Annotated in this window: 58 protein-coding genes and 3 pseudogenes; 34 read left to right on the top strand and 27 right to left on the bottom strand. The window is 57.6% G+C overall.

Annotated features, from left to right (window positions below; all coding sequences use genetic code 11):
* Window positions 1-194: 194 nt before the first annotated feature.
* The 3 genes from recC to recD are packed head-to-tail and all read left to right on the top strand — an operon-like array spanning window position 195 to window position 9,498.
* Complete coding sequence (gene recC / locus K0F75_RS23350; protein ID WP_219064327.1) at window positions 195-3,680, top strand: exodeoxyribonuclease V subunit gamma; 3,486 nt, start codon at window positions 195-197, stop codon at window positions 3,678-3,680.
* A complete protein-coding gene (recB, locus tag K0F75_RS23345; protein ID WP_219064326.1) occupies window positions 3,677-7,402 on the top strand; it encodes an exodeoxyribonuclease V subunit beta in 3,726 nt (1,241 codons plus the stop codon). The genes recC and recB overlap by 4 nt, the downstream gene beginning before the upstream one ends.
* A complete protein-coding gene (recD, locus tag K0F75_RS23340; RefSeq protein WP_219064325.1) occupies window positions 7,399-9,498 on the top strand; it encodes an exodeoxyribonuclease V subunit alpha in 2,100 nt (699 codons plus the stop codon). Before recB ends, recD begins: the two co-directional genes overlap by 4 nt.
* Here the strand turns inward: recD and K0F75_RS26100 are convergent.
* From K0F75_RS26100 to K0F75_RS23315, 5 genes are all read right to left on the bottom strand, one after another.
* Complete coding sequence (locus tag K0F75_RS26100; RefSeq protein WP_219064324.1) at window positions 9,493-11,007, bottom strand: amino acid ABC transporter permease/ATP-binding protein; 1,515 nt, start codon at window positions 11,005-11,007, stop codon at window positions 9,493-9,495. The genes recD and K0F75_RS26100 overlap by 6 nt on opposite strands.
* A 54-nt stretch (window positions 11,008-11,061) precedes the next feature.
* Window positions 11,062-11,865 (bottom strand): ABC transporter substrate-binding protein, encoded by an 804-nt coding sequence (locus K0F75_RS23330; RefSeq protein WP_219064323.1) that lies wholly within the window; start codon window positions 11,863-11,865, stop codon window positions 11,062-11,064.
* 63 nt (window positions 11,866-11,928) lie between these two features.
* Window positions 11,929-12,996 carry an isopenicillin N synthase family oxygenase gene (locus K0F75_RS23325; RefSeq protein ID WP_219064322.1) on the bottom strand — a complete coding sequence of 356 codons (1,068 nt, stop codon included), beginning with the start codon at window positions 12,994-12,996 and terminating at the stop codon, window positions 11,929-11,931.
* 15 nt (window positions 12,997-13,011) lie between these two features.
* Window positions 13,012-13,863, bottom strand: a complete 852-nt coding sequence (locus K0F75_RS23320; RefSeq protein ID WP_219064321.1) for a sugar phosphate isomerase/epimerase — start codon at window positions 13,861-13,863, stop codon at window positions 13,012-13,014.
* Window positions 13,864-14,153: 290 nt separating this feature from the next.
* A complete protein-coding gene (locus K0F75_RS23315; protein ID WP_219064331.1) occupies window positions 14,154-15,116 on the bottom strand; it encodes a LysR family transcriptional regulator in 963 nt (320 codons plus the stop codon).
* Window positions 15,117-15,296: 180 nt separating this feature from the next.
* Between K0F75_RS23315 and K0F75_RS23310 the strand changes: the two genes are divergently transcribed.
* The 3 genes from K0F75_RS23310 (at window position 15,297) to mmsB (ending at window position 19,137) form a co-directional block, all read left to right on the top strand.
* The gene (locus tag K0F75_RS23310) at window positions 15,297-16,625 is read left to right on the top strand and encodes an MFS transporter (RefSeq protein WP_257604474.1); all 1,329 of its coding nucleotides are present in this window, start codon (window positions 15,297-15,299) and stop codon (window positions 16,623-16,625) included.
* Window positions 16,626-16,688: 63 nt separating this feature from the next.
* Complete coding sequence (locus tag K0F75_RS23305; RefSeq protein ID WP_219064320.1) at window positions 16,689-18,227, top strand: CoA-acylating methylmalonate-semialdehyde dehydrogenase; 1,539 nt, start codon at window positions 16,689-16,691, stop codon at window positions 18,225-18,227.
* Window positions 18,228-18,249: 22 nt separating this feature from the next.
* A complete protein-coding gene (gene mmsB / locus K0F75_RS23300) occupies window positions 18,250-19,137 on the top strand; it encodes a 3-hydroxyisobutyrate dehydrogenase (RefSeq protein WP_219064319.1) in 888 nt (295 codons plus the stop codon).
* An 80-nt stretch (window positions 19,138-19,217) separates the two neighbouring features.
* On the opposite strand, the pseudogene K0F75_RS23295 reads toward mmsB, so the two are convergent.
* Window positions 19,218-19,859: pseudogene (locus tag K0F75_RS23295) on the bottom strand (DUF1109 domain-containing protein).
* The gene (locus K0F75_RS23290; RefSeq protein ID WP_219064318.1) at window positions 19,856-20,428 is read right to left on the bottom strand and encodes a sigma-70 family RNA polymerase sigma factor; all 573 of its coding nucleotides are present in this window, start codon (window positions 20,426-20,428) and stop codon (window positions 19,856-19,858) included. Before K0F75_RS23290 ends, K0F75_RS23295 begins: the two are co-directional and overlap by 4 nt.
* 283 nt (window positions 20,429-20,711) lie before the next feature.
* Between K0F75_RS23290 and K0F75_RS25970 the strand changes: the two genes are divergently transcribed.
* Together K0F75_RS25970 and K0F75_RS26095 are read left to right on the top strand one after the other, a co-directional pair.
* Window positions 20,712-21,005, top strand: a complete 294-nt coding sequence (locus tag K0F75_RS25970) for a hypothetical protein (protein ID WP_257604473.1) — start codon at window positions 20,712-20,714, stop codon at window positions 21,003-21,005.
* Window positions 21,006-21,158, top strand: a pseudogene (locus tag K0F75_RS26095) (DUF2282 domain-containing protein); the annotation flags it as partial.
* A 342-nt stretch (window positions 21,159-21,500) separates the two neighbouring features.
* Here the strand turns inward: K0F75_RS26095 and K0F75_RS23280 are convergent.
* Complete coding sequence (locus K0F75_RS23280; RefSeq protein WP_219064317.1) at window positions 21,501-21,845, bottom strand: cupin domain-containing protein; 345 nt, start codon at window positions 21,843-21,845, stop codon at window positions 21,501-21,503.
* A gap of 312 nt (window positions 21,846-22,157) precedes the next feature.
* On the opposite strand from K0F75_RS23280, the gene K0F75_RS23275 reads away from it, so the two are divergent.
* Together K0F75_RS23275 and K0F75_RS23270 are read left to right on the top strand one after the other, a co-directional pair.
* Window positions 22,158-22,742: an NAD(P)H-dependent oxidoreductase gene (locus tag K0F75_RS23275; protein WP_219064316.1), complete on the top strand. Its 585-nt coding sequence runs from the start codon at window positions 22,158-22,160 to the stop codon at window positions 22,740-22,742.
* A gap of 121 nt (window positions 22,743-22,863) precedes the next feature.
* Window positions 22,864-23,760, top strand: a complete 897-nt coding sequence (locus K0F75_RS23270; protein ID WP_219064315.1) for a LysR family transcriptional regulator — start codon at window positions 22,864-22,866, stop codon at window positions 23,758-23,760.
* 82 nt (window positions 23,761-23,842) lie between these two features.
* Here K0F75_RS23270 and K0F75_RS23265 read toward each other — a convergent pair whose 3' ends face one another.
* On the bottom strand, window positions 23,843-25,426 hold the full coding sequence (locus K0F75_RS23265; protein ID WP_219064314.1) for a peptide chain release factor 3: 1,584 nt from the start codon (window positions 25,424-25,426) through the stop codon (window positions 23,843-23,845).
* Between the two features lie 331 nt (window positions 25,427-25,757).
* On the opposite strand from K0F75_RS23265, the gene K0F75_RS23260 reads away from it, so the two are divergent.
* The 7 genes from K0F75_RS23260 to K0F75_RS23230 all read left to right on the top strand — a co-directional run bounded on the left by K0F75_RS23260 (window position 25,758) and on the right by K0F75_RS23230 (window position 33,291).
* On the top strand, window positions 25,758-26,471 hold the full coding sequence (locus K0F75_RS23260; RefSeq protein ID WP_219064313.1) for an ABC transporter permease: 714 nt from the start codon (window positions 25,758-25,760) through the stop codon (window positions 26,469-26,471).
* Between the two features lie 15 nt (window positions 26,472-26,486).
* A complete protein-coding gene (locus tag K0F75_RS23255) occupies window positions 26,487-27,410 on the top strand; it encodes a glycine betaine ABC transporter substrate-binding protein (protein WP_219064312.1) in 924 nt (307 codons plus the stop codon).
* Window positions 27,407-28,060 carry an ABC transporter permease gene (locus K0F75_RS23250; protein WP_219064311.1) on the top strand — a complete coding sequence of 218 codons (654 nt, stop codon included), beginning with the start codon at window positions 27,407-27,409 and terminating at the stop codon, window positions 28,058-28,060. The genes K0F75_RS23255 and K0F75_RS23250 overlap by 4 nt, the downstream gene beginning before the upstream one ends.
* A 14-nt stretch (window positions 28,061-28,074) precedes the next feature.
* Entirely contained in the window at window positions 28,075-29,244 is a 1,170-nt protein-coding gene (locus K0F75_RS23245; RefSeq protein ID WP_219064329.1) for a betaine/proline/choline family ABC transporter ATP-binding protein, read from the top strand.
* 420 nt (window positions 29,245-29,664) lie between these two features.
* Window positions 29,665-30,828, top strand: a complete 1,164-nt coding sequence (locus K0F75_RS23240; protein ID WP_219064310.1) for a type III PLP-dependent enzyme — start codon at window positions 29,665-29,667, stop codon at window positions 30,826-30,828.
* Window positions 30,829-31,021: 193 nt separating this feature from the next.
* The gene (locus K0F75_RS23235; protein WP_219064309.1) at window positions 31,022-32,203 is read left to right on the top strand and encodes an alpha-xenorhabdolysin family binary toxin subunit A; all 1,182 of its coding nucleotides are present in this window, start codon (window positions 31,022-31,024) and stop codon (window positions 32,201-32,203) included.
* 74 nt (window positions 32,204-32,277) lie between these two features.
* On the top strand, window positions 32,278-33,291 hold the full coding sequence (locus tag K0F75_RS23230; RefSeq protein WP_219064308.1) for an alpha-xenorhabdolysin family binary toxin subunit B: 1,014 nt from the start codon (window positions 32,278-32,280) through the stop codon (window positions 33,289-33,291).
* Between the two features lie 56 nt (window positions 33,292-33,347).
* Here K0F75_RS23230 and K0F75_RS23225 read toward each other — a convergent pair whose 3' ends face one another.
* Together K0F75_RS23225 and K0F75_RS23220 are read right to left on the bottom strand one after the other, a co-directional pair.
* Window positions 33,348-34,130 carry a tetratricopeptide repeat protein gene (locus K0F75_RS23225; protein WP_219064307.1) on the bottom strand — a complete coding sequence of 261 codons (783 nt, stop codon included), beginning with the start codon at window positions 34,128-34,130 and terminating at the stop codon, window positions 33,348-33,350.
* A gap of 3 nt (window positions 34,131-34,133) precedes the next feature.
* The gene (locus K0F75_RS23220; protein WP_219064306.1) at window positions 34,134-34,814 is read right to left on the bottom strand and encodes a Fe2+-dependent dioxygenase; all 681 of its coding nucleotides are present in this window, start codon (window positions 34,812-34,814) and stop codon (window positions 34,134-34,136) included.
* Window positions 34,815-34,925: 111 nt separating this feature from the next.
* On the opposite strand from K0F75_RS23220, the gene K0F75_RS23215 reads away from it, so the two are divergent.
* Window positions 34,926-37,181 (top strand): TonB-dependent siderophore receptor, encoded by a 2,256-nt coding sequence (locus K0F75_RS23215; RefSeq protein ID WP_219064305.1) that lies wholly within the window; start codon window positions 34,926-34,928, stop codon window positions 37,179-37,181.
* A gap of 116 nt (window positions 37,182-37,297) precedes the next feature.
* A complete protein-coding gene (locus K0F75_RS23210) occupies window positions 37,298-39,679 on the top strand; it encodes a sulfite reductase flavoprotein subunit alpha (protein WP_219064304.1) in 2,382 nt (793 codons plus the stop codon).
* Between the two features lie 71 nt (window positions 39,680-39,750).
* On the opposite strand, the gene K0F75_RS23205 is transcribed toward K0F75_RS23210, so the two are convergent.
* The 10 genes from K0F75_RS23205 to K0F75_RS23160 all read right to left on the bottom strand — a co-directional run bounded on the left by K0F75_RS23205 (window position 39,751) and on the right by K0F75_RS23160 (window position 53,432).
* A complete protein-coding gene (locus K0F75_RS23205) occupies window positions 39,751-40,722 on the bottom strand; it encodes a peptide ABC transporter ATP-binding protein (protein WP_219064303.1) in 972 nt (323 codons plus the stop codon).
* Window positions 40,719-41,690 (bottom strand): ABC transporter ATP-binding protein, encoded by a 972-nt coding sequence (locus tag K0F75_RS23200; protein ID WP_219064302.1) that lies wholly within the window; start codon window positions 41,688-41,690, stop codon window positions 40,719-40,721. The genes K0F75_RS23205 and K0F75_RS23200 overlap by 4 nt, the downstream gene beginning before the upstream one ends.
* A gap of 10 nt (window positions 41,691-41,700) precedes the next feature.
* Window positions 41,701-42,612, bottom strand: coding sequence for an ABC transporter permease subunit (locus K0F75_RS23195; protein ID WP_219064301.1), 912 nt, complete (start codon window positions 42,610-42,612; stop codon window positions 41,701-41,703).
* 10 nt (window positions 42,613-42,622) lie between these two features.
* On the bottom strand, window positions 42,623-43,633 hold the full coding sequence (locus K0F75_RS23190) for an ABC transporter permease subunit (RefSeq protein ID WP_219064300.1): 1,011 nt from the start codon (window positions 43,631-43,633) through the stop codon (window positions 42,623-42,625).
* A gap of 75 nt (window positions 43,634-43,708) precedes the next feature.
* A complete protein-coding gene (locus K0F75_RS23185) occupies window positions 43,709-45,304 on the bottom strand; it encodes an ABC transporter substrate-binding protein (RefSeq protein WP_219064299.1) in 1,596 nt (531 codons plus the stop codon).
* Window positions 45,305-45,396: 92 nt separating this feature from the next.
* A complete protein-coding gene (locus K0F75_RS23180) occupies window positions 45,397-46,773 on the bottom strand; it encodes an OprD family porin (RefSeq protein WP_219064298.1) in 1,377 nt (458 codons plus the stop codon).
* Window positions 46,774-47,198: 425 nt separating this feature from the next.
* Entirely contained in the window at window positions 47,199-48,824 is a 1,626-nt protein-coding gene (locus K0F75_RS23175) for an ABC transporter substrate-binding protein (RefSeq protein WP_219064297.1), read from the bottom strand.
* Window positions 48,825-49,095: 271 nt separating this feature from the next.
* On the bottom strand, window positions 49,096-50,697 hold the full coding sequence (locus tag K0F75_RS23170; protein WP_219064296.1) for an ABC transporter substrate-binding protein: 1,602 nt from the start codon (window positions 50,695-50,697) through the stop codon (window positions 49,096-49,098).
* 166 nt (window positions 50,698-50,863) lie between these two features.
* A complete protein-coding gene (locus K0F75_RS23165) occupies window positions 50,864-52,495 on the bottom strand; it encodes a Het-C domain-containing protein (RefSeq protein ID WP_257604472.1) in 1,632 nt (543 codons plus the stop codon).
* Window positions 52,496-52,718: 223 nt separating this feature from the next.
* A complete protein-coding gene (locus K0F75_RS23160; protein ID WP_219064295.1) occupies window positions 52,719-53,432 on the bottom strand; it encodes an SIMPL domain-containing protein in 714 nt (237 codons plus the stop codon).
* A 262-nt stretch (window positions 53,433-53,694) separates the two neighbouring features.
* On the opposite strand from K0F75_RS23160, the gene K0F75_RS23155 reads away from it, so the two are divergent.
* The 9 genes from K0F75_RS23155 (at window position 53,695) to K0F75_RS23115 (ending at window position 65,264) form a co-directional block, all read left to right on the top strand.
* The gene (locus K0F75_RS23155; RefSeq protein WP_219064294.1) at window positions 53,695-54,957 is read left to right on the top strand and encodes an ATP-binding protein; all 1,263 of its coding nucleotides are present in this window, start codon (window positions 53,695-53,697) and stop codon (window positions 54,955-54,957) included.
* The gene (locus tag K0F75_RS23150; protein WP_219064293.1) at window positions 54,950-55,510 is read left to right on the top strand and encodes a response regulator transcription factor; all 561 of its coding nucleotides are present in this window, start codon (window positions 54,950-54,952) and stop codon (window positions 55,508-55,510) included. The genes K0F75_RS23155 and K0F75_RS23150 overlap by 8 nt, the downstream gene beginning before the upstream one ends.
* 98 nt (window positions 55,511-55,608) lie before the next feature.
* Window positions 55,609-57,345 carry an ABC transporter ATP-binding protein/permease gene (locus K0F75_RS23145; protein ID WP_219064292.1) on the top strand — a complete coding sequence of 579 codons (1,737 nt, stop codon included), beginning with the start codon at window positions 55,609-55,611 and terminating at the stop codon, window positions 57,343-57,345.
* Between the two features lie 98 nt (window positions 57,346-57,443).
* On the top strand, window positions 57,444-58,193 hold the full coding sequence (locus K0F75_RS23140; protein ID WP_219064291.1) for a FadR/GntR family transcriptional regulator: 750 nt from the start codon (window positions 57,444-57,446) through the stop codon (window positions 58,191-58,193).
* Between the two features lie 188 nt (window positions 58,194-58,381).
* On the top strand, window positions 58,382-59,293 hold the full coding sequence (gene kdgD / locus K0F75_RS23135; RefSeq protein WP_219064290.1) for a 5-dehydro-4-deoxyglucarate dehydratase: 912 nt from the start codon (window positions 58,382-58,384) through the stop codon (window positions 59,291-59,293).
* A 63-nt stretch (window positions 59,294-59,356) separates the two neighbouring features.
* Complete coding sequence (locus K0F75_RS23130; RefSeq protein ID WP_219064289.1) at window positions 59,357-60,802, top strand: aldehyde dehydrogenase family protein; 1,446 nt, start codon at window positions 59,357-59,359, stop codon at window positions 60,800-60,802.
* Window positions 60,803-60,908: 106 nt separating this feature from the next.
* Window positions 60,909-62,282, top strand: coding sequence for an MFS transporter (locus K0F75_RS23125; RefSeq protein WP_219064288.1), 1,374 nt, complete (start codon window positions 60,909-60,911; stop codon window positions 62,280-62,282).
* A gap of 11 nt (window positions 62,283-62,293) precedes the next feature.
* Window positions 62,294-63,847: a galactarate dehydratase gene (garD, locus tag K0F75_RS23120; protein ID WP_219064287.1), complete on the top strand. Its 1,554-nt coding sequence runs from the start codon at window positions 62,294-62,296 to the stop codon at window positions 63,845-63,847.
* Window positions 63,848-63,938: 91 nt separating this feature from the next.
* A complete protein-coding gene (locus tag K0F75_RS23115) occupies window positions 63,939-65,264 on the top strand; it encodes an OprD family porin (RefSeq protein WP_219064286.1) in 1,326 nt (441 codons plus the stop codon).
* Window positions 65,265-65,339: 75 nt separating this feature from the next.
* Here the strand turns inward: K0F75_RS23115 and K0F75_RS23110 are convergent, their stop codons facing one another.
* Window positions 65,340-66,224, bottom strand: coding sequence for a LysR family transcriptional regulator (locus K0F75_RS23110; RefSeq protein WP_219064285.1), 885 nt, complete (start codon window positions 66,222-66,224; stop codon window positions 65,340-65,342).
* A 138-nt stretch (window positions 66,225-66,362) separates the two neighbouring features.
* Here K0F75_RS23110 and K0F75_RS23105 point away from each other — a divergent pair, with 138 nt between their 5' ends.
* The 6 genes from K0F75_RS23105 to K0F75_RS23080 all read left to right on the top strand — a co-directional run bounded on the left by K0F75_RS23105 (window position 66,363) and on the right by K0F75_RS23080 (window position 75,642).
* Window positions 66,363-67,511 (top strand): muconate cycloisomerase family protein, encoded by a 1,149-nt coding sequence (locus K0F75_RS23105; RefSeq protein ID WP_219064284.1) that lies wholly within the window; start codon window positions 66,363-66,365, stop codon window positions 67,509-67,511.
* Window positions 67,512-67,524: 13 nt separating this feature from the next.
* Complete coding sequence (catC, locus tag K0F75_RS23100; RefSeq protein WP_219064283.1) at window positions 67,525-67,815, top strand: muconolactone Delta-isomerase; 291 nt, start codon at window positions 67,525-67,527, stop codon at window positions 67,813-67,815.
* Between the two features lie 54 nt (window positions 67,816-67,869).
* Entirely contained in the window at window positions 67,870-68,799 is a 930-nt protein-coding gene (gene catA / locus K0F75_RS23095) for a catechol 1,2-dioxygenase (RefSeq protein WP_219064282.1), read from the top strand.
* A gap of 465 nt (window positions 68,800-69,264) precedes the next feature.
* Complete coding sequence (locus tag K0F75_RS23090) at window positions 69,265-72,831, top strand: PAS domain S-box protein (protein WP_219064281.1); 3,567 nt, start codon at window positions 69,265-69,267, stop codon at window positions 72,829-72,831.
* A complete protein-coding gene (locus K0F75_RS23085) occupies window positions 72,828-73,895 on the top strand; it encodes an HD-GYP domain-containing protein (RefSeq protein ID WP_219064280.1) in 1,068 nt (355 codons plus the stop codon). The genes K0F75_RS23090 and K0F75_RS23085 overlap by 4 nt, the downstream gene beginning before the upstream one ends.
* Before the next feature lie 61 nt (window positions 73,896-73,956).
* Window positions 73,957-75,642 (top strand): methyl-accepting chemotaxis protein, encoded by a 1,686-nt coding sequence (locus tag K0F75_RS23080; RefSeq protein ID WP_219064279.1) that lies wholly within the window; start codon window positions 73,957-73,959, stop codon window positions 75,640-75,642.
* Window positions 75,643-75,741: 99 nt separating this feature from the next.
* Here K0F75_RS23080 and K0F75_RS23075 read toward each other — a convergent pair whose 3' ends face one another.
* The 5 genes and pseudogenes from K0F75_RS23075 to K0F75_RS23060 all read right to left on the bottom strand — a co-directional run bounded on the left by K0F75_RS23075 (window position 75,742) and on the right by K0F75_RS23060 (window position 81,161).
* A complete protein-coding gene (locus tag K0F75_RS23075; protein WP_219064278.1) occupies window positions 75,742-76,014 on the bottom strand; it encodes a hypothetical protein in 273 nt (90 codons plus the stop codon).
* Window positions 76,015-76,131: 117 nt separating this feature from the next.
* Window positions 76,132-76,383 (bottom strand): DUF2845 domain-containing protein, encoded by a 252-nt coding sequence (locus K0F75_RS23070; protein WP_219064277.1) that lies wholly within the window; start codon window positions 76,381-76,383, stop codon window positions 76,132-76,134.
* A 72-nt stretch (window positions 76,384-76,455) separates the two neighbouring features.
* Complete coding sequence (locus K0F75_RS26365; protein ID WP_374029238.1) at window positions 76,456-77,244, bottom strand: methyl-accepting chemotaxis protein; 789 nt, start codon at window positions 77,242-77,244, stop codon at window positions 76,456-76,458.
* A gap of 111 nt (window positions 77,245-77,355) precedes the next feature.
* Window positions 77,356-78,378, bottom strand: a pseudogene (locus tag K0F75_RS26360) (HAMP domain-containing protein); the annotation flags it as partial.
* Between the two features lie 1,580 nt (window positions 78,379-79,958).
* Window positions 79,959-81,161: an Arm DNA-binding domain-containing protein gene (locus K0F75_RS23060; RefSeq protein ID WP_219064275.1), complete on the bottom strand. Its 1,203-nt coding sequence runs from the start codon at window positions 81,159-81,161 to the stop codon at window positions 79,959-79,961.
* Window positions 81,162-81,390 lie beyond the last annotated feature (229 nt).

The following is an 81,390-nucleotide window of genomic DNA, read 5'->3' as shown; positions in this document are numbered from 1 at the left end:
GTAGGTCATCGTCAAGATTAAATTCCGAAACCCCTGTCTGCTTATGCAGACAGGGGTTTTGTTTGTGCGCTGGGAAAAGTCCGATCAGGTGGCAATCCTGCTCGCTTGCCCTTAAGGTTCTGCCATCAGTTTTTCATTCAATTCATGGGCCGTCTGCGCGAAACTCGATGACGGTATCAGTCAAGGAAGCAGCTATGCCGGTTACACCAACGCTCAGTGCTGGATTCATGGTGGTTCATGGCAACCGACTGGATGAGTTGCGCAGCCTTGTCGTTTCCTGGATGCGGCGTTATCCGCTGGCGCCCCTGGAGAATGAGATTGCGTTGGTGCAAAGCAACGGCATCGCTCAATGGTTGAAACTGGCTCTGGCTGAGGACTCTCAGGACGACGATCAAGGTGGATGCGGAATCGCAGCCGCAGTGGATGTGCAACTCCCCGGCAGTTTCATGTGGCAACTGTATCGAGTGGTGTTGGGCCGCGATGAAATTCCAGCGACTTCGCTGTTGGACAAGGCACCCCTCACCTGGCGTTTGATGCGCCTGCTTCCTGCGTTGATTGACCAGCCACATTTCGAGCCGTTGCAACGCTTCCTCACTAACGACACCGACCTACGCAAGCGTTACCAGCTGTCTGAACGACTCGCGGACCTGTTTGACCAATACCAGGTCTATCGGGCTGACTGGCTCGAAGACTGGGCGGCGGGTCGTCATCAATTGCGCAACGGCCGAGGCGAGAGCAAGGCTCTGACCCCGGCCAATTGCTGGCAGGCAGAGTTGTGGCGCGCGCTCCTGATGGACGTCGGCGTCGAAGACATGGCGCAAAGCCGCGCAGGCGTTCACCAGCGTTTTATCGAGCGCATCAACAGCCTGACCGAGGCACCTGAAGGCCTGCCTTCTCGGGTCATTGTGTTTGGCATCTCTTCGCTACCGGCACAAGCGCTCGAAGCCTTGGCCGGTCTGGCGAAATTCAGTCAGGTGCTGCTCTGTGTGCACAACCCGTGTCGGCACCATTGGGCGGACATCGTCGCCGATAAAGACCTGTTACGGCATCAATATAAGCGTCAGGCGCGTAAAGCTGGAATGCCCGTCGTGCTGGACCCCGAAGCGCTGCATCAGCATGCACATCCGCTGCTCGCCGCGTGGGGCAAACAAGGTCGTGACTACATCAATTTGCTGGACAGTTATGACGAGCCCAACAGCTACCGGGCAGCGTTCAGGGACGGACGTATCGATCTGTTCAGTGAGAGCGAACCTCGCACGATACTGAACCAGCTTCAGGACGACATTCTCGAGCTGCGCCCACTCAGCGAGACCCGCGATCTGTGGCCTGCGGTCGACTCTGGTAAAGACCGTTCGATCCGTTTCCATGTAGCGCACAGCGCGCAGCGGGAAGTGGAAATCCTTCACGATCAATTACTCGCCCGTTTCAGCGCTGACCCGGATCTGCGCCCGCGCGATGTGATCGTCATGGTCCCCGATATCGATAGTTACGCTCCGCACATCCGTGCCGTGTTCGGCCAGCTCGAGCGGGATGATCGGCGCTTCATTCCGTTCACTCTGGCGGACCAAGGCCAGCGCGGCCGTGAACCGTTGTTGATTGCAGTCGAGCACCTGCTGAAGATCCCGGACAGTCGATTCCCGGTCAGTGAAATTCTCGATCTGCTGGACGTCCCGGCGCTACGCACCCGCTTTGGCGTCGAAGAGCGTGACCTTGCGACGCTGCATCGCTGGATTGAAGGTGCGGGTGTTCGTTGGGGCTTGAACGCCAAGCAGCGTGCGGGCCTGGGTTTGCCTGATGAGCTGGAGCAGAACAGCTGGCATTTCGGCCTGCGTCGCATGCTGCTGGGCTACGCCGTCGGGGCGGGCGCGTCTTATGACGGGATTGAACCGTACGACGAAATCGGCGGACTCGATGCTGCACTGATTGGCCCTCTGGTCTCACTGATCGATGCCCTCCAGGTCGCCCATAGTGAGCTCTCGCTCCCGGCGACTCCCCAGGTGTGGGGCGCGCGCCTGCAAGCCTTGGTGCAAGTGTTCTTCGCGGCCGACAGTGAGCATGACGACTACCTGCTCGGCCAACTCGAGCAGTTGCGTGAAACCTGGCTGGACACCTGTGAATCGGTAGGCCTGCTCGACGAACTTCCCCTGACTGTCGTACGCGAAGCCTGGTTGGCCGGTCTTGACCAAGGGCGTTTATCGCAGCGCTTTCTGGCGGGCTCGGTTAACTTCTGCACCCTGATGCCCATGCGTGCAATCCCCTTCAAACTGGTCTGCTTGCTGGGCATGAATGATGGCGATTACCCACGAGCACAGCCGCCGCTGGACTTCGATTTGATGGGCAGCGACTACCGTCCTGGCGACCGCTCCCGTCGTGAAGATGACCGGTACTTACTGCTTGAAGCGCTGCTCTCCGCACGTGATCAGCTTTACATCAGCTGGGTCGGGCGTAGCATTCGCGACAACAGCGAACGTCCGGCGTCGGTGCTGATTGGTCAGCTTCGCGATCATCTCGCCAGCGGTTGGAAGCCGGTCGGTGCGGTAGCGCCAGAAGACGTGGAGAAACGTAATCCCGGCGAACAACTGCTCCACAAGCTGACCCTCGAACATCCCTTGCAGCCGTTCAGTGCACAGTACTTCCATGACGGCAGCGGTTTCTTCAGCTTCGCTCGCGAATGGCAGATGCTGCATGAGTCGAACATCCCGGTGGCTGACGCGCCGGCACTGTCCGAGCATCAGCAGGAGGAGCCGCTCAGCCTCGCGCAACTACAAGATTTTTTGCGTAACCCGGTCCGGCACTTCTTCAGCCAGCGCTTGAAGATTTTCTTCGAAGTGGCCGAAGCGCCCCTCGCGGACGAAGAACCCTTCGTGCTGGATGCCCTTGAGCGTTATAGCCTGAGCGAAAGCCTGCTTGAAGCGGCATTGGCTCGACCCGAGCAGATCGACGACGCCTTGCTGTCCCAGGCCCGACGGCTGCAAGGCAGTGGGTTGCTGCCCATGGCCGGTTTCGGCGCGAGCCTGCAAGAGGAACTGATCGAGCCATTGCCTGACCTGCTCCAGCGTTATCAAGACCTGTTGCGCCAGTGGCCCGAACCGCTGAACAGTGCATTGCCTGTCAGCTTTGCTCACCAGCAGGTGAGTCTGGACGGCTGGCTCAGCGGGCTGCATAAAAACAGCCGCGGTGGGTTGTTGGCCGTGACCGCCATTCCGAACGCCATTGGCTCGAAGAAAACCCGCAAGTGGCATCGATTGACGCGGCCCTGGGTGATTCACCTGGTGGCCTGCGCTTGTGGTCTACCGCTGAGCACTGCGTTGGTCGCCAGCGATGAAACCCTGTTGCTGGACCCGCTGGAAAAAGAGGCTGCGGCGACAGCGCTTAATCATCTGTTGATGGCCTGGCAAACCGGAATGCAGCGACCACTGCCCGTGGCCGTAAAAACCGCGTTTGCCTGGCTCGGCCAGAGTGACGAAGCGAAGGCCGAGGCAGCAGCCTGCAAGGCGTATGAAGGTGATGGCCAGACCACCAATGGTGAGCGTCGCGAAAGTACGGCGTTGGCCCGTCAGTTCCCGGATTTTGCTGCACTGATCGACAGCGAAGAATTTGTGGGTTGGTGTGACGCCCTGTATCGCCCATTGTTTGAAGCCCCCTGGCAATCCCTGTCCACGGCGGAGGCCAGCGCATGAACCTCAATCAAACAGAACAGCCGACCCAACAACAGACTGCATCCCTGGCCCTGCGCTTTCCCCTTCACGGCAGCCAGTTGATCGAGGCCAGCGCGGGCACCGGCAAGACGTTCACCATTTCTGCGTTGTACCTGCGCCTGGTCCTCGGCCATGGCGGCGAATCGGGTTTCGGCCGCGAGTTACTGCCGCCGCAAATCCTGGTGGTGACCTTCACCGATGCAGCCACCAAAGAGCTGCGCGACCGTATTCGCACTCGGTTGGCGGAAGCTGCACGGTTCTTTCGTGATGAGATGGCTGCACCCGATGATCTGATCGCTGAGTTACGCGATCAGTACAGCGCCGAGCAATGGCCTGCGTGCGCCAATCGCCTGGATATTGCAGCGCAGTGGATGGATGAGGCTGCGGTGTCGACTATCCACAGTTGGTGTCAGCGCATGCTGCGCGAGCACGCCTTCGACAGCGGCAGCCTGTTCACCCAGACCCTGGAAACCGACCACAGCGAATTGCTCAGTGAAGTGCTTCGCGATTACTGGCGGCGGTTTTGTTACCCCATGAACGGTGATGCGCTGCAGTGGGTGCGCGCCCGTTGGGGCAGCCCGGCGGCATTGCTGCCGAGGGTTCGGGCCCTGTTCGGTAACGCCAGCGACGGCGATAGAGGCAATACAACCCAAGAGCCTGCCGAGCTGATTGCGGCGACATTGCAGCAACGTCGCGAAGCGTTGCAGGCCCTGAAAGCCCCTTGGGTCGACTGGGCTGCCGAGCTGCAGGTGATCTGTATTGACGCGGTTACGCGCAAGGCCGTCGATGGGCGCAAGATGCAGGAGCGCTATTTCAAACCCTGGTTCGAAAAACTCACCGCGTGGGCGGCTGACGAGAATCAGGAAGAACTCGATCTGGGCACTGGCTTCACTCGCCTTACGCCCGATGGCTTTGCCGAAGCGTGGAAGGGCGACGCACCATCGCACCCGGCGCTCGACGCGATGCTCGAACTCAAGGCCAGTCTCGACACCTTACCCACGCCCGATGCTGCCGTGCTTGAACACGCCGCGCAATGGGTGGGCGCGCGCTTCGAAGAAGAGAAACGTCGGCGAGCAGAGATGGGTTTCGATGACATGCTGCTCAGGCTCGATGCGGCATTGGGCAGCGCCGGGGGCGAGCGCTTGGCGACCTTGATTCGTGAACAGTTCCCCGTGGCGCTGATCGATGAGTTCCAGGACACCGACCCCGTGCAGTACCGGATTTTCGAGCGCATCTACCGACTCGAAGAGAACAGCCGCGAGACCGGCCTCTTCCTCATAGGCGATCCCAAGCAGGCGATCTACGCGTTCCGTGGCGCTGACATCTACACCTACCTGCGCGCGCGCTCGGCCACCACTGGGCGCTGGCACACGTTGGATAAAAACTTTCGCTCCAGCCACGCCATGGTCGAGGCCGTCAATCATGTATTCGGGCGCGCCGAGCAACGTGAGCAAGGGCGCGGCGCCTTCCTGTTCCGTGACGGCGATGACAATCAGGTGCCGTTCGGACCTGCCAAATCCCAAGGGCGCAAAGCGCTGTTTCAGGTCAATGGCCATGCGCCCGCTGCGCTGAATGTCTGGCAGCTGGAAAGCGATCAGCCGGTCTCCGGTGCGACCTATCGACAACAGCTGGCCGCCAGTTGCGCCAGCGACATCGTGCGCCTGCTCAACGAAGGCCAGCAAGGTCACACCGGGTTCGTTCTGCCGGGTAAAGCGCTGTGCGGTTTACTGCCCGCCGATATCGCGATCCTGGTGCGGGACGGTAAAGAGGCGCAGGCCGTGCGCGGCGAGCTGTCGGCCCGTGGTGTGCGCAGTGTTTATCTGTCGGACAAGGATTCGGTGTTCGCCGCCCAGGAAGCCCACGACGTGCTGAGCTGGCTCAAAGCCTGCGCCGAACCGGATTCGGAGCGCACCCTGCGCGCCGCCTTGGCCTGCATCACTCTGAACCTGTCACTGGCCGAGCTTGAGCGTCTGAATCAGGACGAATTGGCGTGGGAAGCGCGCGTCATGCAGTTCCGTGGTTATCGTGCGATCTGGCGCAGCCAGGGCGTGCTGCCGATGCTGCGGCGCTTGCTGCACGACTTCCAATTGCCGCAGGCGCTGATCAGCCGCAACGACGGCGAGCGCGTGCTGACCAACTTGCTGCACCTGTCTGAACTGCTGCAACAAGCCGCTGCCGAACTGGACGGCGAACAAGCGCTGATTCGCCATCTAGGCGAGCATCTGGCGTTGTCCGGTCAGGCGGGTGAAGAACAGATCCTGCGCCTGGAAAGCGATGAGCAACTGGTCAAAGTGGTGACCATCCACAAGTCCAAAGGCCTGCAATACCCATTGGTGTTTCTGCCGTTCATCTGCTCCTCTAAACCGGTGGATGGCAGCCGCTTGCCGTTGCATTTTCATGATGCGGACGGAAGGGCACAGATCAGTCTCAAGCCCACGGCAGCCTTGATCGAACAAGCGGATAACGAACGTCTCGCAGAAGATTTACGCCTGCTCTACGTCGCCCTCACACGGGCAGAGTCCATCTGCTGGTTGGGCGTGGCGGACCTCAAACGCGGCAACGCCAACAGCTCAATACTGCACCGCTCTGCGCTGGGCTATCTGCTGGGTGGCGGGGCGCCGTTGACCGAATCCGCGGGGCTGAGCCAATGGCTGCAACACCTAAAAGCCGATTGCACCGCCGTCAACGTCGAAGCCATGCCTGAGCCGACGAGCATCACGTTCAGTCCGCCACGCAATGAAGCTGTCTTGCTTAAGCCACGCCTGCCAAAACGCCGCGCCGCCGAAAACTGGTGGATTGCCTCTTACAGCGCCTTGCGTATTGGCGACACACTCACCGCAGGCAGCGACGAATCCCCGGACAGCCCGCAGGCGCAAAAACTGTTCGACGACGAACGACTCGACCCCGGCGCCCCCCGCGAAGTGCTGGTCAGTGGTGGCGACATCCATCGGTTCCCGCGTGGGCCTAATCCCGGGACCTTTTTGCATGGCTTGCTGGAATGGGCCGGGCGTGAAGGTTTTGCCGCAGCGGCAGCCGACCCGGTCAAGCTGGAAAAAGCCATCGGCAGCCGCTGCAATCGGCGTGGCTGGCAAGGCTGGATTCCGACGCTCACTGACTGGATGACGCACCTGCTCAATCTGCCGTTGCGTCTGGCGGCGGATGATCAGCCTATGTCGCTGGGGCAGTTGGGTCAGTATCAGGTCGAAATGGAGTTCTGGTTTGCCAGTCACAAGGTCGACGTGGCACGGATGGATACGCTGGTTCGGCGTTACACCCATGACGGCGCGCCGCGAGCTCCGGCGGAAGCTGCATCGCTCAATGGCATGTTCAAAGGGTTTATAGACCTGACGTTCGAGCACCAGGGCCGTTATTACGTGGCTGACTACAAGTCCAACTGGCTGGGCGTTGATGAAGAGGCCTATACCGAGCAAGCGATGACCGCCTCGATTCTGGACAACCGTTACGACCTGCAATACGTGCTGTACCTGTTGGCCCTGCACCGCCAGCTCAAGGCGCGTCTGGCTGACTACGATTACGACCGGCACATGGGCGGCGCGCTGTACCTGTTCCTGCGCGGCACCCGTGCGCCGAGTCAAGGTGCTTACTTCACCCGTCCGCCGCGTGAGCTGATCGAGCGTCTTGATCTACTGTTTCAAGGCAAGTCATTGCCCCAGGAAGATGTGCTGTCAGGAGAGTCCGCATGAGCCGCTCATTCGCTGAACTGTTGCCCACACCGTTGGATGCACAAAGCCTGGCCGAGTTGACGCCACTGAGTCGTGTCGACGACCTGCTGCTGTTGCTCGAGCGTTGGGTCGAACGAGGCTGGCTGCGGGCGCTGGATCGGGCCTTTGTCGCGTTCCTCAGCGAGCTGGACCCGCAGGCGGATTCGCTGGTGCTGCTGGCGGCGGCGTTGACCAGCCATCAACTGGGTCATGGGCATGTCTGCCTGGACCTGTATGAAACATTGAAAGAGCCGGACTTCGCCCTGTCGCTCCCACCTGAGGGCGATGTGCAGTCAGGTCCAATGCTATTGCCCTCGCAATTGCTGGTGGCGCTGGACGGTGGCGCCTGGTGTCAGGCGTTGGCTGGCAGTGCCTTAGTGGCGCAGGCCGATGATCACAGCGAGGCTGCGGCGCACAAGCCATTGGTGCTGTCGGGTCGGCGTCTGTATTTACGCCGTTACTGGCACTACGAAAGACGTATCGCCGCTGCATTGCGTCAGCGTCTGGCGCAACAGGAAGCCGCGCCCACAGATCTGGCGCAACGACTCGATGCGTTGTTCGGCAAGGCCAATCCGGCCCCCGATGCGCTGATCGACTGGCAAAAACTGGCGTGCGCACTGGCGACACGCGGGGCTTTCAGCATCATCACGGGAGGCCCCGGCACCGGTAAAACCACGACGGTGGTGCGGCTGCTGGCCTTGTTGCAGGCGCCTGCCGTGGAGAGCGGCCAGCCGTTGCGCATTCGTCTGGCGGCACCCACCGGTAAAGCGGCTGCGCGGTTGAGCGAGTCTATCAGTCATCAAGTGCAGTCCCTTGAAGTGGCTGAAAACGTGCGGCAAAAAATCCCCAGCGACGTGACCACCGTGCACCGTCTGCTGGGCAGCCGTCCGGGCACCCGTCATTTCCGCCATCACGCAGGTAATCCGCTGCCGCTGGACGTGATGGTGGTCGATGAAGCTTCCATGATCGACCTGGAAATGATGGCCAATCTACTGGCTGCGTTGCCGGCCCATGCACGCCTGATTTTGCTCGGTGACAAAGACCAGTTGGCCTCGGTGGAAGCTGGCGCGGTGCTGGGTGATTTGTGTCGCGATGCCGAAGCGGGCCTCTACAGCCCGCAAACCCAGGCCTGGCTGCAAGCGGTCAGCGGCGAAGACCTGGGCAAAAGCGGATTGCAGCAAGGTGACGCAATGCAGTTCCCGTTGGCCCAACAAGTGGTGATGCTGCGCCATTCCCGGCGTTTCGTGCAGGGCAGCGGTATCGGCCAATTGGCCAGGCTGGTCAATCAACAACAGGCCGAAGACGCACGGGCATTGCTTGCCGCGCGCAGCCACAGCGACCTGTTTGCACTGACGCTCAAGGGTGAACAGGACCGCTCTCTGGAGCGCTTGCTGCTAGAGGGGTTGGGGCAGGGCACCGAAGGCCCGCAAGGTTATCGGCATTATCTGGGTGTGCTGGCCGATCAGCGTCCTGCCGAAGGTGCCGCGCTTGAAGACCCATGCTGGACACTCTGGGCGCGTTCAGTGCTGGAAGCGTTCGATTCGTTCCAGTTGCTGTGTGCCGTGCGAAAAGGCCCGTGGGGTGTTGAAGGGCTGAATCAACGGATCACTCAGGCGCTGTTCAACGCGAACCTGATCGAAAGCGATCAGCACTGGTATGAAGGGCGTCCGGTACTGATGACGCGCAACGATTACGGGTTGGGCTTGATGAACGGCGACATCGGCATCGCCCTGCGCTTGCCCGAACGCAGCGGGCCAGAGGCGGGACGCCAGGTGCTGCGTGTCGCGTTTCCGCGCAATGACGGCAACGGCGGCGTACGGTTTGTGCTGCCCAGCCGGCTCAACGACGTTGAAACCGTGTACGCGATGACCGTACACAAGTCCCAGGGCTCGGAGTTCGCCCACACCGCGCTGATCCTGCCTGAATCCTTGAATCCGGTGCTGACCAAAGAGCTGATCTACACTGGCATCACGCGGGCCAAGCACTGGTTCAGCCTGATCGAGCCGCGCCAGGGTATTTTTGACGAGGCGCTCAGGCGCAAGGTCAAGCGCCTGAGCGGCTTGATGCTGGGGTTATAGCGGATGTAGCCCCATAAACCGCCTGACCCGCTCACCCGCGTCATGCGCCCTGATCACTTGGGGCGTGGCGTCGACCTGGATGAGCCCGTCCTCCATGAAAATGACCCGGTCGGAAATCGACAGGGCAAAGTCCATTTCGTGGGTGACGATGAGCATGGTCATGCCCTCTTTGGCCAGGTCGCGAATCACGTTCAGCACGTCGCCCACCAACTCTGGATCAAGGGCGGAGGTGGGTTCGTCGAACAGCATGATCTGTGGGTCCATCGCCAGGGCACGAGCAATGGCGACGCGCTGTTGCTGACCGCCAGACAGCTGATGCGGGTATTTGTGGGCGTGGGCCAGCAGGCCGACTTTGTCCAGTAACGCGTAGGCGCGTTGTTCGCTCGGTTGCTGTTCGCGGCCGTGGTAGAGCGGTGCGAGGGTGATGTTGTCGACGATGGTGCGGTGCGGAAACAGGTTGAAACTCTGGAAAACCATACCGATGCGCTGCACGCCGTAGCGGACCTGAGCACTGTTGAGGTTGTCACCGGCATGGATGAAGCTTTCGCCGAACAGGATGATCTCGCCCTGATCAATGCTCTCCAGGCTGTTGATGGTGCGGATCAGCGAGGTCTTGCCCGAGCCGGACGGGCCGATGATGGAAATCACCTGGCCGGCGTTCACGTCCAGATCGATGCCTTTGAGCACGTCATGCTGACCATAACTTTTGTGGATGTTATGCAGCTGTAGCGCGGGCGCGGCACCGATGCCGTTTTGCGGGCGGACGACGCTGGATGTCGGTATCAGGCTGGCGCGTAATTGGGCAACGCCAGCCGTGTCGAGGGTTTGCGGCGTGCGGTTGTTCAACTCCAGGTGTTGCTCAAGACGCTGCAGTAACCAGCCGAACAAGCTGACGATCAACACGTAGTACACCGCCACGGCTGACAGGGTTTCCATCACCAGAAAGTTCTGCGCGTAGAGGCGCTGGCCGACGGTCAACAACTCGGTCAGCGAGATGACCGAGACCAGTGACGTCAGTTTGACCACAGTGATGTATTCGTTGATCAGGGTAGGCAGGGAAATCCGAAAAGCTTGTGGGATCACGATCAGCCGTTGCATGCCAATCAGACCGATACCCAGTGCACGCCCGGCTTCCTTCTGCCCTTTGGCAACTGAAATCAGGCCGCCGCGATGAATCTCCGCCATGTACGCCGCCTCGGTCACTACCAAGGCGAACAAGCCGGAATAGAAGGGGTTGGACAACACTTCGCGGGTGAACGGAAACAGTTGGGGCAGGTTATAGACGAACACCACCAACACCAGCAGCGGGATGCTGCGAAAGAACCAGATATAAATCGACGCGGGCACACTCAGCCAGCGTGAGGTCGAGAGTTTGGCCGAGGCCAGCAGAAAACCGAGCAGCATACCGATGAACCAGGCCAAGGCACTGAGTTCGATCACCGTGATGCAGGCTTCCCAGAAATCCGACACGGAGAACAGAGAAAAAAAGTACGACCATTCAAATTGCATGTACACCTCAAGCTGCCGGCCTCGCAGAGGGCCGGCAGGTCAAACGGGAAAAAATCAGTGGGTGGGTTCTTCTAGGTTGTATTTCTTCAACAGGGCCGCGTATTCGCCGCTTTTCTTGCTGTCGTCGAAGGCTTTAAGCAACGCCTGATACAGCGCTTCGTTACCTTTTTTGACGAAAATGCCCAGGGTTTGTTGATAGATGGAATGCTCGGTGCTGACCACCACACGGCTTTTGGTGCGCTCGGCGATCATGCCGGCCGCGCCATCGATTTCAACCTGAGTCTGGACGTTGCCGGACAGCAGGGCCTGGGTCACTTCGGGGGCTGACGGAAATTCGCTGACCGCGATAGCGCCTTTGTTGTTCGGCACGCAGTAGTCAGTGGACAGCTTGTTGAACTGCGCCACCCAGGTCGTGCCTTTTTCCAGGCCGACTTTCAGGCCGCACAGGTCTTCCGGGATTTTCGGTTTCAGCGGGCTGTCCTTGAGCACCATGATCGCAGCGCCGGTTTTGGCGTAGGGGATTGTCTGGGCCTGGGTTTGGCGCTCAGGGGTGATGTACATCCCGGAAATGATCGCATCGTAGTGGCCCGAGTTGAGGCCGAGGATCAGGCTCGGAAACTTGGTGTCGACGAATTCGGTCTTGAGGTCCATGTGCCTGGCCAGCAGTTGGGACAGCTCGGGGTCGGAGCCGACCACATTCTTGTCCTTGTCATAGGATTCGAACGGCGGGTAAGTAATCTCCATGCCGACCTTGAACTGCCCCGGCGTCACCGTTGTAGCGGCGTGGGCCAGCGTGGCGCCAAACACGGCGGCGGCAAGCACGGTCAAGCGGACAGCGGTGTTGTTTTTGTTGCGCATCGTCGGTGACTCCACAGTAGAAAAAAGGCGACATGGGTTAACGGGATCGTGACAGGACTGCATTCAGGGAGCGTCCGGGGTCTGGTTTTTCAGGTGCCCGAAGCTCGACGGTTTGCGGGCTTTTTCCGGCAGTGCTATCTCGCCGTTTTCTACCCGTTTGCGTAGGTATTGGTAGGTCTGCAGGGCCTGGCTGAACATGTGTTCACCGATGGCGATTTCCTCGTAGTCTTTGCCGGCCTGAGCGAAGCTGGGCAGCGGCTTGATCTGGGTGTGGAAGTCGCAGGCGTAGAACAGCGGGAAGGAGTAACGCTCCTCACTCACCGTTCTGACACGATGAGCCGTAGCAACGAACGTACCAGCGGTCATGACCTCGAGCATGTCGCCGATGTTGACCACAAAGGCGCCCTCAATGGGCGGCGCATCAATCCACAGGCCCTGATCGTTCATGACTTCCAGACCCGGCTTGTCGGCAAGCAATATTGTGAAGCACTCGTAATCGGTGTGCGCACCAATACCGGGCGCGTCCTGCGCGGCGTCGTCGAACGGGTAATGGATCAGCCGCAGCTTGGACGGTGGGCGCGTGACCATCGCGTCGAAGTAGTCTTCTTCCAGGCCCAATGCCAAGGCGAAGCCCCCGAGCAGCCTGCGGCCGAGCGCGAAAATTGCGGCGTAATAGGCTTGCACCGACGCTTTGAAACCGGGCAGCAGCGGCCACTCGTTGGGCCCCAGCAGCGGCGTATTGGCCAGCACCAACGGGTCATCGGCGGGTACTTCGAAGCCGATGTCGAAGGCTTCTTTATGGTCGGGCTTGCCCTTGGCGTAAACCTCTTCACCTTCGGGCACGAAGCCTTTATGGGTCTTTGAGGTGCCAATGTAGTGCTGCATCTTGGTGTCGAAGGGCTGGTCGAAAAAATCCTTGGCCGCTTGATACAGGCCAGCGATCAGTTGCGCGTCGATGCCGTGGTTCTTGATGTACAGGAAACCGACCTCGCGGGCGGCGGCACCGAGCGCTGCGGCGACGGCCTGACGTTGGGCGAGGTCGGCGCTGAACAACCCGGCAATGTCCACCACGGGAATGCTGCTGAAGTTGGCCGCGACCGAGGGTGCCGTGGTTTGGGAGAGATCAGGCATAACGAAAACGCTCCTTCAAAGACAAGTCGATTGAGTGAACCGCTGGAAGTGCTCGCGCTCGGTCTGGCCCATCCACACGTTCAGCGACCACAGATCGGCCACGGGTACGTTGGTGAAGGGCAGGTGATGCAAGTAACCGTCGGCGCCGAATTCCGGGGTCAGAGTGCTGACCTGATAGCCACGTTTTTTTTGCGAACGCCAGATCGCTTCCCAATGCTGTTGATGGAAGGCCAGCTCTTTTGCGTATTCCGGCGCGGCCGGGTGCGGAACCTGTGGGCCCTGGTCATAGCCGACCCGGGCTTGAATGTGATGCACGCGATCGACGAACGCGCTGAGGTCATCTTCGGGGTCGTTGAGCAGGCGCTCGCAGGTAACGATCCAATGGCTGATGTCGCTGGTGAACAACAGATCAGGCAGTTGGCGGATCAGTTCGAGGGTGATCCACGGATTGAACAATGAGCGCGAGCGATGGGTTTCGAAGCTGCACACTTGACCGTGTTTGCGTGCCAGCTCCAGCGCCTGACCGAAAAAGTCGACCTGCTGCGGCAGCTGCCAGCGGTCGTTGCCGGCGAGCACATTGACGAAGCGCGGCGACAGTTCGGCGGCCCAGGCGAGTTTTTTATCCAGGTCGACCAGGTGTTCAGCGACCGGTGCAGCCTGCTCGGGCAAGACGTTGTAGGCGGTGAACACGGTGCTGATATAGCCGAGTTGGTTGGCCCTTAGAAACGCCGAGAATTCTGCACGCTCGCTGGCTTCCAGCGGCAGACGCGCTTCCATACCGTCGAAACCAGCGTCCAGCAGCTCTTCCAGCGCCTGGGTTTTGCTCGCGGTATAGCCCCAGAGTGTGCGGAAAATATCCAGTTTCATCGACGACCTCAAAGATTCCTCGGGCTACGGCACAGCGCGACGACGGCATAAGCCGGGTCGGCAACGATGGGCAGTAGCGAAGGGGTAATCTTTGGGCCGAATCTCTAGGTATCCGGTCCCTTGGTGGGATAGATCTTAGGGGCGGCGCGGGCGCGGGAAGAATAGGAAAGCTCAAATCCATAGTTCAGAGATTTCTAAACTATCTAGACACAGACCAACTGTAGGAGCGGGCTTACCCGCGATCCGCCGCGACCCTGGCTTATCGCGGGCACGCCCGCTCCTGCATGGGGTTACTGTTCATCCGGCGGGTCCGCAAACAGCATTTCCTTCGTTTCACCCAGCAAAAGCTGGCTGTTTTTCTCGGTCACTGTCCGGATGTAATCCCATAACAAGGTAATCCGCTTGAGCTTCCTCAGGTCCTCGCGGCAGTACATCCAAAACTGTCTTGTGATCTTTACTTCGCTCTCCAGCACCGGCAGCAAGCGCGGGTCTTGTGCTGCCAGGAAGCACGGCAGGATCGCCAGTGACCGACCTTGCAGCGCCGCCACGTACTGGGCAATGACGCTGGTGCTGCGCAGGTGCGCGTTGGCGCCGGGGAGTAGATTGCTTAGATAAAGCAGCTCCGAGCTGAAGGCCAGGTCGTCGACGTAACTGATGAACTGATGGTTGGTCAGATCTGTACTGCGTTGAATCGGCGGATGGCGGTCGAGGTATTCCTGGGTGGCGTAGAGCCGCAGGCTGTAGTCGCACAGCTTGCAGCAGACATACGGCCCATGTTCGGGGCGCTCCAGGGCGATGACGATGTCGGCTTCGCGCTTGGACAGGCTGATGAAGTGCGGCAGCGGCAGGATATCCACCGAAATAGCCGGGTAAGCGTCGAGAAAGTGCGTCAGCTGTGGGGTGATGAAAAAGCTGCCAAACCCTTCCGTGCAACCCATGCGTACATGGCCGGACAAGGCCACTCCCGACCCGGACACCTGCTCACAGGCCAGGTGCAGCGTGCTTTCGATCGACTCGGCATAACCCAGCAGACGCTGGCCTTCGGGCGTCAGAATAAAACCGGTCGTGCGCGATTTCTCGAACAGTAATGTCCCTAGCGACCCTTCCAGCGAATTGATCCGTCGGGACACCGTCGTGTAGTCCACTGCCAGGCGCTTGGCCGCGGTGCTGGCTTTGCGGGTACGGGCGACTTCAAGGAAAAACTTCAGGTCGTCCCAATTGAGGAGGTTCAAGGAGGTGATGTTTTTTTGCATATTGATCCGGCTTTTATGAGCGTTCTTATTAGAAGTTTGCACATCTATACTCCAAAACACGCCCATGACCAACTTCTTGATCAGCGGCTCAGGAGCAAGACCCGCAAGGTCGCGAGCCACATCCCAGGCAACACCCACCTGCCATAACACCCTGCACAAAAATAATAAGCGGAGGAGTTTATGAAGAACGCTACAACGGCGGACGCTGGCGCACTCGGTGCCAACCCTGCGAAAAAGGCCAAACCTTATCGGCTTGCCGGTATGGCGAGCATGGCCGGTACGACCATCGAGTGGTACGACTTTTTCCTCTACGGCACGGCTGCCGCGCTCATCTTCAACAAGATTTTCTTTCCCGCCCTGGACCCGATCACCGGTGTGTTGGCAGCCTTCGCTACCTATGCCGTGGGCTTTCTCGGCCGGCCATTGGGCGGCGTGATTTTCGGCCACTTCGGTGACCGTATCGGGCGTAAGTCGATGCTGTTGCTGACGCTGCTGATGATGGGGATACCGACCATCATCATCGGCCTGATCCCCACCTATGATCAGATCGGCTACTGGGCCGCGTTGATTCTGGTGGTCATGCGCTTCCTCCAGGGCATGGCGGTTGGCGGCGAGTGGGGTGGGGCGGTGTTGATGGCCGTTGAACATGCACCCGAAGGCAAGAAAGGCTTTTACGGCAGCTTGCCGCAAACCGGTGTGGGTGCCGGTCTGGTGTTGGCATCGCTGGCCATGGGCCTGGTTGCCAAATTGCCCGAAGCGGACATGCTCAGCTGGGGTTGGCGCCTGCCGTTCATCGCCAGCATCGTGCTGCTCGGCGTCGGCTGGGTGATTCGTCTGAAAGTTCCGGAATCACCGGACTTCGAAAAAATGAAAAAGCAGAACATTGCGGTCAAGATCCCGCTGTTTCAGGTGCTGCGCAATCATCCGCGCGAAACCCTGACCATCATTGGCGCCCGGACGGCAGAAAACGCCTGGTTCTATATGTCGGTGACGTTCGCCCTGGCCTACGCGGCCAACCAGTTGCAGATTCCGCGTGGCGATGTGCTCAACGCCATCACTGCTGGCGCGGCCCTGTCACTGATCACCATGCCACTGTGCGGGCACCTGTCCGACAAGGTCGGGCAACGTCGCTTGTACTTCGCCGGGCTGTTGCTGCTTTGCGCATTCGTCTACCCGTTCTTCGCCATGCTCGAAACCCGCGAGCCACTGTTGGTCTGGTGGGCGATGGTACTGGCGGTCGGGGTGGTGTTTCCGATTCTGTATGCGCCTGAATCGCTGTTGTTCGCCCGGCAATTCCCGGCAGAAATTCGTTACAGCGGCATCTCGGTGTCGGTGCAACTGGCCGGCGTACTGGGGGGTGGTTTCGCGCCAATGATCGCCACCAAATTGTTGGCCTACGCTGATGGTAGCCCTCATTACGTCATCGTTTATCTGATCGGCATGGGCGTGGTGGCGTTGTTCTGCACCGCCCTGATGAAACCTGACCCGGCACGGCGCAGAACCTTATAGCCGCCGTTTGCTTTGACTTTTTTTGCCGCCCGCATCGGGCCGCTCGAATCCAGGAGAACTCCAATGAACGCTTCTCTCAATCCGTCCATCAATAAAAACGAAACCGCCGTGGCCCGCGTCAAACTGCTGATCGGTGGTGAGTGGGTCGATTCGCAGACCAACGAATGGCACGACATCGTTAACCCGGCAACTCAGGAAGTACTGGCGCAAGTTCCCTTCGCCACCGAGTCTGAATTGAATGCTGCGGTTGCGGCCGCCGAGCAAGCCTTCAAGACCTGGCGCTTGACCCCCATTGGTGCGCGGATGCGCATCATGCTCAAGCTCCAGGCGTTGATCCGCGAACATTCGAAACGCATCGCTGTGGTGTTGAGTGCAGAACAGGGCAAGACCATCGCTGATGCGGAAGGCGACATCTTCCGTGGTCTGGAAGTGGTCGAACACGCCTGCTCCATCGGTACTTTGCAGATGGGCGAGTTCGCTGAAAACGTCGCGGGCGGTGTTGATACCTACACCCTGCGTCAACCGATCGGCGTCTGCGCCGGGATCACGCCTTTCAACTTTCCGGCAATGATCCCACTGTGGATGTTCCCGATGGCCATCGCCTGCGGTAACACCTTCGTTCTCAAACCGTCCGAACAAGACCCGCTGTCGACCATGCTGTTGGTGGAACTGGCCGTCGAGGCGGGCGTGCCAGCCGGTGTGCTTAACGTGGTCCACGGCGGCAAGCAGGTCGTGGACGGGATCTGTACCCACAAAGACATCAAGGCCGTGTCCTTCGTCGGTTCGACCGCAGTGGGTACTCACGTTTATAACCTGGCTGGTCAGCACGGCAAACGCGTGCAATCAATGATGGGCGCGAAAAACCACGCCGTGGTGCTGCCCGATGCCAATCGCGAGCAGACCCTGAATGCATTGGTCGGTGCCGGCTTCGGTGCCGCCGGTCAGCGCTGTATGGCGACGTCTGTGGTGGTGTTGGTGGGCGCGGCAAAACAATGGCTGCCAGACCTCAAGGCTCTTGCGCAGAAACTCAAGGTCAACGCCGGTAGCGAAGCCGGTACTGATGTGGGTCCGGTGATTTCCAAGCGGGCCAAGGAACGTGTGTTGGGCCTGATCGAAAGCGGTATCCGCGAAGGCGCCAAGCTGGAGCTGGATGGTCGCAACGTCTCGGTACCCGGGTTTGAAGACGGTAACTTCGTTGGCCCAACCTTGTTCTCGGGCGTGACCACCGAGATGCAGATCTACACCCAGGAGATCTTCGGCCCGGTACTGGTCGTGCTGGAAGTCGACACCCTCGATCAGGCGATTGCCCTGGTCAACGCCAACCCGTACGGCAACGGCACAGGCCTGTTTACCCAAAGCGGGGCGGCAGCGCGCAAGTTCCAGAGTGAGATTGATGTCGGCCAAGTGGGTATCAACATTCCGATCCCGGTGCCTGTCCCATCCTTCAGCTTCACCGGCTCGCGTGGTTCGAAACTCGGTGATCTGGGTCCGTACGGCAAGCAAGTCGTGCAGTTCTACACTCAGACCAAAACCGTCACCAGCCGCTGGTTCGACGATGACAGCGTGAACGATGGCGTGAACACCACGATCAACCTGCGCTAAGTCGCCTGACAGGAGAACGATTATGAAAATTGCATTTATCGGCCTCGGTAACATGGGCGCGCCCATGGCCCGCAACTTGATCAAGGCCGGTCATCAGTTGAACCTGTTTGACCTCAACCAGACAGTACTGGCCGAGCTCGCCGCACTGGGTGGTCACATCAGCGCCTCGCCCAAGGATGCGGCGCAGGGCAGTGAGCTGGTCATCACCATGCTGCCGGCTGCCGCACACGTGCGCAGCGTGTACTTGAATGAAGACGGCGTGCTGGCCGGCATCGCCCAAGGGGTGCCCGCAGTGGATTGCAGCACCATCGATCCACAGACCATCCGCGATGTCGCGGCGACTGCGGCCAAGCAAGGCGTGGTGCTGGGGGATGCCCCTGTTTCCGGTGGCACGGGCGGTGCGCAAGCCGGGACCCTGACCTTCATGGTTGGCGCCAGCGCAGAACACTTCGAAGTACTGAAACCGATATTGGCGCAGATGGGCAAGAATATCGTCCACTGCGGCGACGTCGGCACCGGGCAGATCGCCAAGATCTGCAACAACATGCTGCTGGGGATTTCCATGATCGGCGTGGCCGAAGCCATGGCCCTGGGCAATTCGCTGGGGATCGATACCGGCGTTCTGGCCGGCATCATCAACAGCTCCACCGGGCGTTGCTGGAGTTCCGAAGTCTACAACCCATGGCCGGGCATCGTCGAAACCGCGCCAGCTTCGCGTGGCTATACCGGCGGCTTCGGGGCGGAACTGATGCTCAAGGATTTGGGCTTGGCGACCGAAGCCGCACGGGTTGCCCATCAGCCGGTGATTCTCGGCGCGGTGGCGCAACAGCTGTATCAGGCGATGAGCTTGCGCGGCGAAGGCGGCAAAGACTTCTCGGCGATTATCGAGTCGTATCGCAAGGCTGAGTAAAGCGTCTCCCGCAAAAAATAACGGGCAACTCGAGTCGTCGAGCTGTCCGTTTTTTATGCCAATCAGCTCGAATGCGTGGTCTACCAGCGCAGACAGCGTGGCCCCAATGCTGCGCCGATTGCAGTCGGTACCAACATGCCAAGTGCGTACTAGACACCCCAGAAAGGCACTTCCATCTCGGGGCAGTGGAGGCAATAGGCGAGGGTCGCCATCGATCCCGCGAGCAAGCCGCCACTCGCGCCGGTCAGCGCCAGACGGGTCGGGGCAAGGCCTCTCAGGACCTAGAACACCGCGATGAATCCGGGGATCGAGAGCAGCATGATATTCAGCGCACACACTCGCCATGTTTTGCCGAGTAGCATAGAGACCCGTGCGCTGGGCACCGCGACGGCCAGCACATAAAACCCGCTCAACCAGACCGCGGCGACCGTAGCGCTGATCAGTAATCCGCCGCGTCCGCTGCTCATCCCGGGTCTGGCCAAGCGCGTCACCATCATCAGGGCCCCGAGAATCAAGCTTAGAGGGAACGCGATTTTTGCCCAGAAAGTTGCCGTTGCCGAGACTTGGACGAGGTCTGCGCGCATACCCAGGGTCGAAACCACCAGCAGACTCGCACCGAGTATTCCAATCAGCACGGCGATGCCGAAGCGCTTGGCAAGCGCCCACCGGTCTATCGGTGTGACGCCAGTGGCGAGTAGTGAAACAAGATCATCAGTTTTCATCGTGTGCCTCGGATCTTTGCCGCCAGGGCTTTGAGCCCTCGGTGTACGCCAATCTTTACCGCCGACTCGGACAATCCCGTCACCCGAGCTGTTTCTGTGACCGACAACCCCTCGAGCTTCACGTGCATGATAGGTAGGCGCTGACGGTCCGGTAACTGCTCAAGCAGTTTGTCCAGGTCGCGGCTAGCCTGCTCAGGCTCTAGATGTGGCTCGGCAAACAGCTCCATCGCATCGTCGATGGAATCATGGAATACATCGTGACGCGAACGTGCCCGAAAAAGATCCGTGAGTTTATAGCGCGCAATGGCGAAAACCCAGGCGGTCAAAGGCTGCTCGACTCGGTATGTCTGGCGTCCGTTATGCACGGCCAGCAATACCTCTTGCAGCAGATCTTCAATTTCGCCCGGCTGGCTCTGAAGCCGCGCCCTGAGAAAACCGCGTAGATGCGTGCTCAATTCAGAAAGAAACGTCCGGTAGGCCGTTTCATCACCGCTCAGTCCTGCGAGGAACAGCGCTTGAAGATGCATTTCGCGGCTGCGCAACGACTCGTTATGTGTAGTTCGGTCCATCGCTCGCTCTGGTTACACAATAGGTGAAGTATTTTTTAGCACGGCCTTCCGCTGGCCATCTCGCAGCGAGTGGGTATCGAAGCCGCAGAGAGCGTTGATTACGCTAAAGCCGCAAACATTCTTGCCGGGGTTGAGGGTGCAGACCAGATAAAACGTTCGAAAAAATATTTCCAGATCGCTGTAACCAGATGGCGAGTGTCGGCGAACTACCTTACGGATCGCACGTACAGTGCTCGAGGGCACTGGCATGCGGACTACCCCTCATTGCTCTGGAGAAGTCATCATGAACATCCTTAAACTCGTTGCCGTGGCACTCGCTTTCTCTTCGATGGCCACTGGCGCCATGGCGGCTGACAGTATGGCCCCTGGCGCTATGGCGGCTGGCACCAAAGCTGCTGGTGCCATGGCGGCTGATACTATGGCTCATGGCTCTATGGCGGCGGGCACTAAAGCGGCTGGTGCCATGGCGGCTGATACCATGGCTCCGGGCTCCATGGCCGCTGACACTAAAGCTGCTGGCGCTATGGCAGCTGACACCATGGCTCCTGGGGCCATGAAATCAGGTGCCATGAAGTAATGTTACGGCGTGGTGATGGCTGGTCATAACGATTGCAAAGCGGGCGCGGACCCAAGCAATGGACTACCAATCCAATGCCAGGAAAAATGCCCCGCCGGGACTTTCACCAGCAGCAAGACGCCATGCGGCATGGGCACTTTCAAACCGGTGTAATTGCAGGCTCGCGGGGCGCACGCCGATCATGAAGGCATTACTCGAGATGGGCGGCTGGAGTGGGCCTCAAACCGAAGCGCTATGAGGCTACATTCGAATGCGCAGCTAGTGGTTTGTGGCTCGAAGTCAATCCTGAAAGCCGATGTGGTTGGTGGTGGTCCGAGCCTGGAAGTGATCGGCAGCGTCCGATGGCACTCGGGGGTCGTGCGAGGCACTCATTTTCGAGCGCCTCGCGCGGCCAGCGTTCCACGTTCAGCCGTCGCTGGACCTCTCCGGTCTGCTGATCCAGCTATTTACTGCCGATGCTTTCGCCATGAGCGACGCTGATCGATAAAGAGCTGTTCAAGCAAAAACAAAATACTTGCGCACAGTCTCAACCACCTCCCACGTCCCCTTCATTCCAGGCTCTACAATAAAAATATCGCCCGCCCGCAGGTGGATCGGCGCCATACCGTCAGGGGTGATGATGCAGTAGCCTTCCTGGAAATGGCAGTACTCCCACTTCACATAATCCACTCGCCACTTGCCTGGGGTGCAGATCCAGGTGCCCATGATCTTGCTGCCATCCTCGGAGGTGTAAGCGTTGAGGTTGACGGTGTGCGGGTCACCTTCGAGCTTTTCCCATTTGCAGGCGTCAAGCAGGGGCAGTGGGTGAGTATCGCGAAGAACGGTAATAGGCGCAGACATGACAACTCCAGGGTTAGGGGCGCGGGTGTCAGACGGTGCAGGCCGCGCTCGGACACCATAGGGCGGTTATGTCGGGGGCAATTGTCTGTGCTCGACACTGAAGTATCCAGAAACGCGGAGCCCGCACTTGAGGCTTAAAAACACTGCAGCAATAATCTGAGCGCTATTCGTGCGTTGAAATCAAAAGTATTTTGCCCGGCTGCGGCTTATTCATTCGCGGTCTCATCGGTATTCTGCCGTCAGTCAATTTGTAACCTCCTAAATCAAGCGCGTCTGCACTGCGGCTTGCCATTGAATACTGATGAGATACCCATGAAAAAAATTCTGCTATTGAACGGCGGCAAAAAATTCGCTCACTCCGAGGGTTTGTACAACGCCACTTTGCACAACGCGGCGCTGGCCTTCCTTGATCGCTCCGGGTTTGATGTCAAAGAAACCCAAATCGATGCTGGCTATGACGTGGCCGAAGAAGTGGTCAAATTTCTCTGGGCCGATGTGATCATTTACCAGATGCCGGGCTGGTGGATGGGTGCGCCGTGGACCGTGAAGAAGTACGTCGATGAAGTGTTCACCGAAGGTCATGGCAGCCTTTACGCCAACGACGGTCGGACCCGTTCCGACGCGTCGCAGAAATACGGCAGCGGTGGTCTATTGCAGGGTAAGCAGTACATGATTTCCGCGACCTGGAACGCGCCGCAGCAAGCATTCGATGACCCGAGCGATTTCTTCGAAGGGAAAGGTGTGGACGCGGTTTATTTCCCTTTCCATAAAGCCAACGAGTTTTTGGGCCTGACAGCGCTGTCGACGTTCCTCTCTGTCGACGTGATGAAAGTCCCGGCCATCAAGGCGGATGTGGGGCGTTACGAGCAGCATCTGGCCACGGTGTTTGGTCTCTGAAGCGCGGTCGCTCGCACGGTGTAGAAGCAGGCTTGTCCGCAATCCCCCCTCGTCAGGCGCAAGGGATCTTTTTTGCTGAAAACAGCGCTAATATCTAGACTGTTTTGAGTGGAAGACAACAGTGAAAGCCAGATCAGATGAGTTGCAGGTATTCGTTTCGGTGATTGAGAGCGGTTCGATATCCGCTGCTGCCGAGCAAGTTGGGCAAACCCCTTCGGCCATCAGCAGGACCTTGTCGCGGCTTGAGGCGAAGCTGGAAACCACCCTGATCAATCGCACCACACGGCGCATGGATCTGACAGAAGAGGGCAAATTCTTCCTCGAAAAAGCCAAGCAGATTCTGGCGCAGATGGATGAGCTTGAAGAGCGGCTGTCTCTGCGCCAGCAGGTGCCCTCCGGGCGTTTACGGATTAATGCTGCGTCGCCGTTCATGCTGCATGCGGTGGTGCCTTACGTTGCCGAGTTCCGCAGGCTGTACCCGGACATTCTGCTGGAACTGAACAGCAACGACCTGATCATCGACTTGCTTGAACAAAGCACTGATGTGGCGATTCGTATTGGCACCCTGGCCGACTCGACGCTGCATGCGCGCTCATTGGGCAGCAGCCCGCTGAACATTCTTGCCAGCCCCGCCTACCTGAAACAGCATGGCACTCCGGCCACGGTTGAAGCGCTGGCAAGCCATGCCTTGCTCGGCTTTACCCAGACAGAAAGCCTGAACCATTGGCCGTTGCGTCACGCTGAGGGTGATCGATTGCAGATCCAGCCCGCGATGTCCGCCTCCAGTGGCGAGACCTTGCGTCAGTTGGCGTTGGCCGGGGAGGGCATTGTCTGCCTTTCCCACTTCATGACCCACGAAGATATCCGCCTCGGGCGGCTGGTGGTTGTCCTGCCGGAAGCTAACAGCGGCCATCGGCAACCGATCCATGCGGTGTATTACCGAAATTCGCAGTTGGCGCTGCGTATTCAATGCTTTCTGGATTTTATTCAGAAAAAACTGGCGGGGTATGCGGCGTGAAAGCAGTCGCCTGAAGGACGACTGCTTTCATCGAGAGACATGCGTCTCCCGCTCACGCCTGCATAATAGGGGGTACTGGTTATCAGTGATGCTCGCGCGTTGCGCGGAATTTCACATCAGGCCAGCGCTCTTCCATCAGGGCCAGGTTGACCCGGGTCGGTGCCAGGTAGGTCAGGTGACCGCCGCCATCGACTGCAAGGTTTTCCACGGCCTTGATCTGGAATTCTTCGAGCTTCTTCTTGTCGCTGCATTCAATCCAGCGGGCTGACCACACGGTGATCGGTTCGTAGGCGCACTCGACCTTGTATTCTTCCTTCAGGCGGCTGGCAACCACATCGAACTGCAGAACGCCCACGGCGCCGAGGATGATGTCGTTGCTGCGCGTCGGGAAGAACACCTGCGTGGCGCCTTCTTCGGCCAGTTGCTGCAAGCCCTGACGCAATTGCTTGGACTTGAGCGGGTCCTTCAGGCGTACGCGACGGAACAGTTCCGGGGCGAAGTGCGGGATACCGGTGAAGCCCAGGTTCTCGCCTTCGGTGAAGGTGTCACCAATCTGGATCGTGCCGTGGTTGTGCAGGCCGATGATGTCGCCAGCGTAGGCTTCTTCCAGTTGTTCACGCTCGGAAGAGAAGAACGTCAGCGCGTCGCCGATCCGCACTTCTTTACCCAGACGCACGTGGCGCATCTTCATGCCTTTGTCATAGCGGCCCGAACAGATACGCATGAAAGCGATACGGTCACGGTGCTTAGGGTCCATGTTCGCTTGAATCTTGAACACGAAGCCGCTGAATTTTTCTTCGTTCGGTTCTACCGTGCGCTCGTTGGCAACCCGGGCCAACGGCTTGGGTGCCCAGTTCACAACTGCGTCCAGTACGTGATCGACACCGAAGTTACCCAGCGCGGTACCGAAGAACACCGGGGTCAACTGGCCGTCGAGGAACTCCTGCTGATTGAACGTGTGGCAGGCGCCCTGCACCAGTTCCAGTTGATCGACGAAGCGTTTGTACTCATCACCCAAGTGGGCGCGGGCTTCATCCGAATCAAGTTTTTCGATGATCTTGACGTCGGTACGCTCATGACCGTGACCGGCGGTGTAGACAATGATGTAGTCGTCGGCCAGGTGGTACACGCCCTTGAAGTCGCGGTAGCAGCCGATGGGCCAGGTGATCGGCGCGGCCTTGATCTTCAGGACGGCTTCGATTTCGTCGAGCAGTTCGATCGGGTCGCGGATGTCGCGGTCGAGTTTGTTGATAAAGCTGATGATAGGGGTGTCGCGCAAACGGCAGACATCCATCAACGCAATGGTCCGTGGTTCGACGCCTTTACCACCATCGAGCACCATCAATGCCGAGTCCACTGCCGTCAGGGTGCGGTAGGTGTCTTCGGAGAAGTCTTCGTGGCCCGGGGTGTCGAGCAGGTTGATCATGTGATCGCGATACGGGAACTGCATGACCGATGTGGTGATGGAAATCCCGCGCTGTTTCTCCATCTCCATCCAGTCGGACGTCGCGTGGCGGTCGGATTTACGTGACTTCACCGTGCCGGCGATAGCAATGGCCTTACCCATCAACAGCAACTTTTCAGTGATGGTGGTCTTACCCGCATCCGGGTGGGAAATAATGGCGAAAGTGCGGCGTTTCGCGACTTCGGCGGCCTGGTTGGTCATGGGAAATCGCCTGGCAGGTGATTCAAAAAAGGACGCCGATTATAGCCCAAATTGATGCAATAACCGAACCGCTCAGTCGATCAAAGGTGGCGAAATAGTGTCTTTCGTGGGAACCTTTCAGGCTGTGGAGACGTCCACTCCCCTGTTACAGCCAACGTCAGGGGCTGAAAATTCAGCAAGTTAGCTTGACGAAGCTGCGCTTATGGCTTGTGTTTTCGCCGAGGTTAAACCCTTACCGGCGACCCACCCGCTGCTCTTCGCGAACGTTTGTGTGCTGCCAGTATTGGCCGGCCTTGCAACGCGTTTGCCGACTGAAATAAGGAGTCCGCCTGTGGCTAATCGCTATGGCAAGGGGCTATTGGGAGGTGCGGTTGTCATCGCATTTCTGGCCCTGCTGATCCACTGGATCGGCATCAGTACCATCGAACAGTACCAAGACGATCTGTTGTTCTATCTGCAAGCCCATCTGATTCTAGTGATGGTTTCAATGTTGGCGGCCCTGGTAGTCGGAATCCCGGCTGGCATTGCCCTCAGCCGACCGAACATGGTTGGCCGCGCCGAACGTTTCATGCAGATCTTCAATATTGGTAACACCGTCCCACCTCTCGCCGTGCTGGCCATTGCCCTTGGGATTCTCGGGATTGGCAGCGGACCGGCCATCTTCGCCCTGTTCCTCGCCTCATTGTTGCCTATCGTGCGCAACACCTATGAAGGCCTGAAAAATGTTCAGGGTTCACTCAAGGAAGCCGCCGTCGGCATCGGCATGACACCCACCCAAGTGCTGCTGCGTGTCGAGTTGCCGAATGCCGTACCTATCATCATTGGCGGTGTGCGGGTGGCCTTGGCGATCAATGTCGGGACGGCCCCGTTGGCCTTTCTGATTGGCGCCAACAGCCTGGGCAGTCTGATTTTCCCCGGCATCGCCTTGAACAATCAGCCGCAGCTGCTGCTCGGCGCAGCGTGTACCGCCTTGCTCGCACTGCTGCTTGATGGCGTGGTGACACTGGCGAGCCGACTCTGGCTGGAACGCGGTCTGACCCGCTGATTGAAAGGAATTCCAATGAAAAGATCATGCTTATTTATAGGCTTTGCCTTGCTGCTCTCGGGATTTGCCCACGCGGCTGAAAAGCCGGTAATCCGCATCGGTGCCCGAGTGTTCACCGAGCAAACAATCCTCGCGGAACTCACCGCGCAGTATTTGCGCACCAAGGGCTACGACGTTCGAGTGACCGGTGGCCTGGGTAGCAATCTGGCGCGCAGCGCGCAAGAAAGCGGGCAACTGGATTTGATCTGGGAGTACACCGGGGTGTCCCTGGTGAATTACAACCATGTCGACGAAAAGCTCGATAGCGCGCAGACCTTTGAACGGGTCAAAACGCTGGACGCGAAGAAGGGGCTGGTATGGCTCTCGCCGTCGAAATTCAGCAACACCTACGCGTTGGCGTTGCCGAAAAAAATCGCTGACCAGTATCCGCAGATCAACACCATCAGCGACCTGAGCAGCGTCCTGAAAGACGAGGTGAAAGACAAACACATCGTTGCGCTGGACACCGAGTTCGCCAACCGTTCCGATGGCTTGATTGGGATGGTCAAGCAATACGACATGAACCTGAACCGCGAGAGCATCCGCCAGATGGATGCCGGGCTGGTCTATACCGCGCTGCGTAACGGCCAGGTCTTCGCCGGGCTGGTCTACACCACGGACGGACGCCTGAACGCGTTCCAGCTCAAGCTGCTCGAAGACGACAAGCATTACTTCCCGGACTACACCGCTGCACCGGTGATTCGCCAGGAATACCTGAACGCTCATCCGGACCTCGCCGCGCAGCTAAAGCCGCTGGCCGAACTGCTGGATGACACCACCATGCGCGCGCTCAATGCGCGGGTCGATGTCGATCATGACAGCCCCTCCGTCGTTGCCGCGGATTTCCTGCGCGAGCACCCACTGCACCCTGTCTCCCAAGACAATAAGGAGAAGCAATGAATATCTTCAGCACCTTCTCCCACCTGGACTGGCCGCTGGTCCTGCACCTGACCTGGCAGCACATCACCCTGGTCGGGATCGCCGTGACCCTGGCCATCGTGGTCGGCGTCCCGTTGGGCGTATTAATGACACGTTTTCCGGCACTGGCCGGTCCGCTGCAAGCCAGTGCCACGGTGTTGCTCACCGTGCCCTCGATTGCCCTGTTCGGCTTGTTGCTGCCGTTCTATTCGAAGTTCGGTCAGGGGCTGGGGCCGATGCCGGCAATCACCGCCGTGTTTCTGTACTCGCTGCTACCGATCATGCGTAACACCTACCTGGCACTCACTGGTGTCGAACCGGGCATTCGCGAAGCGGCCAAAGGCATCGGCATGACCTTCGGTCAGCGCCTGCGCATGGTCGAATTGCCCATCGCCGTGCCGGTGATTCTCGCCGGGGTGCGCACTGCCGTGGTGATGAACATTGGCGTTATGACCATCGCCGCGACCATCGGTGCCGGTGGTCTGGGTGTACTTATTCTCGCTTCAATCAGCCGCAGCGATATGTCGATGCTGATCGTCGGCGCCGTACTGGTCAGTCTTCTGGCCATCTTCGCCGACCTGCTTCTGCAATGGCTGCAACGCACGCTGACTCCAAAAGGTCTATTGAAATGATGAATCCAAAGCAAATGATCGAACTTCAGAACCTGACCAAGACGTTTCACACCAATGGCAAAGACGTCACCGCCGTGGATTCCGTGAGCTTGACCGTCAACGAAGGCGAGATCTGTGTATTCCTCGGGCCCTCGGGTTGCGGCAAAAGCACCACGCTGAAAATGATCAACCGGCTGATCATGCCGACCTCAGGCAAGGTGTTGATCAACGGTGAAGACACCGCCGACCTGGATGCTGTGACCCTGCGTCGCAATATCGGCTACGTGATTCAGCAGATTGGTCTGTTCCCGAACATGACCATCGAAGAAAACATAACCATCGTTCCGCGTTTGCTGGGCTGGGACAAACAGAAGTGCCACGACCGCGCTCGCGAGCTGATGAGCATGATCAAGCTTGAGCCCAAACAGTACCTGAATCGCTACCCACGTGAGTTGTCCGGCGGTCAGCAACAGCGGATCGGCGTGATTCGTGCGCTGGCGGCCGATGCCCCCTTGTTGCTGATGGACGAACCCTTCGGCGCGGTCGACCCGATCAACCGCGAAATGATTCAGAACGAGTTCTTCGAGATGCAACGGGCGCTGAACAAGACTGTGATAATGGTCAGCCACGACATCGACGAAGCCATCAAGCTGGGCGACAAGATCGCGATTTTCCGCGGCGGCAAGCTGATTCAGTTCGATCATCCAGACACCTTGCTGGCACACCCTGCAGACGATTTCGTCAGCAATTTCGTGGGTCAGGACAGCACGCTCAAACGCCTGCTGTTGGTCCGCGCCGAAGACGCTGCCGACAATGCGCCCTCCGTCAGCCCGGAAACCCCGGTGGCCGAAGCGCTGGAATTGATGGACGAACTCGACCGCCGCTACGTGGTCGTCACCGATGCGGATAACAAAGGTCTGGGCTATGTCCGCCGCCGCGACCTGCACCGTCAGCAAGGCACCTGCGCACAGTACCTGCGCGAATTCAATGCTACCGCCGCGTTCGACGAACACTTGCGGATCCTGCTGTCGCGCATGTACGAGTTCAATCGGTCATGGTTGCCGGTGATGGACGCCGAGCGGGTCTTCCTCGGGGAAGTCACCCAAGAGTCGATTGCCGAGTACCTGAGCTCGGGCCGTTCGAAGGGCGGCAAAACCAGCATCACCTCGCCTGCGGAGTTGGTGGAGCAGGCAGCGGCAGTCTGATCTGATGCCATCGCGGGCAAGCGCGCTCCTGCAACGGATCGCGCTTGCCCGCGATTTTGAGCGATTCGGTTTCCCTGAAAATCCCCGTTCAGGGAACATCAGGCTGTCACATCGGTCCGTTACATAAGTCAGTGATCATCGTCCGGCGACGGACGTGTGCAAAAACGCGACATTTTTTGTTGATCTCAAGCGTCTCAAGTCCTAAAGTTCGCGCCGAACGTCCATGCTGGAAACGATCCATCCGGCTCAAGTACTGACGACGAGACAGCAAGGTCACCCAGACGCCCGCAGGGCCCGGTTGACCTTTTTTGCTTTCGGCGGACATGCCTTGGGAAGTAGGCGAACCAAAGTGGGGATACACACGGAGGACGTTCATTTGCACCCATTGATTAATTTAGTTTGCCAGTAGGAGTTCCCAGCATGCCGATCCAGGTCGAAGACTATTTTGAGCGCGAAACCTTCAACAAAATGAAGGCGTTCGCCGACAAGCATGAAACCCCGTTCGTGGTCATCGATACTCAGATGATCAGCAAGGCCTACGACGACCTGCGCGCAGGCTTCGATTTCGCCAAGATCTACTACGCGGTCAAAGCCAACCCGGCGGTGGAAATCATCGACCTGCTCAAAAGCAAGGGTTCGAACTTCGATATCGCTTCGATCTACGAGCTGGACAAGGTTATGAATCAGGGCGTTGGCCCGGACCTGATCAGCTACGGCAACACCATCAAGAAATCCAAAGACATTCGCTACTTCTACGAGAAGGGCGTGCGTCTGTATGCCACCGACTCTGAAGCCGACCTGCGCAACATTGCCAAGGCCGCGCCGGGTTCGAAAGTCTATGTGCGTATCCTCACCGAAGGCTCGACCACCGCTGACTGGCCATTGTCCCGCAAGTTCGGTTGCCAGACCGACATGGCCATGGACCTGCTGATCCTCGCGCGTGAACTGGGCCTGGTGCCTTACGGCATCTCGTTCCACGTAGGTTCGCAGCAGCGTGACATCAGTGTGTGGGACGCAGCGATCGCCAAGGTCAAAGTGATCTTCGAGCGTTTGAAAGAAGAAGACGGCATCGTTCTCAAACTGATCAACATGGGTGGCGGCTTCCCGGCCAACTACATCACCCGTACCAACAGCCTGGAAACCTACGCTGAAGAAATCATCCGCTTCCTCAAGGAAGACTTCGGCGACGATTTGCCGGAAATCATTCTTGAGCCAGGCCGTTCGTTGATTGCCAACGCCGGTATCCTGGTCAGCGAAGTGGTACTGGTTGCACGTAAATCGCGTACCGCCGTAGAGCGATGGGTTTACACGGACGTGGGCAAATTCTCCGGCCTGATCGAAACCATGGACGAAGCCATCAAGTTTCCGATCTGGACCGAGAAGAAAGGCGAGATGGAAGAAGTGGTCATCGCGGGCCCAACCTGCGACAGCGCCGACATCATGTACGAGAACTACAAGTATGGCCTGCCACTGAACCTGGCCATCGGCGACCGCCTGTACTGGTTGTCCACCGGCGCGTACACCACCAGCTACAGTGCAGTTGAGTTCAATGGCTTTCCGCCATTGAAGTCTTACTACGTGTAATTGCTGAGCGCGTAACGCAAAAGGCCCATGAGCGATCATGGGCCTTTTTTGTGCGGATTAGAAAGTAGTCAATGTGTGGCGTTATATTCCTACAGCGTGTGTCGATTCCGTTAACTGTTTATTGGGTGTGTGCTCTGCTACTTTTTGGCTGAGCGTTTAAAAGCGCCATCACCCAGTAATCAAGGATTCGATTATGCTCAATTCAAGTACAGCGGAAGTGTCCGCTGAAGACGTAGGCTTGGCCAGCGAACGTTTTATGGCTTTAGCTTCCAGCAGTCATCCAGAAGTGATTCGGTCTCCCGGACTGTTGGTGACTAACGAAGATGTCCGGCGGATAAAAAGATACGTCGAATCGGGTCTTGAACTTCCCGCAGAGCTTGCTCAGGTCCAGCAGCTATTGGGCTATGAAAAAATTGATATCCCGGGTCTTGAACCAAGTGATATGCAAGTTATCTATCAAGGCATAAAAAAACACGCTGAATCCTGGTCGACTATTGAAACGGGTATGAAAACCGTTGGCGCCAGTCTGATCGTTTTTTCGGAAGACCTGGAAAGCAGCGGTGGTGCAATAACGGCCTTTGTCAAAGGCCTGGAAGGTTACAAGTCTGCGACCGGTATGGTCGGTGATCTGACGCCCGAAGAGATCAATAAACTTCCTGAAGTGAGCCTGGGCGAGGGTGACAAGAAAAAAATGCCGACCTTGCTGGCTCTGGTCAGTGATTTGAGAACCGCCCTCCAGCATCACAGTAAAACCACCTCCGACGTGAATGTAAAAATTTCCGATTTCAAAGATATTTTGAAAGACGTCATCGCCCCGGCAGTGGGTTTAAAGATTGCGTTGTGTGCCAGTAACGGAAATGACAAAGAAATAGCCAGGCTTACGGCAGAGGTCGACATCATCAACACGCAGATTGCCGAAAAGCTTGCCACCTACGAGTCGTACTCTACCTATAAGTGGCTGGGGGCTTGGTGGGGGCCGATTGGTCTGGCAATCAGCGCGTCGATTTATGGGGCCAAAGCGGCGGCAACGTTGACAGAGAAAGATCAATTAATAACTCAAAAGCAAGCGCTGGAGCAGCAGATTTCGGCACGCAACGGTTTGCTGAGCTCTCTTATCGGTTTCGAAACCAGTCTTCAGGATTTGAAAATACGAATCGAGGGCGCTTCAGGTAGTGCATCCAATCTTGAGAGCATGTGGGGGCTGGTTCAGGGGTACATCGACTCCTCATATCGGAAGTTGGAAGGTATTACCGACGCCACCTACCTGGTGATTTTCGTGACCCGCCTCGAGAGCATTATTTCAAGCTGGGTCAGTATACGGAAACAGGCGCAGGACTTACTGACAGCCTTTAATAATGTGACGGCTGAGCGTTAAGTGGTGTTGTATTAAAGTTTTTTGTAGCGGCCATCGCTTCACCGTTTTTTATCCACTATCCAATAGAGAAATCCATGACTGTTCATATGTTAGATACACCTTATCAGCTTTCTCAACCCGACCTGGAAGTTGTCCGCGTCAGCAGGGCTGAGATTGATCATCATGTCATCGCGCTGGGCAATATTTATCTTCCTGTTTTGAAGGAAAAGCTTCAGGCATTGCGTAAAGAGATCAGCCTTACGGATGAGTACACGTTGAATGTACTTACCGGAGTGCCCGTCAGGTTAGAGAGTGAGGGGATGGGTGTCCTCTTCACGTCTATTGAAAAACTTAGCAAGGAAGTACCGGCCGAGGAGATCAAGGCTGCTATCGAGGAATACACTAATGAATTGTCTGGGCTGATGGATCAGAGCGTGTCGGCCGTTAAACAGTACGCGAGCGACCTGGATGACCGCGTGACAAACCTGAATGCCGTTATGCTGAGCGATAATAACGACCAGATGCTGGAATTAGAACAATCGATCGAGGCCACTAAAAACCTGCTCACGGTTGAAGTGGGTGCGATCGCTGCACTTGAAGCTACTGCAGAACTGTTAAAGGCTGCGCTCGATGATATGGAGAAACTCACGTTTTCCGATAAATTGAAACCCTTGGTTGAGAGCCTTCAGGAGCTGACGAAAATTGATCCGAAAAACCCGGCGCTTGGCTCAATTCAGGCAGGTATTACAGGGGTTAAAAATATTCTGGATTTGGCCAGCGATGGCGTCAATTACACCCACATGATTGAAGCCAGAAGCGTGGTACAGGAGCGGCTGAAAGGGCGGCGCAAAAAAGTACTCGATCTGGAGGATCAGATCGAGACGTCTTCCACGCGAATCCAGCAACTCACTACCGTAGGGGGGCTCGATAATCATAAAGCGAGGTACGTACAGGAAATCACTAAAATTGGACAGGCGCTTTCTACATTCGTGAACAGCAATCTTCCCAACAGCGCCGAAGTGGTGACTCAACGTGCCGAGCGATTTGCGATCCAAGCGAAAGCTCTCGGTACCTACCTGCATACCCTTCGTAAGGCATGGCAGAGCTAAGCATGGTATTAACGTGAGCCCGCCAACGGGATGAGTTGGAGGGCGCGGGCCTTGAGTTAAAGGCTGTTGAGGTCGAGACGCTCGGACTCATCTTCCAGTACTGCGGCGTGCCGGTGGTAGTCGCTGGCCAATGCCCGCAGCGTTGGATGCTCAGCCTGCAACAAGGCCTTGGCGCTCACCCGGAGGAAGTTCAAACTTCCTCCGGCCAATGCAGCAGTGAACCAGTTCTGCGCCTCCTCAATCCGCCCTTGATCGGCCAGCACTGCGGCATAGCTGAACTGCCCACGGAAATCCCCGCCCTCTGCCGAGCGGCGATACCAGTCGAACGCAGCCTGCGCGTCGGCCTCGCAAAACTCACCTTCTTCCAGATACCGTCCCAACAGGTTCATGGATTTGGCGTGCCCCATGTAGGCTGCTTTGCGGTAACACGCCAGTGCCCGGTGTTGATCCCTAGTCATGCCGCGACCGGTCGCGAGCAGGTTGGCAAAGTTGTAGAGTCCCCAGTCCAGCCCGGCATTTGCCGCCATTTGATAGTGCGTTGCTGCTTTCTGCGGATCGGCGACACAACCCCAGCCATGTTCATGGCAGCGCCCCAGCATGTTCTGCGCCTGGGTGTGACCTCTATTGGCCGCAATCTGAAACCAGACCATCGCCAGTTTCGGGTCGCGTTCTATGCCGTTGCCGTCGAGCAGAATCTGTCCCAACAACGCCTGAGCGTCGACGAAATTGGCTTTCGCCGCGCTGAGGATCGCTTGTGCGGCGCGTACCGGGTTTTGCCCCAGCATCGCGCTGAGCTGGTCGCCGTCGACAGTTTCTTCACGTAGCAGGGAGAAGGTCATGGTTCACACCTCGACCCAACGGCGTAGCAGGTTGTGGTAGGTACCGGTCAACTGGATCAGTGAAGGATGATCGGGCACGTCCTGGGTCAGTTGCTGAATCGCGTTGTCCATTTCAAACAGCAGGGCGCGCTGGCTGTCTTCACGAACCAGGCTTTGCGTCCAGAAGAACGAGGCGTAACGCGCGCCGCGAGTCACCGCATTGACTTTGTGCAGGCTGGTACTGGGGTAGAGCAGGAGATCGCCAGCGGGCAGTTTGATCTGGCGCGTGCCATAGGTGTCCTGAATCTCCAGCTCGCCGCCGTCGTATTCATCCGGGTCGCTGAAAAACAAGGTGGACGACAAATCGGTACGCACTCGCTCAGGGCTGCCCTTGGTTTGGCGCACGGCGTTATCGATATGGAAATCAAAGCTGCCACCGGCGGTGTAGCAGTTAAGCAGCGGGGTAAATACCTTGCGCGGAAGGGCCGCCGACATGAATAACGGGTTGCCCCATAAGCGATCCAGCAGGGCGGAACCGATCTCGATTGCCAGCGGATGGCCTTCGGGCAGTTGCAAGTTGTGCTTGGCCTTGGCCGATTGATAACCAGCGGTGACCTTACCGTCTGCCCAGTCAGCCTGCTCCAGAGCCTTGCGGATGCGCAGCACCTCTTCGCGAGAAAATAAGCCGGGAATGTGTAGGAGCATGCCGCAGAACCTGTAGGAAGAAAGATTGCGAATAATAATCTATCTCAATTGATAGTAATACCTGTTTGCACTATATTCCTCCGCCTTAACTCCTTGGGGAAGGAACTCACCATGTCGTGCCAACAATTAAAATCTTCTGCCAACTCGTCGCGTTCACTGGCTTCAGCGGTCGGCGTGGCCATCGCGGCGATGTCCGCGAGCCACATGGCCCAGGCGGCTGAAAGCACTGAGGACAAGGCCGTTGCTCTGGGTGCAACCCGTATCACTGGCGAGCAGACAGACACGGCTTACAAAGCTGACGACTCCGCGTCGAAGAAATACACCGCCCCACTGCGCGAGACGCCGAAGAGCGTCACCGTGATCCCGCAGCAAGTCATTCGCGACACCGGGGCCACCAGCCTGGCCGATGCATTGCGCACTACGCCGGGCATCACCTTTGGCGCAGGCGAGGGCGGTAATCCCAACGCCGACCGGCCGATCATTCGTGGCTTCAACGCCGAGAGCGATGTATTTATCGACGGTATGCGCGACATCGCCGCGCAAAGCCGCGAAATCTTCAACATCGAGTCGGTGGAAGTCAGCAAGGGTCCGGGCTCTGCGTTCACTGGCGCGGGTTCTACCGGTGGCAGCTTGAACCTGATCACTAAGGGCGCTCACTTGGGTGACGCCTATAACGGCGGATACACCTTTGGCTCCGACCAGACCCAACGCTATACGCTGGACATCAACCAGCAGATGACCGACACCTCAGCGTTCCGCCTGAACCTGATGAAGCACGAGGCCAATGTCGCCGGCCGTGATGCTGTGGACGTCAGCCGTTGGGGCGTTGCGCCATCCTTCGCTTTCGGTTTAGGTACCGATACCCGGGTGATGGTTGACTACTATCACTTGGACACCAATGACATACCGGACTACGGCATCCCGTTGACCAATAGCGGCACCGCCCGCAGCAAATACAACGTCGACAAACCCGCGAGCGTCAGCAAGGACAACTTCTACGGCCTGACCGATCGCGATTACCGTAAAAGCACCAACGACAGCGGTACGATCAGGATCGAGCACGACCTGAACGACAACCTGACGGTGTCCAACAGCTTCCGCATGTCGCGCTCGACCCTGGATTACATCGTCACTAACCCGGACGACAGCCGTGGCAACGTGGCCAACGGAACCGTCTCGCGCTCGGCCAAAAGCCGTAACTCGACCTCCAGCGGCTTCGTCAACCAGACGGACCTGAGCGCCAAGTTCAACAGTGGTTTCATCGAACACAGCCTGGTGACCGGGCTGGAGTTCAGCTATCAGGACACCCACAACCGCAACTACAACGTGCTCAACGCCCGCGGCGGCACCATTGCATCGACATGCTCTTCGGGGTTGCTGGCGTCCGGCGATTGCACCAGCCTGTACAACCCGACGCCCGGTGACGCGTGGAACGGCACCATCACGGACAGTCAGGCGTTCACCGACACCGACACTAAAACCAGCGCTGCGTATGTGTTCGATACCCTGAAGTTCGACGAACAATGGTCGCTCAACCTCGGCCTGCGCTATGACCACTACGACGTTGAGTCCAGCGGGTATGCGACTGCCGGGCGCACCACGTCCGCCGGCACCTTTTCCCGGCAGAAAACCAGCGGGCTGCTGAACTACCAGGTTGGCCTGGTCTTCAAGCCACTGCCTAACGGCAGCGTTTACGCGGCATGGTCCACCTCCAGTAACCCGGCGGGTGAAACCAGCGGTAACGGTGGCCTGGAAATAGCCGCCAACAACGCCGATCTCGAGCCAGAAAAGAACCGCAGCTATGAGGTGGGCACCAAGTGGGACTTCTTTAACGATGACCTGTCGTTAACCGCTGCGCTGTTCCGCACCGAAAAAACCAACGCCCGCATCAACGACCCGGATAACGCGACCGTTCAGGTCCTGGATGGCGAACAGCGCGTCGATGGTTTCGAGTTCACATACGCGGGCAACATTACCCATAACTGGAAGGTCTTCGGCGGCTACACCTACATGGAAAGCGAACTGGTCAAAACCACCCTTGCGGCGGACCAGGGCAATCACATGCCGAGCACCCCGCGTAACAGCTTCAACCTGTGGTCGACCTATGACGTGATGCCGAAACTGACCCTTGGCGCTGGAGCCACCTTCGTCGATTCGCGTTTCGGCAACGAAGCCAACTCGGTGGAGGTCCCGTCCTACTGGCGCTATGACGCGATGGCGACCTATCGCCTGACCAAGAACGTCGACTTGCAACTCAACGTGCAGAACCTGACCGACAAGCGTTATTTCGATCAAGTGTTCCAGACCCACTACGCGCACGTTGCCGCCGGTCGTACCGCGCTGATGGGTGTCAACTTCCACTTCTAAGCGATGGCCTTCAACGCCCGGTTCATTTACGTGATCCGGGCGTTTGCCTGTGCAATCGAGAATGCATGCTGCTTGGGCGCGTGATGCGCCGTAGCGGTTGAGTGAGGTAAGCCAAGGTGTTGAAAAAAATCCTGTTTCAGGTGCACTGGTTCTTTGGTATCAGCGCCGGACTGGTCCTGGCCTTGATGGGCGTATCGGGGGCGATCAGCTCGTTTCAGGACGAGCTATTGGAGGTGCTCAACCCGAATGTGTTGCGCGTGGAACAACGCGCCTCAGGGGTTTTATCGCCGGTTGAACTGGTCAGCAAACTTGAGGCTCAGACGGGCAAGGTGGTCGCTTCGCTGTGGGTCGATGCCGACAGTGACAAGGCCGCACGGGTGGCGTTTACGCCGCCGCCGGGGGAGCGTCGTGGTGAGCTGAATTACTTCGATCCCTACACCGGCCAATTGCAGGGAGAGGTCTTCGGGCAGGATTTTTTTGGTCTGAATCTGCAACTGCACCGTACTCTGGTGTTGGGCGAGTTCGGTAAGCAGATCACCGCTGCCAGCACCTTGATTCTGGTGTTCTTCTGTTTGTCTGGCCTCTATATGCGTTGGCCGCGCAGAGCCTTGAACTGGCGCATCTGGTTGACCCTGGACTGGGCGAAAAAAGGCCGTGGTTTCAAATGGGATTTGCACTCGGTTTTTGGCACGTGGTGCCTGGTGTTCTATCTGGTGTCAGCGCTGACGGGCCTGATGTGGTCTTACGACTGGTACAGCAACGGTGTGACTAAACTGCTGGGCGACGCGCCCGCTGGCGAGCAGCGCAAGGGAGGCGGCGGTCGTCCAGGCCGTGGACAGCCGGTAGCAGAAGGTCCGTTGCCGACGGTTGACTACCCTGCGGTGTGGACCAGTATTCAAAGCGTCGCAGGCCCTGAACTGAGCAGCTGGAACCTGCGACTGCCCCCTGTGGCGGGTCAGGCAGCGACGGTTTATTACCTGCTCAAGGATTCGCCGCACCCGCGAGCCCTGAACCAGATCACCCTGGACCCGGCCACGGGCAAGGTCGGCGCGGTGTCCCGCTATGCCGACAAGAGCCTCTCCGCTCAGGTGTTGATCAGCAATTATGCGCTGCACGTCGGCAGTTATTTCGGGATCGTCGGGCGCGTTGTGATGACGGTTGCATCGCTGATGATGCCGCTGTTTTTTATCACCGGGTGGTTGTTGTACCTGGACCGTCGGCGCAAGAAACGCCAGATCAAAACTGCGCGTGGCCAGCTGATGCGAAATGTCGGCACGGCCAGCGACGCGCCTGCCTGGCTGATCGGCTTCGCCAGCCAAAGCGGTTTCGCTGAACAGTTGGCGTGGCAGACAGCCGGGCAGCTACAGGCGACGGGGTTGCCGGTGCGTGTGCAGCGCTTGGCGGACATCTCGGCGCAGGATTTGAAGCAAAGCCACAACGCCTTGTTCGTCGTGAGTACTTTTGGTGACGGTGAGGCGCCCGACAGTGCCCGAGGCTTCGAGCGCACGTTGCTCGGCCAGCCCTTGTCGCTGACTAACCTGAACTACGCGGTGCTGGCGCTGGGCGACCGCCAGTATCAGAATTTCTGCGGCTTCGCCAAACGCTTGCACGGCTGGCTGGCCGAGCGCGGTGGCAACACGCTGTTCGCGCCGATTGAGGTCGACAGTGCCGACAGCGTTGCGCTGCAGCAGTGGCAACGGCAGCTCGGGGAATTGACCGGTAGCGCGCCGTCGATGGCTTGGCAGGCACCGGCGTTCAGCCGTTGGACCTTGAGCCAACGCGAGTGGCTGAACCCCGGCAGTGGAGGCTCGAAGGTGTTTCTGCTGAGTCTGACGCCGCCGACTGCGCAGGCATGGGACGCAGGCGATCTGGTCGAAGTGCTGCCGCCTGACAGTGCTGTCGTACGCGAATATTCCATCGCGTCGATTCCGGCGGACGGCAGCCTGCAGCTCATCGTCCGTCAGGAAGTGCATGCAGACGGCAGCCTTGGGCTGGGTTCCGGCTGGTTGACTGAACAGGCCACGCTCGGCGCGTCCATCAGTCTGCGTCTCAGACGAAACAGCAGCTTTCATCTGCCACGCGAGCCGGTGCCGATGATCCTGCTGGGCAATGGCACAGGTCTGGCGGGGTTGCGCAGTTTGCTTAAAGCGCGCATTGCCCAAGGACAGCAACGCAACTGGTTGTTGTTTGGCGAGCGCAACATCGCCCATGACTTTCATTGTCGGGAGGAGGTGCAAAGTTGGTTGGCGACAGGCGATCTGGCACGACTGGACCTGGCGTTTTCTCGCGATCAGGTCGATAAAATCTATGTGCAGGACCGTTTGCGTGAATCCGCGGATGAGTTGCGCAAGTGGCTGGCTGAAGGCGCGGTTATTTATATCTGCGGCAGCCTGCAAGGCATGGCGATGGGGGTCGAAGATGTACTGGTCGACGTGCTGGGGACGCTAGAGGTCGCGCGTTTAGTCGAGCAGGGGCGTTATCGACGGGATGTGTATTGAGCGCGGTGTGTCAGACACACCGCGTCAAGTGTTCGCGAAGGCGGTGTGGTTGACACACCGCCTTCAGCCCGTCACACGATGAACTGCTCTGCGTGATGGCAGGCAACCTGACGGTTGTCCAACAGGCGCAGGGCCGGTTCTTCGATGATGCAGCGTTCAGTCGCGTAGGGGCAGCGCTTGTGGAAGGCGCAGCCGCTTGGCGGGTTGAGCGGGTTGGGCAGTTCACCGACGATTTTGATCTTCGGCTTCAGCGGGTCCGGGTGGATAGTCGGGGTTGCCGACAGCAGTGCCTGGGTATAAGGGTGCAGTGGCCGGTTGTAGATTTCTTCCTTGGGGCCCATCTCCGCCGGACGTCCGAGGTACATCACCAGCACCGTATCGGCCACGTGACGCACCACCGACAGGTTGTGGGAGATGAACACGTAAGCGGTGTTGAACTCCTTCTGCAAATCCATGAACAGATTGAGTACCTGCGCCTGAATCGAGACGTCCAGCGCGGAGGTCGGTTCATCCGCCACCAACACTTTGGGTTGCAGCATCATGGCGCGCGCCAGGGCGATACGTTGGCGCTGACCGCCAGAGAACATGTGCGGGTAACGCTGATAATGCTCGGGACGCAGCCCGACCTGTTGCATCATCGCCTGGACTTTTTCCCGGCGTTCGGCACGGGTCAGGTTGGTATTGATCAGCAATGGCTCGCCCAACTGGTCGCCGATTTTCTGCCGTGGGTTAAGCGATGCATAAGGGCTCTGGAACACCATCTGCACGTCGCGTCGCAACTGCTTGCGTTCGGCTTTGCTGGCGCCGGTGACTTCTTGCCCGGCGATTTTCAGCGAGCCGGAGGAGGGCTCTTCAATCAGGGTCAGGGCGCGCGCCAGGGTGGACTTGCCACAGCCCGATTCGCCGACCACAGCCAGGGTCTTGCCAGCTTCCAGCTCGAAGGACACACCGTTAAGGGCCCGAACCAAGGCATGACCCTTGAACAGGCCAAGGGATACTTCGTAGTGACGGGTAAGGTCGCGGGCGGTAAGAACGACGCTCATAACACCAGCTCCTGATTAAGCGGATAAAAACAGCGGGCAAAGCTATGGGCTTTAGAGTCCAGGCCTGGACGCTCTGTCCGGCAGTTGTCTTGCACATAGGGGCAGCGCGGTGACAGCAGGCAGCCCTGGGGTCGGTCATAACGCCCTGGCACCATGCCCGGCAAGGTCGCCAGACGTTCGGCGCCCATGCTGTGCTCGGGGATCGCGGCCAGCAAGGCTTCGCTGTAAGGGTGAGCGGGGACGTCGAACAACCCCGGCACCTGACCGACTTCAACGGCTTGCCCCGCGTACATCACGCATACGCGTTGGGCCGTTTCGGCGACTACCGCCAGGTCGTGAGTGATCAGCACCAGTGCCATGTCCTGCTCTTTTTGCAGGCTCAGCAGCAGGTCCATGATCTGTGCCTGAATGGTCACGTCCAGCGCCGTGGTCGGCTCGTCGGCGATCAGCAGTTTTGGCTCGCCGGCAATCGCCATGGCAATCGCCACACGTTGGCTCATGCCGCCGGACAGTTGGTGCGGGTAGGCGTGCAAGCGAGCAGCAGCGCCGGGGATTTCTACTTTCTCAAGCAGTTCCAGTGCGCGTTGGCGTGCGGCTTTGCCAGACAGGTTCAAGTGCTGGCGCAACACTTCCTCGATCTGGAAACCCACGGTATAGCTGGGGTTGAGTGCGGTCATCGGGTCCTGGAAGACCATCGCCATGTCTTTGCCGATGATCCGTCGACGCTGACGCGCACTGAGCTTGAGCAACTCCTGGCCATCGAAGCTCAGGGAGTCGGCAGAGACCACGCCGGGCGGATCGATCAAGCCCATCAGCGCCATCATGGTGACCGATTTACCGGAACCCGATTCGCCAACGATGGCCAGCACTTCGCCCTTTTCCACGTTGAGGTCCAGACCGTCGACAACCGGCACGGCCTTGGCGTCGCCGAAGCGGACGTTGAGATTCTTGATTTCTAAAAGTGACATACGAATCTCCTCAGGCGGCATTCTTGAGCTTCGGGTCCAGCGCATCGCGCAGTCCGTCGCCCATCAGGTTGATTGCCAGCACGCTGAGCAAAATGGTCAGACCGGGCAGGCTTACGACCCACCAGGCGCGTTCGATGTAGTCACGGGCCGAGGCCAGCATGGTCCCCCATTCAGGGGTGGGCGGTTGCACACCCAGGCCGAGGAAACCCAGGGCCGCGGCATCGAGAATCGCCGAGGAAAAGCTCAAGGTCGCTTGCACGATCAGCGGCGCCATGCAGTTAGGCAGCACGGTGATGAACATCAAGCGCGGCAGAGTGGCACCGGCCAGACGGGCAGCAGTGACGTAGTCGCGGTTCAGTTCGCCCATGACGGCAGCACGGGTCAGACGCACGTACGAAGGCAGGGACACGACAGCAATTGCGATGATGGTGTTGATCAGGCCAGGGCCGAGGATGGCGACAATCGCAACGGCCAGCAGCAGCGACGGCAGGGCCAGCATGACGTCCATCAGGCGCATGATCGACGGGCCGAGAATACGCGGGAAGAACCCGGCGAGCAGGCCCATCAGAATCCCCGGAATCAACGACATGACCACCGAGGACAAACCGATCAGCAGCGACAGACGCGAACCCGTGATCAAGCGCGACAGCAGGTCGCGTCCCAGTTCGTCGGTGCCGAGCAGGAATTGCCATTGGCCGCCTGCAAGCCAGACCGGTGGGGTCAGCAGGAAGTCGCGGTACTGCTCAGTGGGATCATGGGGTGCGACCCACGGGGCAAATAGGGCGCAGAACACGATCAAGGTCATGAACATCAGGCCGGCAACGGCGCCTTTGTTCTGCGCAAATGCTTGCCAGAACTCTTTGTACGGCGAGGGGTAGAGCAGGCTTTGATCGACTGCTGCCACGGGAGTAGGTGTGCTCATTAGGATGATCTCAGCGCTGGTGGCGGATGCGTGGGTTGGCAAAGCCGTAGAGGATGTCCACCACGAAGTTGACCAGAATCACCAGGCAGGCGATTAACAGGATGCCGTTTTGCACCACGGGATAGTCCCGGGCGCCAATGGCTTCGATCAGCCACTTGCCGATACCGGGCCAGGAGAAAATCGTTTCGGTCAGTACCGCACCCGCCAGCAGTGTGCCGACTTGCAGACCGAACACCGTCAATACCGGGATCAACGCGTTACGCAGGCCGTGAACGAACACCACGCGCGCTGGCGACAGGCCTTTGGCCCGAGCGGTACGTACGTAGTCTTCACGCAGCACTTCGAGCATCGAGGAACGGGTCATCCGGGCGATCACTGCCAAGGGGATGGTGCCCAGGACGATGGCCGGCAGAATCAGGTGATGCAGGGCATCGAGGAACGAACCCTTTTCATCGCTGAGCAACGTGTCGATGAGCATGAAGCCGGTTCGCGGCTCTATGTCATACAGCAGGTCAATGCGTCCAGAGACCGGGGTCCAGCCCAGCGACACCGAGAAGAACATGATCAGGATCAGGCCCCACCAGAAGATCGGCATCGAATACCCCGCGAGGGAGATGCCCATGACTCCGTGGTCGAACAGGGAGCCTCGCTTGAGTGCCGCGATCACCCCGGCCAGCAGGCCCAGGATGCCCGCGAAAATCAGCGCGGTCGTCGCCAACTCCAGGGTGGCAGGGAACAGCGCGGTGAACTCCGTCCAGACGCTTTCTCGCGTGCGCAACGATTCGCCGAGATCGCCGTGGGCGAGCTTGCCGACGTAATCGAGGTACTGCGCATACAGGGGTTTGTTCAGGCCAAGACGTTCCATGGCTTGAGCGTGCATTTCCGGATCGACCCGGCGCTCCCCCATCATGACTTCGACCGGATCACCCGGAATCAAGCGAATCAAGGCAAAGGTCAGCAGGGTGATGCCGAAGAAGGTGGGGATCAACAATCCCACGCGGCGGGCAATAAAACTAAACATCTTCTGGTGTACCTCATCAGCCGGTTAGGCGTGCCCCGGTGAAGCTCGGGTTACGAGCAGCACCGGTGTTTTTATCTACTTCACCTGAGTGGTGGCGAAGTTGTTATTGGTCAGCGGACTGATGTGATAGCCCTCGACATTCTTGCGCATCGCCGTGAACAGTTTGGGGTGGGCCAAGCTTATCCACGGTTGTTCCTGGTGAAAAATGTGCTGGGCTTGCTCGTAGAGCGCGGCCCGTTCTGTGGGGTCGGTCTTCGTGCGCGCGCTGGAAACCGCCTCTTCGAATGCCTTGTTGCACCAACGGGCGTAATTTTCACCATTTTTTGCGGCGTCACAACTGAGGTTCGGTGTCAGGAAGTTATCCGGGTCACCGTTGTCACCTGCCCATCCGGCGAACACCATGTCATGTTCTCCGTTCTTGGCGCGCTTAAGCATCTCGCCCCATTCCAGAACGCGAATATCCACCTTGATACCTACCTGCGCCAGATCCGATTGCAGCATCTGTGCGCCGACCAACGGATTAGGGTTGGTGACGGCACCACCGTTACGGCTGAACAGGGTGAACACTTGCCCTTTTGGGACACCGGCGTCTTTCAATAGTGCGCGGGCCTTGTCCAGATCACGAGGTGGATTCTGGATATCTGTAGCGTAGCCGAGAAGCGTTGGCGGATACGGGTTGACCCCTTCGGTGGCTTTGCCTTCACCAAACAGGGCTCTGATATAGGCTTTTTTGTCGAAGGCGATATTGATCGCTTCACGCACCCGCACATCGCTCAAGTAGGTGTGCGACGTATTGATGGCAATGTAGCTGGTCATCATGGCTTCCATCTCGTCAATCTTGAGATTGGGGTCAGCCTTGATGCTGGCAATGTCGTCAGGTTTTGGATAAAGCGCGATCTGGCACTCGTTAGCCTTGAGCTTTTGCAGGCGAGTATTGTTGTCGAGCGTGATGGCGAAAATCAGCGCCTCGCTGGGCACAGTCCCCTTCCAGTAGTCAGGGTTGGCTTTAAAGCGGACCTGCGCGTCTTTGGCGTAGCGGACCAGGATGAACGGGCCGGTACCAACAGGTTTGCTGTTCAGCTCGCCGGGCTTACCGGCCTTGAGCAACTGATCGCCGTACTCGGCTGAGTAGATCGACGTAAAGGGCATTGCCAAGTCGCGCAGGAACGGAGATTCAGGACGGGACAGGGTGAATTTGACGGTGTAGTCGTCGAGTTTTTCGACGTTTTTGAGCAGGTCATTGAAACCCATGCTCTCGAAGTAAGGGAAACCGGTGAGCGATTTATCATGCCATGGGTGCTTCGGGTCCCATTGACGCTGGAAGCTCCACAGCACGTCATCGGCGTTCATCTCACGCGTAGGCTTGAAATAATCGGTGGTCTGGAACTTCACGCCGTGGCGCAAGTGGAAGGTGTAGCTGAGGCCGTCCAGGCTGATGTCCCAGCTTTCGGCCAAGCCCGGTGCGGTATCGCTGGTGCCGGGTTTGAACGTTACCAGACGGTCGAGGATAGTTTCCGCCGAGGCGTCGGCCGTGACGGCCGTCGTGTATTGCACAATATCGAAACCTTCAGGGCTGGCCTCGGTGCAGACCACCAGGGGTTTGGCTGAAACGCTGACGGCGACGCTGAGCAGAGCCAACGCAATCGAGGTTCGTAGAGAAAGCACTTTCATATAGACCCTCCTTAAACACATGAGCGGTGATGGCCTGTGCGGCTGATTGCGCAGGGTTCCGGGTTTCAGCCGCACAAGGCGCTATCGACGATTTAAAGAATGTTGAATGGAATCGTGGTCACCAGCCGCAACTCGTTCAGGCTGCCGTCGACCTGATTCTCACTGGCGCGGTGGGTGGTGTAAGTCGCGCGCACAGAGGTGTCCTTGAGAGGGCCGCTCTGCAGGGTGTAGCTGGTGCCGATCCCGTACTCCTGGTGTTTTTCACCGTCCATCTTTTTCACGTCGTAAGCGGTGCCGGCGTAGTGAGTACCGTCGATGCCCCAGCCGCGAGCCTCGTACACATTGAATTTCAGGCCCGGGATGCCGTACGCGGCCATGTTCAGCACGTAACCGATCTGGAAGGATTTCTCGTTCGGGCCGTTGAAGTCAGAGAGCAAGGAGTTGGCCAGGAAGATGCCGTTGGTCTCGTGGGCGTAGTCGAAGTACTCGTTACCGGCCACTTCCTGGTACGCGAAGGTCAGGCTGTGCGCCAGGTGCGTCGCGGTGAACGACAGGCTGAAGGTGTCGTTGTCGATCGCGCCGAGTTTGCTTTGGCCTGAGTCCTTGGTTTTGTAGTAGTTGAACCCGGTGGTCAGGCCCACGATCGAGGTGTCACCCACGTCATGAGTGATGCCGACGTAGTACTGCCTCCAGAAGTCTTCCAGGTCCGATGCGTAGAAGCTGGCCGTCAGGGCTTTGGACGGTTTGTAGTCGACACCGGCCATGCTCAGGCGGTCGGCGGTGGCGGTGCTGCTGGCGTACTCGGAGCGGAACCGGGTCATGCTCTGTTCGGTACGCGGCGATACGCGGTCGAAGCTGCCCGCCTGGAACGACAGGTTGTTGAACTCTTCGCTGAGCAGGCTGAAACCGTTGAAGCTCGAAGGCAGCGCACGGTTGCCGATGTAGGCAATGACCGGCGTGTTCATGGACTGGCGACCGGCCGTCAATGTGCTGTTGGAAATACGCGCCTTGATGTTGCCCAGGCCCATTTTGCTCCATTGGTCGACGGCATCACCATTGCTGTCAGTGAGGGTACGGTTTCCGCCGCCAGCGATACGTGCGTGGCCCGCTTCAAGCGCGACTTCGTTGTAAACGGCGACTTCAGTACCGATCCCGACCGAGCCTTCGGTGAAGCCCGAGGTGTAGTTGAGGATGGTGCCTTGGGTCCAGGTATCGCGACGGTTGGTGGGGACTTTTTGGCCGTCTTTTTGATAGCTGAAAAGGTCTGCGCGCGTGCTGCGTTCCCGTGCGTAGAAGTTACGGGTGGACCCTGTCAGGTGCTGGTCTTCGATAAAGCCTTTTGCGCCGTCTTGAGCGTGGGTGGTACTCAACGTTGTCGGGACGAACGCCTGACTGGCGTTTTCTGCGTGAGCCATGGCGCCCAAGGTAGTAATGGACATGGCTAATAGAGCGGTACTGGTCTTTCTCACGGTATGAAGCTCCCTTTACTGCTTTTATAAGGGCCAGTCTTATGGGTGATCTGGCTTGATGGAACACGGCTACTGCACGCTTCAATGCCCCCTGTGCACGCAAGGCATCAAATCGCCGGAATGGCGTTGCCGGGAGCGAAAATCTCGCCCCAGGATGAATGTCGGGCAAACGACGACGGAACATCCCTGTTCCCGACGTGTTCTCGAGCACTCAACTATTTTTGCGAATAGCAAAGCCATAAGCCTTCGAACTTATGTTCGTCAGGCCGTCCAGTAAATATTCGGAGTGCTTCAGGGCTTATAGGAAACATGACGAGAGAGCATGGGAAGCCGCTGATTAGGCCGTTTCCCTGCTGACGTGAGTGTCTATAAGTTCCGGAAGTGGATGTCACTGCGCCGTGTGTAACAGCACAGTGACAACACCCTTACTTGCTAACGCTGACACCGTAAAAGGAGTTCAGACCAAACGGGCTGATCTTGAAGTCCTGCACGTTGCTGCGCATAGGTTGGTAGACGGTGGAGTGCGCGATAGGGGTCATCGGCACCGCGTCTTTGAGGAGGTGTTGCGCCTGTTTGTACAGTTCGGTGCGCTTGGCCTGATCCGGGGTTGCCTTGGCTTGCTTGATGATGGCGTCGTACGGTTTATCACACCATTTCGAGAAGTTGTTGCCGTTCAGTGCGTCGCAACCGAACAGGGTGCCCAGCCAGTTATCCGGGTCACCGTTATCGCCGCTCCAGCCAATCAGCATCGCGCCGTTTTCACCTGCTTTGGCGCGCTTGATGTACTCGCCCCATTCGTACGTGACGATCTTGGCCTTGATACCGATCTTCGACCAGTCGGACTGGAGCATCTCGGCCATCAACTTGGCGTTGGGGTTGTACGGACGCTGAACCGGCATCGCCCACAGGGTGATCTCGGTCCCTTCTTTAACGCCGGCTTCCTTGAGCAGCGCTTTGGCTTTCTCAGGGTTGTAGCCCGCATCTTTGATGGTGGTGTCATACGACCATTGGGTCGGCGGCATGGCGTTGACGGCCAGTTGGCCCGCACCCTGATACACGGAATCGATGATCTGCTGTTTGTTCACCGCCATGTCCAGCGCTTGACGGACTTTCAGCTGAGCCATCGGGTTGGGCGTGTCGCTGCCCTTGATCTTGTCCATCACGTTGTAGGCGATGTAACCAAGGTTGAAACCCGCCTGGTGAGGCATTTTCAGCTCTTTGTCCGCTTCGAGCACTTTTAGATCGGCTGGGCGCGGGAACAGGGTGATCTGGCATTCGCCTTTCTTGAGCTTCTGCATGCGCACCGACGGGTCGGTGGTGATGGCGAAGATCAGGCTGTCGACTTTGACGTCTTCAGGCTTCCAGTAATCCTTGTTGCCGGTGTAACGGATGTTCGAATCTTTCTGGTAGCTCTTGAACACAAACGGACCGGTGCCGATCGGCTTTTGGTTGATGTCCTGAGCCTTGCCTTCCTTAAGCAACTGAGCAGCGTATTCAGCGGACTGGATGGACGCGAAGCTCATGGCCATGTTCTGGATGAACGCAGCATCGACGGTCTTGAGCGTGAACTTGACGGTGTGGTCATCAAGTTTCTCGACCTTCGTAATGTTCTCGTCCATGCCCATGTCGGTGAAGTACGGGAACTCGGTCGGATAGGCTTTGCGGAACGGATCGTCTTTGTTGAGCATGCGGTTGAACGTGAACAGCACGTCATCGGCATTGAAGTCACGCGTCGGCTTGAAGTAAGGCGTGGTGTGGAACTTCACCCCGTCGCGCAGATGGAAGGTGTAGGTCAGGACGTCAGGGGAAATGTCCCAGCTGGTCGCCAACCCTGGAATGACCGCAGTGCCGCCGCGTTCGAACTGGCTCAGACGGTTGAACATGGTCTCGGCTGACGCGTCGAAGTCGGTGCCGGTGGTGTACTGGCCTGGGTCGAAACCGGCCGGGCTGCCTTCGGAGCAAAACACCAGATTGGTAGCTGCTTGGGCGAAGGGAGCGCTGGCGATCAAACCTGCGCTGAGTAGAAACGGAATGACCGCGTTTTTGAGCATGGTGGCCTCATGTTGTTGTCATTTTTTTAGATAGAGGGTGCGACCTCGTGAGTCGACCCTGCCGATACTTATGCAGGGGCCGTACCCAAAGCAAGATGGTGGCGCCAAGGAAACGCCAAACAGTGGTACGAACGTACAAGAATGTCGCATTCATGTACTTATGTGCCAATTTGATCGTTTGCGTGGTCGTTTTCAGAGGAGTTCGCTGCACCGCAGGAGGGCAACCGGGCGTGTGAAATGCACCCGGTTAGCGCGAGAGTGCTACGGATTGCTATTTATTCAGGCTGACGCCATAGAACGGCGTCAGGCCAAACGGGCTGAGTTTGAAGTTCTGCACTTCTTTGCGCAGTGGCTGAAATACCTTGGAGTTGGCAATCGGAGTAATCGGCACCTGCTCCTTGAGAATGTGCTGAGCCTGTTGATAAAGCCTGATCCGCTCTGCGCGGTCACGGCTCAATTTGGCCTGTTGCACCAAGGTGTCATACGCCGGATCGCACCACTTGGCAAAGTTGCTGCCGCTGACCGCCGCGCAGCTGTAGAGCACGCCGAGCCAGTTGTCAGGGTCGCCGTTGTCGCCGGTCCAGCCATAAATCATCACGTCGTGCTCGCCGCTCTTGGCGCGCTTGATGTACTCACCCCATTCGTAACTGACGATGTTGGCCTTGATCCCGATTTTTGCCCAATCGGCCTGGATCATCTGCGCTGACATACGCGCATTGGGGTTCGACGCCCGCTGTACGGTCATGGCCCACAGGCTGATTTCGGTGCCCGGCGCGATCCCCGCTTCCTTGAGCAGTTGCCTGGCCTTGGTCGGATCGTAGGGTGCATCCTTGACCGTTGGGTCGTAACTCCACTGGTTGGGTGGCAGGGCGTTTTGCGCGAGTTGCCCTGCGCTCTGGTAAACCGCCTTGATGATCGCCGGCTTGTCGATGGCCATGTCCAGCGCCTGGCGCACCTTGAGCTGATCCAGCGGTGTGTGAGTGACGTTATAGGCGAGAAAACCAAGGTTGAAACCGGGCTGGCTGAGCACCTGGATGTTTGGGTCTTTTTCCATCAGCTCGATGTCTTGCGGGCGCGGGTAGCCGCTGACCTGGCATTCGCCGGTCTTGAGTTTTTGCAGGCGCACTGCGGCATCGCTGTTGATAGAAAACACCAGATTGTCCAGCTTCACATCCTCCGGCTTCCAATACGTCGGGTTGGCGCTGTAGCGGATCTGCGAGTCTTTTTGGTAACGCTTGAACACGAAAGGCCCGGTGCCGATGGGCTTCTGGTTGATGTCGGCGGCCTTTCCTTCCTTGAGTAACTGCGCGGCATATTCAGCGGACTGGAGCGAGGCAAAGCTCATGGCCAGGTTCTGGATAAAGGCTGCATCGACGTTGTTCAGGCTGAAGCGCACGGTGTGTTCATCAACCTTGTCGACGCTCTTGATCGTGGTGTTCAGGCCCATGTCGTTGAAGTACGGCGACTCGGATGGGTAAGCCTTGCGAAACGGATGATTCGGGTCGAGCAGACGATCGAAGGTGAACAACACATCGTCGGCGTTGAAGTCCCGAGTGGGTGTGAAGTAATCGGTTGTGTGGAATTTAACGTTTTCGCGCAGGTGGAAGGTGTAACTCAGGCCATCGCTGGACACCTCCCAGCGGGTGGCCAGGCCAGGTTCGACTTCAGTACTGCCGCGTTCGAATTGCGTCAGCCGGTTGAACACGGTTTCGGCCGAGGCATCGAAGTCAGTGCCACTGGTGTATTGGCTCGGGTCGAAGCCGGCAGGGCTGGCCTCCGAGCAGTACACCAGGGTGCTGGCGGCCTGGACGACAGGCGTGCAGGCCAGCAGCGCGGCGGCGAGGAGCAGCGGTTTAAAGGCGGTATTGTCCATAGCGGCCTCGAGAAAGTGATGCAAACGCGTCGTCTGGAATCATGCGGCGATGTGGACAGACACAATAAACGCTGAGTTCGTAACCCGCGACAATGGCGCTTGCGGATGTCGACAGCGATCAGACAGCGCAGAATGCCGCACTGCTTCGTTTCCCTACAAGGTTTGCTTAGTTCTTTGGCCCGAGGAACTCCTTGATATGAGTAGCTGCGCGCCCAGCAGGGGTGAGCTTCCATATCTCAAGCAGGGGATTAGTGTCGGTGCTAATCAAGGCGCTTAAAAAGCGGGAGCCGTCTTCCTTAAATTTTTCCAGTCCTTGAACAACGCTGTTGTGCAAGTGCTCATGCACTTTATCCAAGTCGCTTTTTCGCGTGCTGCTAAGGACGAGGTCGGGGTGTTTTTCGGCCCACTCTCGTACCTTACCATCCTGCCAGTCGCAATCCTGAGGGTGGACGAAGTAAGAGGATGCGACCGTTACAGGATCGGCACCCGGCTTATCTTCCCAATGCCCCAGTATGGTTTGTGCAACTCGAAGAACGGCATCCCGGGCCAGTAATGCGGCAAGGGAATGAAGCGGGTGTTCGGCATGATCCTTGGCCAGCTGTGAGTGGGTCGGGTCAGTTGAGCCACTGGTATTGGGGTTGTCACCGAGCAAGGTCTGGCTATCGTCGATGCTGTTTCCCAACAATGTCAGCATGCCTTGCATGATTGTACCGACAGCATTACTCAGTACTTGTAGGGGGGTACCCAGTTGCCATTGCAACTTCTCCACCCATTCGGAAAAAGGCAAGTCGGCCCATGTATCACGAACCTGGAGGTATCCTTCGAAGGCAGGGAGCAGTATTTCGTTTGGGTGCTCACCGAGCAAAATCAGGATCAGTTGGTCTTGTTCAGAGCGAAAGCCAGCCTTGGTGGGTTCAAACGTTGTGTCTTCTGTCGAAAATAATATCTCCCCGAGAGGAGCTGCCAGGCTGGCGATAACATCGCTGGCACCGAACATGCCGGTGACCAGCGGCAGGCTCCGCTTGCAATCGGCTTTCGAGGTCCATGGCAACACATCCGCGTAGCCCGTTTTGATCAAGCTAAGTTCGACGAAGTTGGAATGAGCAAAAAAATCTTCCAGGGTATGCAGCGCTGCGCCGAACGACCTGAGCCCGTCGGTAGATGATGGCCCTTCCTGCATTGCCTTCTTCAATTCGCCGACCATGACGTCAACCGAACCTTGGATATAACGCTTTTTCGAGGTTTCGAAGTCGACTTGCAACACCGGATTGTCAGGCAGAACCCAGGGTTCGAAGTCTGCGTCGCGATGCTTGGGGTCGGCCGGTTCAGGGTTCACCACTCTAGGATTATCGATGTGTTCGCTTGGGCGATAGACGCCCAGCCTCTGCGGCGTCACCTTGAATTTATCCCGGTCTATCTTCATCAGCGCGGGGAATTCACGGATGGCCAGTACATCCACTATCTGCGTCAGCGCTTCACGGGAGAGCACGTCCGGGAAATTTTTAGGCATCGTAGTTGCGCGCACAATCTTGGGATCAAGCAACTGCGAGTAGTCGCGCAACCAGTTACCGAAGTAAATGGCTTCAATCTTATCGGTGCTAAATGCGACAGAGGCCAGCACCTCTTCGATGGTCCGGTGGGTCGATTTGTTTTTGTCCCCGGCGCCGGCTTCGAAGTCTACCGTGTCGCCATTCTGCGACGATGACGACGGCTTTTCGTCGATGGGTATCTGAGAGATCAAATGCATCGCTTCGGTGTAGTAATGAGGGTTATCTGAAGGGGTGTTAAGAGGCTTCATCCGTGATTCCATAAAAAGTGGCGCGTCAATGCACCCTGTGTCAGGGCTGCTCACGACGCAAAAGAATGAGTAAGTGTTTCGGGGATGGAGTTTACGGTTTGCGCAATGGATGCCAATCAGGCGGAGCAGCGAGTGCTGTAGGGCAACGGTCGGGCGGGAGGGCGGAATGTGGGCGGGGAAGAACAGAAAACGGCGGCAACCTGCGGCTGCCGCCGTGATGGCATCACTGCATCAACACTTCGATCACGCCATCGGCGTTGACACTGACCTGGCTGGTACCGGCTTCGACTTCCGGAGTGGGGGCTGACTCGGCGCGGGCGGCTTTCATCATCATGACGGGGGCGCGTTGGTATGGCTGTGGATAACCCGACGTATTGAGGTTCAGGTTGACCAGTTTGTAACCCTTGCCACCCAAGGCGTCGGTTACCAGCTGCGCACGGTTTTTGAAGGCGGCGACGGCGTCCTTGAGCAGGGTGTCTTCGCTGGCTTTACGCGTGGGAGGGGAGATGGCGAAGTCCATGCCGCCCATTTTCAAATCCTCCAGCAGTTCGCCGGTCAGTTTGGAGAGTGCGGCAAAGTCCGCGCTCTCGAGGCGCAATTCGGAGCGTTCGCGCCAGCCGGTGATTTTCTGGCCTTTGTCATCATAGATCGGGTAGCTGTTGCGGCTGCCCTGACGAATCGTGATGTCCTTGACCTGACGCGCCTGGCCGAGGGCCTTGTTCATGGTTTCGGTGATTTGTGCAGCCAGTTTGGCCGGATCCGTGTCCTGCGCTTCGCTGTACAGCGTGACCATCATCAAGTCGCGTTGGACTTCCTGGCTGACTTCGGCACGTACGGAAACCTGGTTGTAATGAACCTCTTCAGCCAACGCAGGCAGACTGGCAAGCGTTGCGGCGCCAAGGGCGAAGAGGGCGGCAGTGGGGCGAAGGCTGAACATAAAAACTCCTTGTTAACGAACCGGCTGCGACGGGTAACCGTCACCCGGAAAACTATCAGACTGTAGACGAACCCTTCAGGTTCCGGCAGCCATTCCCCTGTGAGAACGAATTCATTTATGAATGAATTCGCTCCCCACAGCCTGTCCCGGGCTCGTGTGCGTCTTTTTAGCGTATGTGGCGCTTTGACGCAGTTTTCGCTGTTTTCACCTCTGCTTGGTTATACTCGCTGCGATCCGCCTGCTGCGCTCATCAGGAGAGCTCATGCTCGCCCCCGTTCAACTGCTTTCAGCTACCCGCCAGAACCTGTGGCGCCTGACCGTTATCCGTACGTTGGTACTGGCCGCGCAAGCGGGTTCGGTGGGTATTGCCTATTTGTTCGACTTGCTGCCGCTGCCATGGCTGCCATTGGCGATCACCCTCGGGTTCTCCATGGTCCTGTGCGTGATGACGGCCATTCGTCTGCGCACGTCGTGGCCGGTTACCGAGCTGGAATACGCCGTGCAGCTGGCATTCGACATGCTGATCCACAGTGTGCTGCTGTTTTTCTCCGGCGGATCGACCAACCCGTTTGTTTCCTATTATCTGGTGCCGCTGACTATTGCCGCAGTGACCTTGCCGTGGCTGTATTCGCTGATGCTCTCGGGCCTGGCGCTGGTCAGCTACACACTGTTACTGGTGCAGTTCTATCCGATGGGCACCTTTCCCATCGCCCGCGAGAACATGCAGATCTATGGCATGTGGCTGAGCTTTGCTCTGGCGGCGGCGGTCATTACTTTCTTCGCGGCGAAGATGGCCGAGGAGCTACGGCGTCAGGAGCAGCTGCGTGCAGAGCGTCGGGAGGAGGGCCTGCATGATCAACAATTGTTGGCGGTCGCGACCCAGGCAGCTGGCGCGGCCCACGAATTGGGTACACCCTTGGCGACCATGAGCGTGTTGATCAAGGAAATGCGCCAGGACCATAGCGATCCGCTGTTACAGGAAGACCTCGGCGTGCTGCAAGAGCAGGTCCAACAGTGCAAGCAAACCCTGCAACAACTGGTGCGCGCGGCTGAAGCCAACCGCCGATTGGCGATCGATGAACAAGACGTCACCGATTGGCTGGACGAAGCCCTGAACCGCTGGCACCTGATGCGCCCTGAAGCCAGCTATCGCTTCCAGCGCCTGGGCCAAGGCACGGTGCCACGCCTGGCGCCGCCGCCGGACTTGACTCAGGCATTGCTCAATCTGCTGAACAACGCCGCCGATGCTTGCCCGGAAGGGCTGGAAGTGCATCTGGGCTGGGACGCCGAAGAAATCTGCATCAGTATTCGTGACCATGGGGCGGGTGTGCCGCCGGCAATCGCCGAACAAATTGGCAAACCGTTTTTTACCACCAAAGGCAAAGGCTTCGGCCTCGGCCTATTTTTGAGCAAGGCCAGCGTGACCCGCGCAGGTGGCTCGGTAAAACTCTACAGTCATGAGGAAGGCGGGACGCTCACTGAGCTTCGCCTGCCCTGTGGCGCCCGAGGAGACAAGCATGAGTGACGAGATCCAAGTGGAAGGCGAAGAACTGCCGCATTTATTGCTGGTAGACGATGACGCCACCTTCACCCGCGTGATGGCGCGGGCTATGAGCCGCCGTGGTTTCCGCGTCAGCACCGCAGGTTCGGCAGAGGAAGGGCTTGCCCTGGCCTTGAATGACGTGCCCGAATACGCTGCGCTCGACCTGAAAATGAATGGCGACTCCGGTTTGGTTCTGCTGCCCAAGCTGCTGGAAATCGACCCGGAAATGCGCGTGGTGATCCTCACCGGTTATTCGAGCATCGCCACCGCCGTCGAAGCGATCAAGCGCGGCGCCTGCAACTACCTGTGCAAACCGGCCGACGCCGATGATGTGCTGGCGGCCTTGCTGTCCGAGCACGCTGATCTGGATACGCTGGTGCCAGAAAACCCGATGTCGGTGGACCGCCTGCAGTGGGAGCACATTCAACGTGTGCTGACTGAGCACGAAGGCAATATTTCCGCGACGGCACGGGCGTTGGGCATGCACCGGCGGACCCTGCAGCGTAAATTGCAGAAGCGGCCGGTTCGGCGCTGAACGGGGACTGAACGAATGTCTCAGGACTTCGCGAAGCAGCAAGCCGATCATCTATGATCGGCCCGACGCGAGTTCTCTATCCCAATCGAGCCTGAATAATGAATCGCAACGCCGAGTATTCTGCGGTCAATGACGCCGTACGCGGAGAGTTCTTCCGCCGCGTCTGGAAGCTGATAACGCCGTACTGGCGCAGTGAAGAAAAGGGCATGGCCTGGCTACTGCTGGTCTCCGTGATCGCGCTTTCGCTGTTCAGCGTGGCGATCTCGGTGATGATCAACAGCTGGTACAAAGACTTTTATAACGCGCTGCAAGAGAAAGACCTGGCGGCGTTTACCCACCTGATTCTGTACTTCTGTGGCATCGCCACGGTGGCGATTCTGGGGGCGGTGTACCGTCTCTATCTGACGCAGATGCTGACCATCCGCTGGCGTCGCTGGCTGACCGAGCAGCACTTTACCAAATGGCTCAGCCACAAGAACTACTACCAGTTGGAGCAACACGGCTACACCGATAACCCTGACCAACGGCTGTCCGAAGACCTCAACAGTTTCACCACCAGCACCTTGAGTCTCGCGCTGGGTTTGATCCGGACCGTGGTCAGTCTGGTGTCGTTCTCGATCATTCTGTGGGGCGTGTCGGGCAGTATCGAGCTGTTCGGCATCACGATTCCCGGCTACATGTTTTGGGCCGCGCTCGTGTATGCAGTGGTTGGCAGCTGGCTGACCCACAAAATTGGGCAGCGTTTGATCAAGCTGAGCAACCAGCAAGAACGCTACGAAGCCGATTTGCGTTTCGCCCTGGTACGGGTTCGCGAAAATGCCGAAAGCATTGCGTTCTCCAACGGTGAGCCTAATGAAAACAAGCGCTTGAGCGCACGCTTCGGCATGATCTGGAGCAACTACTGGAACGTCATGAAGGTCTCCAAACGGCTGACCTTCTTCACTGCGGGCTATTCCCAGATTGCCACCGTGTTTGCTTTCGTCGTGGCGTCACCGCGTTATTTCTCTGGCTCGATCGAACTGGGCGGTCTGATGCAGATCAACTCTGCATTCGGCAACGTGCAAGAGAACTTCAGTTGGTTCATCGAGGCGTACACCACACTGGCCTCGTGGCGCGCCACGTGTGACCGATTGCTGAGCTTCCGGCAGGGCATGGCGGACAATGAAGCGCGCACCTCAACCATCAAGTTGGACCGAGACGGTGATGGCCTGCATTTTGACAACCTGGCGCTGAACCTGGCTGATGGCCGTGAACTGCTGGCCGGCGCCAACCTGAACATCGCTCGCGGTGACCGGGTCATGCTCAGCGGTCGTTCCGGCAGCGGCAAAAGTACCTTGCTGCGAGCGTTGGGTGGGTTGTGGAGCGATGGGCTGGGCAGCGTGAAGCTGCCCGCCGAGCGTTATCTGTTTTTGCCGCAGCGGCCATATTTGCCAATAGGCACACTGCGCGAAGCGTTAAGTTATCCACAGGCGCCGGAAGCGTATCCCATCGAGCGCTTTGCTCAGGTGCTTGAAACCTGTCGCTTGATGCACCTGGTACCGCGTCTGGATGAAAGTGATCACTGGCAGCGCATGTTGTCCCCAGGCGAACAACAGCGTGTGGCTTTCTCCCGCGCGTTGCTCTATGCACCCAGCTGGCTGTACCTGGATGAAGCAACTTCAGCCATGGACGAGGAAGACGAGGCGGCTCTGTACCAGGCGCTGATCGACGAGTTGCCGGGCGTGACCTTGCTCAGTATCGGCCATCGCAGCAGTCTCAAACGCTTCCATCGACGGCATCTGCGCATTGACGGTGGGCAACTGCGCGAGCAATCTCATCCTGAAGTGGTTGTTTGAAACCAATAACCTGAAACCGGCCGAGTTGTTACGAGTGTTATCGTACAACTCGGTTGCGCTATCATGTGTCTTTAATTGCCTTGGGACAAATGTTCGACATGGATAATCAGAGTCCTGCGCCCCGCGTTCGCAGAAAGCACCGCAGCCTCGCTCAGGAATTGGTCACTGAACTGTCTGAACGGATTCGCGACGGCCAATTGAAGCGCGGAGACAAGTTGCCGACAGAGTCGGCGATCATGCAAGAGCAGGGCGTCAGCCGGACGGTGGTGCGCGAGGCAATCTCGCGTTTGCAGGCGTCCGGGCTGGTGGAAACCCGGCATGGCATCGGCACTTTCGTGCTGGACACGCCGAGCCCGAGCGGCTTTCGAATCGATCCGGCGACCATTGTCACCCTGCGTGATGTGTTGGCGATTCTTGAGTTGCGCATCAGCCTTGAGGTGGAATCCGCAGGGTTGGCCGCGCAACGTCGCACCCCTGAGCAACTGGTCGCCATGCGTGCTGCACTGGATGCCCTGATTGAAAGTGCGTCCCAGGCCGGTGATGCGGTGGCGTCAGATTTTCAGTTCCACCTGCAGATTGCCTTGTCCACCGGCAACCGCTACTTCGTCGACATCATGACCCATCTGGGTACCAGCATCATTCCGCGTACCCGGATCAATTCGGCGCGTCTGGCTCATGATGACCAACAGCGCTACCTGAACCGCTTGAGCCGCGAGCACGAAGAAATCTTCGAGGCCATCGCCCGCCAGGACTCCGACGCTGCCCGCGCGGCCATGCGCCTGCACCTGACCAACAGCCGCGAACGCCTGCGTCATGCCCATGAACAGGCAGAACAGCAGCAGGCTTAGCAGGCAAGTCACAATTCCTAAATGTGGGTCGATGCAGTTTCCCTGACCGCTGATCGGCCCTCACGCCTCCAAATCAAATTCCCGCAAATCCCTATTGAGTGATCTTATTTTCAGTTGTACGATGACGTACGACATCAGTTTGGAGCTGATGTGCTTCCTCCACATTTGCTATCCAGGGTGTTCAAATAATGAATCCACAAGAACTGAAGTCCATCCTCTCTTCCGGCCTGTTGTCTTTCCCGGTCACCGATTTCAATGCTCAGGGCGATTTCCATCGCGCGGGCTATATCAAGCGTCTTGAGTGGCTGGCCCCGTACGGCGCTACTGCCTTGTTCGCCGCTGGCGGCACCGGTGAGTTCTTCTCCCTGGCGGCCAGCGAATACTCCGAAGTGATCAAGACGGCTGTAGACACCTGCGCCACCAGTGTGCCGATCCTGGCCGGTGTCGGTGGTTCTACCCGTCAAGCCATCGAATATGCTCAAGAAGCCGAGCGCCTGGGCGCCAAAGGCTTGCTGTTGCTGCCGCACTATTTGACTGAAGCCAGCCAGGACGGCGTTGCCGCCCACGTTGAAGCCGTGTGCAAGTCGGTCAACATCGGGGTGATCGTTTACAACCGTAACGTCTGCCGCCTGACAGCGCCGCTGCTGGAGCGTCTGGCTGAGACCTGCCCGAATCTGATCGGTTACAAAGACGGTCTGGGTGACATCGAACTGATGGTGTCGATCCGCCGTCGCCTGGGTGATCGTTTCAGCTACCTGGGTGGCTTGCCGACCGCCGAAGTCTATGCAGCTGCCTACAAGGCGCTGGGCGTTCCGGTCTACTCCTCGGCGGTGTTCAACTTCCTGCCGAAAATGGCGATGGACTTCTATCACGCCGTTGCCCGTGACGACCACGCCACTGTCGGCAAGCTGATCGATGACTTCTTCCTGCCTTACCTGGACATCCGCAACCGCAAATCGGGTTATGCGGTCAGCATCGTCAAGGCGGGCGCGAAAATCGCCGGCTACGACGCCGGTCCGGTACGCACCCCACTGACCGACCTGACACCTGATGAGTTCGAAATGCTGGCTGCGCTGATGGACAAGCAGGGCGCGCAGTAAAAATCGCATGAATCAAGGCCGCTGATCCGTCAGCGGTTTTTTGCCTTTTCCAGGAGAATGTCTGTGTCTGATTCAAAGCGTTTCGATAACTACATTGGCGGTGAGTGGGTTGCCGGTGCGACCTACTCTTCCAACATCAACCCGTCCGACCTGTCGGACGTGATCGGTGAATACGCCCAGGCCGACGTGGCGCAGGTCAATGCCGCCATTGACGCAGCCCGCGGCGCATTCCCGGCCTGGTCGACGTCCGGTATTCAGGCGCGTAGCGACTCGCTGGACAAGGTTGGTAGCGAAATCCTCGCCCGTCGCGAAGAGCTCGGTACCTTGCTTGCCCGTGAAGAAGGCAAGACCTTGCCCGAAGCGATTGGCGAAGTGACCCGCGCCGGTAACATCTTCAAATTCTTCGCCGGTGAATGCCTGCGTATCTCCGGCGACTACATCCCGTCGGTACGGCCGGGCGTCAACGTCGAAGTGACTCGCGAAGCCCTGGGTGTGGTCGGACTGATCACCCCGTGGAACTTCCCGATTGCCATTCCGGCCTGGAAAATCGCTCCGGCGCTGGCCTACGGCAACTGCGTCGTGATCAAGCCTGCGGACCTGGTTCCGGGTTGTGCCTGGGCCCTGGCTGAAATTATCTCCCGTGCAGGCTTCCCGGCGGGTGTGTTCAACCTGGTGATGGGCAGTGGGCGTGTGGTCGGTGACGTGATGGTTAAAAGCCGCAAGGTCGATGGCATCAGCTTCACCGGTTCGGTCGGCGTTGGTCGCCAGATCGCGGTCGATTGCATCGCGCGTCAGGCCAAAGTGCAACTGGAAATGGGTGGCAAGAACCCGCAGGTCATTCTCGATGACGCGGACCTCAAACAAGCGGTCGAGCTGTCGGTACAGAGCGCGTTTTACTCCACCGGCCAGCGTTGCACCGCTTCCAGCCGCTTTATCGTGACGGCTGGCATTCACGACACGTTCGTCGAAGCCATGGCCGAGCGCATGCGTTCGATCAAGGTCGGCCACGCGCTGAAATCAGGCATCGATATCGGTCCGGTCGTGTCCAAGGCCCAGCTTGATCAAGACATGAGCTACGTCGCCATCGCGCAGGATGAAGGCGCGCGTCTGGTAACCGGTGGTGAGCTGGTCACTTGCGACACCGAAGGTTACTTCCTGGCACCGACCCTGTTCGCGGACAGCACTGCGGAAATGCGCATCAGCAAGGAGGAAGTTTTTGGTCCGGTTGCGAACATTGTTCGCGTCGCGGATTACGAAGCAGCGCTGGCCATGGCCAACGACACTGAGTTCGGTCTGTCGGCGGGCATCGCGACGACGTCGTTGAAGTACGCCAACCACTTCAAGCGTCATTCACAGGCCGGGATGGTGATGATCAACCTGCCAACGGCCGGTGTCGATTACCACGTGCCGTTCGGTGGTCGTAAGGGTTCGTCCTACGGTTCGCGTGAGCAAGGTCGCTATGCGCAAGAGTTCTATACCGTCGTAAAAACCAGCTACATCGGTTCGTAAATAGACGATCTGTAGGCGCTGCCGCAGCCTTCGGCAGCGCCTACATGAGCAACATGTAAAAAATGTTTTACCCGCACAAAAAAATAATTAGTGGGAGCACATGCACATGCAACAGACCAAGCCGACTCACGTCCGCTATTTGATTTTGCTCATGCTTTTTCTGGTGACCACGATCAACTATGCCGACCGTGCAACCATCGCGATCGCGGGCTCCAGCCTGCAAAAAGACCTCGGCATCGACGCCGTCACCCTCGGTTATATCTTCTCTGCGTTCGGCTGGGCCTACGTGGCCGGTCAGATTCCTGGCGGCTGGCTGCTCGACCGTTTCGGGTCGAAGAGAGTCTATGCCTTGAGCATCTTCACGTGGTCGCTGTTCACCGTGCTGCAAGGCTATGTCGGTGAGTTCGGTGTCTCGACCGCCATCGTTGCGCTGTTCATGCTGCGCTTCCTGGTCGGTCTGGCTGAAGCGCCATCCTTCCCCGGCAACGCCCGCATTGTGGCTGCCTGGTTCCCGACCGCTGAACGCGGCACGGCCTCGGCCATCTTCAACTCTGCGCAATACTTCGCCACCGTGCTGTTCGCGCCGCTGATGGGCTGGATCGTCTACACCTACGGCTGGCAGCATGTGTTCGTGGTCATGGGCGGCGTCGGCGTGTTGTTTTCGCTGATCTGGCTGAAAGTTATCCACAGCCCGCGCAATCACCCGAAGATCAACGAAGCCGAGTTCAACCATATCGCCAACAACGGCGGCATGGTCGACATGGATCAGGACAAAGGCAAAGGCGCCAGTGGTGGTCCGAAGTGGGACTACGTGCGTCAGCTGTTGACCAACCGCATGATGCTAGGCGTTTATCTGGGCCAATACTGCATCAACGGCATCACCTACTTTTTCCTGACATGGTTCCCGGTGTACCTGGTTCAGGAGCGCGGGATGACCATCCTCAAGGCCGGCTTCATTGCTTCGCTGCCCGCCATCTGCGGCTTTATCGGTGGGGTGTTGGGCGGGATCATTTCCGACTACCTATTGCGTAAAGGCCACTCGCTGACCTTTGCCCGCAAGGCGCCGATCATTGGTGGTCTGCTGCTGTCGACCACTATCGTGGCCTGTAACTACGTTGATATCGAATGGATGGTGGTCGGCTTCATGGCCCTGGCTTTCTTCGGCAAAGGCGTCGGCGCGTTGGGTTGGGCGGTGGTGTCCGACACCTCGCCGAAACAGATCGCCGGTTTGAGCGGTGGCCTGTTCAACATGTTCGGCAACATCGCTTCGATCACTACCCCGATCGTGATTGGCTACATCATCAGCGCCACCGGCTCGTTCAAATGGGCCTTGGTGTACGTCGGCGCCAACGCGCTGGTAGCCGTGTTCAGCTACCTGGTGATCGTCGGCCCAATCAAACGTGTCGTCTTGACCGAGCCGCCAGCCAAGGGGCCGTTGACCGGTGACAACGCCGGCACACTTTCTCAAGCCAAATCCTGAGGAAAACCGTGATGAACCTGATTCAACATGCCGATTCGCCGCGTTACATCCGCTTGCACGAACTCGACAACGTGGCGGTTGTGGTCAATGACCAAGGCGTCCCGGCCGGTACCCGGTTCGACAACGGCCTGGTGACCCTCGATAACGTGCCGCAAAGCCACAAGGTCAATCTGGTGGACATCGCCGAAGGCCAGCCGGTGATACGTTACGGGCAAACCATCGGTTATGCCTTGCACGCGATTCCGCGCGGCAGCTGGGTCAGGGAAGATCAACTGCGTATGCCGTCCGCACCACCGCTGGACAGCCTGCCACTGTCCACTGACGTGCCGGAAAAACAGGCGCCGCTGGAAGGTTTCACGTTTGAGGGTTATCGCAACGCCGACGGCACCGTCGGTACGCGCAATATCCTTGGCATCACCACCACCGTGCAGTGCGTGACGGGTGTGCTCGATCATGCGGTCAAGCGCATCCGCGATGAGTTGTTGCCCAAGTACCCGAACGTCGATGACGTGGTGGCGCTGACCCACAGCTATGGCTGCGGCGTGGCGATCACCGCGACCGATGCTTACATCCCGATTCGCACCGTGCGCAATCTGGCACGCAACCCGAATCTGGGCGGCGAGGCCTTGGTGATCAGTCTGGGCTGCGAGAAATTGCAGCCGGGGCAGGTCATGCATGAAAACGACAGCTCGGTGGATCTCGATGACCCCTGGCTGTATCGCCTGCAGGATTCCAGCCACGGCTTCGTCGAAATGATCGAGGAGATCATGGCGATGGCTGAAGCGCGCCTGAAAAAGCTCGATCAGCGTCGTCGCGAAACTGTACCGGCGTCCGAGCTGATTCTGGGCATGCAGTGCGGCGGCAGCGATGCGTTCAGTGGCATCACCGCTAACCCGGCATTGGGTTATGCGTCGGATCTGTTACTGCGGGCCGGGGCGACGGTGATGTTCTCCGAAGTCACCGAAGTGCGCGACGCCATTTACCTGCTGACCTCCCGGGCCGAAACCAAAGAAGTAGCGCAAGAACTGGTCCGTGAAATGGACTGGTACGACCGTTACCTCGCCAAGGGCGAAGCGGATCGCAGCGCCAACACCACGCCAGGTAACAAGAAGGGCGGGCTGTCAAACATCGTCGAGAAGTCCCTGGGCTCCATCGTCAAATCCGGCAGCAGCGCAATCAACGGCGTGCTCGGCCCTGGCGAACGGTTCAAGCGCAAAGGGCTGATCTTCTGTGCGACACCGGCCAGCGACTTTGTCTGCGGTACGTTGCAGCTGGCGGCGGGGATGAACCTGCATGTATTCACCACGGGACGCGGCACGCCCTATGGTTTGGCCATGGCGCCGGTGGTGAAAGTCTCGACTCGCACCGAACTGGCCCAGCGCTGGCCGGACCTGATCGACATCGATGCCGGGCGCATCGCCACAGGCCGCGCGAGCATCGAGGACCTGGGGTGGGAGTTGTTCCACTTCTACCTGGACGTTGCCAGCGGCAAGAAAAAAACCTGCGCCGAAGCGCTACGGCTACACAACGACATCACCTTGTTCAACCCGGCACCGATTACGTGATGTTCGTTTGCAGAGTGATCAGTAAGGCCCTGAATAGCGATTGTTCAGGACGTATAACAACAAAAAAAAGATCCAAGAGCGGAGTAAAGCAATGAAAAAGTCCAACCTGGCGCTTGCTGTAGTGACAGCAGTCGTAGCCCAGCAAGCGGGTGCAGCTGGTTTTCTCGAAGACAGCAAAGCCAATCTGAAGCTGCGCAATTTCTACATCAACCAAGATAACCGTGATGGCATCACGGCCAAAAACAACAACTATCAAGCGGAATGGGGCCAAGGTTTCCAGCTTGATTTCACGTCGGGTTATACCCAGGGTCTTGTTGGTTTCGGCGTTGATGCAATCGGCATGTTGGGGGTCAAACTGGACTCAAGCACCGCGAAGCACGGCAACCCGACCGGTAACAACTACGGCGGTATCGTGTTCCCGAGTGACGGCGACCACGCGGTTGATGATTTCTCGAGCCTGGGCCTGACCGCCAAGGCCAAGATCTCCAAGACCGAACTGAAGCTGGGTACTTTGCAGCCGAAGAACCCGGTCATCGTCACCAACGATGGTCGTCTGTTGCCGCAAACCTGGCAGGGCGGCCAGATCACGTCGGCCGATATCACTGACCTGACGCTGGTTGGCGGTCAGATCGAACAGGTTAAAGGCCGTAACTCCAGCAACAACGAGAACCTGTCCATCGGTGGTGCGAACAACCCGATTACCGGCCGATTCAGTAACAAATTCATGTATGCCGGTGGCGATTACAAGCTGACCAAAGACCTGACATTGCAGTACTACTACGGCAACCTGGAAGACTTTTACAAGCAACACTTCCTTGGTCTGGTCCACAACTGGTCCATCGGTCCAGGTGTACTGAAGAGCGATATCCGCTACTTCAACAGCAAGGATGACGGCGCTAACAGTCACGACCCCGCCTACTTCACCACCGGTTTCTACGGCGGCAAAGTGACCAAGGGTAAAGTCGACAACAACCTGTACAGCGGCCTGTTCCTTTACACCCTCGCGGGGCATACCTTCGGTGGCGGTTATCAGGTCAGCAACGGCGACAGCGACTTCCCTTGGCTGAACCAGGGTGACGGATCGTCCAACGGCACTATCACTGACATGCAGATCCAGAAGTTTGGCCGTGCCGGGGAAAAAACCTGGCAAGCTCGTTACGCTTATGACTTCGCCACAGTCGGTCTGCCGGGCGCAACTGCCGGCATCGTCTACCTTAAAGGTGACGATATCGATACTCCGACCACCAGCGCCAGCGAGTGGGAGCGCGACCTGACCCTGGCCTATGTTGTGCCGGCTGGTACGCTGAAAGGCTTTGGTGTGATGTGGAAAAACGCCATGTGGCGCAACAACATCCCTGGGCAGAACCAGCAAGACGAAAACCGCGTGATCCTCAGCTACACCCTGGCGTTGTTCTAACGGCAGTTCGACTGTGCAGAACCCTCATCGCTGGCATGCCTGCGATGAGGGCTCAGGTGCACGCGCAAAAGCCTGTCAACGGCTCACCAACAACTCATCAATCAAACTCAAGCAATGCGTCAGGCTGGGCGTTACATCACCCACGCGGCGGCTGAGGATGATGGGCGAGGTGGCGTTCGATTCGAACAAGGTGGTGTAGCCAATGTCTACCCGGTGCAGCAATTGCACTGAGGCGGGCACCAGAGTGATGCCGATGCCTGCGCCTACCAAACCAATCGCCGTCTGCATTTCGTTGGTCCATTGCGCGACGTTGATGCTCAGGCCGTGGGCGGCGAATAGCGCCAGGATGTGGTCGGCATAGCTGGGTCGCGGGTTGCCGGGATACAGCACAAAAGGCTCGCGTGCCAGTTGCGCGAGTGTGGCGGGCCCCGCGAGCAGCGGATGGCCGGCGGGGAGGGCAGCGACAAGCCGGTCTTCGGTGAGGATGCGCTGATGGATCGCCGGATCGTCGATGCGAATCCGACCAAAACCGATGTCGATGCGTCCGGCTTTCAAGGCCTGCACTTGCTGCAGAGTGGTCATTTCCGACAGCCCCAGTTCCAGATCAAGCTGCTCATCGCTGCGCAGTCGCCGAATCAACTCGGGTAACACGCCATACAGGGTCGAAGGTGCGAAGCCGATCCCCATCCACGTCTTCTGGCCAGCGCCAATGCGTCGAGTGTTGTCGCAAACGGTGCCAAGTTGATTGAGCAGGGTATGGGAGTGTTCGTAGAAATAACGCCCGGCCTCGGTCAGGCGCAACGGGCGACCGCGCTCCAGCAGTACAACCCCGAGTTCATCTTCAAGCTGTTGGATTTGCCGGCTCAACGGTGGCTGAGCGATGTGCAGCCGCTCTGCGGCGCGGGTGAAGTTCAGGGTCTCGGCGAGTACCTGAAAGTAACGCAGATGGCGAAGCTCCATAGGGACTCCTTGGCAGCGCCACGTGAGAGGCTTCTGCATACCTTTAAAGTATCGAACGAGACTAATTCTATATTGGAAAGGCTAAAAAGGTCGGCTCAATATCAAGGTTGAAAACAAAAGAACCTGATGGGTATTGAAATGACTTCTACCGTGATCACGTCGCTGGAGACGATTATCGTCGACCTGCCGACCATCCGCCCGCACAAGCTGGCCATGCACACGATGCAGAATCAGACACTGGTGGTGATTCGGGTGCGCTGTTCCGACGGTGTCGAAGGCATCGGCGAGTCCACGACTATTGGTGGCCTGAGCTACGGCAACGAAAGTCCGGAAAGCATCAAAACCAACATCGACACGCACTTGGCGCCCCTGCTGGTCGGCCAGGATGCGGGCAATATCAACGCCGCCATGCTGCGCCTTGATCGCGCTGCCAAGGGCAACACCTTCGCCAAATCCGGGATCGAAAGCGCACTGCTCGATGCGCAAGGCAAGCGTTTGGGGCTGGCCGTCAGCGAGCTGCTCGGTGGCCGGGTCCGCGATGCGTTGCAAGTGGCCTGGACCCTGGCCAGTGGCGACACCGCGCGTGACATTGCCGAAGCCGAAAAAATGCTCGATATCCGCCGCCACCGGATCTTCAAATTGAAAATCGGTGCCGGAGAAGTACACAAGGATCTGGCCCACGTTATCGCGATCAAACACGCCTTGGGCGACGGCGCCAGTGTGCGGGTCGACGTCAATCAGGCGTGGGATGAAGCCGTGGCAATCCGTGCTTGTCAGGTATTGGCCGACAACGGCATTGACCTGATCGAGCAACCGATCTCGCGTAATAACCGTGCGGGCATGGCCCGTCTGAATGCGCGCAGCCCGGCACCGATCATGGCTGACGAATCCATCGAATGTGTTGAAGATGCCTTCAACCTGGCCCGCGAAGGCGCGGCCTCGGTGTTCGCCCTGAAGATCGCCAAGAACGGTGGCCCACGTGCCGTGTTGCGTACCGCTGCGATCGCCGAAGCGGCAGGTATCGGTCTGTATGGCGGCACCATGCTCGAGGGTGGCATAGGCACGCTGGCTTCTGCTCACGCGTTCCTGACCCTTGCCAAACTCACTTGGGACACCGAGCTGTTCGGGCCACTGTTACTGACCGAAGATATTTTGACCCAACCGCTGGTCTACCGCGATTTCCAACTGCACGTTCCACGCACGCCGGGCCTGGGTTTGAGCCTGGATGAAGAGCGCTTGGCGTTCTTCCGCCGTGACAAGACGTCCACTGCCATCAGCCTTGCCTGAGGAGGCCATCAACATGTTGTTCCACGTAAAAATGACCGTGAATATCCCGCTCGACGAGGACTCGGAAAAGGTCGTCCGGCTCAAGGCTGAAGAAAAAGCGCTCTCCCAGCGTTTGCAGGAATCCGGCAAGTGGCGACACATCTGGCGCATCGCCGGGTTGTACGCCAACTACAGCGTGTTCGACGTCGACAGCGTTCAGGAACTGCACGACCTGCTGATGCAATTGCCGTTGTATCCGTATATGGCCATCGAAGTGAATGCCTTGTGCCGTCACCCTTCATCGATTCGCGAAGACGACCGATAGCCGACGACTGTGCTTGCGTGCTTCCTAATAAATATAAAACTTGAGGCTCTGATAATGACTGTAAAAATTGCTCAAACCGAAGGCGTCCAGCAGTTCCTGAAGGAAGCAAGTGGTCAGCTAAATGACGCGGGTAACCCACGGGTCAAGGCGCTGGTGCATCGCATTCTGAAAGACACGGTAAACATCATCGACGAGCTGAGCGTGACCCCGGAAGAGTTCTGGAAAGCGGTCAACTACCTCAATGAACTGGGTGCTCGCCAGGAAGCAGGCTTGCTGGTTGCAGGCCTTGGCCTGGAGCACTACCTCGACCTGGTGATGGACGCCGAAGACGAAGAGGCAGGCAAGTCAGGCGGCACGCCGCGCACCATCGAAGGTCCGTTGTATGTGGCCGGTGCACCCCTGAGCAAAGTCGAAGCGCGACTGGACGATGGCACTGATGCCGGTACCGTGTTGTTCATGAAAGGCCAGGTCAAGGATCTGGATGGCAAGCCAGTCGCCAACGCCATTGTCGATGTCTGGCACGCCAATACCGGGGGTACGTACTCGTACTTCGACGGCACGCAATCCGAGTTCAACCTGCGTCGCCGTATCGAGACCGATGCCCAAGGCAACTATCGTTTTCGTAGCATCGTGCCGTCGGGTTACGGCTGCCCACCGGACGGTCCAACGCAAAAGCTGCTCGACCAACTGGGTCGCCACGGGCAGCGTCCGGCGCATATCCACTTCTTCATCTCGGCCCCAGGTCATCGCCACCTGACGACCCAGATCAACCTGTCGGGTGAGCAGTACCTGCACGACGACTTTGCCTACGCCACACGTGATGAGCTGATCGCCGACATTCGCTTCAGCGAAGACTCGGCTGCCGCCCGTGTCCATGGTGTCGAAGGCCGCTTCGCCGAAATCGACTTCGACTTCACCGTGCAATCCTCCGATGCTGCCCAAGAGCAAGGCCGCATGGAGCGGGTGCGCGCGTTGGAGAATTGATAGCTGGGTTTAAACTGTAAAAAGACAGGTGCTTCGGCGCCTGTTTTTGTATGGGCCAGGCAGGTGCGCTTAGGTATTGGATTACGGGTGACATACTGAGCGATTGTATACATAGCTTGCTGGCAAAGTTGCTGTATCGCAGGGTCAATTATGAAGGCAGCTACGTGCGAAAGTAGATGAGTTAAAGGAGGTAGTATGACTTTATTCAGATGAAGTTGCGTTGATCAAACGCTTGATAGGAAGCTATCGGTTATAGGTGGCGTCAAGGTTTAATTTGATTAGATCAAAGTATTATAGACGAAAGGTGTACGCCCCCAAAAAGGGTCAATGCTATACGTGCTCCTCAAGAAAACTTTGAATTAAATTCATATTTTTCAATCGGTTATGTAAATTTAATTTTCATTAAATTTTGCGCAACGAGACCGATACCTGCCCATGCGAGTGAGGGGGGGGACACGTTTAGCGATGGACACAGTAGCGAATAGCCATTCTAATGACCTGACATTTTACAGGGGAAAGTATTGGCTAATCCGTCTAGCCCCTCCTGGTGCGGTTCGACGAATTGATGTTGGTACCCAGTCTTTGAGAATAATAACGCTCGGTGAATTCTCTGCGGAGATGTCATCGCTTATAACGCACCTCGATTTAAAAGAATTTGAGGTGAGTGAGTGTCACAGTCTCAAATTACTCCCCACTTTCTCGGGCAGCCAAGAGGTGCTGCTGACAGAGCAGTCGTGGCTCTGCACACTCTCATCAGTCGAGCGTGGGGAGTTAAGTGAGCGCGCACGCGAAGTAGCCGAGTGGATTGTGTTGTCCGACGCAGCGGATAGCGTCCGGGATCAAATCGAGTGGCAGCGACTCGGGGTTACTCTTTTTTCCCAGTGCCCTCTGGATGTCGATTGTGTCGTTTCTCTCATCGAAGCAGCCCAGACTCGGTGCAGCGCACACCCATTGCGCGTCATTCTGCTTGACTGCAATCAGGCAAGCTTGACCTCCAAGGCAGAAGCTTTAAAAGATGTCGGCATTAGTGTGTTTTCCACCCCCGACCCGCTGGCGGCGCTAGACGCGGTTAATCATTTCAAGCCCGACGTTTTGGTGGCGAGCGCCCATTTGCCCTCCCTGGCAGCCGGGAAGCTCTTGGTCATCGCGCGGCAACGACCTGAAAATATTTCATTACCTGTCATTTTTCTAACAAGAGACGCTGACCTTGAGACGATGCCGCAGGTCAAGGTGTCGAGTGGTGTTTGCTTTCTGATCGAGCCCGTTGGCTTAGAGCTATTGGTGGCGACTCTCAGCTCGCAAGCGTTGGGTTATCGTGCTGTAAAAAGTGCTTTTGTTCGCGTGCGCGAGGACGCACGTCGAGCGCGCGCCCGCCTTAAAGCGTTGCGTTCCGCGATCGATCAACACGCCATCATTAGCGTCGCGGATGGCGCTGGTAATATCGTGCATGTGAATGACCGCTTCTGTCAGATCAGTGGTTACAGCCGGAAAGAATTGCTGGGGAAAAACCACCGGCTGATTAAGTCAACTGTTCACGACTCAACCTATTATCAAGCGTTGTGGCGAACCATCAGCGCCGGGAAAACATGGCGCGGCGAGTTGTGCAATAGAGCCAAGAATGGTGATGCCTATTGGGTTGAGGCAACGATCATCCCTTTTTTAGACGCTGCCGGAAAACCCGTTCAATACATGTCCGTTCGCACGGATATTACGGCATTGAAATGCAGTGAAAACGCGCTGCGCTTAAGCCACGAAAGGCTTCGCTTGAGTCAGGAAGTCACCAGTATCGGTACATGGGACGTGACCCTGGCGAACGGTGATGTCTCTTGTTCGGACCGAACCTTGCAACTCTTTGGCTTTGCGGCAGGCGTATTACAGCGGGACTACGGCGACTTTCTCATCGCGGTGCATATTGATGACCGTCAAAAACTGACCCGCATCATTAACGTCAGTATTGAAAACCGCTCACCCTATGAGATTGAGTTTCGAGTCGTGTGGCCAGACAACACGGTGCATTGGTTGCAAGAAAAAGGGGCTGTCGTCAGTGACGAGACCGATGGTGCTCTTCACATGCTGGGTGTTGTGCAAGATATTCACGTACGCAAGATGGCCGAAATTGCGTTAGCTGAAAGCGAAGTTCGCTTTCGCGGGGCGTTCGAAGCGTCTGGCATCGGCATGGCCCTGATCTCATTGTCAGGCGCTTGGTTGCTGGTCAACAGCGCCTTGTGCTCAATGCTCGGTTTTAGTGAGGATGAACTACTCGCCACCGATTTCAAAACCTTGACCCACCCGGATGACATCGCGGTCGATCAAGCTTTTTTAAGCAAGCTACTCAGTAGCGAAATGTCGAACTGGCAGCACGAAAAGCGTTACTACGCCAAGGGCGGACGGATTGTTTGGGTGTTGCTCAATATTTCGGCAGTGCTTAACGACGATGGGCAGTACGTCCATTTCGTCTATCAAGTGCAGGACATCACGGCGCGCAAAATTGCCGAGCAACGCTTGGCCCTGTTTCGCAACGTGTTCGACGCCAGTGGTCAATGCGTCAGTATTACCGATGGGCAAGGGCTGATTATTTACCAGAATAAGCGGCATGCTCAAGAACTAGGCTATTCAGACAAAGAGTGTATCGGGCAACCCTTCACCCTTTTCCTGCCCGAGAAGACTGCCGGGACCTACGCCACTGAGCTGTTAAGTTCAGCTGCTGAGGGTAAAAGCTGGGTGGGTTACATCCCTATTCGGCGCAAGGATGGCAGTGTTTATATCTCCGCCAGCAGTATTGGTTTCGTCAGGGGCGAGCGAGGAGACCTGCAGAATTTATTTAATATTTTCACCGACTTCAGTGAAGAACTGGCCCGCCGCAATGAACTCGCCGACGCCCGAAAAGCGGCCGATCAAGCGAACCAGGCTAAATCTGATTTTCTCTCGAGCATGAGCCACGAGCTGCGCACGCCAATGAATGCGGTCCTTGGTTTTGCGCAAATGCTTGAATGTGACAGTGAACTGAACGCTGATCAGAAAGACAGTGTCCAGGAGATTCTAAAAGGCGGTAAACACCTGCTGGAACTCATCAATGAAGTGCTTGATTTAGCCAGCATTGAATCGGGGCATGTCAGCCTCTCGCTCGAGGCCGTTGAGCTGGCCAGCCTGCTTAAGGAATGTTGGAGTTTTATCCATATTCTGGCGGAAGCAAGGCACATTACTTTGAGTCTCAATGTCCCAACGGGGATCGTCGTGTGGGCTGATCGGGTGCGTTTGAAACAGGTCTTTTTGAACCTGCTGTCCAACGCCGTTAAATATAACCGTGAGGGCGGTGATATTAGCGTCGGCGTACAACCTGTTGATGATGATGAAAAACTCAGAATCACGCTGACGGACACGGGAGTCGGCATTCCATCTGACCGTGTCCCCGAACTGTTTCAACCCTTCAATCGACTGGGCGCAGAACTCAGTGGCATTGAAGGTACCGGTATCGGGCTCACTATTTCTCGTCGCTTGATAGCGTTGATGGGTGGGGCGGTCGGTGTTGTCAGCGAGGAGGGCGTCGGTACGACCTTCTGGATTGAGCTACCCACTCAACCCACAGAAGAGAGGCTCGACTCGAATAACAACGTCGGCAATACAACACCCGTTGGTACTGAGCCCACGGGTGAAAAATGTGTGCTGTACCTTGATGATAATCCGGTCAATGTAAAGTTGATGGCGGGTGCGTTTGCAAGGCACAGCCATCTACACCTGGTGACCGCAGTTACACCACCGTCAGGCGTTGAATTAGCGGTAGCCTATCGGCCCGATGCAATACTTCTAGACCTGAACATGCAGAGCATGGACGGCTATAAGCTGCTCAACGTGCTGAAAGGGCGCCTTGAAAAAACGCCAATTATCGCGCTGACCGCTAATGCCATGCCCCATGACATCGAAAAAGCCCTTTCCGCCGGCTTCGCCAAATGTCTCACCAAGCCCATCGACTTCGGCCTGCTCATGAGCACGGTAGAAGGCTGTTTGGCTGACAGTAAGGAGGCTCAGACATGAGCGCACAGCCCACTAACCATTCCTGTATTTTTGTCATTGACGATGAAACGACCAATCTTAAGCTGCTGCACAAGATGCTGGTCAGTGAGGGGTATTCCAGCCCGGTTCTGATACAGGATTCGCGTCTGGTTCTTGAGCGCTATAAGGAATTACGACCCGATCTTATTTTGCTCGACATCAATATGCCGCACCTGGACGGCTATCAGGTGATGGAGCAGCTTAAGGCGCTTGATGACCCTTTGTTGCCACCCATCATTATGCTGACCGCTCAATGCGGCCAGGACTATCTGCTGAAAGCACTGGCGGCAGGTGCGCGGGATTTCGTCATCAAGCCCTTTATACGTGTTGAGCTGCTTATGCGTGTGCGTAATTTACTGGACGCTCATCTGGCTCATCGATTAGTGCACAGCCAGAAAGCAACGCTGGAACGCATGGTGCAGCACCGTACCGATGCTCTGAACCAGGCACGTATACAGGTTGTTCATTGTCTTGGGCGTGCAGCGGAATATCGCGACAATGAAACGGGGCTGCACATTGTCCGCATGAGTCTGTATTCGGCACTGTTGGCCAAGAGCATGGGGTGGACGGACAGCGAGTGTGAACTACTGTTGCACGCCAGCCCGATGCACGATGTTGGCAAGATTGGCATACCGGATTCAATTCTGCTCAAGGCCGGTAAGTTTGAACCCGAAGAATGGGAGGTGATGAAAACTCACGCGGCGATTGGTGCGGAAATTCTGGAACATGGGGATTCAGAATTACTCTGCCTGGCACGTGTTATCGCGTTAAGCCACCACGAAAAGTGGGACGGTAGTGGCTACCCTAACGGACTGGCGGGTGAAGCCATTCCTGAAGCAGGGCGCATTGTTGCGGTGGCCGATGTTTTCGATGCCTTGGCGTCATCACGCCCCTATAAGAAAGCCTGGCCGGTCGAGGACGCAGCCGCGTATATCGGGGCCAACGCAGGTAAGCATTTTGATCCGGCAGTGGCCGAGCATTTTTATAAAAACTGGCCCGCTATCCTGGAGATTCATAACAGCCATATGGAGCCACAGGAGGCCTAGGCATCCGCTTTTAAAGTACCGATTTACGTATGCCATTATAAATAACTAAAAGGGGCCTGCCATGCTCACCCATTTGCGCTTGAGAAGTAAGCTGTTGCTGTTAACGTTGGTGCCCATTTGTGCGCTGGCTTTTATCGTTTGCGCGGTCGTTGTCCAGGCATTGCAGACGCTGGCGGATCAACAAGAAACCCAGACCCGCGAGCGCCTGATTGAAGATCATCGCGTCGAAATAAAGCAATATGTAGAGTTGGCGATGAATGCCATCGCACCGATTTATGACGGGTCGGGCAACAACGACATCACGGCGAGGGACCAGGCGGTCACCCTGCTAAAGCGTTTGAACTACGGAAAAAGTGGCTATTTCTGGGGCTATGACAGTCATGCCGTACGTGTTTTTCAAGGCAACACCAACGATAAAATTGGTCAAAGCTTCTATGAATTCAAAGACCCCAATGGCGTGTATGCAATTCGCGAGTTGGTGAGTGCGGGGCAAGACAATAGTCACTATGTCCACTACAGCTTCCTCTTGAGTGACGGCAGTGTACTGGTGCCGAAAGTGGGTTACTCCCTCTCTCTCCCCAAGTGGGACATGGTTATCGGCACGTCCGTCAATCTTGATGATGTAGAGGCACAAGTAAAAGCGGCACGCAGTAGTTTCGATACCCGCGTTCACAGCCTCTTGATGGTGATGATCGGCTCTGCAGTGGGCCTGCTTATTTTCATGGCGGTGTTGGCCGTCATGATGAGCAGCACCTTGCTCAAGCCATTGCTACGGATTAAACGCAATCTGGACGATATGGCTTCTGGCGAGGGTGATTTGACTCAACGCTTGCTGGTGACAAGCCAGGATGAGCTGGGAGAATTGGCCAACTCCTTTAACCTGTTCGTTGCAAAGATTCATGTGTTGGTACAACAGGTCGCGGGCACCACTGGCAAGCTCTCCACGCTCGTCACGGCCGTAGCTAATCAGGCGCATCGTTCCGAGCAGGCGATCAGTGCTCAGCGCCATGAAACTGACCAGGTCGCCACTGCCATCAATGAAATGTCCGCTGCCGCCCATGAAGTTGCCCACAGTGCTCAGCAAGCTGCCGACGCAGCGAGCGAGACTGACAAGGAGGGGCAGACGGCCAAGCAAGTGGTGGATAAAAGCATCGCCCAAATCCATCAGTTGGTGACCGAGGTTCGAGGCTCCAGCGATACCATGGAAACATTACGTCAGGATGTGCAGAGCATCGTGAGCGTTCTGGACGTGATCCGTTCGATTGCAGAGCAGACCAATTTGTTGGCGCTCAACGCGGCGATCGAAGCTGCACGAGCGGGTGAAGCGGGACGTGGCTTCGCGGTGGTTGCTGATGAAGTGCGCGCCTTGGCCAGCAGGACCCAGCACAGCACGGGTGAAATCCAGGTAATGATTGATCGTTTGCAAACGGCCACCAGTAAAGCCGTTACAACCATGCAGCATGCCAGTGAGATGGGAGAGGACACTCAAAAACACTCCAATCTTGCCGGTACGTCGCTGGACGCCATGGCTCAGTTGATCGCAACGATTAACTCGATGAATGCCCAGATTGCCAGTGCTGCGGAAGAGCAGACAGCGGTCGCTGAGGAGATTAATCGTAGCGTCCACCAGATAGCTGTCGCCGTAGACAGTGTCGCAATCGACGCTGTAGAGGGCGCGCAGACAGCCCGTGAGCTGAGCAGTCTGGGCGCTCAATTGCAAGGGTTGGTGGGACAGTTCAAAGTTTGAATAATGGGGGCAACAACAAGCGGGCAGTTGTCGTTGCGTGCCCCATCACCTCAAGCCTGGTGCGAAGGTGATGGGGCTCGCCGCGACTTACCGGTCGCCTTAATGGCTCTGGGCTTTTTGCAGCGCCTGGGTCGTTAGAGAAATGCATTCTCTTGCGCCTTCGTCGTTGTTCCTGGCGAGTGCTGCTTCGGCTCTATGGACGGTGGTCTCGACATCGCCCTTGAGTTGCTCGTTCAATTGGGGATTGCTCACCAGAGCGTCTCTGACTTTTTGCAGGTTTATCTGGCACAGACTGCTTTCGTTCCCGGCAAACACCGGGGCCGCCAATAGTGCAGTGGTAAGGAACAATCCAGTCATTACTACGCGTTTCATGGACATCTCCTTGAGCATAGGGGCTCGGCGGACGCGGCGTAATCTGCGCGGGTCGCCGGAATTGGATACAGGCTCTGATCCATCGGACCGAAGCCCGGCGATTATAACGATACGCAATTATTTCCGCTTGAACTCAATCCCCACCAGTTTGCCATCTATGAACTTCAGGTATCGGTAGCCACCGTTGGCAGGTCCATAGACCCAATGCTCAACGGTCACAGATCCTGGCTTCGGATACCCATTCTCGCCGATGGCGGGGTTGATCACGCTGGACTCCGACGGTTTACCGCACTTTTCGATGACCTCGGAGGTGGTCTTTCCTCCGGAAACGATGCCGGTACCACCCCGGATACAACAAAGCCCGCACAAGGCGGGCTTCGTTGGTGTTTCGTTTGGTGGCGCCCGGCGGCACGGTCTGAAAGGGTGAATTGTTCAGCGTCTCTAAGTGTTTTTTATTTTGAAGCGGCTTAATACACCTTGCATCACTGATGCTCGCTCCGAAAGATCCTTGGCAGCCAAAGCGCACTCGTGTGAGTTGGATTGGTTTTGTTGGGTCACTTCATCGATCTGCTCAAGGCCGATACTGGCCTGCCGCAGACCGGAAGCCTGCTCGCTCGACGCCTGGTAAATCAGCGACACCAGGCTGGACACCGCGCTGGTGCCGCTGACGATGTTCTTCAGCGACTCGGCGGTGCGGCCAGCGATAATCATGCCGCGTTGAGTCTTGGTGGAGGAGTCGGCAATCAGCGCCGCTGTTTGCTGGGCCGCCTCGGCGCTACGCGCTGCCAGGCTGCGCACCTCATCGGCTACCACGGCAAAACCGCGTCCAAGCTCTCCGGCTCTGGCGGCCTCGATCGCCGCATTCAACGCCAATAGATTGGTTTGTGCAGCGATGTTGTCGATAGTCGTGATGATCGCGGTGATGTCTTTGCCAGAGTTGTCGATCTCGGCCATGGCGGCGATCAACTCACTCATTAGTTTGTCGCTTTCGCCTGCGTCGGCCCGTGACGCCTGGGATTGCTCATCGGCTTTTTTGGCGTTGTCGGCGTTGTCTGTGGTCTGCGCGGCCATCTGCGTCATCACGGCGCTGATCTCGGTAATGGACGATGCAGAGTTGGACGCGCCATCGGACAACGACTGACTCAAGTCGGTGACCTGTGCGGAACTGCCGGTAATCCGGGTTGCACTGACCTGTACTTCGGAAATCAGGTTATTGAGATTGCTGACCATTTTCTCCAATGACTTGCCCAAGGTATCGTGCGGGGACGATAGCCTGACTTCCAGATCCAGATCCCCTTCGGAAATACGTTCGGCCACCCGAACCTGGCGCTGCAGGCTTTCCGACATTTCGTTCAGGGCAAAAGACAGCTGTCCCACTTCATCCTCGGATTGCTGAACCAGCCGGCGCGAGAAATCCCCCAAGCTGATGTTGGCGGCCAGTGCTGCGGCCTCGCGGATCGGCCCAACTATTTTCGCTGCGGCAAACCACAGCGCCACCAGGGCCAGCAGCGAAATCCCCAGCCCCACTGACACCTGCCAGACACCGCTGCTGGTGCTGCGCGACTGCAGCTCTTGCTCAAGGGCAATAGCCTGACTCATGACCACCGCTTTGGGCAGCCGAATCAGGATTGCCCAGGGTTTGCCTGTGCGTCCCAGCTGGATCGGCATCAGCACTTCGATGTCCTGAGTCTCCTTGTTGAGCAGGCCGTCACCGCGACCGCTCTGGATATCGCCCAAGGTCCTTTCCCAGCTCTTGGGTAACAGCGACTTGATGGACTGGCCGATAAGCTCGGTGCGTTGACTGTCTGCAACCACCAACCCCTGGTTGCTCAATATCGACACCGAGCCTTTGCCGCCATACAGGTCTGCAGACATCTGCTCGCTGAGCTTTTGAATGAAGGCAATGTCGAAGTCTGCGCCGACCACACCGTAGAACTTGCCATTGGCCACGATCGGCACCGACAAGGTGGTCAGCCAGACGTTCTTGCCCTGCACCACATAAGGGATCGGGTCCAGCACGCTTTCCTTCAGGGTGTCGCGAGGACCGGCATACCAGCCGCCCTTGGGCACACCATTGGGATGACGTTCCTGGGAGTCATACTCGACCAGCGGCTGCACCGCGACATGGCCGTCGGAACTGCGTGTCCAGTAAGGCGTGAAGCGGCCAGTCAGAGGGTTGTTACCCTCCTGCCCGTTGCGAAAAGCCTGATCCTGCCCGTCCAGCGCATCAGGCTCCCAGCATGAATAGGTGCCGTTAAAGTCAGGGTTATCCTTTAGCACACTGAGCAACACGTTATTGATCTGCTCTCGCCCGAGTGAAAGCGGGCTTTGCAAGGTCTTGCTGGCAGCAAAGGTATTGGCCATGGTGCGTGCCGAATCCAACGCATTCTGCAACTTGGCCTGAATGGCGTTAGCCCTGGATTCGGCGAGGTTCTGCACTTCACGAATGGTCGACTTTTCAACAAGCGCCGACACTTCGCTGGCGACGTATTGGTCATTGGCCCTGGAAGAAAAAAGCCCATATGAAACCAGACTTGCCGACGAAACAAGCAGGCATATACCTGCGGTGGTGCAAATCCTGGCTTGCAGTGATGTGAATTTCATGGCTTCCCCAGCTCGCTTTTGTTGTGACTAACGTCAAAGATGAAAGTGCCGAATGCACTTGCTCGCCCTGGCAGATAACGCTCAATCATTTGCTGCTTACACCCGACCTCAGGCGAAAGAAAATTGCTCAGCGCAGGAGGTTCGCAGCGTGACAGCTAAGTAGTCAGGGTCCATTGACTTAGTTTTACTGTGTTGGGAAATTACTATGAGTAAGCATTGTCCGAATACGCTCTACACCCCGTCCCGCCTGATCGTCGGAATGACATTTGGCGAGGACATGGTTGGCACCCGCGGCCGTATGGATATCCTCCCCACAGCAGGTTGCTCTAGACGTTGGTAGTCGGGGCAGCTCGGCCCGCGCATGACCTCCCCGTCGTTAAAACCATTGATTCCGTATAAGTGATTCTCGTCAAGTCTAAACAATAGGCGAGGGAGTCTATGTCGCCCTGCACGCTATGTTCGTCTGTTAAACCACTCCATAACACACAGTATGCTACCTCCCGAAGACGAGCTGATACACTGACGTGGCTCAATAATTCAACCATATTTAATAGCATGTAAAAAAATTGTGAAAGCATTTTTTTGCTTAACTAAATACCTGTTGCGTCAGCCGCGTACCCACTTAGATTAATGTAGAAATGTTAGCCGGCTAACATATGAATGTTCGGTTTTGTTTTTGACGGAATTTCATACTTTAGTACTGATGTTAAATTTCACAATGAAAAGGAGAGGCTTTGATGAGCTCCGTTTTTTCGAAGAAAGTTAAGGTGCGAATGCCGTTATACGGTTTTAAGTTCTGTACTTAAGTACGGTATTTGGTTGTTCCAAATAGCGTCCGGTCCCACCGCGCGCTGAGCACCGTCGTACGGCCTTAGCCTGTGGCGGACAACGGCTGAGCACCCGTTTCGGTCCGGTGGGCCACTGGCCGGCCCCACACCCACGACTGACTGGCCGGGTCTCATCGGAGTGGATGACGGGGTTTTCCAACAAACCGATCACTCATCAGATTAAACGGCGGCTGGAAAAACGCTCACGGCACGGGATGATTCTGCGAGCCAGGGGTTGGTGCCGGGAGGATCGGCGGTAAGCGGTTTGCGGTTTGCGTTTGCTACGACGCTGATCGGAGTGATCGCGTTTGCTGCGCGACAGGGCGGAACCTCCTGCCACGACCGCCTGAACCGATATTTTCCCAAACCCCAGATACAACAAAGCCCGCACAAGGCGGGCTTCGTTGGTGCTTCGTTTGGTGGGCCGGGGGGATTTGAACCCCCGGTCTAGCCTTGAATTCATTGGCCTGTAGCGTTGCTGTCGCTGAAATGCTGCTGAAGGTGCTTTTTAAGCTACCCCTTTTCGAGATGTGCGAGAGGGAGTTGAACCGGCGTCCCGGTGGGGAGTTGAACCGATGTCCCAAACATTTCAGCAGCCTTGCTTCCAGACATATCGTTCTCGCTCGGAATCCAACGGCCATACACGCGAGCAATCATTGTCCAGTCGGTATGTCCCATTTGCTTTGCAACCCACATTGGATGCTCGCCCGCCGACAGCATCATCGATGCATAGGTGTGTCGAGTCTGGTAAGGGTTGCGGTAGCGAACCTTTGCCCGCCTGAGCGTCGGTATCCAGAAGCTCTTTCTGATGGCCTGATCGCCGTCAAATGGCTTGCTGTACCTCGGGTCGTGGAAAATCGTCGCACCTACTATATAGGTGTATGTCTTCTGAGCCGTCAGCGCATCGAGCGCCATTGGCAATAGCTTTACGCTTCGAATCCCTGCCGCCGTTTTCGGCACCTCTGCTTCCTTGGCCGCCTTGGTCAGTCCTCGCGATATCCGAACTTCCCCTCGCAACCAATCAACATCCCCCCACTCAAGCGCCACCAGCTCACTTGTCCGCAGGCCGGTCCAGAATGCAAATTGCAGTAGGTTTCGATATTGGCCGACAGCGCTCGCCAAAATCAGCCGCTGATCTTCTGGTGAAAACGGATCGATGTCGTCCTCAGCCCTAGGCTTACCCTTCACTGAGTACGTCCACCCAGCCAGCGGGTTTGCTGCGATCAACTCTTCGTCCACAGCATCGCCCAAGGCTGACCGCAGACAGCTTTGGATATTCGACAGTCGCTTATTAGATGCATCGATCTTGGACATGGCCTCGCGAACCACTTTACGAGTGATCAGTGTCAGCGATAGATGGCCCATACTTGGCACCAGAACACCCTTCACGATCTTGCTATAGCCGTCCAGCGTGCTTGCCTTGAGTGTCTTCTGCTTTCGGCCCAACCATGTTTCGAGATAGGTCGATAGCGGGACCAGTCCGGTCTTATGGCCGAGACGCTGACCTCGTGCCGACTTGGGGAAGGTGGCCGCATAATCGAACGTGCCGTTATAGATGGAGGTTTCGATCTCAGCCTTATGCCGCTCGGCGCGCTTCAGATTAGCGGGGCTGGGCTCAAGTGGGATACGTTCGCGGCATTGCTCGCCTTCAAACATGAAACTGATTTCAATGCTACTTTTCGACGCCGCCCTGACGCCGCCGCGCTTTCCACCCATTCCGCATACCCTTCAACGTCTATCAATGGCTTTCTGTCAGGCGCATGTCGCCACACAAGGCCGTTCGGCCAAGTGCCGTCCTGAATTTTTGATCTGATCGCCGCCTCAGTGTAGCCACTTTCGACTGCAAACTGACTGATCGTCTTGTATTTGACCATACGCGTACTGCTCCATGCCGCGCGTGGCGGCAGAAGGTGGTGGATTAGGCGGGGTAGGCCAGTTGATAGGC

Source organism: Pseudomonas sp. UMAB-08, from assembly GCF_900095225.1.
Classification (GTDB): Bacteria; Pseudomonadota; Gammaproteobacteria; order Pseudomonadales; family Pseudomonadaceae; genus Aquipseudomonas.
This window is presented reverse-complemented; position numbering and strand designations above follow the sequence as displayed.

What these genes read in the sequence shown, in the direction of transcription:
- recC (WP_219064327.1), top strand. Translation starts at nt 195, where the DNA reads ATGCCGGTTACACCAACGCTCAGTGCTGGATTCATGGTGGTTCATGGC.
- recB (WP_219064326.1), top strand. Translation starts at nt 3,677, where the DNA reads ATGAACCTCAATCAAACAGAACAGCCGACCCAACAACAGACTGCATCC.
- recD (WP_219064325.1), top strand. Translation starts at nt 7,399, where the DNA reads ATGAGCCGCTCATTCGCTGAACTGTTGCCCACACCGTTGGATGCACAA.
- K0F75_RS26100 (WP_219064324.1), bottom strand. Translation starts at nt 11,007, where the DNA reads ATGCAATTTGAATGGTCGTACTTTTTTTCTCTGTTCTCCGTGTCGGAT.
- K0F75_RS23330 (WP_219064323.1), bottom strand. Translation starts at nt 11,865, where the DNA reads ATGCGCAACAAAAACAACACCGCTGTCCGCTTGACCGTGCTTGCCGCC.
- K0F75_RS23325 (WP_219064322.1), bottom strand. Translation starts at nt 12,996, where the DNA reads ATGCCTGATCTCTCCCAAACCACGGCACCCTCGGTCGCGGCCAACTTC.
- K0F75_RS23320 (WP_219064321.1), bottom strand. Translation starts at nt 13,863, where the DNA reads ATGAAACTGGATATTTTCCGCACACTCTGGGGCTATACCGCGAGCAAA.
- K0F75_RS23315 (WP_219064331.1), bottom strand. Translation starts at nt 15,116, where the DNA reads ATGCAAAAAAACATCACCTCCTTGAACCTCCTCAATTGGGACGACCTG.
- K0F75_RS23310 (WP_257604474.1), top strand. Translation starts at nt 15,297, where the DNA reads ATGAAGAACGCTACAACGGCGGACGCTGGCGCACTCGGTGCCAACCCT.
- K0F75_RS23305 (WP_219064320.1), top strand. Translation starts at nt 16,689, where the DNA reads ATGAACGCTTCTCTCAATCCGTCCATCAATAAAAACGAAACCGCCGTG.
- mmsB (WP_219064319.1), top strand. Translation starts at nt 18,250, where the DNA reads ATGAAAATTGCATTTATCGGCCTCGGTAACATGGGCGCGCCCATGGCC.
- K0F75_RS23290 (WP_219064318.1), bottom strand. Translation starts at nt 20,428, where the DNA reads ATGGACCGAACTACACATAACGAGTCGTTGCGCAGCCGCGAAATGCAT.
- K0F75_RS25970 (WP_257604473.1), top strand. Translation starts at nt 20,712, where the DNA reads ATGAACATCCTTAAACTCGTTGCCGTGGCACTCGCTTTCTCTTCGATG.
- K0F75_RS23280 (WP_219064317.1), bottom strand. Translation starts at nt 21,845, where the DNA reads ATGTCTGCGCCTATTACCGTTCTTCGCGATACTCACCCACTGCCCCTG.
- K0F75_RS23275 (WP_219064316.1), top strand. Translation starts at nt 22,158, where the DNA reads ATGAAAAAAATTCTGCTATTGAACGGCGGCAAAAAATTCGCTCACTCC.
- K0F75_RS23265 (WP_219064314.1), bottom strand. Translation starts at nt 25,426, where the DNA reads ATGACCAACCAGGCCGCCGAAGTCGCGAAACGCCGCACTTTCGCCATT.
- K0F75_RS23255 (WP_219064312.1), top strand. Translation starts at nt 26,487, where the DNA reads ATGAAAAGATCATGCTTATTTATAGGCTTTGCCTTGCTGCTCTCGGGA.
- K0F75_RS23250 (WP_219064311.1), top strand. Translation starts at nt 27,407, where the DNA reads ATGAATATCTTCAGCACCTTCTCCCACCTGGACTGGCCGCTGGTCCTG.
- K0F75_RS23245 (WP_219064329.1), top strand. Translation starts at nt 28,075, where the DNA reads ATGATCGAACTTCAGAACCTGACCAAGACGTTTCACACCAATGGCAAA.
- K0F75_RS23240 (WP_219064310.1), top strand. Translation starts at nt 29,665, where the DNA reads ATGCCGATCCAGGTCGAAGACTATTTTGAGCGCGAAACCTTCAACAAA.
- K0F75_RS23235 (WP_219064309.1), top strand. Translation starts at nt 31,022, where the DNA reads ATGCTCAATTCAAGTACAGCGGAAGTGTCCGCTGAAGACGTAGGCTTG.
- K0F75_RS23230 (WP_219064308.1), top strand. Translation starts at nt 32,278, where the DNA reads ATGACTGTTCATATGTTAGATACACCTTATCAGCTTTCTCAACCCGAC.
- K0F75_RS23225 (WP_219064307.1), bottom strand. Translation starts at nt 34,130, where the DNA reads ATGACCTTCTCCCTGCTACGTGAAGAAACTGTCGACGGCGACCAGCTC.
- K0F75_RS23220 (WP_219064306.1), bottom strand. Translation starts at nt 34,814, where the DNA reads ATGCTCCTACACATTCCCGGCTTATTTTCTCGCGAAGAGGTGCTGCGC.
- K0F75_RS23215 (WP_219064305.1), top strand. Translation starts at nt 34,926, where the DNA reads ATGTCGTGCCAACAATTAAAATCTTCTGCCAACTCGTCGCGTTCACTG.
- K0F75_RS23205 (WP_219064303.1), bottom strand. Translation starts at nt 40,722, where the DNA reads ATGAGCGTCGTTCTTACCGCCCGCGACCTTACCCGTCACTACGAAGTA.
- K0F75_RS23200 (WP_219064302.1), bottom strand. Translation starts at nt 41,690, where the DNA reads ATGTCACTTTTAGAAATCAAGAATCTCAACGTCCGCTTCGGCGACGCC.
- K0F75_RS23195 (WP_219064301.1), bottom strand. Translation starts at nt 42,612, where the DNA reads ATGAGCACACCTACTCCCGTGGCAGCAGTCGATCAAAGCCTGCTCTAC.
- K0F75_RS23190 (WP_219064300.1), bottom strand. Translation starts at nt 43,633, where the DNA reads ATGTTTAGTTTTATTGCCCGCCGCGTGGGATTGTTGATCCCCACCTTC.
- K0F75_RS23185 (WP_219064299.1), bottom strand. Translation starts at nt 45,304, where the DNA reads ATGAAAGTGCTTTCTCTACGAACCTCGATTGCGTTGGCTCTGCTCAGC.
- K0F75_RS23175 (WP_219064297.1), bottom strand. Translation starts at nt 48,824, where the DNA reads ATGCTCAAAAACGCGGTCATTCCGTTTCTACTCAGCGCAGGTTTGATC.
- K0F75_RS23170 (WP_219064296.1), bottom strand. Translation starts at nt 50,697, where the DNA reads ATGGACAATACCGCCTTTAAACCGCTGCTCCTCGCCGCCGCGCTGCTG.
- K0F75_RS23165 (WP_257604472.1), bottom strand. Translation starts at nt 52,495, where the DNA reads ATGAAGCCTCTTAACACCCCTTCAGATAACCCTCATTACTACACCGAA.
- K0F75_RS23160 (WP_219064295.1), bottom strand. Translation starts at nt 53,432, where the DNA reads ATGTTCAGCCTTCGCCCCACTGCCGCCCTCTTCGCCCTTGGCGCCGCA.
- K0F75_RS23155 (WP_219064294.1), top strand. Translation starts at nt 53,695, where the DNA reads ATGCTCGCCCCCGTTCAACTGCTTTCAGCTACCCGCCAGAACCTGTGG.
- K0F75_RS23150 (WP_219064293.1), top strand. Translation starts at nt 54,950, where the DNA reads ATGAGTGACGAGATCCAAGTGGAAGGCGAAGAACTGCCGCATTTATTG.
- K0F75_RS23145 (WP_219064292.1), top strand. Translation starts at nt 55,609, where the DNA reads ATGAATCGCAACGCCGAGTATTCTGCGGTCAATGACGCCGTACGCGGA.
- K0F75_RS23140 (WP_219064291.1), top strand. Translation starts at nt 57,444, where the DNA reads ATGGATAATCAGAGTCCTGCGCCCCGCGTTCGCAGAAAGCACCGCAGC.
- kdgD (WP_219064290.1), top strand. Translation starts at nt 58,382, where the DNA reads ATGAATCCACAAGAACTGAAGTCCATCCTCTCTTCCGGCCTGTTGTCT.
- K0F75_RS23125 (WP_219064288.1), top strand. Translation starts at nt 60,909, where the DNA reads ATGCAACAGACCAAGCCGACTCACGTCCGCTATTTGATTTTGCTCATG.
- garD (WP_219064287.1), top strand. Translation starts at nt 62,294, where the DNA reads ATGAACCTGATTCAACATGCCGATTCGCCGCGTTACATCCGCTTGCAC.
- K0F75_RS23115 (WP_219064286.1), top strand. Translation starts at nt 63,939, where the DNA reads ATGAAAAAGTCCAACCTGGCGCTTGCTGTAGTGACAGCAGTCGTAGCC.
- K0F75_RS23110 (WP_219064285.1), bottom strand. Translation starts at nt 66,224, where the DNA reads ATGGAGCTTCGCCATCTGCGTTACTTTCAGGTACTCGCCGAGACCCTG.
- K0F75_RS23105 (WP_219064284.1), top strand. Translation starts at nt 66,363, where the DNA reads ATGACTTCTACCGTGATCACGTCGCTGGAGACGATTATCGTCGACCTG.
- catC (WP_219064283.1), top strand. Translation starts at nt 67,525, where the DNA reads ATGTTGTTCCACGTAAAAATGACCGTGAATATCCCGCTCGACGAGGAC.
- catA (WP_219064282.1), top strand. Translation starts at nt 67,870, where the DNA reads ATGACTGTAAAAATTGCTCAAACCGAAGGCGTCCAGCAGTTCCTGAAG.
- K0F75_RS23090 (WP_219064281.1), top strand. Translation starts at nt 69,265, where the DNA reads ATGGACACAGTAGCGAATAGCCATTCTAATGACCTGACATTTTACAGG.
- K0F75_RS23085 (WP_219064280.1), top strand. Translation starts at nt 72,828, where the DNA reads ATGAGCGCACAGCCCACTAACCATTCCTGTATTTTTGTCATTGACGAT.
- K0F75_RS23080 (WP_219064279.1), top strand. Translation starts at nt 73,957, where the DNA reads ATGCTCACCCATTTGCGCTTGAGAAGTAAGCTGTTGCTGTTAACGTTG.
- K0F75_RS23075 (WP_219064278.1), bottom strand. Translation starts at nt 76,014, where the DNA reads ATGAAACGCGTAGTAATGACTGGATTGTTCCTTACCACTGCACTATTG.
- K0F75_RS26365 (WP_374029238.1), bottom strand. Translation starts at nt 77,244, where the DNA reads ATGGTCAGCAATCTCAATAACCTGATTTCCGAAGTACAGGTCAGTGCA.
- K0F75_RS23060 (WP_219064275.1), bottom strand. Translation starts at nt 81,161, where the DNA reads ATGGGTGGAAAGCGCGGCGGCGTCAGGGCGGCGTCGAAAAGTAGCATT.